The 113,242-nt window shown below is 65.2% G+C and carries 104 protein-coding genes, 1 pseudogene and 1 riboswitch (2 of these 106 cut by a window edge); of the genes and pseudogenes, 53 read left to right on the top strand and 52 right to left on the bottom strand.

All coding sequences use genetic code 11. The features are described from left to right. A protein-coding gene (locus AB7531_RS31845) for a putative DNA modification/repair radical SAM protein (protein ID WP_441280218.1) crosses the window boundary here: on the bottom strand, positions 1-250 show its start. It extends 986 nt beyond the left edge of the window; the window shows 250 of its 1,236 coding nt (coding positions 1-250); its start codon is at positions 248-250; its stop codon lies off the left edge, out of view. Positions 251-413: 163 nt separating this feature from the next. Here AB7531_RS31845 and AB7531_RS31840 point away from each other — a divergent pair, with 163 nt between their 5' ends. The 3 genes from AB7531_RS31840 to AB7531_RS31830 are packed head-to-tail and all read left to right on the top strand — an operon-like array spanning position 414 to position 6,056. Then, positions 414-1,196 carry an ImuA family protein gene (locus AB7531_RS31840; protein WP_063984620.1) on the top strand — a complete coding sequence of 261 codons (783 nt, stop codon included), beginning with the start codon at positions 414-416 and terminating at the stop codon, positions 1,194-1,196. Then, positions 1,099-2,685 carry a Y-family DNA polymerase gene (locus AB7531_RS31835; protein ID WP_063984619.1) on the top strand — a complete coding sequence of 529 codons (1,587 nt, stop codon included), beginning with the start codon at positions 1,099-1,101 and terminating at the stop codon, positions 2,683-2,685. The genes AB7531_RS31840 and AB7531_RS31835 overlap by 98 nt, the downstream gene beginning before the upstream one ends. Next, the gene (locus AB7531_RS31830) at positions 2,682-6,056 is read left to right on the top strand and encodes an error-prone DNA polymerase (RefSeq protein WP_063984618.1); all 3,375 of its coding nucleotides are present in this window, start codon (positions 2,682-2,684) and stop codon (positions 6,054-6,056) included. Before AB7531_RS31835 ends, AB7531_RS31830 begins: the two co-directional genes overlap by 4 nt. Before the next feature lie 255 nt (positions 6,057-6,311). On the opposite strand, the gene AB7531_RS31825 is transcribed toward AB7531_RS31830, so the two are convergent. Together AB7531_RS31825 and AB7531_RS31820 are read right to left on the bottom strand one after the other, a co-directional pair. Then, positions 6,312-7,082, bottom strand: coding sequence for an SDR family NAD(P)-dependent oxidoreductase (locus tag AB7531_RS31825; protein WP_063984617.1), 771 nt, complete (start codon positions 7,080-7,082; stop codon positions 6,312-6,314). 176 nt (positions 7,083-7,258) lie between these two features. Continuing rightward, positions 7,259-7,546 carry a hypothetical protein gene (locus AB7531_RS31820; RefSeq protein WP_063984616.1) on the bottom strand — a complete coding sequence of 96 codons (288 nt, stop codon included), beginning with the start codon at positions 7,544-7,546 and terminating at the stop codon, positions 7,259-7,261. Positions 7,547-7,659: 113 nt separating this feature from the next. On the opposite strand from AB7531_RS31820, the gene AB7531_RS31815 reads away from it, so the two are divergent. The 3 genes from AB7531_RS31815 (at position 7,660) to AB7531_RS31805 (ending at position 13,608) form a co-directional block, all read left to right on the top strand. Continuing rightward, entirely contained in the window at positions 7,660-9,072 is a 1,413-nt protein-coding gene (locus tag AB7531_RS31815) for a CoA transferase (RefSeq protein ID WP_063984615.1), read from the top strand. A 145-nt stretch (positions 9,073-9,217) separates the two neighbouring features. Further along, the gene (locus AB7531_RS31810) at positions 9,218-10,462 is read left to right on the top strand and encodes an efflux RND transporter periplasmic adaptor subunit (protein WP_063984614.1); all 1,245 of its coding nucleotides are present in this window, start codon (positions 9,218-9,220) and stop codon (positions 10,460-10,462) included. A gap of 29 nt (positions 10,463-10,491) precedes the next feature. Then, positions 10,492-13,608, top strand: a complete 3,117-nt coding sequence (locus AB7531_RS31805) for an efflux RND transporter permease subunit (protein WP_063984613.1) — start codon at positions 10,492-10,494, stop codon at positions 13,606-13,608. A 20-nt stretch (positions 13,609-13,628) separates the two neighbouring features. Here AB7531_RS31805 and AB7531_RS31800 read toward each other — a convergent pair whose 3' ends face one another. The 5 genes from AB7531_RS31800 to AB7531_RS31780 all read right to left on the bottom strand — a co-directional run bounded on the left by AB7531_RS31800 (position 13,629) and on the right by AB7531_RS31780 (position 18,411). Beyond that, positions 13,629-14,591, bottom strand: a complete 963-nt coding sequence (locus AB7531_RS31800; RefSeq protein WP_063984612.1) for an amidohydrolase family protein — start codon at positions 14,589-14,591, stop codon at positions 13,629-13,631. A gap of 46 nt (positions 14,592-14,637) precedes the next feature. Further along, positions 14,638-15,201 (bottom strand): hypothetical protein, encoded by a 564-nt coding sequence (locus tag AB7531_RS31795; RefSeq protein ID WP_063986554.1) that lies wholly within the window; start codon positions 15,199-15,201, stop codon positions 14,638-14,640. A gap of 25 nt (positions 15,202-15,226) precedes the next feature. Continuing rightward, the gene (locus AB7531_RS31790; protein WP_187387767.1) at positions 15,227-16,657 is read right to left on the bottom strand and encodes a TolC family outer membrane protein; all 1,431 of its coding nucleotides are present in this window, start codon (positions 16,655-16,657) and stop codon (positions 15,227-15,229) included. A 188-nt stretch (positions 16,658-16,845) separates the two neighbouring features. Continuing rightward, positions 16,846-17,625 carry an enoyl-CoA hydratase gene (locus AB7531_RS31785; protein ID WP_063984610.1) on the bottom strand — a complete coding sequence of 260 codons (780 nt, stop codon included), beginning with the start codon at positions 17,623-17,625 and terminating at the stop codon, positions 16,846-16,848. 150 nt (positions 17,626-17,775) lie between these two features. Next, positions 17,776-18,411, bottom strand: a complete 636-nt coding sequence (locus AB7531_RS31780) for a hypothetical protein (protein ID WP_063984609.1) — start codon at positions 18,409-18,411, stop codon at positions 17,776-17,778. A gap of 289 nt (positions 18,412-18,700) precedes the next feature. On the opposite strand from AB7531_RS31780, the gene AB7531_RS31775 reads away from it, so the two are divergent. Continuing rightward, the gene (locus AB7531_RS31775; protein ID WP_028146986.1) at positions 18,701-19,246 is read left to right on the top strand and encodes a sigma-70 family RNA polymerase sigma factor; all 546 of its coding nucleotides are present in this window, start codon (positions 18,701-18,703) and stop codon (positions 19,244-19,246) included. A gap of 2 nt (positions 19,247-19,248) precedes the next feature. Beyond that, positions 19,249-19,887 (top strand): NrsF family protein, encoded by a 639-nt coding sequence (locus AB7531_RS31770; protein ID WP_014496784.1) that lies wholly within the window; start codon positions 19,249-19,251, stop codon positions 19,885-19,887. Positions 19,888-19,897: 10 nt separating this feature from the next. On the opposite strand, the gene AB7531_RS31765 is transcribed toward AB7531_RS31770, so the two are convergent. Next, complete coding sequence (locus AB7531_RS31765) at positions 19,898-21,001, bottom strand: DUF2336 domain-containing protein (protein WP_063984608.1); 1,104 nt, start codon at positions 20,999-21,001, stop codon at positions 19,898-19,900. Positions 21,002-21,064: 63 nt separating this feature from the next. After that, positions 21,065-22,222 carry a GGDEF domain-containing protein gene (locus tag AB7531_RS31760; protein ID WP_063984607.1) on the bottom strand — a complete coding sequence of 386 codons (1,158 nt, stop codon included), beginning with the start codon at positions 22,220-22,222 and terminating at the stop codon, positions 21,065-21,067. Positions 22,223-22,655: 433 nt separating this feature from the next. Here AB7531_RS31760 and AB7531_RS31755 point away from each other — a divergent pair, with 433 nt between their 5' ends. From AB7531_RS31755 to AB7531_RS31740, 4 genes are all read left to right on the top strand, one after another. Beyond that, the gene (locus AB7531_RS31755; RefSeq protein WP_008140099.1) at positions 22,656-23,225 is read left to right on the top strand and encodes a sigma-70 family RNA polymerase sigma factor; all 570 of its coding nucleotides are present in this window, start codon (positions 22,656-22,658) and stop codon (positions 23,223-23,225) included. Next, positions 23,222-23,911, top strand: coding sequence for a hypothetical protein (locus tag AB7531_RS31750; RefSeq protein ID WP_063984606.1), 690 nt, complete (start codon positions 23,222-23,224; stop codon positions 23,909-23,911). The genes AB7531_RS31755 and AB7531_RS31750 overlap by 4 nt, the downstream gene beginning before the upstream one ends. 15 nt (positions 23,912-23,926) lie before the next feature. Continuing rightward, positions 23,927-25,633 carry a S8 family serine peptidase gene (locus AB7531_RS31745; RefSeq protein ID WP_063984605.1) on the top strand — a complete coding sequence of 569 codons (1,707 nt, stop codon included), beginning with the start codon at positions 23,927-23,929 and terminating at the stop codon, positions 25,631-25,633. Between the two features lie 511 nt (positions 25,634-26,144). Further along, entirely contained in the window at positions 26,145-26,867 is a 723-nt protein-coding gene (locus AB7531_RS31740) for a TIGR03809 family protein (protein ID WP_231145230.1), read from the top strand. Positions 26,868-26,895: 28 nt separating this feature from the next. Here the strand turns inward: AB7531_RS31740 and AB7531_RS31735 are convergent, their stop codons facing one another. The 16 genes from AB7531_RS31735 to AB7531_RS31660 form a co-directional block, all read right to left on the bottom strand. Beyond that, entirely contained in the window at positions 26,896-28,266 is a 1,371-nt protein-coding gene (locus AB7531_RS31735) for a TIGR03808 family TAT-translocated repetitive protein (RefSeq protein WP_063984604.1), read from the bottom strand. A gap of 231 nt (positions 28,267-28,497) precedes the next feature. Next, the gene (locus AB7531_RS31730) at positions 28,498-29,154 is read right to left on the bottom strand and encodes a pyroglutamyl-peptidase I (protein WP_063984603.1); all 657 of its coding nucleotides are present in this window, start codon (positions 29,152-29,154) and stop codon (positions 28,498-28,500) included. Then, positions 29,151-30,140 carry a methylmalonyl Co-A mutase-associated GTPase MeaB gene (gene meaB, locus AB7531_RS31725; protein ID WP_063984602.1) on the bottom strand — a complete coding sequence of 330 codons (990 nt, stop codon included), beginning with the start codon at positions 30,138-30,140 and terminating at the stop codon, positions 29,151-29,153. The genes AB7531_RS31730 and meaB overlap by 4 nt, the downstream gene beginning before the upstream one ends. Before the next feature lie 51 nt (positions 30,141-30,191). Beyond that, positions 30,192-31,703, bottom strand: coding sequence for a tripartite tricarboxylate transporter permease (locus AB7531_RS31720; protein ID WP_063984601.1), 1,512 nt, complete (start codon positions 31,701-31,703; stop codon positions 30,192-30,194). Positions 31,704-31,707: 4 nt separating this feature from the next. Continuing rightward, positions 31,708-32,199, bottom strand: a complete 492-nt coding sequence (locus tag AB7531_RS31715; protein WP_063984600.1) for a tripartite tricarboxylate transporter TctB family protein — start codon at positions 32,197-32,199, stop codon at positions 31,708-31,710. 191 nt (positions 32,200-32,390) lie between these two features. Next, complete coding sequence (locus tag AB7531_RS31710) at positions 32,391-33,383, bottom strand: tripartite tricarboxylate transporter substrate binding protein (RefSeq protein ID WP_028146998.1); 993 nt, start codon at positions 33,381-33,383, stop codon at positions 32,391-32,393. Between the two features lie 131 nt (positions 33,384-33,514). Beyond that, positions 33,515-34,288 (bottom strand): RsiV family protein, encoded by a 774-nt coding sequence (locus AB7531_RS31705; RefSeq protein ID WP_063986552.1) that lies wholly within the window; start codon positions 34,286-34,288, stop codon positions 33,515-33,517. 32 nt (positions 34,289-34,320) lie between these two features. Continuing rightward, entirely contained in the window at positions 34,321-34,617 is a 297-nt protein-coding gene (locus tag AB7531_RS31700) for a nucleotidyltransferase family protein (protein ID WP_063984599.1), read from the bottom strand. A 37-nt stretch (positions 34,618-34,654) separates the two neighbouring features. Next, positions 34,655-36,811, bottom strand: a complete 2,157-nt coding sequence (scpA, locus tag AB7531_RS31695) for a methylmalonyl-CoA mutase (protein WP_063986551.1) — start codon at positions 36,809-36,811, stop codon at positions 34,655-34,657. 23 nt (positions 36,812-36,834) lie between these two features. Further along, positions 36,835-37,299: a GFA family protein gene (locus AB7531_RS31690; RefSeq protein WP_063984598.1), complete on the bottom strand. Its 465-nt coding sequence runs from the start codon at positions 37,297-37,299 to the stop codon at positions 36,835-36,837. Continuing rightward, on the bottom strand, positions 37,296-39,167 hold the full coding sequence (locus tag AB7531_RS31685) for a methylmalonyl-CoA mutase family protein (RefSeq protein WP_063984597.1): 1,872 nt from the start codon (positions 39,165-39,167) through the stop codon (positions 37,296-37,298). The genes AB7531_RS31690 and AB7531_RS31685 overlap by 4 nt, the downstream gene beginning before the upstream one ends. 81 nt (positions 39,168-39,248) lie before the next feature. After that, on the bottom strand, positions 39,249-39,740 hold the full coding sequence (folK, locus tag AB7531_RS31680; RefSeq protein WP_063984596.1) for a 2-amino-4-hydroxy-6-hydroxymethyldihydropteridine diphosphokinase: 492 nt from the start codon (positions 39,738-39,740) through the stop codon (positions 39,249-39,251). Position 39,741: 1 nt separating this feature from the next. Beyond that, positions 39,742-40,110: a dihydroneopterin aldolase gene (gene folB, locus AB7531_RS31675; RefSeq protein WP_008553485.1), complete on the bottom strand. Its 369-nt coding sequence runs from the start codon at positions 40,108-40,110 to the stop codon at positions 39,742-39,744. Continuing rightward, complete coding sequence (folP, locus tag AB7531_RS31670) at positions 40,107-40,967, bottom strand: dihydropteroate synthase (protein WP_063984595.1); 861 nt, start codon at positions 40,965-40,967, stop codon at positions 40,107-40,109. The genes folB and folP overlap by 4 nt, the downstream gene beginning before the upstream one ends. Before the next feature lie 228 nt (positions 40,968-41,195). Next, positions 41,196-41,603: a DUF4332 domain-containing protein gene (locus AB7531_RS31665; protein WP_071915663.1), complete on the bottom strand. Its 408-nt coding sequence runs from the start codon at positions 41,601-41,603 to the stop codon at positions 41,196-41,198. A 24-nt stretch (positions 41,604-41,627) separates the two neighbouring features. Continuing rightward, a complete protein-coding gene (locus AB7531_RS31660) occupies positions 41,628-41,993 on the bottom strand; it encodes a hypothetical protein (RefSeq protein ID WP_063984593.1) in 366 nt (121 codons plus the stop codon). Between the two features lie 348 nt (positions 41,994-42,341). On the opposite strand from AB7531_RS31660, the gene AB7531_RS31655 reads away from it, so the two are divergent. The 3 genes from AB7531_RS31655 to AB7531_RS31645 all read left to right on the top strand — a co-directional run bounded on the left by AB7531_RS31655 (position 42,342) and on the right by AB7531_RS31645 (position 47,007). Then, positions 42,342-43,967 (top strand): helicase HerA-like domain-containing protein, encoded by a 1,626-nt coding sequence (locus AB7531_RS31655; RefSeq protein WP_063984592.1) that lies wholly within the window; start codon positions 42,342-42,344, stop codon positions 43,965-43,967. Positions 43,968-44,304: 337 nt separating this feature from the next. Further along, entirely contained in the window at positions 44,305-45,588 is a 1,284-nt protein-coding gene (locus AB7531_RS31650) for a glycosyltransferase family 87 protein (RefSeq protein ID WP_187387766.1), read from the top strand. 24 nt (positions 45,589-45,612) lie between these two features. Further along, positions 45,613-47,007: a M20/M25/M40 family metallo-hydrolase gene (locus AB7531_RS31645; RefSeq protein WP_063984590.1), complete on the top strand. Its 1,395-nt coding sequence runs from the start codon at positions 45,613-45,615 to the stop codon at positions 47,005-47,007. 303 nt (positions 47,008-47,310) lie between these two features. Here AB7531_RS31645 and AB7531_RS31640 read toward each other — a convergent pair whose 3' ends face one another. Both AB7531_RS31640 and AB7531_RS31635 read right to left on the bottom strand, forming a co-directional pair. Next, positions 47,311-48,090 carry a class II aldolase/adducin family protein gene (locus tag AB7531_RS31640; RefSeq protein WP_028153549.1) on the bottom strand — a complete coding sequence of 260 codons (780 nt, stop codon included), beginning with the start codon at positions 48,088-48,090 and terminating at the stop codon, positions 47,311-47,313. Positions 48,091-48,278: 188 nt separating this feature from the next. Continuing rightward, entirely contained in the window at positions 48,279-49,928 is a 1,650-nt protein-coding gene (locus tag AB7531_RS31635; RefSeq protein WP_063984589.1) for a glycosyltransferase family 39 protein, read from the bottom strand. Between the two features lie 312 nt (positions 49,929-50,240). Between AB7531_RS31635 and AB7531_RS31630 the strand changes: the two genes are divergently transcribed. Together AB7531_RS31630 and AB7531_RS31625 are read left to right on the top strand one after the other, a co-directional pair. After that, entirely contained in the window at positions 50,241-51,101 is an 861-nt protein-coding gene (locus tag AB7531_RS31630) for a hypothetical protein (protein WP_063984588.1), read from the top strand. Between the two features lie 158 nt (positions 51,102-51,259). Then, complete coding sequence (locus AB7531_RS31625) at positions 51,260-51,676, top strand: MucR family transcriptional regulator (RefSeq protein WP_063984587.1); 417 nt, start codon at positions 51,260-51,262, stop codon at positions 51,674-51,676. 5 nt (positions 51,677-51,681) lie between these two features. On the opposite strand, the gene AB7531_RS31620 is transcribed toward AB7531_RS31625, so the two are convergent. After that, on the bottom strand, positions 51,682-52,110 hold the full coding sequence (locus tag AB7531_RS31620) for a SufE family protein (RefSeq protein ID WP_028149946.1): 429 nt from the start codon (positions 52,108-52,110) through the stop codon (positions 51,682-51,684). Positions 52,111-52,178: 68 nt separating this feature from the next. Beyond that, positions 52,179-52,604, bottom strand: a complete 426-nt coding sequence (locus AB7531_RS31615) for a DUF5330 domain-containing protein (RefSeq protein ID WP_063984586.1) — start codon at positions 52,602-52,604, stop codon at positions 52,179-52,181. A 409-nt stretch (positions 52,605-53,013) separates the two neighbouring features. Here AB7531_RS31615 and AB7531_RS31610 point away from each other — a divergent pair, with 409 nt between their 5' ends. From AB7531_RS31610 to AB7531_RS31600, 3 genes are read left to right on the top strand one after another with little or no spacing between them, the layout of a single operon-like run. Beyond that, entirely contained in the window at positions 53,014-54,885 is a 1,872-nt protein-coding gene (locus tag AB7531_RS31610) for a PAS domain-containing sensor histidine kinase (protein WP_283018546.1), read from the top strand. Beyond that, positions 54,878-55,594 (top strand): peptidoglycan-binding domain-containing protein, encoded by a 717-nt coding sequence (locus AB7531_RS31605; RefSeq protein WP_063984584.1) that lies wholly within the window; start codon positions 54,878-54,880, stop codon positions 55,592-55,594. Before AB7531_RS31610 ends, AB7531_RS31605 begins: the two co-directional genes overlap by 8 nt. 57 nt (positions 55,595-55,651) lie before the next feature. Beyond that, positions 55,652-55,996 (top strand): DUF1491 family protein, encoded by a 345-nt coding sequence (locus AB7531_RS31600; protein WP_063986550.1) that lies wholly within the window; start codon positions 55,652-55,654, stop codon positions 55,994-55,996. On the opposite strand, the gene AB7531_RS31595 is transcribed toward AB7531_RS31600, so the two are convergent. Further along, on the bottom strand, positions 55,993-56,967 hold the full coding sequence (locus AB7531_RS31595) for a DUF2336 domain-containing protein (RefSeq protein WP_063984583.1): 975 nt from the start codon (positions 56,965-56,967) through the stop codon (positions 55,993-55,995). The two genes, AB7531_RS31600 and AB7531_RS31595, sit on opposite strands and share 4 nt — an antisense overlap. Before the next feature lie 255 nt (positions 56,968-57,222). On the opposite strand from AB7531_RS31595, the gene AB7531_RS31590 reads away from it, so the two are divergent. After that, complete coding sequence (locus tag AB7531_RS31590; protein WP_014496746.1) at positions 57,223-57,411, top strand: hypothetical protein; 189 nt, start codon at positions 57,223-57,225, stop codon at positions 57,409-57,411. Positions 57,412-57,426: 15 nt separating this feature from the next. Then, complete coding sequence (locus AB7531_RS31585) at positions 57,427-58,188, top strand: hypothetical protein (RefSeq protein ID WP_063984582.1); 762 nt, start codon at positions 57,427-57,429, stop codon at positions 58,186-58,188. Here AB7531_RS31585 and AB7531_RS31580 read toward each other — a convergent pair. Continuing rightward, positions 58,185-59,048: a LysR family transcriptional regulator gene (locus AB7531_RS31580; protein ID WP_063984581.1), complete on the bottom strand. Its 864-nt coding sequence runs from the start codon at positions 59,046-59,048 to the stop codon at positions 58,185-58,187. The two genes, AB7531_RS31585 and AB7531_RS31580, sit on opposite strands and share 4 nt — an antisense overlap. A 93-nt stretch (positions 59,049-59,141) precedes the next feature. On the opposite strand from AB7531_RS31580, the gene AB7531_RS31575 reads away from it, so the two are divergent. Beyond that, complete coding sequence (locus tag AB7531_RS31575; RefSeq protein WP_063984580.1) at positions 59,142-59,969, top strand: MBL fold metallo-hydrolase; 828 nt, start codon at positions 59,142-59,144, stop codon at positions 59,967-59,969. 22 nt (positions 59,970-59,991) lie between these two features. Here AB7531_RS31575 and AB7531_RS31570 read toward each other — a convergent pair whose 3' ends face one another. From AB7531_RS31570 to AB7531_RS31560, 3 genes are all read right to left on the bottom strand, one after another. After that, the gene (locus AB7531_RS31570) at positions 59,992-61,068 is read right to left on the bottom strand and encodes a Cj0069 family protein (RefSeq protein ID WP_063984579.1); all 1,077 of its coding nucleotides are present in this window, start codon (positions 61,066-61,068) and stop codon (positions 59,992-59,994) included. A 160-nt stretch (positions 61,069-61,228) separates the two neighbouring features. Then, the gene (locus AB7531_RS31565; protein WP_063984578.1) at positions 61,229-61,636 is read right to left on the bottom strand and encodes a GFA family protein; all 408 of its coding nucleotides are present in this window, start codon (positions 61,634-61,636) and stop codon (positions 61,229-61,231) included. Between the two features lie 138 nt (positions 61,637-61,774). Continuing rightward, positions 61,775-64,123 (bottom strand): TonB-dependent receptor, encoded by a 2,349-nt coding sequence (locus tag AB7531_RS31560; protein ID WP_231144429.1) that lies wholly within the window; start codon positions 64,121-64,123, stop codon positions 61,775-61,777. A gap of 200 nt (positions 64,124-64,323) precedes the next feature. After that, positions 64,324-64,531, bottom strand: a riboswitch (cobalamin riboswitch). 231 nt (positions 64,532-64,762) lie between these two features. On the opposite strand from AB7531_RS31560, the gene AB7531_RS31555 reads away from it, so the two are divergent. The 4 genes from AB7531_RS31555 (at position 64,763) to AB7531_RS31540 (ending at position 70,308) form a co-directional block, all read left to right on the top strand. Next, positions 64,763-65,128, top strand: coding sequence for a hypothetical protein (locus tag AB7531_RS31555; protein WP_063984576.1), 366 nt, complete (start codon positions 64,763-64,765; stop codon positions 65,126-65,128). A gap of 102 nt (positions 65,129-65,230) precedes the next feature. After that, the gene (locus AB7531_RS31550; RefSeq protein WP_063984575.1) at positions 65,231-65,623 is read left to right on the top strand and encodes a FixH family protein; all 393 of its coding nucleotides are present in this window, start codon (positions 65,231-65,233) and stop codon (positions 65,621-65,623) included. Between the two features lie 84 nt (positions 65,624-65,707). After that, on the top strand, positions 65,708-67,141 hold the full coding sequence (locus tag AB7531_RS31545) for an efflux RND transporter periplasmic adaptor subunit (protein ID WP_063984574.1): 1,434 nt from the start codon (positions 65,708-65,710) through the stop codon (positions 67,139-67,141). Beyond that, the gene (locus AB7531_RS31540; RefSeq protein ID WP_063984573.1) at positions 67,138-70,308 is read left to right on the top strand and encodes an efflux RND transporter permease subunit; all 3,171 of its coding nucleotides are present in this window, start codon (positions 67,138-67,140) and stop codon (positions 70,306-70,308) included. Before AB7531_RS31545 ends, AB7531_RS31540 begins: the two co-directional genes overlap by 4 nt. A 76-nt stretch (positions 70,309-70,384) precedes the next feature. On the opposite strand, the gene arsC is transcribed toward AB7531_RS31540, so the two are convergent. Genes arsC through AB7531_RS31520 form a run of 4 tightly spaced genes read right to left on the bottom strand, consistent with a single transcriptional unit; the run spans position 70,385 to position 72,384 of the window. After that, complete coding sequence (arsC, locus tag AB7531_RS31535; protein WP_063984572.1) at positions 70,385-70,804, bottom strand: arsenate reductase (glutaredoxin); 420 nt, start codon at positions 70,802-70,804, stop codon at positions 70,385-70,387. Beyond that, complete coding sequence (locus tag AB7531_RS31530) at positions 70,801-71,502, bottom strand: aquaporin (protein WP_063984571.1); 702 nt, start codon at positions 71,500-71,502, stop codon at positions 70,801-70,803. The genes arsC and AB7531_RS31530 overlap by 4 nt, the downstream gene beginning before the upstream one ends. After that, a complete protein-coding gene (locus AB7531_RS31525; protein WP_063984570.1) occupies positions 71,502-72,029 on the bottom strand; it encodes an arsenate reductase ArsC in 528 nt (175 codons plus the stop codon). The genes AB7531_RS31530 and AB7531_RS31525 overlap by 1 nt, the downstream gene beginning before the upstream one ends. Then, on the bottom strand, positions 72,022-72,384 hold the full coding sequence (locus AB7531_RS31520) for an ArsR/SmtB family transcription factor (protein WP_063984569.1): 363 nt from the start codon (positions 72,382-72,384) through the stop codon (positions 72,022-72,024). Before AB7531_RS31520 ends, AB7531_RS31525 begins: the two co-directional genes overlap by 8 nt. Positions 72,385-72,482: 98 nt before the next feature. Between AB7531_RS31520 and AB7531_RS31515 the strand changes: the two genes are divergently transcribed. The 5 genes from AB7531_RS31515 to AB7531_RS31495 all read left to right on the top strand — a co-directional run bounded on the left by AB7531_RS31515 (position 72,483) and on the right by AB7531_RS31495 (position 76,931). Beyond that, complete coding sequence (locus tag AB7531_RS31515; RefSeq protein WP_080586512.1) at positions 72,483-72,683, top strand: GDCCVxC domain-containing (seleno)protein; 201 nt, start codon at positions 72,483-72,485, stop codon at positions 72,681-72,683. A gap of 91 nt (positions 72,684-72,774) precedes the next feature. Further along, complete coding sequence (locus AB7531_RS31510) at positions 72,775-73,092, top strand: ArsR/SmtB family transcription factor (protein ID WP_063986549.1); 318 nt, start codon at positions 72,775-72,777, stop codon at positions 73,090-73,092. Positions 73,093-73,142: 50 nt separating this feature from the next. Beyond that, positions 73,143-74,513: an NAD(P)-binding domain-containing protein gene (locus AB7531_RS31505; RefSeq protein ID WP_063984568.1), complete on the top strand. Its 1,371-nt coding sequence runs from the start codon at positions 73,143-73,145 to the stop codon at positions 74,511-74,513. Next, on the top strand, positions 74,510-75,730 hold the full coding sequence (locus AB7531_RS31500; protein WP_063984567.1) for an MFS transporter: 1,221 nt from the start codon (positions 74,510-74,512) through the stop codon (positions 75,728-75,730). The genes AB7531_RS31505 and AB7531_RS31500 overlap by 4 nt, the downstream gene beginning before the upstream one ends. Before the next feature lie 28 nt (positions 75,731-75,758). After that, positions 75,759-76,931 (top strand): MFS transporter, encoded by a 1,173-nt coding sequence (locus AB7531_RS31495; RefSeq protein WP_063984566.1) that lies wholly within the window; start codon positions 75,759-75,761, stop codon positions 76,929-76,931. Between the two features lie 7 nt (positions 76,932-76,938). Here the strand turns inward: AB7531_RS31495 and AB7531_RS31490 are convergent, their stop codons facing one another. Continuing rightward, positions 76,939-77,721 carry a sulfite exporter TauE/SafE family protein gene (locus AB7531_RS31490; protein WP_063984565.1) on the bottom strand — a complete coding sequence of 261 codons (783 nt, stop codon included), beginning with the start codon at positions 77,719-77,721 and terminating at the stop codon, positions 76,939-76,941. A gap of 708 nt (positions 77,722-78,429) precedes the next feature. Between AB7531_RS31490 and AB7531_RS31485 the strand changes: the two genes are divergently transcribed. The 3 genes from AB7531_RS31485 to AB7531_RS31475 all read left to right on the top strand — a co-directional run bounded on the left by AB7531_RS31485 (position 78,430) and on the right by AB7531_RS31475 (position 80,824). After that, a complete protein-coding gene (locus AB7531_RS31485; protein WP_063984564.1) occupies positions 78,430-79,326 on the top strand; it encodes a DUF1259 domain-containing protein in 897 nt (298 codons plus the stop codon). Positions 79,327-79,351: 25 nt separating this feature from the next. Then, positions 79,352-79,948 (top strand): superoxide dismutase, encoded by a 597-nt coding sequence (locus AB7531_RS31480; protein ID WP_231144430.1) that lies wholly within the window; start codon positions 79,352-79,354, stop codon positions 79,946-79,948. Positions 79,949-80,077: 129 nt separating this feature from the next. Continuing rightward, positions 80,078-80,824, top strand: coding sequence for a sulfite exporter TauE/SafE family protein (locus AB7531_RS31475; protein ID WP_063984562.1), 747 nt, complete (start codon positions 80,078-80,080; stop codon positions 80,822-80,824). A 72-nt stretch (positions 80,825-80,896) separates the two neighbouring features. Here AB7531_RS31475 and AB7531_RS31470 read toward each other — a convergent pair whose 3' ends face one another. Continuing rightward, positions 80,897-81,835, bottom strand: a complete 939-nt coding sequence (locus AB7531_RS31470) for a transcriptional regulator GcvA (RefSeq protein WP_063984561.1) — start codon at positions 81,833-81,835, stop codon at positions 80,897-80,899. Between the two features lie 129 nt (positions 81,836-81,964). Here AB7531_RS31470 and AB7531_RS31465 point away from each other — a divergent pair, with 129 nt between their 5' ends. Further along, entirely contained in the window at positions 81,965-82,201 is a 237-nt protein-coding gene (locus tag AB7531_RS31465) for a DUF1127 domain-containing protein (protein WP_187388104.1), read from the top strand. Positions 82,202-82,241: 40 nt separating this feature from the next. Next, complete coding sequence (locus AB7531_RS31460; protein WP_063984560.1) at positions 82,242-82,934, top strand: glutathione S-transferase family protein; 693 nt, start codon at positions 82,242-82,244, stop codon at positions 82,932-82,934. Between the two features lie 347 nt (positions 82,935-83,281). Here the strand turns inward: AB7531_RS31460 and AB7531_RS31455 are convergent, their stop codons facing one another. Genes AB7531_RS31455 through AB7531_RS31445 form a run of 3 tightly spaced genes read right to left on the bottom strand, consistent with a single transcriptional unit; the run spans position 83,282 to position 86,736 of the window. Next, entirely contained in the window at positions 83,282-83,866 is a 585-nt protein-coding gene (locus tag AB7531_RS31455; protein ID WP_063984559.1) for a DUF1254 domain-containing protein, read from the bottom strand. After that, on the bottom strand, positions 83,863-84,441 hold the full coding sequence (locus AB7531_RS31450) for a DUF1214 domain-containing protein (protein ID WP_063984558.1): 579 nt from the start codon (positions 84,439-84,441) through the stop codon (positions 83,863-83,865). Before AB7531_RS31450 ends, AB7531_RS31455 begins: the two co-directional genes overlap by 4 nt. Positions 84,442-84,450: 9 nt before the next feature. After that, a complete protein-coding gene (locus AB7531_RS31445; protein ID WP_071915626.1) occupies positions 84,451-86,736 on the bottom strand; it encodes a transglycosylase domain-containing protein in 2,286 nt (761 codons plus the stop codon). 291 nt (positions 86,737-87,027) lie between these two features. Here AB7531_RS31445 and AB7531_RS31440 point away from each other — a divergent pair, with 291 nt between their 5' ends. Both AB7531_RS31440 and AB7531_RS31435 read left to right on the top strand, forming a co-directional pair. Beyond that, a complete protein-coding gene (locus AB7531_RS31440) occupies positions 87,028-87,543 on the top strand; it encodes a YcgN family cysteine cluster protein (RefSeq protein ID WP_014496718.1) in 516 nt (171 codons plus the stop codon). A gap of 156 nt (positions 87,544-87,699) precedes the next feature. Next, on the top strand, positions 87,700-89,286 hold the full coding sequence (locus AB7531_RS31435) for an MDR family MFS transporter (RefSeq protein ID WP_063984556.1): 1,587 nt from the start codon (positions 87,700-87,702) through the stop codon (positions 89,284-89,286). Positions 89,287-89,289: 3 nt separating this feature from the next. On the opposite strand, the gene AB7531_RS31430 is transcribed toward AB7531_RS31435, so the two are convergent. From AB7531_RS31430 to ku, 8 genes and pseudogenes are all read right to left on the bottom strand, one after another. Further along, positions 89,290-90,990: an alpha/beta hydrolase gene (locus AB7531_RS31430; protein ID WP_063984555.1), complete on the bottom strand. Its 1,701-nt coding sequence runs from the start codon at positions 90,988-90,990 to the stop codon at positions 89,290-89,292. A 21-nt stretch (positions 90,991-91,011) separates the two neighbouring features. Then, entirely contained in the window at positions 91,012-93,528 is a 2,517-nt protein-coding gene (locus AB7531_RS31425; protein WP_063984554.1) for a GAF domain-containing protein, read from the bottom strand. A gap of 95 nt (positions 93,529-93,623) precedes the next feature. Beyond that, positions 93,624-95,267: pseudogene (locus AB7531_RS31420) on the bottom strand (thiamine pyrophosphate-requiring protein); the annotation flags it as partial. Between the two features lie 191 nt (positions 95,268-95,458). After that, the gene (locus AB7531_RS31415; protein ID WP_231144432.1) at positions 95,459-95,893 is read right to left on the bottom strand and encodes a hypothetical protein; all 435 of its coding nucleotides are present in this window, start codon (positions 95,891-95,893) and stop codon (positions 95,459-95,461) included. 350 nt (positions 95,894-96,243) lie between these two features. Beyond that, positions 96,244-96,408, bottom strand: coding sequence for a Flp family type IVb pilin (locus AB7531_RS31410; RefSeq protein ID WP_014496710.1), 165 nt, complete (start codon positions 96,406-96,408; stop codon positions 96,244-96,246). Between the two features lie 217 nt (positions 96,409-96,625). Next, on the bottom strand, positions 96,626-96,805 hold the full coding sequence (locus AB7531_RS31405) for a hypothetical protein (protein WP_028149907.1): 180 nt from the start codon (positions 96,803-96,805) through the stop codon (positions 96,626-96,628). A 198-nt stretch (positions 96,806-97,003) separates the two neighbouring features. Further along, the gene (locus tag AB7531_RS31400) at positions 97,004-97,240 is read right to left on the bottom strand and encodes a hypothetical protein (protein WP_063984551.1); all 237 of its coding nucleotides are present in this window, start codon (positions 97,238-97,240) and stop codon (positions 97,004-97,006) included. Between the two features lie 60 nt (positions 97,241-97,300). Beyond that, on the bottom strand, positions 97,301-98,275 hold the full coding sequence (gene ku / locus AB7531_RS31395) for a non-homologous end joining protein Ku (RefSeq protein ID WP_063984550.1): 975 nt from the start codon (positions 98,273-98,275) through the stop codon (positions 97,301-97,303). Positions 98,276-98,511: 236 nt separating this feature from the next. Between ku and AB7531_RS31390 the strand changes: the two genes are divergently transcribed. From AB7531_RS31390 to AB7531_RS31325, 14 genes are all read left to right on the top strand, one after another. After that, positions 98,512-98,667, top strand: coding sequence for a hypothetical protein (locus tag AB7531_RS31390; RefSeq protein WP_187387765.1), 156 nt, complete (start codon positions 98,512-98,514; stop codon positions 98,665-98,667). Between the two features lie 235 nt (positions 98,668-98,902). Further along, entirely contained in the window at positions 98,903-99,577 is a 675-nt protein-coding gene (locus tag AB7531_RS31385; protein ID WP_014496705.1) for a response regulator transcription factor, read from the top strand. A gap of 92 nt (positions 99,578-99,669) precedes the next feature. Then, complete coding sequence (locus AB7531_RS31380) at positions 99,670-101,046, top strand: sensor histidine kinase (protein ID WP_063984549.1); 1,377 nt, start codon at positions 99,670-99,672, stop codon at positions 101,044-101,046. A 161-nt stretch (positions 101,047-101,207) separates the two neighbouring features. Then, positions 101,208-102,611: a hypothetical protein gene (locus tag AB7531_RS31375; RefSeq protein WP_063984548.1), complete on the top strand. Its 1,404-nt coding sequence runs from the start codon at positions 101,208-101,210 to the stop codon at positions 102,609-102,611. A 99-nt stretch (positions 102,612-102,710) separates the two neighbouring features. Beyond that, a complete protein-coding gene (locus AB7531_RS31370; RefSeq protein WP_028149902.1) occupies positions 102,711-102,980 on the top strand; it encodes a hypothetical protein in 270 nt (89 codons plus the stop codon). Positions 102,981-103,111: 131 nt separating this feature from the next. Continuing rightward, the gene (ccmI, locus tag AB7531_RS31365) at positions 103,112-104,221 is read left to right on the top strand and encodes a c-type cytochrome biogenesis protein CcmI (RefSeq protein WP_063986548.1); all 1,110 of its coding nucleotides are present in this window, start codon (positions 103,112-103,114) and stop codon (positions 104,219-104,221) included. A gap of 37 nt (positions 104,222-104,258) precedes the next feature. Then, positions 104,259-104,768, top strand: a complete 510-nt coding sequence (ccmE, locus tag AB7531_RS31360) for a cytochrome c maturation protein CcmE (protein WP_063984547.1) — start codon at positions 104,259-104,261, stop codon at positions 104,766-104,768. After that, on the top strand, positions 104,765-106,744 hold the full coding sequence (locus AB7531_RS31355; RefSeq protein WP_063984546.1) for a heme lyase CcmF/NrfE family subunit: 1,980 nt from the start codon (positions 104,765-104,767) through the stop codon (positions 106,742-106,744). The genes ccmE and AB7531_RS31355 overlap by 4 nt, the downstream gene beginning before the upstream one ends. Positions 106,745-106,748: 4 nt before the next feature. Next, positions 106,749-107,231, top strand: a complete 483-nt coding sequence (locus tag AB7531_RS31350; protein ID WP_063984545.1) for a cytochrome c-type biogenesis protein — start codon at positions 106,749-106,751, stop codon at positions 107,229-107,231. A 128-nt stretch (positions 107,232-107,359) separates the two neighbouring features. Further along, on the top strand, positions 107,360-108,703 hold the full coding sequence (locus tag AB7531_RS31345) for a methyl-accepting chemotaxis protein (RefSeq protein WP_063984544.1): 1,344 nt from the start codon (positions 107,360-107,362) through the stop codon (positions 108,701-108,703). Positions 108,704-108,922: 219 nt separating this feature from the next. Then, positions 108,923-110,500 carry a Do family serine endopeptidase gene (locus tag AB7531_RS31340; RefSeq protein WP_028149896.1) on the top strand — a complete coding sequence of 526 codons (1,578 nt, stop codon included), beginning with the start codon at positions 108,923-108,925 and terminating at the stop codon, positions 110,498-110,500. A 274-nt stretch (positions 110,501-110,774) separates the two neighbouring features. Beyond that, positions 110,775-111,455, top strand: a complete 681-nt coding sequence (locus tag AB7531_RS31335; protein ID WP_063986547.1) for a response regulator transcription factor — start codon at positions 110,775-110,777, stop codon at positions 111,453-111,455. After that, on the top strand, positions 111,439-112,893 hold the full coding sequence (locus AB7531_RS31330; RefSeq protein ID WP_063984542.1) for a sensor histidine kinase: 1,455 nt from the start codon (positions 111,439-111,441) through the stop codon (positions 112,891-112,893). Before AB7531_RS31335 ends, AB7531_RS31330 begins: the two co-directional genes overlap by 17 nt. Next, a protein-coding gene (locus AB7531_RS31325) for a bifunctional [glutamine synthetase] adenylyltransferase/[glutamine synthetase]-adenylyl-L-tyrosine phosphorylase (protein WP_063984541.1) crosses the window boundary here: on the top strand, positions 112,890-113,242 show its start. The gene runs 2,635 nt beyond the window's last position; the window shows 353 of its 2,988 coding nt (coding positions 1-353); it begins with the start codon at positions 112,890-112,892; the stop codon falls past the right edge of the window. The genes AB7531_RS31330 and AB7531_RS31325 overlap by 4 nt, the downstream gene beginning before the upstream one ends.

Below are 113,242 nucleotides of genomic sequence, written 5' to 3'. Positions count from 1 at the left end.
GCGGCACGTTGGAAGAGGCGCGGTTGACGCAATAAAGGCAGTTGTAATTGCAGGCGTTGGTCAGGAGCACTTTGAGCAGCGAGATGCAGCGTCCGTCCGGCGCGTAGGAATGGCAGATGCCCATGCCCGGTGCGGTCGAGCCCATGCCCTTGCCGTCGCTGGAATCCCGCTTCTCGGTGCCGCTGGAGGCGCACGACGCATCGTATTTGGCGGCATCAGCCAGAATCTCCAGCTTGCGTTGTACGTCCATCGTGGAATCCCTTTGATTCAGCTTACGAATCCGGATGAGCACCAATTCGATTGACTCCCCGGCCGCTGTTAGCTTTATATTAGAACATATCATGAACAAATGAGCCAGCCGCAGGTTCTTATTTTTGAGAACCTCGGCAATCACCTCTGAAGGAGCGGCGTATATGAGCGGCGCACGGATGAACGCGCTTGCGACCTTGCGCGGCCAGATCGAGCGCATCGAGACGGCGGAGGTCGTGCATCAGCACGATCGCGTCGCGCTCGGCCACGACGAGGTCGACAGCGCGCTGAAGGGCGGGCTCGCGCGCGCGGTGATCCACGAGGTGTTTTGCGAGGGCCGGCAGGGAACCGCCGCGACGGGTTTTGTCATGGGGCTTGCGGGGCGTGTCTCGCGGCGCCGGCCGCTGCTGTGGGTGCGGCAGGATTTTTCGGAACTCGAGACCGGCGCGCTGTCGATGAGCGGGCTTGCCGAGATCGGTCTCGATCCGCGCCGCGTGGTGATGGTGCGCGCCGCCGATGTCGAGAGCGCGTTGCGGACCTCGGCCGATGCGCTCGCCTGCGACGCGCTTGGCGCCGTCGTGCTCGAGCTCTGGGGTGAGACGCGGCAGTTCGATCTCGTGGCGAGCCGTAAGCTGACACTGGCCGCGCAATCGTCCGGTGTCACCGGCCTGATGTTGCGGATGGCCGCGCAGCCGCTGCCCTCGACCGCGGAGACGCGATGGATGCTGCGCGCGGCGCATTCGCCGCCGGGCCCGGCATGGAGTGCCTGGGGCGCGCCGCGCTTCGATGCCGAGCTCTTGCGCAATCGTCATGGCCCCTGCGGCCGGTGGATCATGGAATGGAAATGTGATGAGTGCCAGTTCTCTGAACCGTCGACGTATCCTCAGCCTGTGGCTGCCACGCCTGCCCATCGATCGGATTCAGCGGTTCTTCGGCGCGCTGGGTAAGACCAATGATCCGAGCATCGTCGTCATCAAGGACAACAATGCGCTGGTGATCCATGCGCTGGACGAAGCCGCCGAGCGCCTCGGCTTGCACATCGGCCAGCCCCTGGCCAATGCACGGGCGATGTGTCCGGACTTGAAAGTGTTCGACGCCGATGTCGTGGCCGATGCGAAGACGCTCAGCGACGTCGCCGACTGGTGCGATCGCTTCACGCCGCTGGTGGCGCTCGATCCGCCGCACGGGCTGTTTCTGGACATCACCGGCTGCGCGCATCTGTTCGGCGGCGAGGCTGCGTTGTTGCAGACCTTCGTCCGCGGGCTCGCCCGTCAGGGTTTTGCCGTCAGCGCGGCGATCGCCGGCACCTCGGTCTGCGCGCGCACGCTGACGCGGCAGGCCTCCGGCACCATCGTCGCCGATGGCGGGGAGGCGGCGGCGGTCAGCCGGCTGCCGGTGTCCGCGCTCGGTGCGGGCGAGGCCATCACCACGGGCCTGCGTCGCGCCGGCCTGAAAACCATCGGCGATGTCGCCTCGCGCGAGCCGCATGAGATCACGGCGCGGTTCGGCGCGCGGTTCTCCACGCTGCTCGCGCATGCGCAGGGGCATGGCGATGCCCCGATCAATCCGCGCAAACCGCTGCCGGATTACATCGTGGAGAAGCGCTTTGCCGAACCGATCGCCACCGACACCATGATCGCGATGACGCTGTCGCGGCTGGCCGACACGCTGATCGCGTCCATGGAGAAGCAGGGCAAGGGTGCGCGGCGCCTGGAAGCCGCCTTCTTTCGCACCGACGGCGTGGTGCGCGCGATCATGGTCGAGACCGGGCGGCCGGTCACGCAAAGCAAAGTCATCGACCGGCTGTTCCGCGAGCGCCTCGATGCGCTCGCCGATCCGCTGGATCCCGGCTTCGGTTTCGACATGGTACGACTGTCGGCAAGCCGCACCGAGATCGTGGTGCAGGAGCAGCGCGATCTCGACGCCCATGTCCATGACAATGACGAGCTCGCCGCGCTGATCGACCGCATCGCCGCGCGCATCGGCGGAAAGCGCGTCGTCGTGCATTTGCCTGAGGATACCCATATCCCGGAATGTGCGGTGCTGGCCGCGCCTGCCCAGCACCATCTCGCCGTGGCTATGCAGGCCGAATGGCCGGCGCGCGCCGAGAGCGAGCCGCCGCTGCGCCCCCTGCGGCTGTTCGACAGACCGGAGCCGATCAAGGTGCCGTTCGCGACCGTGCCCGACGGCCCGCCGCATCAGTTCACCTGGCGGCGCGCGCTGCATGCGGTGGTGCGGGTGGAAGGGCCCGAGCGCATCGCGATGGAATGGTGGCGGCAGGACGGCAAGCAATTGACGCGGGATTATTTCCGCATCGAGGATGCCGAAGGCCTGCGCTTCTGGATCTTTCGCGACGGTCTTTACGAAGGAGAGGTGTTCGACGACGAAGGTAAACCCATTCCCCCCAACTGGTATGTGCACGGTCTCTTCGCATGAACACGCCCGCTTATGCCGAGATCGGCATCACCACCAACTTCTCCTTCCTGCGCGGCGGCTCGGATCCGCGCGCCTATGTGCATCAGGCGAGCATCCTCGGCATTCCCGTGATCGGCATTGCCGACCACAACACGCTCGCCGGCGTCGTGCGCGCCTACAAGGAGCTCGACAATGACAAGGTGCTGCACAAGCCGAAATTGCTGATCGGCGCGCGCATCGTTTTCATCGACGGAACGCCCGACATTTTTGTCTATCCGCGCGACCGCGCCGCCTATGGCCGGCTGTGCCAGCTCCTCACCAGGGGCAAGCGCGGCGACGACATCACGCGGATCGAGAAGGGCGAATGCCATCTCACTTTTGTCGACCTTCTTGAGTTTTCCGAGGGCCAGCTCCTGGTCCTGACGCTGCCGCATCGCTTCGAGCCCGCGCAGGCGCTGGATGTTCTCGCCAAGCTTAAGGACAGCCGCGCCGAGGGCGTGTGGCTGGCGGCGAGCCTGGTCTATCGCGGCGACGACCGCCGCCGCCTGGCGCGGCTCGATGATCTCGCCGCCAAAGCAAACGTGCCGCTGCTCGCAACCAACGAGGTGCTCTATCACCATCCCGGCCGCCGCCCGCTCCAGGACGTGCTCACCTGCATCCGGGAAAAGACCACGATCGAGGCGGTCGGACGGAAGCTCGAAGCCAATGCCGAGCGCTTCCTGAAGACGCCACGCGAAATGTCGCGGCTGTTCCGAGATTTTCCCGAGGCGATCGCGGAGACCATGCGCTTTGCGGGCAAGATCGATTTCACGCTCGACCAACTCAAATACCAGTATCCGGACGAACCTGTGCCGCGGGGCAAGACCGCGCAGGGGCATCTGGAGGATCTGACCTGGGCGGGCGTGCAGACATATTTCGGCGGCAACATCGATGACAAGCTTCGCGCGACCCTGAAGAAAGAGCTCGCGCTGATCGCAGAGCTGAAATACGCGCACTACTTCCTCACCGTGCACGACATCGTGCATTATGCGCGCAGCCAGAACATCCTGTGCCAGGGGCGGGGATCGGCGGCGAACTCAGCGGTCTGCTACGTGCTCGGCATCACCTCCGTTAATCCGACCAGCGTCGATCTCCTGTTCGAGCGCTTCATCTCCAAGGAGCGGCTGGAGCCGCCTGACATCGACGTCGATTTCGAGCATTCGCGGCGCGAGGAGGTGATGCAATATGTCTATCGCCGCTACGGCCGCCACCGCGCCGCGATCATCGCCACGATCATCCATTACCGCCCGCGCAGCGCCATCCGTGACGTCGGCAAGGCGCTGGGCCTGACCGAGGACGTCACCGCTGCGCTTGCCGACACCGTCTGGGGAAGCTGGGGCAAGGGCCTCAACGACATGCAGGTCAGGCAGGCCGGGCTCGATCCCAACAATCCCATGATCAACCTCGCGGTCGAGCTCGCGACCGAGCTGATCGAATTCCCGCGCCATCTCTCCCAGCATGTCGGGGGCTATGTACTGACGCAGGACCGGCTCGACACCTATGTGCCGATCGGCAACGCCGCGATGGACGACCGCACCTTCATCGAATGGGACAAGGACGACGTCGACGCGCTCAACATGATGAAGGTCGACGTGCTCGCGCTGGGCATGCTGACCTGCATCCGGAAATGTTTTGATTTGATCGACCACCACAAGGGCAAGCGCTGGGTGCTGGCGAGTGTCCCTCAGGACGATCCCAAGGTTTACGACATGCTGTGTGCTGGGGAATCCCTCGGCGTGTTCCAGGTCGAGAGCCGCGCCCAGATGAACATGTTGCCGCGGTTGAAGCCGCGGACCTTCTACGACCTTGTCATCGAAGTCGCGATCGTGCGGCCGGGGCCAATCCAGGGCGACATGGTGCATCCCTATTTGCGACGGCGTAACGGGATCGAGAAAGTGACCTATCCCTCGCCATCGCCCGAGCATGGTCCCGCGGATGAGCTCTACAAGGTGCTGCACAAGACGAAGGGCGTGCCGCTGTTTCAGGAACAGGCCATGCGAATCGCGATCGAAGCAGCAAAGTTCACCTCCGAGGAGGCTAACGGCCTGCGCCGCTCAATGGCGACCTTCCGCAATGTCGGCACCATCGGCCAATACGAGGAGAAGCTGATCGGCAACATGGTCGCGCGCGGCTACGATCCCAACTTCGCCAGAAGCTGCTTTGACCAGATCAAGGGCTTTGGCTCCTACGGTTTTCCAGAGAGCCATGCCGCGAGCTTTGCTCAGCTCGTCTACATCTCGTCATGGCTGAAATATCATCACCCCGATGCGTTCTGTTGCGGCCTGTTGAACTCGCAGCCCATGGGCTTTTACGCGCCGGCGCAGATCGTCGGCGACGCCCGCAAGAACGGCGTCGAGGTGCGCGACATCGACGTATCCTGCAGCTTTGCGCAAAACACGCTGGAGAACACCGACGGCAAATACTGCGCCGTGCGCCTGGGCTTCCGTCAGATCGACGGCTTTCACTGGCTCGATCCCGATGAGGAGTTGCTCAAAGAGGCGCAGGCGAAACGGCAAGGCAAGGTCTACGTCACTCAGAAAGACTGGGCCGACCTGATCATCGACGCCCGCAACAGCGGTCCCTTCACCTCGCTCGAAGACTTCGCCCGCGACACCGGGCTGCCCAAGCGTGCGCTGATCCTGCTCGCGGATGCCGACGCGTTCCGCTCGCTCGGCCTCGACCGCCGCGAGGCGCTGTGGCAGGTGCGGCGGCTGCCCGACGACGTGTCGCTGCCGCTGTTCGAGGCCGCGACCGCGCGCGAGCAGCCGGACGAGCACGCAAAACCGTTGCCGGAGATGCCGCGGGCCGAGCAGGTGGTCGCGGACTACCAGACCATCCGGCTATCGCTGAAGGGCCATCCGATGGAATTTTTGCGCGAGATGTTTTCGCGCGAGCGTGTGGTGGCCTGCAGGGACGTCAGCCATGAGAACGAGCGGCGCCGCGTCCGCTGCGCCGGCGTGGTGCTGGTGCGGCAGCGGCCGGGCAGCGCCAGCGGCGTCGTGTTCATGACGCTGGAGGACGAGACCGGCATCGCGAATGTCGTGGTGTGGCCCAAGATCATGGAGCAGTACCGCAAGGAGGTGATGGGCGCGCGCCTCATCCTGGTCGAGGGCTATATCCAGAGCAGCCCCGAAAAGGTGACGCATCTCATCGCCCAGCGCATGGTCGACCGCTCGCACGATCTGGTCGGCCTCGCCAACGACGCGCTGAGCCGCAAGCATCCGGTGCCGGCAGGCGCCGATCTGATCGAGCCCCTCAACGACGATCCCGGGGCCCACGCGGATATGCCGGCGCAAAAAATCCGTCACCCCCGCAACGTCCGCATCCTGCCGCCATCGCGGGATTTTCATTGAGAATGTGACGCAGAATGTCGCCACACCGTCATTGCGAGCGCAGCGAAGCAATCCAGACTGCCGCCCGCGGAAAGACTCTGGATTGCTTCGCTGCGCTCGCAATGACGAGCTTGTTGAGCCGGGCCGTGTCAGACTCTCGGTGTCATACCCCGCGAAAGCGGGGTATCCAGTACGCTGCGGCCCCTCGGCTCTAGCCGAGCCGTCTCTGGAATACTGGGTCGCCCGGTCAAGCCGGGCGACGACAGTGTGCTCGTCTCAAAAATTCACCCGGTTCGAGATCGCGCCGTCCACGACGAGATTGGAGCCCGTGGTGAACCCCGACACCGGGCTTGCCAGAAACACCGCCGCGCTTGCGATCTCCTGTGGCGTTGCCATGCGGCCCGTCGGATTGCGCTTCATCGCATCATTGTAGCGCTCCGGCATCTTCTGCTCGATCATATTCCAGACGCCGCCCTTGAAATAGACCGTGCCGGGCGACACCACGTTGACGCGGATCTTCTTCTTTGCGTATTGCCGCGCCAATCCCTTGGCCATGTGGATCAGCGCCGCCTTGATCGGGCCGTAGGAGCTGGCGAGATCGGCCTGCGCCGCCGAGATCGAGGAGATGATGACGAAGGCGGCATCTCCGCTCTTTTCGCCGCTGGCCTCGAGGAACGGCCGCGCGGCGTCGAACGCATGCACGGCGCCGAGCACGTCGAGCCGGAAGTTCTGCTCCCAGGATGCTGCATCGTGGCCCTGCGCCATCGCGCCGGCATTGGCGAACAGCAGGTCGACGCCGCCGAGCTCCTTTGCAGCGGTCTCGATCCAAGATTTCAGCGCCGCGCCGTCGGTGACGTCGACCGGTCCGCCGCTGGCACGGATTCCGCTTGCCTTGAGTTCAGTGACGGTCGCCGCAACCTGATCCGCGTTGCGCGCGCACACCGCGACATTGGCGCCTTCGCCGGCCAGCGTTGCCGCAATCGCCCGCCCGATGCCGCGCGTGCCGCCGAGGACGATGGCGTTCTTGCCTTTGAGACCGAGATCCATTGTTTGGTTTTCCTTTTTGTTGGTGCAAAGAGTGTAGCCGTTTCAGGAGACATGCTGAACTCTCCAATTCGTCATTGCGAGCGTAGCGAAGCAATCCAGAAATGCATCCGCAGAGACAGTCTGGATTGCTTCGTCGCAAGGGCTCCTCGCAATGACGACGCGGAGAGGCGGTTCCCTCACTCCGGTGCCGCCCCCACCGGCGGGCCGCCGGGCGGGCGGTGCAGGAAGGTCAGCGAGGCGTAGGCGCCGGCCCAAGAGCCGATCGCCGCGAAAGCGACATAGAACGGGTTTTCGGTGTAGCTGATCACGGCGTAGGAGGAGAGCAGGTACCAGACCGCGCTCCAGTTCGCCGCCGGCACGCGCTTGCGCGCGATCACGGCCGAGGTGAACATGACATAGACTGCGTCGGTGGCCGCCGTTGCGATGAACACGGCGCCTGCGGTGAGGGGATCTACGGCAGCCATTGCATTCCTTTCTGCGATCATGACATGGTCGCGAAAACTACAGCATGATCCGGAAAATGCGCAGCGGATTTCCGAAAGGATCATGCTCAAATCTGAAAGGGAGAGAAGCGGTCATGCAAAGCCCCGCCGATATTCTTAGGGATCTCTGGACCTCCATCGGCGGCGACAGGGCCGCGCTCGGACGCGTGCGGCTGACCGGCGAGGAGTCGCAAATTCCGTCCTCATTTCGCGTCGCTGTCGCCGGACAGACGACGATCGCCGCCGCCGGCCTTGCCGCCGCCGAAATCTGGAGACTGCGCAGCGGTGAGACGCAGGACGTCTCCGTCGACATGCGCCACGCCGTCGCCGAATGCCGTTCGGAGCGTTATTTGCGCCTCGACGACAAGCCACCACCGCCAGCCTGGGACGCCATCGCCGGTGTCTACAAGACCGGCGACAACCGCTTCGTCCGCTGTCACACCAATTTCCCGCATCATCGCGACGCCGTCTGCAACGTGCTCGGCTGCGAGCCCGAGCGCGACAAGGTTCAGGCCGCGTTGATGCAATGGAAGGGCGAGGATTTTGAAACTGCGGCCTATGCCGCGGGCGGCGTCGTCGCCCTGATGCGTTCCTACGACGAATGGTCCGCGCTGCCGCAGGCGCGCGCGCTCGCCGAACTGCCGCTGGTCTCGATCGAGAAGATCGGCGAGGCCCCGCCAAAGCCGTGGCCGCAGGGATTGTCGAACGGCGATCGTCCGCTTTCCGGGCTGCGCGTGCTCGATCTCTCGCGCGTCATCGCAGGCCCCGTTGCCGGTCGCACGCTCGCCGCGCACGGCGCGGATGTGCTGCTCGTCTCGGGGCCGGAGCTGCCGGCCATTCCCTGGCTCACCATCGATACCGGCCGCGGCAAGCTCACCACGTTGGTCGAGCTGAAAAGCGAGGCGGGCAGGGCGCAGCTGCGCGAGCTGTTGAAGGGCGCGGACATCTTCTCGCAAGGCTATCGCCCGCGAGCGCTCGCAGCCCTCGGGTTCGCGCCGGAGGATGCAGCGAACATCAATCCCGGCATCGTCTATGTCACGCTGTCGGCCTATGGCCATGCCGGCCCCTGGGCGGAGCGGCGCGGTTTCGATTCACTGGTGCAGACCACGACGGGCTTCAACCACGCCGAGGGGCAGGCCGCGGGCATCGACGGTCCCAAGGAATTGCCGGCGCAGATGCTCGACCATGCCACCGGCTATCTGATGGCGTTCGGTGCGATGATGGCCAAGGCACGCCAGGCCCGCGAGGGCGGGAGCTGGCACGTGCGCGTGTCGCTGGCGCAGACCGGACGCTGGCTGTGGAAGCTCGGCCGGCTCGATGGCGGCCTGGATACCCCGGATCTTACGGGCGAGGCCGTACATGCTGCATTCATCGAGTCCGTGCCATCTGGCTTCGGCACGTTGAAGGCGGTGCGCCATTCTGCGCTGCTGTCGACCACGCCGGCGCGATGGAGCCGCCCGGCGATGCCGCTCGGCAGTCATCCGCCACAGTGGCCGGCGCGAAACTGACGTGAAGCTGACGCGATGCAATATTTTAACGCAAACGGAAAGGTGGCTGGCGTTTTTTAGGTTGTTTGAAATCCCAATTCAGCACTATTAGCGCGACCGATAAGGCAGGCGTCTGCCGAGATCGTCGCAGACTTGACCGGGCCCCATGGTAGTTGAAAATACCAAGCGATTGCAGGTGTTTACAAAACAACGGGTGATCACATCCGTAGTTTTACTGGCACTCGCCTGCGCCGGTGCCTATGGCTTCCTGCGTGCGGGGGCCAAGGAAAAGAGCCACTCCGAGGTCTCCAGCCAGTCGCGTAGGAATGCGCAGAATTTCACGCCGACGCCGTCCGAGTGGGCGACGCTGACGATCGAGCCGGTCAAGGCCAAGACCTTCCGGGCCGAATATGTCACCGAGGGCAAGGTCGCGGTCGACGAGGATCGCTCGACGCCGGTGTTCTCGCCCTATGCGGGCCGGGTGACCAAGCTGCTCGCCAAGCCGGGCGAGATGCTGAAGCAAGGTCAACCGCTGTTCACGATCGAGGCCGCCGACACCGTGCAGGCCCAGAACGATTTCATCGCGGCGATGACCGCGCAGAACAAGGCGAAGTCTGCGATCGATCTTGCCGACATCCAGTTCAGGCGCGCCAAGGACCTCTATGAGGGCCGCGCCATTCCGCTGAAGGACTATCAGCAGGCCGAAACGACCCAGGTCCAGGCGCAGAACGACGTGCGCTCCTCGGGGACGGCGCTGGAAGCCGCGCGCAACAAGCTGCGCATCCTCGGCTTCACCGACGAGACCATCAAGGCATTCCAGGACAAGGGCGTCATCGATCGGGAGATCACGATCTATTCGCCGATCTCCGGCACCGTCGTGCAGCGCAAGATCGGTCCGGGCCAATACGTCAATTCCGGCGCCAGCGATCCGGTCTTCGTGATCGGCGACCTCTCCACGGTCTGGCTCACCGCCTTCGTGCGCGAGAGCGATGCGGCCGCGGTGTGCATCGGCCAGGACATCAGCGTCAACGTGATGGCGCTGCCGGGCCACCCCCTGACCGCCAAGATCAACTACGTCGCCGCCGCCATCGATCCCAACACCCGCCGCCTGCTGGTTCGCGCGACCATCGACAACAAGGACGGCCTGCTCAAGCCGGAAATGTTCGCCAACGTCACGATCTATTCGGCCGGCGACCGTGCCGCGCCGGCGGTGCCGAAGCAGGCTTTGATCTACGAGGCCGACAAGGTCCGCATCTGGGTCGCGCGCGAGGACAAGTCGGTCGAGCTGCGCCAGATCAAGACCGGCCTCATCAATGGCAATTTCGTCGAGGTCACCAGCAATCTGAAGCCAGGCGAGCAGGTCGTCACCAAGGGCAGCCTGTTCATCGACCGCGCGGCGTCCGGTAGCTGATCGACGACCCAAGAAAATTGAAGACCTGAATGGATCGTCTCGTCGCCCTTGCCGTCAACCGGCGCTTCCTGATGGTCGGGATGTTCTTCGCCGTGCTGATCGGCGGCCTGATCGCGTTCAACCAGCTCAACATCGAGGCCTATCCCGATCCGACGCCGCCGATGGTCGACATCGTGACGCAGAGCCCGGGCCTGTCGGCGGAAGAGATCGAGCGCTACATCACGATTCCAATCGAGACCCAGGTCGCGGGTCTGAAGAACCTCACGACGATCCGCACCATCTCGCTCTACGGCCTCTCCGACATCAAGCTCCAGTTCTCCTTCGCCTACACCTATGACGAGGCGCAGCAGCAGGTCTTGAACCGCCTGGCGCAGCTCGCGCCGCTGCCGGGTAATGTGCAGCCGCAGATCTCGCCGCTCAGCCCGATCGGCGAAATCTTCCGCTACCGCCTCGTCGGTCCGCCGAACTACAGCGTGCTCGATCTCAAGACCATCCAGGACTGGATTCTGCAGCGCCGCTTCCGCGCCGTGCCCGGCGTCATCGACGTCACCGGCTGGGGCGGCAAGAGCAAGACCTACGAGCTCCAGGTCGATTTCAACAAGCTGGTCGCCAACGGCCTGACACTGCCGCAATTGCTCCAGGCGGTCAGCAATTCCAACGTCAATGTCGGCGGCAACACCGTCAATATCGGCCAGCAATCGGCCGTGGTACGCGGCGTCGGCCTGATCCGTTCGATCGACGACCTCGCCAACACCATGGTCTCGCAGACCAACGGCAATCCGGTGCTGGTCAAGGACGTCGCCACCGTCACTGTCGGCCAAAAACCCCGTCTCGGCATTGCCGGCATCGACGATTCCGACGACATCGTGCAGGGCATCGTCCTGATGCGCCGCGGTGAGCAAAGCTCGCCAACCATCAAGCGCGTCCACCAGCTCGTTCAAACCATCAACAACTCCAGCATCCTGCCGCCCGGCGTGCGCATCGAGCGCATCTACGATCGCGGGGACCTGATCGAACTCACCACCCACACCGTGTTGCACAACATGGTGGTCGGCATCCTGCTCATCGTACTGTTGCAGTGGATGTTCCTCGGCGATCTCCGCAGCGCGCTGATCGTCGGCGCCACGATTCCGTTCGCGCTGTTCTTCGCCGTGATCATCCTGGTGCTACGCGGGGAATCCGCGAATCTGCTGTCGGTCGGCGCGATCGATTTCGGCCTCATCGTCGACGCCACCGTCATCATGGTGGAAGCGATCTTCCGCCGCCTGACGCAGACCACGCCGGTGTCGGAATCCGAGCAGATGTCGCCCGAGACGCTGTTCGGCATGAAGAGCCACGCCATCCTCAGCGCCGCCGCCGACGTGTCGCGCTCGATCTTCTTTGCCGCCGCCATCATCATCGCGGCGTTCCTGCCGTTGTTCACGCTGTCCGGCGTCGAGGGCAACATCTTCGGGCCGATGGCGCGCACCTATGCCTATGCGCTCGCCGGCGGGCTGCTCGCGACCTTCACGGTTACCCCGGCGCTGTCCGCGATCATTCTGCCTGCGCATCTCGAGGAGACCGAGACGAGGGTCATGCGGATCCTGCACCGGATCTACATGCCGGTGCTGAATTGGGCCGTCGCCAACCGCGGCATCATGCTCGGCGGCGCGGTCGGTCTCGTGCTGATGACGGTGGCGCTCAGCCGCCTGCTCGGCCTCGAATTCCTGCCCAAGCTGGAAGAGGGCAATCTCTGGATCCGCGCCACGCTGCCGCCGACCATCTCGCTCCAGGAAGGCAACACCTACGTCAACGAGATGCGCAAGCTGATCCGTGCCCGGCCCGAGGTGGAATCCGTGGTGTCGCAGCATGGCCGCCCCGATGACGGCACCGACGCTGCCGGCTTCTTCAACGCCGAGTTCTTCGCCCCCCTCAAGCCCGCAAGCCAATGGCCGGGAACGCACGACAAGGAAGAGTTGACCGCGCAGCTGTTGAAGCAGCTCGACGATCGCTTCCCCGGCGTCGAATTCAACTTCTCGCAATATCTCCAGGACAACGTCTCCGAAGCCGTCTCGGGCGTGAAGGGCGAGAACTCGATCAAGCTGTTCGGCAGCGATCTCCAGGCGCTCACCGACACCGCCAACAAGATCAAGTCGGTGCTGGCGACAGTGCAAGGCGTCACCGACCTTGCGGTGTTCACCTCGCTCGGGCAGCCGACCATTCAGATTGACATCGACCGTGCCAAGGCCGCGCGCTATGGGCTCGCGCCCGGCGACATCAACGCCACGATCAAGGTCGCGATCGGCGGCGATACCGCGGGCGATCTCTACGAGCCGGGCTCCGATCGTCACTTCCCGATCATCGTCCGCCTCGCGCCGGAATATCGCAGGAGCGCCGAGGCGATCCAGAATTTGCGCATCGGCGCGCCTGGCCCCAACGGCACCGTCACGCAGATTCCCCTGAGCGAGGTCGCCACCATCAGCCTCGTCTCCGGTGCCGCCTACATCTATCGCGAGCAGCAGGAACGCTATCTGCCGATCAAGTTCTCGGTGCGCGAGCGCGACCTCGGCAGCGCGATCCGCGAGGCGCAACAGAAGGTCGCCGAGCAGGTGCAGCTGCCGCCCGGCGCGCACATGGACTGGGTCGGCGAGTTCGGCAATCTCCAGGACGCCATCCGCCGGCTGTCGATCGTGGTGCCGATCTCGCTGGCGCTGATCGGCGTGCTGCTCTGGTTCAATTTCGGCTCGATGACCGACACGCTGCTCGCCATGAGCGTGATTCCGATGGCGATCTTCGGCGGCGTGCTCGGTCTCTTGATCACCGGCACCGCCTTCAGCGTCTCCGCCGCGATCGGATTCATCGCGCTGTTCGGCATTGCGGTCATGGACGGCATCATCATCCTGTCGCAGTTCAACCAGCTGATCGAAGAAGGCATGGACCGCGTGAGCGCGGTGATACGCACCGGCGAGTTGCAGCTCCGGCCGGTGCTGATGACCTGCGTCGTTGCCGGCGTCGGCCTGCTGCCGGCGGCGCTGTCGGAAGGCATCGGCTCGCAGGTGCAGAAGCCGCTCGCCGTCGTCGTCGTCACCGGCATGATGCTCGCGCCGGTCGTGATCCTGGTGACCTTGCCGGTCCTGATCTCCTTCTTCTCCCGCCGCGCGCGCTGATCGCGCGCCGTCGCCGCGCCTCAGAATCCGTAGAGACGCGCGGGATTGTCGACCAGGATCTTCTTGCGCACCTCCGCATCCGGCGCCCACACAGGAAGCTGGTTGAGGAGCCGGCCGTCTTCGATCTGATAGAAGGGCGCGATGTCGGTGGGCTTGCGTCCCTCGACGGGGCTGGAATCCGGATGCGGCCAGTCGGTGCCCCAGACGATGCGGTCCGGGTTCGCCGCGATCAGCGCCCGGGCATAGGGCACCATGTCCTGATAGTCGGGCGCGAGGTTCGACGAGCGATAGGCTCCCGAGATCTTCACATAGGCCTTGCCGGATTTGACGAGCGCGACCAGGTCGGAGAATCCCGGCTGCTCCAGTCCGAGCGACGCCTCGAGGCCGCCGAAATGGTCGAACACGGCCGGCACGGGCGAAGCCAGCACGAGCTCCTTGATCGCCGAGATCATCGGCAGCGTGGTGTAGAGCTGCACGTGCCAGCCGCGCGCCTTCATGCGCTCGACGGCGGCGGTGAAGCGCGCGCGGCCGACATTCGGATCGCTGACGCCGCCGGTGGCGAGATTGATGCGACTGCCGCGAAAACCGTCCGCCTGCATCGCGTCGAGCTGTGCTTCGGTCGTCTTGTCGTCGATCACGGCCACTCCGCGCGCTGTCGCGCCGCGCGCCTTCATGCCGAACAAGGTGGAGGAATTGTCGGTGCCGTAGACGCTCGGCGTCACGATCACCACGCGCTCGATATGCAGCGCCTTGTGCAGCGCCGCCATTTCCTCGGGGCTTGCCGGTTCCGGCGTATAGACGCGCCCCGCGAAGAACGGAAACTTTTCGACGTCACCATGGATGTGCGTGTGGCAATCGCAGGCAAGGGCCGGAACGTCGAAATCGACCGGCGTCGCGGGCTGCGCCGCACGGGCGTGAGCTTTGTTGGTCATGGCTACTCCGGCGGCAAGGGAGGCAAGCAGGACGCTGCGTCGGTTGAGCATGGTTCTCTCCCTGCTTCGTTATTTTTGAGGTGGGACCGGAACGGTATCACATCAGCCGGGTAACCAACTCCGCTTCGCTGCATAGCTGCTCGACAAGATCCGCAAGCCGGCGTGAGCCGTCGATCCGCACGACCGGGCAGGGCAGGCCCGCGAGCCAGGCTTCATCTTTTGTGAGACTGCGGCCCTCGCGATCGCCGGCTTCGTAGCGCGAGGCCCATTCGACGAACGACTCCGTCTCCTCATGACGCCAGCCACCCTGTGCGACGGCATCAGCTCCGAAATGCGTAGCCTCGCGGCCACGCAGGCGCTGCAAGCGAAGCTCGCGCGGCGTCGTCACGAAGACGACAAGATCGAAGAACGGGACGAGCTCGTCGCCCCAGCCGGTGACGGTTCCGCTCAGCACCCAATCGAGACGCGGCAGAAACATTTCGCGCATCAGGCGCAGACGATCCGCGGCAGTGCGTGTCGTCTGGTAGGGCGGCGCGGTCGGCAGCCAGAAATAATCGTCGCTGTCGTGATGCGGCAGCGCAAGCCGGCCGGCGAGCGCGCGACCGAGCGTCGTCACGCCGGAGCCCGAAGCTCCCATCAGATGGATGCGGCGGCTCTTCATCGGCATCAGGCCAGACGATTTGAAACTACTGCCCCGACGGCGTGCGCAGGCCGTGCCAGGCGTCGCGGACCTGCTGGTAATGCACCTCGGGCAGATAGTCCGGCGTGTTGAGGCTAAGCGTCTTGACGTCGAGATGGCCGACGGCGCTGAGCAGCGTGTAGGAGGCGATGACGCGGTCGCGCAGTGCGCCGATCAGGCGGGCCTTGGCCTGGATCAAATCGGCCTGCGAGTTCAGCACGTCCACCGTCGTGCGCTGCCCGCCGGCGGCCTCGCGCTGCACGCCCTGGAGCGCGACGGTCGCGGCCTTCACCTCTGATTCGGAAGCGGAGACCGTGATCTTGGCGCCCTCATTGGCGACCCAGGCGCTGGTCGCCGCCGTGCGCGCCCGGTTGCGGACCTGGTCGAGCACGAGCCGGCTCTGCGCCGTGATCTCCTTGGCCTGTCGGGTCTGTGCGGCGGCCTGGCCGCCGTCGTAGATCGGCGCGGTGACGTTGGCGACGATCGAGGCCTGGTCTTCGGCGATGGTGCTCAGCGTCGGGTCGTTGCTGCGGCTCTTGCTGGCGCTGCCCTGAAGACTGGCGCTCGGCAGCAGCGCGCCCTCGGCGACGCGGATGTTGGTCGAGGCGACATCGACGTCGAAGCCCGCCGCCATCACCGCCGGGTGCTGGCGGATCGCCGTCGTCAGCGCATCCTCGCGGCTCTTCGGCAGATAGCGGTCGACGACTTCGGCGGGCCGAAGCTGCGTTGGCGCATTGCCGATCACCTGCGCGTAGACCGCCTGGCTCACCGCCAGCGCGACTTCCGCGGCGTTGAGATCGGCGAGCCCCCGGCTGAGCCGCGCCTCGGCCTGGGCGCTGTCGGTCGGCGTGACGTCGCCGGCGTTGAGGCGGCGCTGAGTGACGGCGAGCGTCTCGCGCAGGAACGCGACGTTGGAGCGTTGCGCCTCGACCAGTGACTGGTTGGCGAGCACGTTGGTGTAGGCGGTGACCGCGTCGAGCAGCACGCCCTGACCGACATTGCGCAGCGCCTCGCGGCCGGACTGCACCTGAAGTTCCGCGGCGCGGACGCTGTTGGCGGTGCGGAACCCGTTGAACAGGGTCTGCGTCACGGTGACGCCGATGATCCACGGCTTCAGATTGGCGGTCTGGATCGTGTTGTCGGGCAGCAAATTGCGCACCGATTGCAGGCCGGCGCTGAGGCTTGCCACGATCTGCGGCCGGTAGCCGGCGAGCGCCTGCGGCACGTTTTCATCCGTGGCGCGTTGCCGCGCGCGCTCGGCATTGAGCTGCGGGTTGGTCTGGTAGGCCTTGGCGAGCGCCTCCGGCAGGGCTTCCGCCCATGCGGCTGAGGGCAGGGCGCAACAGAGCGCCAGCGTGGTCCATGTCGCAAGCACAGGACCCACGCCCGATCGATGCCGCGTCATCACGCGACCAACTCTGGCGGCACGCCCAATCATGTAATCCTGCTAAACCCCGGCTGTCCGCCCCCGCCGACGGTGGCCTCTTAACTGTTTAACCAGCCGGGGTCCCGCAGGCAAACTGCCGCGGGGAAAACCCCCATCTATTCCGTGCTTGTTGCAGGTGCGTCACAGGGTTTCTGCACCAGAGCGGCGAAGCCTTACACCAGCCTGACCGCCCGCGGCTATTACCGGTTCTTGTTCACCGGCTTGCGCTTCTCGATGAACGCCGCCATGCCCTCGGAGCGGTCCTCCAGCGCGAAGGTCGCGTGAAACAGGTTGCGCTCGACGCTCATGCCTTCGGCGAGCGTGGTCTCGAAGGCGCGGTTGACCGCTTCCTTGGCCATGGCGACGGCGGGCCGCGACATCGATGCGATCTTCTCGGCGGCTTCCATGACCTCGTCCATGAGCCTGTCGGCGGGCACGATGCGGCTGACGAGGCCTGAGCGCTCCGCTTCCGCCGCATCCATCATGCGGCCGGTGAGGCAGAGGTCCATCGCCTTCGACTTGCCGATCGCGCGGGTCAGGCGCTGGGTGCCGCCGATGCCGGGAATGGTGCCGAGCGTGATTTCGGGCTGGCCGAACTTGGCGGTGTCGGCGGCGATGATGAAGTCGCACATCATGGCGAGCTCGCAGCCGCCGCCGAGCGCATAGCCCGCGACCGCGGCGATGGTCGGCTTGCGGCAGCGCGCGACGCGGTCGCCGCCGATCGCGGCGAAATCCTCGGAGAACATGTCGATGAAGCCTTTCGGCTGCATCTCCTTGATGTCGGCGCCGGCGGCAAAGGCCTTCTCGCTGCCGGTCACGACGATGCAGCCGATGGCGTCATCGGCCTCGAGATCGTCGACGGCCGCGGCGATCTCGCGGAAGACGCCGAAGGAGAGCGCATTGAGCATCTTCGGCCGGTTCAGCTTGATGATGCCGACCGCGCCTTTGCTCTCGACGATGATGTGTTCGAACGTGCTCATGCTCCACCCACGCGTTTGATTGGGCGGGCAATGTGCCCGCTGGCGCGGTGGGCTTCAAGGGCCGAAAAGCTGTCGGAACGAGGCCGTCCGGAACGCGCGGCGAGACGCGCGTTCCGGACGAGGTCCCTCACCCCAAAATCAGGCCAAGCATCAAGCGAAGAACATGCGTGCGGCAGAGGCCAGCGTCAGCAGCGTGCCGACGCCGATGAAGATCTTGCCGATCAGCGAGCTCTGGTCCCAGGCCGAGCTGTGGCTGCTCGCCATCACCGGCGCCGGCCGCGCGTCGGTTGCGGCGATCACCGCCTTCTGTGCCGGCGGGTCCTGTTGGAGGGCGCGGTCGATGTCGTTGAGCTGATCGGGCGCCACCACCTGAGCCTCGTCATTCGGCGCGGTGGTATTATCGGCTGCAGCCTGAACGTTGTCGTTGGCGCGGCCGGTCAACGCGGAGGCCGCGGCAGCCGTCGGCGTATCGGCTGCGGCGATCTGCGCGTTGGCGTTGGCGACTGCCGGCGGCATCTGGCTCAAGGCCGGCACGTCGTTTTCGGCCTTCGCCGCGCCGTCCTTCTTGTCGGCCTTGTCGTCGGATTTCTGCGCCGTCTTGCCGCTGTCGCGGTGGCGCGATGCATGGTGCCGCTGCTTGCTCGGCTTGACTACGTCGGCCTGGTTGCTCGCGCTGTCCGATTTGCTGCTTGCGGCTGAACTCGGTGCCGCCTGTGCAGCGGCTCCGACCAGCACGAAAAGGCCGGCAAGAAGAATCAGTGCGGCGCGCCCGCTGGCTTTCATCATGTTGACGATCTCCCCAATTCCGCCTGTCCCGGGACCGAACAGAGCCCCTGGGGCGTGACCACAGCGGGGCAAAAAATGGGAATCTTCGGGCTATCCCGGGCAAAAGCGGGGCAAACCGCCGCCTCGCAACCGGCCGCCGGATGCGGACGGGACCGATCGGTGTTATGAGCCGTCGCGGGTTTCGACGGCCGCATCGCGTGGCGAGGCACGGCGAAGATCACGAAGTCGTGATCGTTCTGGTGCCGGCGTAACAAACTGAAAGAGCTGCCGAATTGCATGGTGAGGGCGCGTGCGCGGACGTGAGGACGAGTGGACCGGCCTGATGCGGTCGGCCATGGCAGGCGATGATGCGGCGTATCATCGCCTGTTGAAGGCGGTCACGCCTGTGCTGCGCGCTGCCGCGAGGCGGGGTCTGGCGCGGGCCGGGCAGCCTCCCGACCAGGCCGAGGATATCGTGCAGGAGATTTTGTTGGCGGTGCATCTGAAGCGGCACACCTGGGACAGCGAAGCCCCCTTCGCCCCGTGGCTGTTTGCGATCGGGCGCAACAAGCTGATCGATGCGCTCCGGCGGCGGGGCCGGCGGGTCTTCGTCAACATCGACGATTTCGCCGAGACGCTGCCGGGCGAGGCGCCGCAGGAGACAGCCTCGGCGGCCGAGGTCGCAACGCAGCTCGATACGCTGCCGCAGCGCCAGCGCGACGTGCTGCAGTCGATCGCCGTCGACAGCGCTTCGATCAAGGACACGGCGTCAAAGTTTTCGATGAGCGAAGGTGCGGTGCGGGTCGCGCTGCATCGCGGACTTGCGGCGCTGACTGCCAAACTGCGGGACCACTAGTCATGGATACCGATCAACTCATTCGCTCGCTCGCGGCCGACAACGCGCATCGCGCGCCGCGCGTCGGCGCCGTGCTGACGATGGCGCTGCTGGTGGCGGCACCGTTCTCGATCCTGATCTTCGCCAGCTTCCTGGGCGTGCGGCCCGACGTGATGACCGCGATGCATAATCCGTTCTTCGACACGAAGTTCGCGGTCACGCTGTCGCTTGCGATCCCCGCGATCATCGTCAGCCTGCATCTGTCGCGGCCCGAAGCCTTGATGCGCGGCTGGGGCTGGCTGCTGCTGCTTCCCGTCGGCCTGCTTGCGGTTGCGATCGGCAGCGAGACCATGATGGCTCCGGCGATGCCGATGACGATGCGGCTGGTGGGCAAGAACTCCCGGGTGTGCATGCTCGCGATCCCCGCGATGTCGCTGCCGCTGCTTGCGGGCGCGCTGTTCGGCCTGCGCCACGGCGCGCCGTCGCATCCTGCACTCGCCGGCGCGCTCGCCGGCCTGCTGTCGGCCGGCCTTGCCGCAACGCTCTACGCCTCGCACTGCACCGACGACTCGCCGCTGTTCGTCGCGACCTGGTACACGATCGCGACGGCGCTCGTGACCGCGATCGGCGCCTACGCGGGTTCGAAAGTTTTGCGCTACTAGCGCGCCGGCCTCACGCCACCGGCGTCGTGCCCTGCTGCATGCGGTGGAAGCGCAGCACCTGCTGCGCGGTCGATGAGCGCAGGGCCTCGTAGGCATCGCGCAGCGTCAGCATGTCGGTCTTCGAGCCGCCCGAGAGCTTTTCGCGCATGGCGATGATCGCGCGGACGCTCGACCATTGCATGCCCGCGACCTTGGCGAGGACCATCACACCCTCGTTGCGGCTCTCGATCATCATGTTCTCGGCGGTCTCGACCGCGACGCCCGCGAGCGCCGCGAGCCCCGCATTGGTCTCGTCGAACTTGCCCTGCTCGGCGAAGCTGGTGACCTGGAACTCGTTGAGACGACCATCCTCGTGCAGCGATCTCACCAGCGCGCGCGCCATTTCGGTCTGCCTGGTCATGGCGGCGGCGCGGACCCGCTGGGTCGCTTCCTGGACCACGCTGGACACTTCGTCCGCGAGCTCCGGATGCGCGGTCTCGAGCTTCCTGCGCACGCTCAGGGACGCCTTGGCGATCAGCTTCAGGTAGTGATGGCGCGGCAGGTCGGGCCGCAGGCCGATGCAGGTGGCGAGGTCATCGTCGCGTTCGGCGCGCGTGACGAGGTCGGTGAAACTTCCCTCGGAGAGCTGCGCGCCCGGATTGCTGACGGTCGATTGCACGACGTCTTCGTTGCCGCGCGCCACCAGCACGTCGGTCAGTGCTTCCGACAGCACCCGCCGCAGCGAGATCGCCTTGAGATGCGCCTGGCTCCTGGTGCGCGCGATCTCGATCAGGGTCGCCTCGTCCAGCCGTTCCGATTTCGAGAGCACGGGTCCGGAGACTTCGATCACCTCGTCGAGCGCGAGCGTGCGGATGATCTTGGGCGGCGCGGCCGCGATCGGCGCGAGACGGTTGGCGAGCAGCGTTCTCGCCGAGGCCTCGATCTGCTCGATCAGGCACTGGAACACGTCGTCGAACACCCTGATGTGCTCGTCGGAATAATCCACCGCATTGTTGATGAAGAGATCGGTGACGCGGCGCAGGGCCTCGACCCGGCGCGCGACGGTGCCGTGCGAGAGCGCGGTCTGCAATTCCTCAAGCAGGTTCTCGGATGGTTTTTCGGATTTCGATCTCATGGCCCTGTCCTGGAGCGTTCGGTCCGGCTGCGGCTTCTGCGCAGCTAGGAAAAAATGGATTAGTCAGCTCGTTGCAATACGGTTGCGCCCTTGCGCCTTGGCGGAATAAAGCGCGCTGTCGGCGCGTGCGAGAAACGTGTCGGCAGTATCGTTGTCGCGCAGCGTCACGACGCCCGCGGAAATCGTCACCCGCATGCCCGGGGAAAATGCACTCCAGTCGAGATCGGCGACGATGCCGCGCAGCCGCTCGAGCATGCGCCCCGCCGCGCCGCCGTCGGTGCCCGGCAGCAGCAGCAGAAATTCCTCGCCGCCATAGCGGCCGAAAAAGTCGGCCGGGCGGATATTTGCAAAAATGGTGATGGCGAAGGTGCGCAGCACCTCGTCGCCGACGGGGTGGCCGTGGGCGTCGTTGATGCGCTTGAACCAGTCGAGGTCGATCAGCGCGATGGCGCAAGGTGCGGACGCCAGCTGCGACTTTTCGACCTCTGCATCGAGCAGCCGCATGATGCAGCGGCGGTTGTAGGAGCCGGTGAGCTCGTCGAGCTCGGCTAGCTCCTCGATGCGCTGATAGGCGGCCTTCAGCTCGATGCTGCGCCGGTACAGGACCTTTCGCAGGGTGGCGCCGAACAGGCCGAGGAAGGCGCACTGGCCGATCACCAGGACGAAGCACAGCATCGAGGCGGTCCGCTGGAGCTTCGTGGCGACTGGCATGCCGATCGGCAGGTCGGAGGCGAGGAAGACGGCCGCGAGGCAGGTCGTCGCGATCGCCCAGGTGAACATCGCCTGCGCCGAGGTCATGCGCAGCGTGCCGAAGGCGAAGATCAGGAACAGCACGCTGATGAAGGCGATGCCGAGGGTCGGCACCGACACCAGGAAGATGAACTGCAGCGCCATGTGCGCCGAGATCTGGAAGACGGTGAGATAATGGTCGCTGTGTCTGTCGCCGACGCCGGCTTCCGACATCACGACGAAGATGCCGATGATCATCAGGCCGCCGACCCAGAACAGCGACGGAACGTTCATCGGGACGACGCCGTCATGGGCATAGATCAGCAGCACGAAGGCGCCGAGCGAGTAGCTTGCGACCTGGCCGACATACATCTGCCGGCGTTGCCGGACCCGGCGTGCTCGTACCTCGGGCGCAGCCGCGTCGGGCATGAGAACGAGATCCGCGACCTCAGCGGCATTCCTCTCCGGTAAGGTCGTCGCGGCCGTGCTCATTGTCCCGCCAAGGGTGAATGTCGCCCAAAAATCTACGCGGCAAGCCTTTAGGTTTGGTATCCTTCGAAATCGAATCCAAACGGTGCAGCGCGCAACAGGGTGACAGCGGCCGGCGGGGAAATTTGCCGGCGATTAGGCATCGTTGGCGACGGGGTCGAGCCAAAGCAGGGCTTGGTGAGACATACGTCGTGCAGGGCTGCTATGGTTCCATCATGTCGGGCCGTCCGCGCCGGACGGCATTGCGCAGGGAATGCTTCATTACTATGTTACCGTTATCGAGCGAGCCGGCCAACCGCCGCGGGTGGCAAAAGGAAAATTCGCGTATGTGGGGTAGATCACACAGACCCCCGTGTGACTGCGGTAGGCTGAAGAATTTCGCCCCGCCCGTCGAACCGTCCGCCGCGCCGACCCGACCAACTTTGCGAGACGGGCATTGAGCGTGACACAGGCGGCTTCGGACGAGGTCCTCATCGCCAGGATCGCTCAAGGTGACCGGCTCGCCATGCAGGTGCTGTACGGGCGGCACCATGTCAGGGTCTACAGGTTCGGGTTAAGGCTCGTGCGGGACGAGCAGGCGGCGGAAGACCTCATCAGCGAGGTGTTTCTCGACGTCTGGCGTCAAGCCGGCAAGTTCGAGGGTCGATCCGCCGTTTCCACCTGGCTGCTGGCAATCACCCGATTCAAGGCCCTGTCTGCGCTCCGGCGCAGGAAGGACGTTGGGTTGGACGACGAAGCTGCCAACGCGATCGAGGATTCGTCTGACGATCCGGAAATCGCGGTGCAGAAAAAGGATACCAGTGAAGCGTTGCGGGAGTGTCTGACGGGCCTCTCGCCGGACCACCGGGAAATCGTCGATCTCGTCTACTACCACGAGAAATCCGTGGAAGAAGTGGCCGAAATCGTCGGTATTCCGGAGAACACTGTGAAGACGCGCTTGTTCTATGCGCGCAAGAAACTGGCCGAACTGCTGAAGGCAGCCGGCGTTGAGCGAGGCTGGCCATGATGGCATTGAGCAAAAAGATGCTGGAGCAAGAGCCCAGTGAAATTGAACTGCTACTGCCCTGGCACGCCGCCGGTACGCTGAACGCGCGTGACGCTCGCCGCGTCGAGGAAGCGCTGGCGCGTGATCCGGCGCTTGCAAAGCAATATGCCGCGATCCGCGGCGAGTACGAAGAGACCATCCATCTGAACGAGAGCTTAGGGGCCCCGTCGGCGCGGGCGATGCAGAAGCTGTTCGCCGCGATCGATGCCGAGCCGGCGCGGCCGGTCGGTTCGCTGCCGCTCTCGGCGCGCATCGCGACCTTCTTCTCGAGCCTGTCGCCGCGTACGCTGGCCTGGTCGGCGAGCCTGGGTGCCATCGCGCTGCTGCTCCAGGCCGGCATCATCGGCGCCGTGCTGATGAAGACCCAGCCCGCGACCTTCGAGACCGCTTCGCTGTCGGTCGGCGCGCCGATCACGCGTGAGCTTGGAGCTCCACCTGCGCGCGCGCTGGTGCGCTTCACGCCCGAGGCGCGCGTCGCCGACATCACCGCGCTGCTCGACAGCTACCAGGCTTCGATCATCGGCGATGCCAAGGGCGGCATGTTCCGTCTCCAGTTCGATAAGGCGATGGGCCGGGACGAGCTCGCCTCGCTGCTCGGCAGGATGTCGCGCGAGAAGTTCGTCAACCTCGCCGTTGCGGCGCCGTAAGGCGCCGCTGCACCGATGACGCGCAAGTCCGAGAGTAAGTCGCGAGCCGGGGCCTACGCTTCATCGGTCGGAGCTGCACTCCTGCTCGCCGGTCTCGGCGTCGAGGTTGCGCAGGCGCAGGCGATCATGCGCACGCCGACGATCAGCGTCCCCACGCGCACCCCGACCATCTCTCCCAGCATCGCCGCGCGCGTCAGCCCCGGTGTCGGTGCGCGGGCTGTCGGCGTCGGCCCCGGCCCGCGTTCTATCCCTGCTATCCCGCGTACCACCACCACGGCGCGGATGAGACCGGTGCTGCCCTATGCGCGCTATTCGCCGAACCTGTACCCCGCCTGCACCGCCCCCTATCGCGACGCCGACGGCGAATGCCTGGCGCAGCCGGGCGCAGGCGGCGATGGCACGGGCAAATCGGGCAAGAAGAGCGCCGGCAAGGGGCGGGGCAACAGCACGCCGGCCGCCGTCGACTTGCGCACCTTCGCCAACGAATTCGTGGCCGAGATCGACGGCGCGCTGTCGGCGACCGAAGCCGACGAGCTTGCGCGTCGCCACGGCCTGACGCGTGTCTCATCCGAGAATTTCCCGCTGATCGGGGCGACGTTCGGCCTGTTCCGCATCACGGACGGCCGGCCTTCCGAGACGGTGCGGCGTGAGTTCGCCGCCGACGGCAGCGTGCGCTCGGTCCAGCCGAACTTCCGCTACGTGCTCCAGGATCAGAAATCGTCGGTGCCTACCGAGGGCGATCCCGCGCAATACGCGCTGGCCAGGCTTCGCCTGCCGCAAGCGCATACGCTGGCGCACGGCGCCAACGTGACGGTTGCCGTGATCGACTCCGGCATCGACGCCCAACATCCCGAGCTCGCCCATTCCATCGCCGACAACTTTGATGCGCTCGGCAGCGCCGAGGGCCCGCATGTCCATGGCACCGGCATTGCCGGTGCCATCGTGGCGCATGCCAAGCTGATGGGCAGCGCGCCCGAAGCGCGCATCATCGCCATCCGCGCCTTTGGCGGCTCGACGGGTGGAGCCCAGAGCTCGTCCTACATCGTCCTGCGCTCGCTGAATTACGCCGCCGAGCACGGCGCGCAGATCGTCAATATGAGCTTTGCCGGTCCGAAGGACGCCGTGATCGAGCGCGCCATCGCGGCGGCCGCCGCCCGCGGGCTGGTGCTGATCGCGGCCGCCGGCAATGCCGGCGCGAAATCGCCGCCGCTCTATCCGGCCGCCAATCCCAACGTGATCGCGGTCAGCGCGACCGACCAGCAGGACAAGCTGTTCTCGGCGTCCAACCGCGGCAATTACATCGCGCTGGCGGCGCCTGGCGTCGACATCTTCCTTCCCGCGCCGGACGGCAAGTACCAGATGACCTCGGGGACCTCGTTCTCGGCCGCCTATGTCTCGGGCGTCGCCGCGCTGCTGCTCGAGCGCAATTACACGCTCAAGCCGGAGGCGCTGCGCATGACGCTGGCGAAGACAGCGCGCGACCTCGGTTCACCCGGCCGTGATGATCTCTTCGGCGACGGTGAGGCCGACGCGTTTGCCGCGGTGATGGCCGTTCCCGTCGACAACGCGACGCCTGTTGCGGCTGCGTCGGGTACAACAAAACGTGAAGATGCCGAGAAGCGTCGCGACGAGCCTGGCGTCCGCGCGATCGAACAACCCTCGCTGTCGAGCGCAGGCGATAAATCCACGATTTCTCAGGCGGATAGGCCGGCGACGCGATAGCGGCTGCGACAACTTTGCGCGCGGTGCGAGGGCCAAGAAATCGAACGCCGCATTGAACGTTCAGCCGGCTGCCACGACCAAATTATGTGGGAGCGGTCATCCCTCCCCATAAGTCATATCAGGCGCGAGCGCCCATCCACCCCAAGCGCCCATATGGCTCGACCCGTCCGGTTGTCCCCCCGGACGGGTCTTTTCTTTTCAGGCGTCTGATTTCTTGAACCGCTCGGCGCGATCAGCTTCCGGTTGAACGAACGTGGCGGCGCCCCTTGTCGGCGTCCGCGAGTCGCCCCGCAGGCCGGTTATGCTTGTGCGAAGCTTGACTCGAAAACACAGCAATTGTCCGCACGACTACGGTGATTGACGACGACCGGCGTGTCGTTGCTGGACAAGTCAAAACTTTTCCACAAAATATTCATGTCGCGTCTAAATTGATTCGTGTGCGTTGCGTCGCGTCCGTATTTTTCTCCCAACGGGCTGGTTTATGACACATCGCCAAGAGGCTGTTCGCGACGTGGCGCGTGGCCGCGACATTGCGGCACGCTGGTGCGCTCTCGCCGAGCAGCGGCTGGAACATCTCTCCGAAATGTTCGAGACCGGACGGTGGCGCCGCTATCACTCCGAGATCGCATTCCTCGAAAACATCCAGGAAGCCAAGCGCGCCGTCCAGACCTGGCGCGCTCTCGCGACCGGTGCTGACGTGGCCGCGGCGGCCGCGAGTGTCTCGCCCGTATTCGGCTGGTCGCCGGCGACCATGCCCCGCGTGTTTCCGCGCGACCAACAGGCGCAGACCGTGCAGCCGAAGGCCGTCCGCATCGCCGCGGAGACCACCGTCCCGGTCAGGCTCGCAGCCAAGCCGGAGGTCCTTGCCGAAATCACCGAAGCCCCGCTCGTGCCGCGAGCGACGCCTGCTGCGATGGCATTGTTCACTGCGCCGGCCGCTGTCGCGCCGCTCAAGGCTCCCGCTGCGCGGGCGCCACTCACCGCACCCGCCGTGAGGTCGCCGGTCGCCGCGCCTGCCGCAATGGCGGCGTTCACCACGCCTGCCGTGAAGGCGGCGTTCACCGCACCTGCCGTGAAGGCGCCCCCCGCCACGCCTGCTGCAATGGCAACGCTTCTGCCGCAGTTCGCCCCGCCCGCCGCCGAAATCGTCGCCGCACCCGAGCGCGTCGTCGAATTCACCTTCAGCCTCGACGGCCTGCAAGCGAAGTACCCGCTGCTGAGGAACGCGTTCTAGCGTTTGGGCGCCGGGATGAGGGCGGCAGCTACCGCCGCACCGCATTGCCGCCGACCACCAGCTGCGCAAAGCGCTGTGCGCCGTCGGCCGACAGATCCGACGTCACTGCACGGGCGTGATCGAGCCCAACCACGGCGCCGCGCGGGGTTTCCGAGATCATGTTGTTGTTGACGAGCGCGGTGCCTGCGCCGGACACCACGGAGACGCCGACGCCGGCCAGCGCCTTGCGGATCACATTGCCCGTGATCGCGACGTCGCGCAGATATTTGCCCCAGCCGGCGACGATGCCATAGGACGGCGCGTTCTCGATCACATTGCCGGTCACGGAGCTGTCAGCCTCGATGTAGATGCCCACACCGGCATCGTCGTCGGGGGCGGTGCCGATCGGCCGCTTCGGGATCAGATTGCGGATGATGTTGCCCTGGACCACCGCGATGCGGCCGCCTTCGTTGAAATTGCAGACGGAGACGCCGACGGCGGCACCATCGACCGTGTTGTTGGCGATCATCGCGGCCTCGAACGCGAACTCCGAATAGAGCGCGACCTCGCGCACGTCGCTGACGCTGTTGCCTGATATGTGGATGTTCGACGCCGAATTGCCGCGCACCGCCGAGTAATCGCAGTTCCTGATGCGATTGCCGCGCACGATCACGTTGCCGGCGCGAAACGCGTTGATGGCGTTGCCGTACTGGCCCGAGCCGCCGGGGCCGGCCTTGATGTCCTCGATGCGGTTGTCAGTGACCAGCGTGCCGTCGTCGCCGATTGCGGTGCGCAGGATCTCGATGCCGTTGTCGTTGGTGCCGATGATGGTGTTGCGGGACACGCTGAGGCCCTTGGCGTCGAACGAGACGACTGCCGTCACCGCGATGTTGGTGAAGATGTTGCCCGAGATGTCGCCGGACACCTGCTCGAGCCAGATGCCGCTGCCGCCGGAGCCGGTGATCTCGCAATCGGTGATGCGGACGTCACGCCCGCCGAGGACATGGATCAGTCCGCGCCGCGTCGGCAGCGGGATGCCGCCGCCGTCGAAGATGAGGCCGGTCAGGCCGATCGAGTCCGACCCGTCGCTCTGGATCGCTGCGGCCCCGCCGGTGAAGATGATTTTTGTCGCGCCGCGCACGCCGATCAGCTGGGCGCCATTCGGCAACCGCAGCAATCCGCTGCGGTAGATGCCGGGTGGCAGCGCCAGCGGCATCTGTGCCCGCGCAGCGTCGTCGATGGCGCGCTGGAGCACGCGGGTCTGGTCCTCGCTGCTGCCGGGCCGCACGCCGTATTGCGTGGCATCGCGGCCGAGCAGGGACGTCAGCGGCGCCGCGCGCGCGGCGTCGGCCGGCATGGCGAGGGCGCCCGCGATGCCTGCGGTCGAAGCTCCGATGAGATGACGGCGATTGAGGTCCATGACGCATCCTTCGGCGGACGCGGGAGGTCCGCGACCGACTAGGTAGCGCAGGGTGGCTGGGGCGGTGAGGATTGTTCGCGGTAGGGTTAAATGTTTACCGCAAAGACGGTGCCGTAGGGTGGGCAAAGCGACTTGTCCGCCGTAGCTCGAAGAGCGAAGGCGGAAGCGTGCCCACCATTGTTACACGAATGCGGATGTATGGTGGGCACGGCGCGACGCGCCTTTGCCACCCTACGAAATCTGAGTGTTCCGCTGCTTCCTTGCCAGCCCCACCAGCTCCATCAGCATCGCTTCCCCCGCGTCCACCAGCTCCTCCAGCGTAATCCGGGCTGCGCCCTTGCGCCGCACCGCGCCGCTGCGGGCGAGCAGGGGAATGTGGATGAACGCCGCAAGCTGCGGTCCGCCCGCCCTCACATTCTCGATCGCGCGCCAGCTCAGATAATTGCAGAGATAGGCGCCGGCATCGCGCGAGGCGCGCGCGTCGATGCCGGTGAGGCGCGCGGCGCGCAGCAGCCTTGCCGTGTGCGGACCGAACGTCATCGCGTCCGCATGGCCGGCGATGCCGCGCTTGCTGGAGCGGGTGTTGGCGGCATCGGGCCAGAGCATGGTGACGGCGTTGCGTGCGCGGGTCTCGATGCGGAGGTAAGGCGTACGCGCGGCGAGGCCGAACATCAGCAGCGCGTCGGGCTGTTCCTTCGCGAGCACATCAGGCAATTGCCGGTCGACCGCGGCATAGGTGACCGGGAAGATGTGGCTCGCGAGCGCGACATCGTCGAGCGCCGGACGGCGCAATTGCGCCAGCCGCGCGACCAGTGGCTGGGTCGGGTTATAGGGCGCGCCGGGAAACGGTCCGAACCCGGTGAGGAGAATGCGGAGCTTTTCGCTCATTGCAGCAACTCCAAAATCTGCTCGGCGGCGAGTGCCGGCGTGAGATGGCCTTCGGCCACCTCAGCCTCGATCTTCCTGACCTTGGTCCGCACCGACGCCTCGCTGCGCAGCCGCGCCAGCATGCGCTGCTCCAGCATCGACCACATCCATTTCACCTGCTGCTCGCGCCGCCGTGCGGCGAAATCGCCGGACGCGTTCATCGCCTTGCGGTGATCCAGAACCTTCTGCCAGAGTTTTGCGATCCCGTCGCCGGTCAGCGCCGAATAGGTCTCGACCGGCGGGTGCCAATGCTCGGATCGCGGCGCCAAAATATGCAGCGCGCCGCGATAGTCGGCGGCGGTGATGTTGGCGCGCTTGAGGTTGTCGCCGTCGGCCTTGTTGATCGCGATCATATCGGCGAGCTCGACCAGACCCTTCTTGATGCCTTGCAGCTCGTCGCCGCCGCCCGGCAGCATCAGCGCGAGGAAGAAGTCGGTCATGTCGCAGACTGCGGTCTCGGACTGGCCGATGCCGACGGTCTCGACCAGCACGACGTCGAAGCCGGCGGCCTCGCACAACAGCATGGCCTCGCGCGTCTTGGCGGCGACGCCGCCGAGCGTGCCTGACGATGGGGAGGGACGGATGAAGGCGTCATTGGAGGCTGACAGCCGCGCCATCCGCGTCTTGTCACCAAGGATCGAGCCGCCGCTGCGCGCCGAGGACGGATCGACCGCGAGCACCGCGACCTTGTTACCCTGTTCGATCAGGTACGTCCCGAGCACGTCGATGGTGGTGGACTTGCCGACGCCGGGCGAGCCGGTGATGCCGACGCGAACCGCCTTGCCGGTGTCGGGCAGCAGCATCTGCACCAGCTCGCGCGCCAGCGCCTGATGGTCGCCGCGCCGGCTCTCCGCCAGGGTGATCGCCCGGGCGAGCGCCGCGCGACTGCCGGCGCGCAAGTCGCGGGCGAGGGTCTTGATGTCCAGCGAGGCCTTCTTCTCAGTCATGCCCTGCTTTACAACGCCCCGCCGAGGCAGGCGAGGGCCGCTCGCCCGATATCACCGAGTCGTTGCCGCCGCTGTCTGCACCGGCTTCACCTTGCGCCAGACCCACACCAGCACCGGCCAGAGCAGCGCGCCGATCGCCATGGCGGCGAGGATCGCCGCGACGGGTCGCTCGAAGAACGGCAGGATACTGCCGTCGGACTTGATCAGCGACGTCACGAAGGCCTGCTCGACCATGGTGCCCATGACGATGCCGAGCACCATCGCGGCCACCGGATAGCCGTTCGCCTCCATGACATAGCCGATGATGCCGAAGGCGGCGACGGTGACGACGCCGAACATGTTGTTGCCGATCGCGAACGAGCCGACCGCGCAGCACAGCATGATGATCGGCATGATGGCGGAGCGCGGCGCCAGCAGGATGTAGGCGGCGATCCGGATCATGGCGATGCCGAGCGGGATCATCACGATGTTCGCGATGATGAACATCAGGTAGATCGCGTACATGCTCGACGCCTTCTCGGTGAACAGCGTCGGGCCGGGATTGAGCCCCTTCATGTAGAGTACGCCGATCGCGATCGCGGCGATGGTGTCACCGGGAATGCCGAACAGCAGCGACGGCACCCAGCCCGAGGCGATGCTGGCGTTGTTGCTGGCGCCGGCCTCGACCAGGCCCTCGACATGGCCGGTGCCGAATTTCTCCGGCTCCTTGGAGAAGCGTTTCGACATCGCGTAGGAGACCCAGGCGGCCATGTCGGCGCCAGCGCCGGGCAGCACGCCGATGATGATGCCGATGATGTTTCCACGCGTCATCTGCCAGTGATACTTCTTGGTCAGCTTCCACTGGCCGGCCATGATGCTTCCGAATTTTCGCCGCGGCAGCGGCGGCGGCTCGGGCGTCAGCATCGCGCGCATCACCTGTGCCACCGCGAACACGCCGACCAGCGCCGGGATCGGCTCGATGCCGCCGAACAAATCGGTGATGCCGAAGGTGAAGCGCGGCACGCCGCCGGGATTCTCGATGCCGATGCAGGACACCAGCAGGCCGAGGAACATGCCCGCGATCGCCTTCACCGGCGAGGAGCGCGCGACCAAAGTGGCGCACATCAGGCCGAGCAGCGCCAGCCAGAAATATTCGAAGGTCGAGAACGACAGCGCGATCTCGGCGAGCGGCGGCGCCAGGATCATCAGCGACAGCACGCCGGCGATGCCGCCGATGGCGGAGAACCAGACGCCGGCCCCCAGCGCCAGCTCGGCCTGGCCCTTGCGCGTCATGGCGTAGGCCTCGTCGGCATAGGCGGCCGAGGCGGGGGTGCCGGGAATGCGCAGCAGCGCGCCGGGGATGTCGCCCGAGAAGATCGCCATCGAGGAGGCCGCGACAATGGTTGCGATCGCCGCGATCGGCGAGAGGTAGAAGGTGACGGGGACGAGCAGGGCGGTCGCCATCGTCGCCGACAGGCCGGGCAGCGAGCCGATCACGAGGCCGTACACGGAGGCTGCGAACATCGCGATGATGACCTCCCAGGTGGAGATCAGCGCGAATGCTTCAATCAGGGTTTTCAGCATGGGATCACCAGGGCGTCGGCAGCAGGCCGGCGGGGAGCGGCACGCGCAGCAGCTTGCCGAAGATGAGGTGGATGCCGAACGGCGACAGCGCCGCGAGCGGCAGCGCCAGCTTCCACTTCGCCCCGAGCGCGGTCGAGGTGACGTAGACCATGATTGCCGCGGTGATGATGAAGCCGAGCCGGTCGGCGGCGGCGACGTAGAACAGCAGCAGCGCCGGCGGCAGCAGGGCGCGCAGGCCGTAGAGCTTGCTCTGCGGCGGCGGTGCGGCGGCTTGGCCGTCTTCCAGTGGGATCAGCTCTTCCTCCTCCTCGAAGGAATGGCCGATGCCGAACACGATCGCGAGCCCGCACAGCGCGAGCCCGATACCGATCACGAGCGGAAATACGTTGGGGCCGACCGGCTGCCCCGGCACCGGCGGCAGGATCCAGCCGCCATAGGCAGCCGCCGCGCCGAGCACGACGAGAAACGATCCCGTGACGGAGTCGGGAAGACGCATGTGAGAATCCTATGCGAGGTATTCTCCCTCTCCCCGCGCGCGGGGAGAGGGTTGGGGTGAGGGGGGCTCTCCGCGGGGAAGGTGAGAATTGGACTTGTGGAGAGTCCCCCTCACCCGGAATCCGCGCTTCGCGCGAATTCCGGCCTCTCCCCGCAAGCGGTGAGAGGCGATCAGAGCATCGCAGGTGCGGATCACGCCTTGCTCAGGCCGGCGGCCTTCATCGCCTCGCCCATCTGGGCGTCGCCCTTGTCCATGAAGCTTGCGAACTGACCGGCATCGCCCCACACCGTGCCGAAGCCGCGGTTGCTCATGAAGTCCTTGAACTCGGCGGAGTCGTAGACCTTCTTCAGCGCTGCGGTGAGCTTCGTTGCGATCTCCGGCGGCAGGTTCTTCGGTGCGCCGATGCCGCGCCAGGCGCCGGTTGCGTAGTCGATGCCCATCGCCTCCTTCAGCGTCGGCACGTCCTTGAAGATCGGGTTGCGCGCCGGCGCCATGATGGCAAGGCTCCTTGCCTTGCCCGCCTCGATGATGGCGCGCGCCTCCGGCACCGAGCACGTCGTGAGGTCGAGGCCGCCGGCGGCGAGATCCTGCATCGCGGGCGCAGCGCCATTCGACGGCACCCAGGCGACCTGGTTGGCGGGCAGGCCCATCGCCTGCATCCAGCCGACCAGCGCGAGATGCCAGATGCCGCCCTGGCCGGTGCCCGACGCCTTGAACTTGCCGGGGGGCGCCGCCTTGATGGCTTCGGCGAGCTCCTTGACGGTCTTGTAGGGCGAGGAGGAGGAGACCTGGATGCCGGGCGGGTCCTCGTTCATCAGCGCCAGCGGCGTGTAGCTCTTCGGCGTCAGCTCGGTGAGGCCCTGCCAGTGCATCATCGAGATTTCGACGGTGAGCATGCCGATCGTGTAGCCGTCCGGCTGTGCGGTCGCGATCGCGCTATGGCCGACCACGCCTGAACCGCCGGTGCGGTTGACGACGTTGAAGGGCTGGCCGAGATCCTTTTCCAGCAGGGCTGCGACAATGCGCGCAGTCGCGTCGGTGCCGCCACCGGCGCCCCAGGGCACGATCACGGTGACCGGCCGGGCCGGATACGCCTGTGCGCGCGCGGGTGTGAGACCGAATGCGGCGGATGCGGCAATCGCGGCGGAAGAGGCCGCAAAAGTGCGGCGCGAAATCTTGGACATCAATGCCTCCCAGCGGCGCCCGTGACACCGGGCGCTCTTGTCAATGAAGGCATTCTAGTCGGCTTTGCGGCGCCGCTGCAAGGTAGCGCTACCACAGCGCTGTGAGCAATGTGTCGCTGCTCAAAACATCATCACTGCGGCTCCTCGGCGTCGCCCTTCGGCCGCGCGCCGCCGAAGATGCGTATGCCTTCCGCCGTGAGATAGGTCTTCAGCGTTTCCCACGGCACGAAGGCGACATATTCGCCCTCGGCGTAGGGGCCGACCGCGTAAGGCGGATAGTGGAAGGTGAGCCCGGAACTCTTGCCCGCTTCGGTTGACGGCGCGAGCGTCACCGCGCCGATCTTGAGCAGGCTCGGCTCGACGCTCTTGAACCACTCGTCGGTCGCGGTCTCGCTGGTGTCGCGCTTCTTCTTCTCGACTCTCAGCGAAGCGATCACGGCCTTCACCATCGCCTTCATGGTTGCCCCGTTGTCGGCGGTCTCGGTGAAGAACGGGCGGATCGAGATGCGCTTGTGCTCGCTCTTGTCCCACAGGATCGTGTTCACGTCCGAATTGGGATGCGCGCCATGAGTGTCCATGTAGTCGTTGCGCAGGACGCTGACATAGCGATCGCCGACCACGGAGCGGATCGCATATTTGCGTTCGAAATCCCAGCCGCCCTCCTTGAAGAACTGCGGATCTTCCTTGCGCGAGGCGGCGGCCTCGGCCGCGTTCTTGTCGAGCCACTTCCTGCCTTCGGCCAGGCAATCCGCCGCCAGCGTTGCATCCGCCTTGATCCTGTCGTCGAGGAAGATGCGGGCGTCGATGCTCTTGGTCTTGATGACGGCGTCGGGCTTGGGGTCCGCGGCGAGGGCGGAGATCACGCACGTTGCGCTAAGCGCCACGGCGACGCTCAAACCGATCATGAACTTCAAGGGGAATGCTCCTTACGTGAGCGTCAGAATATTTCGAGGATGTCGTCTGCGATCTGCTGCGCAGAGTGGGGGGAGGCGGAGCGCCGGACGGTCGCCTGCGCCTGCAGGCCGGTTGCATCCTCGATGATCTGCTCGACGTCGATCAGGTTGAGCAGCGAGAAAGAGGCCTCCGGTTCGACCTCGACCAGGACATCGATGTCGCTGTGCGGGTGATAATCGTCGCCGGCCCGACAGCCGAGGATGGCGAGCTTCGAGACGCCCTTGGCTTTGATGGCATCAGCGTTCTGGCGTATCGCAGCGATGAGCTCATCACGTGTCATGGAGACAATCCGGCCGGTGATGCGGCCAGCGTACCATCTACTCCGCCGCCTCGCTATGCCCGAGCCGGGCATTCAGCTTGCGGATCAGCTCCTCGGCGGCTTCCGCGATCACCGTGCCCGGCGGGAAGATGGCTTCGGCGCCGGCCGCATAGAGCGCGTCGTAATCCTGCGGCGGCACCACGCCGCCGACGATGATCATGATGTCGTCGCGGCCCTGTTTCTTCAGCGCGGCCTTGAGTTCAGGCACTGCGGTGAGATGGGCGGCGGCGAGCGAGGAGACGCCGAGGATGTGCACGTCGTTCTCGACCGCCTGCCGCGCAGCTTCATCCGCCGTGGCAAACAGCGGCCCGATGTCGACGTCGAAGCCGATGTCGGCGAAGGCCGAGGCAATCACCTTCTGGCCGCGGTCGTGGCCGTCCTGGCCGATCTTGGCGACCAGGATTCGCGGCCGGCGGCCTTCCGCCTCCTCGAAGGTGTCGATCAGCGCCTGAACCTTCTCGACCTGGTTACCCATGCTGGACGCCTCCCGCTTGTAGACGCCGGTGATGGACCTGATCTCGGCGCGGTGCCGGCCGAACACCTTTTCCATCGCGTCCGAGATTTCGCCGACGGTCGCCTTCGCCCGTGCCGCGTCGATCGCGAGTGCGAGCAGATTGCCGTTGCCTTCGCCGGCCGAGCGCGTCAGCGCGGCAAGCGCCGCGTCGACGTCGGTCTGGTTGCGCTCGGATTTCAGCCGCGTCAGCTTGTCGATCTGGAGGCGGCGGACATTGGTGTTGTCGACCTTGAGGATGTCGATGGGAGCCTCATCCGTCGGCTTGTACTTGTTGACACCGATCACCGCCTGCTTGCCGGCATCGATCCGGGCTTGCGTCTTGGCCGAGGCCTCCTCGATGCGCAGCTTTGGCACGCCGGCCTCGATGGCCTTGGCCATGCCGCCGAGCTCCTCGACCTCCTGGATGTGGCCCCACGCCTTCGCCGCGAGATCGCGCGTCAGCCGCTCGACATAATAGGAGCCGCCCCAGGGATCGATGATGCGGGTGGTGCCGCTCTCCTGCTGCAGGAAGAGCTGGGTGTTGCGGGCGATGCGCGCCGAGAAGTCGGTCGGCAGCGCCAAGGCCTCGTCGAGCGCGTTGGTGTGGAGCGACTGGGTGTGGCCTTGCGTCGCCGCCATCGCCTCCACCGTCGTGCGCATCACATTGTTGAACACGTCCTGCGCGGTCAGGGACCAGCCCGAGGTCTGGCAATGCGTGCGCAGCGAGAGCGAGCGCGGATCCTTCGGGTTAAAGGGCTTCAACAGCTTCGCCCAGAGCAGGCGCGCGGCGCGCATCTTGGCGACTTCCATGAAGAAGTTCATGCCGATCGCCCAGAAGAACGACAGGCGCGGCGCGAAGCGGTCGACATCCAGGCCCGCGGCAAGACCGGCACGGAGATATTCGACGCCGTCGGCGAGCGTGTAGGCGAGCTCGAGGTCCTGCGTCGCGCCGGCCTCCTGCATGTGATAGCCGGAGATCGAGATCGAATTGTATTTCGGCATCTTCGTGGAGGTATAGGCGAAGATGTCCGAGATGATCCGCATCGAGGGCGCGGGCGGATAGATATAGGTGTTGCGCACCATGAACTCTTTCAGAATGTCGTTCTGAATGGTGCCCGAGAGCTTTTCCGGCGGCACGCCCTGTTCGCCGGCGGCGGCCACATATAGCGCGAGGATCGGCAGCACCGCGCCGTTCATGGTCATGGACACGCTCATCTGGTCGAGCGGAATGCCTGCGAACAGCGTGCGCATGTCGTAGATGGAATCGATGGCAACACCGGCCATGCCGACGTCGCCGCCGACGCGCGGATGGTCGCTGTCATAGCCGCGATGGGTGGCGAGGTCGAAGGCGACCGAGAGGCCCTTCTGTCCGGCCGCGAGGTTGCGGCGGTAGAATGCGTTGGAATCCTCCGCCGTGGAGAAGCCGGCATATTGCCGGACGGTCCAGGGCTGATTGACATACATGGTCGGGTAAGGGCCGCGCAGGTAGGGCGCGATGCCCGGATAGGTCTCGAGGAAATCGAGCCCGGCGAGATCGGCCTCGCCGTAGGCAGGCTTCACCAGAATGCCCTCGGGCGTCAGCCACGGCTCGGCGCTGCCGGTCGGCGCGGCGGTCGCGGCTCGCTCGAAGGCGACGTCGGCGAAATCAGGAATGCGGCTCATGGTTTCAACCATATCATAAACGCTCAATCATGATCCGGATGCTGATGGCTGACGATGGTCGCCATCTTCTCCGGTCCGTAATTCTGTTGCGTGGTCTGGCTCGGCAAATTGGAGATTCCGACCACCCAGCCGAGGCGGGATTCAGTTCCGTATTGGCGCGTCGGCACCAACTGGTCGGGCCGGTCGAAGGCGCCGGTCATGATCTCGATCCGGTCGCCGTCGATGCGGCCAAAGCTCAGCGGCGTGCCGCAGGCGGCGCAATAGCCGCGATCAGCGATCGAGGAGGAGCGGAAGAACGCCGGCTGCCCCTTGCTCCAGGCGAAATCCGTCCGGTTGATGTCGGCGAAGGACGCGAACGGCGCGCCGCTCGCCTTCTGGCACATCCGGCAATGGCAGATCGAAACCCGGTTGGGGGTTGCCGAAATCGCAAAGCGCACCGCGCCGCATTGGCAGCCGCCGGTGAAAACTGGTTTGCCCGCCTCGCTCATGCCTGCTCCATCCGTCGGTAGGCGTCTTGCAGTGTCGCAAGCGCATCGCCTCCGGCGAAGACAAAACCCGTGACGCCGGCCGCACGGAGCGCCGCCTCGGCATCGGTCGGACGGCCTGCCAGATAGATAAGTCGCGCGCCGGCCGTTTGCAGGGCCTTCGCCGCGGCGTCGGCGTGTTCCGGATAGACCTTGTCGCTGGAACAAAGACAGGCGAGCTCGGCGCCGGAGGCCTTGAATGCGGCGGCCAATTTGGCCGGATCGGCAAAGCCCTCGCTGTCGACGGCCTGGATACCGCCGGCCTCGAACAAGCTCTTGGCAAAGGTCGCCCGCGCCGTGAAATCGGCGGGCGTGCCGAGATTGGCCAGAAACACCTTTGGCCGCGCACCGCGCGCCTTCAGCGCCGCATCGGATTTGTCGCGCAACGCCTCGAACGGTTCCGCCAGCCGGATCGGCGGCAGCGCATCGAACTTGTATTTCTGCTCGCCGTAGGGAGCGAGCTTGACCGGCGTCGCCGTCAGCACCGCCGTCTCGCGCTCATGCAGGTTGGGAAACTCGCTGGCGCCTGTCAGCACGTCGCGGCGCTTTGCGATGTTGGCGTCGCGCGCCTTTCGCGCGGCCGCGACCTTGCTCTGGAACAGACCTTGCTGAAGCGCGGCGAAGGCGCCGCCGGCTTTCTCGCTGTCCTGGAACAGCACCCAGGCGGCGTCGCAAAGCTGTGCGGTCAATGTCTCGATGCCGCCCGCGCCGGCGGCGGGATCGCTGACCTTGGCGAGGTTGCTTTCTTCCAGCAGCAGGGCTTGCGTATTGCGCGCCACGCGCCGCGCGAATGGATCAGGCAGCCCGAGCGCCAGCGTATGCGGCAGCACGGTGATTGCATTGGCGCCGGCGAGCCCGGCCGCGAATGTCGCGATGGTCGCGCGCAGCATGTTCACGTAAGGATCGCGCTGCGCCAGCATGCGCCAGGCCGTATCGGCGGCAATGAACAGCGGCTTCGGCGTCAGCCCGCACGCCGTCTCGATGCGCGCCCACAGCAGCCGCAGTGCACGGAATTTTGCCATTGTCAAAAACTGGTCGGCATCCGCAGAGAGCCGCGCATAGATCATGTCCTGCGCCTGCTCCAGCGGAACGCCGGCGCCCTCGATCGCGCGCAGATAGGCGACGCCGCAGGCGAGCACGAACGCGAGCTCCTGCACCTCGGAGCCGCCGGCATCGTGGATCACGCGCCCGTCGGCGGACGCGAACGGTCCCTTGAAGCCGAGCGCGGCGAGCCCCTTGATGGCGCCGGTGACGGCCGGAACGATCTCGTCCCATGTGTAGGGGCTGTGACCCCACACCGCGCCGGCCGCAAGCGGATCGAGCCCGAAGCGGATGTTGCAGGCGGCGGGATCGAGGCCGTTGCTCTTCACATATTCCGCGACATGGATCGCCGCCATCCGCGATTGCGGACCGATCTGGAGCTCGATGCCGATGCCGGCATCGAGATGAATATCCTTGAAGACCTTTGCGACCGCATCGGCCGAAGGTTCCAGCCCGAACCCGTGAGCGCCACTGCCGCCGGCGAACACCAGCGCGAGACCCGTCGCGCCATTTTCGAGATCGGTCAGCGCCTGCGCATTCGCGAGCGCCGCATCGGGATGGTCGATCCGCTGCATGATCTGCCACGGCGCGGCGGCAGGCCGTCCCACCACGGGCGCAACGCCCCGGGCGCGCGGATAGAGAGGGTCGATCTTGAGGCCGTCATAAGTCTTGCCGACCAGCTTCTCGAACGGCGCGCCCTTCAGCACGCCGTCGACCAGCTTGCGCCAGTCGTCGACCGTGGCCTTGGGGAAATCCGCCGCCAGCGGCAGGTCGTCAGTCACGGAGGTCATACGGCCAAGGGCTCCCAAAAATCTTGTTGTTCGCGGGCGAAATTGCCACGGCCGGCCGTCGCTGCAAACGGTTGTTTTTGGTTAACCGGTATCCGGAAGCCGCTCAATGCCTTGCGTCGAGACGCTGGCAAGCCCGTCACGCACACGAATGCCTGAGATCACGCGGTCGGGCGCGATTTCGGCCAGCGGCACCAGCACGAAGGCGCGCTCGAACAAGCGCGGATGCGGCAAGGTCAGGTCGGGTTTCTGCAAGCTGACATCGTCATAGGCGATCATGTCGAGATCGAGCGTGCGCGGGCCCCATTGCCTCTCCTTGTTCCGTGTGCGGCCGAATTTCTGCTCGACCTTATGCATCACGAACAGGAGCGCATGCGGATCGAGGCTGGTTTCGATCTCGACGCAGGCATTGATGAAGGGATCCTGGTCCTCGTCGCCCCAGGGCGGCGTCGCATAGTCCGAGGAGCGCGCGATCAGCGCGGCTTGCGCCATGCCGCAGATGTGCGAGATCGCCTTCCGGAACGTCGCGCGGACATCGCCGACATTGCCGCCGAGTGCGATCAGCACGCTCGCCATATCAAGGATGCCGCGAGCGCGTCAGCATGATGCCGACGTCGTCGAAGATCGCGGCGATCGGCGCATGCGGCTTGTGCACGGTGATCTTCACGGCGCGGATGCGCGGGAAGTGCGACAGGATGGCATCGGCGACCGCGCCGGCCGCCCGCTCCAGGAGCTTGTAGTTGGTGTTCTTGAACGCCGCCGTCGTGGTCGCCACGACTTCGGCATAGGACACCGTATCGGCGAGCCGGTCGCTGCGCGACGGCTCCGACAAATCGGTATAGAGCTCGAGATCGATGACGAAGCGCTGGCCGACTTCGGTCTCGTGATCCATCACGCCGTGGCGGGCGTGGATCGACAGGCCGGTGACGAAGATCGTATCGGTCATTGCTTGCTCTCGATTGCATTCGCGACCCGCAGGGCCTGCAAGGTCTCGGCGACGTCATGCGTGCGGATGATTTTGGCGCCGCGCTGTGCGGCGATCAGATGCGCAGCGATCGAGCCGGCGAGCCGTTCCTTCGGCTCCGAGGGCGACACCGAGGCGATGAAGCGTTTTCGCGAGGCACCAACGAGGATCGGCAGGCCGAACATGTCGAATTCGCGCAGCCGCGCCAGCGCGGTCATGCTCTGCTCGGCCGTCTTGCCGAAGCCGATGCCGGGATCGAGTACGATCTTGTCGCGCGCGATGCCGGCCTTGGCGGCGATATCGAGCGAGCGCAGGAAGAACGCTTTCATGTCCGTGACGATGTCGATGGCGGAATCGACGGCCTCGCGGTTGTGCATGACGATGACGGGGACGCCGCGCGCGGCGATGAGCTGTGCCATGCCGGTGTCGCGCTGCAGGCCCCAGACGTCGTTGGCGATCGCAGCGCCTTGGTCGAGCGCAAAGGCTACGACTTCAGCCTTCATGCTGTCGATCGACACGGGGACGCCCAGCGCCACCACGCCTGACAGCACCGGCTTCAGCCGGGCCAGCTCGTCCGCGGCCGTCACCGGCCGGGCGCCCGTGTAGGGCCGGGTGGACTCGGCGCCGATGTCGATGATGTCGACGCCGGCCTCGATCATCGCCCGCGCCCGCGCAAGCGCCAGCTCGGGCGCGATAAACTCGCCGCCGTCGGAGAAGGAATCCGGGGTGACGTTGAGCACGCCCATCACTGCCGGAATCGGCCGCTCCAGCAGCGTCCGCAGCACGTCGGGCCCGGCCGAGCCGGCCGGCGGGACGGATGGGGAGGGCGAGGCATTCATGCGGCCCGCTTTAGCGGTCGGGGAGGGGGGATTCAAGGTGGGAGGTGGCGAATGTCGATGTGTTCGCGGAGCATCGATCGCCTCCGCTGTCATTGCCCGCGAAAGCGGGCAATCCAGTATTCCGAGGCCGTGCGGTGATACGGAGGAGCCGCGGCGTACTGGATACCCCGCCTTCGCGGGTATGACACCGAGAGCTAACGCGGCAGGTCGTATGCCGAGGGAGATGCCCTAATACGTGATCTTCGGCGGCAGCTTCTTCGCCTTGGCGATGATGTCGCCGACCGATTTTTCCGAGGGCAGGATGCGGACGAGCTTCTTCTTCACGTTGGCTTCCCGCATGCTCTGGGCCAGCCGTGCCGGATTCCGATAAGCGAGCTCGCGCACGGTGGTGACGCCGGCGGCGCGGACGAGGCCGACCTTGGCCCGGCCCATCCCGGGAATGCGCATGTAGTCGGAGACGTTGGCCCATTCCAGCAACTGCTGCTCGCTGATGCCGGTCTTGGCGGCGAGCGCCTTGCGACCCTTCACGGTCGAGGCCGCCTCGAGCAGCGCGTCGGTCGTGCGGATTCCTTGCGCCTTCAATTTGTTGGCGGCAAAGGCTGGCAGGCCCTCAATCTCGGAGATCGGATATGTCATGATGCTCGATATGAAAAGCGTCGCTCAGGCGAACTGGCTGAGGCCCGGCGTCCCCGCGATGATCTTGCCCATCTGATCCGCTCCGATTTTGTCTCGGCCGTAGCGGAAAAGTTCACGGGCAACGTTCTGAATCTCGGACATGCCAAGTCCCAGGCCCATCAGGCGCGTGCCGACGGCCATCAGGCCGCCGCCCATCAGCCGCGACAGTCCGCCGCCGCTCCTGGACGCTTCTATCGCCGCTTCTGCACCGGGAATCTGATCGATCAGCGCTTCGACGTTCTCGGAAGGACCTTCGCTGCGGAGGAAGCCCAGGATAATGCCGACGGTCTTTTCAGCCACAGCACCATCTATGCTGGCGTTCGACGCCAGCCGCCCGATCAGCTCGTCCATAAGGCCCGCCCCTCAGCCGGTTTGCATGCCCGAGTATTGCTTCCGAAATGATCTTGATCCGGAGCGATGTGAAATACAAGCGATGAACGTACGCAAGGTTCCGATTCACTCTCGAAGGCGCGAAAAGTGTTGCAACGATGCAAGAGCGGAGATGGATTCAGCGAAAAATTGCCGCGGTGCGAACGCGTCATTCCTACTTTCGGCTGATGTCGGCGGTATGTTTCCGACAATGTCGCATGCTCGGGGCGCGTTGAACGGTTTTAATCCGCACGCGACATGCGTTAAACTACGGAGCAGGTGCATTCGAGTTTCAATAGGCGAAACACGGCAGAGAGATCAGAGAGAAGCATGACCGCACAGGACAGCAAGCTCGGCGACACCGACGACAAGATCTTCGTCGGCAAGGGAGACGAGCAGGCATGGCTGACGCTGGCGCTTGCCAATCGACACGGCCTCGTCACGGGTGCAACCGGGACCGGTAAGACGGTATCGCTGCAAGTCATGGCGGAAGGATTTGCGCGCGCCGGCGTTCCGGTCTTCGCATCCGACATCAAGGGCGACCTCTCCGGCATCTCCGAGGTCGGCGAGGCCAAGGATTTCATTGTCAAGCGTGCCACCGAGATGGGGCTGACGTTCCAGCCCGACCAGTTCTCGACGGTGTTCTGGGACGTGTTCGGCGAACAGGGCCATCCGGTGCGGGCGACCGTCACGGAGATGGGGCCGCTTCTGCTCGCGCGCATGCTCGACCTGAACGACGTGCAGGAAGGAGTGCTCAACGTCGCCTTCCGCGTCGCCGACGACAACGGGCTGACCCTCATCGACATGAAGGATCTGCGCGCGCTGCTCGATGCCATCGTGCCGGATGCCGGCAAGAAGGGGGCGGACGCCGAGGAAAGCCCGCTTGCCGACATCAAGAAGGAGGCCCAGGGTTTTGGCAACGTCACCAAGGCCACCGTCGGCACCATCCAGCGCCAGCTTCTGGTGCTCGAGAACCAGGGCGGCACCAAATTCTTCGGTGAGCCGGCGCTGACGCTGAAGGACTTCATGAAGACCGACCGCGACGGCCGCGGCATGGTCAACATCCTTGTTGCCGACAAGCTGCTGCAGAGTCCACGGCTTTACGCGACATTCCTGCTGTGGATGCTGTCAGAATTGTTCGAAGAGCTGCCCGAGGCCGGCGACCTGCCGAAGCCGAAGCTGGTGTTCTTCTTCGACGAGGCACATCTGTTGTTCAACGATGCGCCGAAGGCGTTGATGGACAAGATCGAGCAGGTGGTGCGTTTGATCCGGTCCAAGGGCGTCGGCGTCTATTTCGTGACGCAAAACCCCGTCGACGTGCCCGACCGCGTGCTCGGGCAATTGGGCAACCGTGTGCAGCATGCGCTGCGTGCCTTCACCCCGCGCGACCAGAAAGCGGTCGCCGCAGCGGCCCAGACCTTCCGGCCCAACCCGAAGCTCGACACCGCCAAGGTGATCATGGAGCTCGGCAAGGGCGAGGCGCTGGTGTCCTTCCTCGAAGGCAACGGCACGCCGACGATGGTCGAGCGTGTCATGATCCGGCCGCCATCGGCCCGCATCGGATCGATCACGCCGGAAGAGCGCAAGGCGATCATGGATGCGAGCCCGGTGAAGGGCAAATACGACACCGCTGTCGATGCCGAATCTGCCTACGAGATGATCCAGAAGCGGATTGCCGGCACGGCTGCGACTGCCGATGCCGGTGCGGCCGACGGAGGTGGCGGCGGCATTCTCGGCCAGATCGGCTCGATGGTCGGCACCATCTTCGGCACCAACGTCAAGCGCGGCCGCCTGTCGGCGGGCCAGGTCATTGCGCGCGACGTGACGCGATCGGTCACCAACCAGGTGATCGGGGGGATGGCGGCCAATCTCGGCAAATCGGTCGCCGGCCAGCTCGGTGGCTCGATCGGCCGCACCCTGGTGCGAGGCGCGCTCGGCGGGCTGCTGCGTCGTTAGGCAGAGAAGCCAGGTTTGAGGCACCAAGCCTCCACAGCGTCATGGCCGGGCTTGTCCCGGCCATCCACGCCTTACTTGCAGCTCTAAGAACCTGGATGCCCGGGCCTTCGCCTCGCCGAAGCGGCTTCGGCCGCGCAGGCGGGACAATCCCGGGCATGACGAGATCTCGCGAGTGTTTAGATGCGATTGCCCCGCACGCCGGGCGAGGCCGAACACCATAAATTCAGGTGAGGGGGGTTCTCCAAGCGTCCGTCGGTCTGCTACGTGCTATTTGTTGCCGACGGGACATAATGTGACATCACCGAATCTATCAGACAAACTTGGCCCGCACAGAGCCTTGTCGCTACGTGCGCCGCTCGATCTGCTCTTCCTGATCTGCTGCGTCCTCCTGACCGCCGACGTGCTCGTTCCCGAGATATTCGGCCACGGCAAGACCAAGGATTATGGGCTGTGGTACTGGGCCGGACAGCAGGTGCTGCACGGCGGGTCGCTCTATCCCGACGAGATCGGCGAGTATTTCGAATTCATCTATCCACCGCTGCCGGCGATCCTGCTGGCGATCCCGAGCTGGTTCGGCAAGATCCCGCTCTATGTCGTGCTGTCGATCCTGAACGTGGTGGCATGGTGGTACACGGGCAACTTCTCCAATGCCATGACGGGATCGGGCCGCAGGCCCGGCCCGTGGCTCGAAGCGCTGCCGGCCATCGTCACCGTGACCTTCGTGTTCGACATGTTCGACCTCGGCCAGCCGAACCTCGTGCTGCTGGCGATGATGCTGTGGGGCTTCTGGTCGTTGCAGCATCAGCGCTCCTGGCTCGCAGGCTTCCTGTTCGCGCTCGCCACCGCCATCAAGGTGTTTCCGATCGCGGTGCTGCCCTATCTGATCTGGCGCAGGAAGTGGGCGGCCACCGTCGCGACGGTCGCTTTCACCGGCATCCTTCTCTATGTCGTGCCTGCACCGATCCGCGGCTTCGAGCGCAACGCGGCCGAGCTCAAGACCTGGTATCAGGGCATGGTCGGCACGAGCTCGGAAAAGGGCTTTGGCCAGCGCGACGAGCAGAACTGGTCGTGGGTCAACCAGTCGCTGATTGCCGTCACGCATCGCCTGGTCCGCCCGATCAACTACAATCAGGAAGATCCCAGCAAGCCACCGCGCACGATGAATGTCATCGACGTCGACTACAAGACGGCGAACTTGATCGTGCTGGCGTTATCGGCGTTGCTCGGGCTCGGCTTCCTCGCGGTGATGCCGTCGCAAGCGCGGCGAACGGCGCGCTCGGATGCGGAGGAGCTCGGCATCCTGTTCTGCCTGATGACGGTGGCATCGCCGCTGGCGCGGCAATACTACTTCATGTGGCTGTTCTTCCCGATGACGGTGCTGATGCATCGCGCCGCCTTCGACGCGCGACCGAACGTGCGGCTGGGAACCTGGCTCGCGCTGGGCGCCGCCGGCATCCTCATGCTGCTGTCGCTGCCGTGGTTTCCCAATGTCATCCAGGCCTGGGGCAATAACCTTGTCGCGACCGCCATTCTTGCGGGTAGCCTCGCATGGCACATCCGGCATCCGCCGGTTGCGGCTGGCTCCGAGGCTGCGGCAGCGCTAAAACCCGGTACCTCTTGAGACTCAAAAGTCAGGAATACGACCATGGCCAATGCGCAGCTTCAATCGGTGCTCGATCACATCGACAAGGATTTTGACAACAGCCTGGAGCGTCTGTTCTCGCTGTTGCGGATCAAGTCGATCTCTGCGGATCCGGCTTTTGCCGCCGACTGCAAGGCCGCGGCCGAGCATCTCGCCAAGGACATCGCGAGCCTCGGTGTCGCCACTGAAGTGCGCCCGACCGCCGGCCATCCCGCCATCGTCGGCAAGACCGGGGCCGGCGGACGGCCGCATGTGATTTTCTACGGCCATTACGACGTGCAGCCGGTCGATCCGCTCGATCTCTGGCACCGTCCGCCGTTCGAGCCTGCCGTGACCGACCACGCCGACGGCCGCAAGATCATCGTCGCGCGCGGCGCCGAGGACGACAAGGGCCAGGTCATGACCTTCGTCGAGGCCTGCCGCGCCTGGAAGAAAGTGACCGGCTCGCTGCCGATCGACATCACCTTCCTGATCGAAGGCGAGGAGGAGGTCGGCTCCAAGAATTTCGTGCCGTTCATCGAGGCCAACAAGGACGAGTTCAAAGCGGACTACGTGCTGGTCTGCGACACCGGCATGTGGGACCGCAACACGCCCGCGATCACGACGTCGCTTCGCGGTCTGCTCTATGAAGAGCTGAAGATCACCGCCGCCAATCGCGATTTGCATTCCGGCGTGTTCGGCGGCAGCGCCATGAACCCGATCCGGGTGCTGACGAAAATCCTGGGCGGCCTGTTCGACGACGACAACCGCATCACCATCCCCGGCTTCTATGACGGCGTGAAGGATCTGCCGCCCGATATCCTGGAGCAGTGGAAGAAGCTGAACCTCACGCCGGAGATGTTCCTCAAGCCGATCGGTCTGTCGATCCCCGCCGGCGAGAAGGGCCGGCTGCTGATCGAGCAGGCCTCGTCGCGTCCGACCTGCGACGTCAACGGCATCTGGGGCGGCTATATCGGCGAAGGCTCCAAGACGGTGATCCCGTCGCACGCCTCGGCCAAGGTCTCGTTCCGCCTGGTCGAGGGGCAGGACCCCCAGAAGATCCGCAAGGCTTTTCGCGACTACGTGGCGGCGCGGCTTCCGGGCGACTGCAAGGTCGAGTTCGGCGATCATTCCGCCGCGCCCGCGGTGGCGCTCGACTGGAACATGAAACCGCTCGCCGCCGCCAGCAAGGCGCTGACCGAGGAGTGGGGCAAGGAGACCGTGCTGATGGGTTCGGGCGCCTCGATCCCGATCGTCGCCGATTTCAAGCGGACGCTTGGGCTCGACTCGCTGCTGGTCGGCTTCGGATTGGACGACGACAACATCCATTCGCCGAACGAGAAATACGACCTGCGGAGTTTCCAGAAGGGCATCCGCTCCTGGGCGCGGATCCTCGCTGCGCTCGCGGACGTGACATAGGCGCGGTGCCGTAGGGTGGGCAAAGGCGCAAAGCGCCGTGCCCACCATCTCTCCGCGATCGCCTTCGCTCTTCGAGCTACGGCGGACGAGTCGCTTTGCCCACCCTACGAAGACTCTCTCCTCGTCATTGCGAGCGTAGCGAAGCAACCCAGAATCCCTCCACGGGCACAGTCTGGATTGCTTCGTCGCTTCGCTCCTCGCAATGACGGCGCAAATAAAAACGCCGCCCGGAATTGGGCGGCGTTTCATTCCAAAAGGCGTAGAGGTTCATTGAACGCTACCCTACACCAAATCCGCAAAATCTCAAGACCGGTAGCCCGGAAGCTCGCGGTCGAGCTTGCGCAGCAGCGGCGGCCAGACCAGGTTGGTGGCGCGCAGCTCGGCGCGGTCGCGGTTGGCGAGCAGCTCGGTGTTCTTCTCGATCGCAATCTCCTCAACCGGGTAGACCGGCGTGCCCAGAGCGCGCGTGCGCACCTGCATCGAGCAGGCGCGCTCGAGATGGTACATGCGCTCGAACGCGGAGGCGACCGACCGGCCGACCGTCAGCGTGCCGTGGTTACGCAGCAGCATGTGGTTGTGGTCGCCGAGGTCCTTCTGCAGCCGCGGCCGCTCGTCGTGATCGAGCGCGATGCCCTCGTAGTCGTGATAGGCGAGGTCGTGGGTGACGAGCTGGGCGGTCTGGTTCAGCGGCAGCAGCCCTTCCGCGCTGCTCGACACCGCGGTGCCGTCGAGCGTGTGGAGATGCAGCACGCAGATTGCGTCCTCGCGCACCTCGTGGATCGCCGAATGGATGGTGAACCCGGCCGGGTTGATGCTGTACTCGCTCTCGGAGAGCTGGTTGCCGTGCAGGTCGACCTTGACGAGGCTCGATGCCGTGATCTCGTCGAACATCAGTCCGTAGGGGTTGATGAGGAAATGATGGTCGGGGCCGGGCACGCGGGCGGAGATGTGGGTGTCGACCAGATCGTCCCAGCCGTACAGCGAGACGAGGCGGTAGCAGGCGGCGAGATTGACCCGTTGCTGCCACTCCGCCTCCGTCATGTTCGACGGCACTTCCTTCAGGCGCGCTTCCGCTGGCGACATGGCTTATCTCTCCGAACATCGTTGTTGCGGGGAGGGAGCGTAGTCGCGGGTGAGGCTGGCGGCAAGGCGGTCAAATCGCAGCAGCCACGCGTAGCCCGCATGGAGCCAACGGGTCGGCGCGAAGCGCCGCCCGATGACAGGCTCCGCGAAATGGGGGGCGCCTTCCCGAAAGCTCCCGGAGAAAATTATTACGGCGCCGGGATCGACAGCAGGCTGGAAATGCTACGGCCGCGGATGTCGTAGACGCGGGCGAACACCACGTCGTCGCGCTTGATCTCGACCATCACGGGCGCAGTGAGGCCCTTGCAGTAGAACTCGCCGAGCGTCATCGCGAAATCGGCCGCGTTGGAATCCCAGCCGATGGTGAAGTCGGGCCCGAGCGCGACCTGGGCCGGGCGCTGCGGACCGCACACCGCGACCTTCCATTTGCGGTTGCCCGGCGCCACTTCCTGCCGCTCGACGATCTGCTCGCGCAATTCGTCCGAGGCCTGCTTCAGCGCAAGGCCCCAATAGTCCAGCATGAAGCGGTCGTCGGCGCCGCGCACGGTGCCGGCGATGTGGTTGAAGTGCGTGTATTGATAGGGATGCAGCCGGATCATCTCGGCCAGCGACAGCGCGAGGCCGAAGCAGAAGGTCGCGAGCACGACGGGCTGCCAGGTGCGGTGGTTGGTGCGCAGGCGCTCCATGGCCCAGGCAAAGGCGACGCCGCCGAGCACCGCCATCGGCGGGATCACGAAGACGAAATGGCGGATGCCGTTGTACAGCGCCGGCCGCTTTACCATCGCGATCGCGAGCGGCAGGGTCGCCGCCAGCGTCAGCATCAAGAGGATGGTCTTGCGGCGCGCCGGAACCTCGCGGCGCGGCAGCATCGCGAAGGTGCTAACCACGGCGCCGCCCATCAGCACCAGCATCACCTCGGGAAGCTGCAGCGCGAACAGCGTCGGCAGATAGGACCAGGGCATGTCGGGCACGGACACGATCGCGCCGTCGAACATCTCCTTCCAGGGCTTCTCGAAGAAGTGCGAGAAATAGGTCAGGGCCTCGAAGGGATTGCCGGGCTCCATGATCGACCACGGCCAGATCAGGCCCATCACGAGATAGCCGAACACGAGGCCGGGCAGCAGCACGTAGACGACATGGGCGAAGCGGCGGGCTGCTTCGCGGGCGCCTTCGGTGCGCAGCTCCTCCAGGAACAGCGGCATGAAGCCGATCATGGCGTAGACCAGTGCGAGGCCGCCGAGGACGCGGCAGCCGAGCGAGAGGCCGGCACCCAGGCCGACGATCAGGATTGTGCGCGGCGACGGCTGCGGATATTCCTCGGCGAGACGGACGAGGCCCAGCATCAGGATGATCATGGCCACCGCGAAGGGCGCATCCTTCGGGTTCATGAACATGTGGCCGTAGAAGATCGGGCAGAGCGCGAGCAGCAGGAGCGCGGCAAGACCGGCAAGGGGCCCGCCGATGCGGCGGCCGAGCCGCCACGTCACCGCAAGCCCGATCACGCCGACCATGGCGCCGAGCATGCGTCGCGTCTCGAACAGCTCGAGCGGAATGACCTTGTGCAGGAGAGCCGCGACCATGTCGAAGCCGCCGCCATACATGTAGAGATTCGCGAAAGAGAGCGCCGCGGTGTCCCTGAAGCCGGAACCGAACATGCGCAGCAGCAGGTCGGCATATTCAGCGTGGGTGTAATCGTCCCAGCCGAGCCCGTAGTCGCGGAAGGTCAAGCCTGCAATGACGGCGACCGCAGCCAGCACCAGCATGGCGAGATCGTCGCAAGTCCGTTCAACCGAGCGCCGCAGAGGCGTGTCGATCGCCGAAGTCGTGATGGATGTCATGGCTATTGGTGACCCGGAATCCCCTCTTGGCCCTGCTGGTGCCCGCGGGCCACTTCCCCGGAATCCCTATAGCGCAGTTCCATTACCAAGTAATTGGGCATTATGGCTAAAATCCTGATGCGACGCAGCAAATCCAGACAGTTGAGAGCAGGTTAGAAGTAGCGGGTGGTAGCTGAAGGGAATGTGAATAAGTCCCTGATATCCTTCCCTTTAGGAACGCAGGCTCTAATTCGCCGTTGGCGTGGAACACCGTATGACGGTATCGTGGCGTAACGGGTGTCGCGCACGGCTGCGCGACCAGGGGTGAGTTCGATGAGCTTGGCATTGTTGATTGTGGGGATTTTCGCCGTCCTGGCGGGCCTCCTTACGATCCTGTTCGGCTTCACCGTTAGGGAGGCCAGCCTCGGTAGCACCCTCATAATCTCCGGCACCATTGGCGTCTGCTCCGGAATGTTACTGGCCGGCCTTTACGTCGTGGTCGTGGAACTGAAGGGCATCGCCCGCCGGCTGGCCGGATCGGCCGCGCCGGCCGAGGTTCGGGTCAGGCCCGTGCTGCCGGGCCTCGCGGTGCCTGGCGCGCCAGTGTCCGAGCCGTTCCCGGCACCGGCGACGAAAACCGAGCCACCACCGGCCGCGGGTCTGCCGCCGTGGCAGAGCGAGGCCGCCGCGCGCGAGCGGCCGCGCGCCGAACCGCCGCCGGAGCCGGAAGCTCCGACACCGCCTGCGGCTCCGGAAGCGCCGCGCCGCCGCAACCTGTTGTTCGCATCGTCCTCCCGCAAGGAGCGCGAGCGCGCGGAGGCGAAGGCGACAGAGAGCTTGCCGCCGCAGCCTCATGACGAGCCCACGGAACCGGCCGGCCCGGAGAGTCAGCCGGCGAGCTTCGACGATGCCTGGCCGAGGCCGGACCGTATGCGGCCACCGGAACCGCCGGCCGCCGGGCGTCGCCCGCCGCCGCGCTCCCCGTCGATCTTTACCGAGCCCGGCCCGCCGCCGCCTCCCCCCGAACCGACGCCGGTCGAGCAGGCGCCCGTGACCGTGCTCAAATCGGGTATCGTCGACGGCATGGCCTATTCGCTCTATTCCGATGGCTCGATCGAAGCGCAGATGCCGGAAGGCATGATGCGCTTCGCCTCGATCGACGAACTGCGCGCCCATCTCGACCAGCGGTCCTGAGGCCGCCGCGTCCAAGTAGAGCGCCATCGTTCTTGTCACTTCGTCAGTAATCAGCTCATATTCGTCAGTCGTCTTATTTCGGCCGAATGTATTGTTGACACGGAATACTTAGGCGTCGTCTCTCCGGCGAGACGCAAGGTCAGGGAAAGGTCGGGCCCATGTCGGATAACGGGGCTAAGAATTTCATCGAGCTGACGGCGAGCATCGTGTCCGCCTATGTCGGCAACAACCCGACGCCGGCGGCCGATATCCCGAACCTGATCAGCCAGGTGCATGGCGCCTTGGTGCGCGTCTCGTCAGGCCGCACCGAGACCGCGCCGCTCGAGCCGGCCAAGCCGGCGGTGTCGCTGAAGAAGTCGATCGCGCCGGACTATCTGGTCTGTCTGGAAGACGGCAAGCGCTTCAAGTCGCTGAAGCGCCATCTGCGCACCCAGTACAACATGACGCCGGAGCAATATCGCGAGAAATGGGGCCTGCCGGCCGACTATCCCATGGTCGCGCCGAACTACGCGGTGGCGCGCTCGCAACTGGCAAAGCAGATGGGACTGGGACAGCAGCAGCGGAAGCGGAAGTAACCGCTTCAGGTGGCTTCCGCGAGCGCCTCTTTCGCGTCGGTCTTGATGCGCTCGACCATCGAGCGCAGGCCGTTGGAGCGCTGCGGCGTCAGATGATCGCGAAAGCCGAATTCGTTGAACACCGCGATCGCGTCGGTCGCAAGGATCTGCTGTGGCGTGCGGCCGGAGTAAAGCGAGAGCACGATCGCGACCAGCCCGCGCACGATGTGGGCGTCACTGTCGCCGCGATATTTCAGGATCGGGGCGCCGCCATCGCGATCGACCAGCTTCTGGAGCCAGACCTGGCTGACGCAGCCATTCACCTTGTTCTCGGCCGAATGCTCGGATTCGGGCATCGGTTCCAGGGTGCGGCCGAGCTCGATGACGTACCGGTAGCGGTCGTCCCACTCGTCCAGGAGCTCGAAATTGTCCCTGATTTCGTCGATCGTCGTCATGCTGGCCCAATGTTCCCGTTCAGGCCAATATAAGGATGCGAGGAGGCGAAATCGATAGGGTTTGGCCGCTAATTCGCCGGCGCCGCCGCAGGGCCGCGCCATTCCAGCGCGAGGTCGTCCTGGCTCAGGGTGTCGCGCGGCGCCTCGCCCGAGGCGGCATCGCCTTCGCCGGCCAGCGCGATCGAGCCGGTATGATCGGGCGCCTTCTTGTCGGTCTTCTCGAGCTGTTCTTTCTTGTCGTTGATGATCTGGTAGATCTTCTTCGCGCCGTCCTGTGCGCGCTGGCCGATGATGGTCGCGGCCTGGCCGCCGACCTCGCAGGCCGCCGGCTGGCGCTTGCAGAACTGGGTCACGTCGGAGACGGCCGCGGTCGCAGCCTGCACCGCATCGGCGGCGCCGATCTGCGGCAGCTTCTCCGATTCGGGCGTCTTGTCCCGCGGCAGGAGCACCAGCACCAGCCCGAGCCAGAATGTGATGCGGAGCAGAAAGCGCATCTTATCGACCTGTATGTTAGATCCCGCCGCGGCGATGCCCGCGAGGCGCCGGACCTAGCAACTCTCGATAAATCGCAAGTGATTGCCTTCCGCTTAATTCGCGGAAAATCTACGCAAGAATCTTCCCGAACCGCCACGTCGTAAATTTTCGATTGACGCCGGAGCCCCGTGATTCCGGTGGCGCCGCTTGTCCACCAATTCGAAACCATGCGGGGACTGGTGAAACCCTGTGTTCACCATCCCCGATGATGACGTGGTCAAATCGCCTAAAAATCTCCGCGATGACACAGTGTCCGGCGGCGGGCCGCATTGCCTTAGCACTCGTTTAAGGTCGCTCTGACACGGTGGCTCAACGATAAGGAGGCGTTCCGGCGCGTCTTCTCGACGAGTGGGCCGAAGCGCGAGACCCGTGACAGTTTTGAGTATCATCCGCGATTGTCTCGATGCACTGCTGCATCCCTCCGCGCGTTACGACGCGCTGACGCGAGCGCGCCATCGCGCCTTCATGGCGCCGCGGCTGCTCGGCAGCCTGGCCGCGTTTGCCGCATTCCCGGTCTATCTCGCCACGCGCGGCGTGCCGAGCGCGATCGAGGTCGCCGCCTTCGCGTGGCTGATCGCCCCCATTCTCCTGTCATGGTTCCTGTCGCGCACCGGCCGCTATGAAGGCGCCCATGTGCTGTCGTCGCTGGCGCTCGCCGGCCTGATCATGGCGGTTGCCGGCACCACCGGCGGCATCGAATCATTCGCTGCGATCTGGCTGGTCGTGGTTCCCCTGGAAGCCGCGTTGTCGGCCTCGCGCCGCGTCGCGGCCTTTGCCTCCCTGCTTGCGCTGTCCTGCGCCGGCGTCCTGATCTTTGCCGGCCAGCTCGGCTGGCTTCCGGCTGGAGACGCCAGCGCCGCACAACGCGGCGTGCTGATGGCGTTCGGCGTCGCCTCGGCGACGCTCTATGCCGCGGGCCTCGCCTTCGGTGCGGAATCGCTCGCGCGCACCAGCGTTGCACTGCTGTTGCGCGAGGAAGAGCGCTATCGGCTGCTGGCGCGCAACATGAGCGACGTCATCTCGCGGCATCGGCGCAACGGCGCGGTGCAGTTCATCTCGCCGGCGGTGGAAGCCATGCTCGGCATGCCCGTCGCGCAGCTGCTCGGCCACGGCCTGTTCGACCGCGTCCATGTCGCCGATCGTCCGGCCTATCTCACCGCGCTCTCCGATGCCGCGCGCGGCGACGTGCGCAGCGTCGAGTTCCGGCTGCGGCGGGAGCCGGCCGGATCGGAGCGTGGCCAGGTCGATTTCATCTGGGTCGAGATGCGCTGCCGGCCGCTCGACCAGGATATCGGCCGCCAGGATATTGACGGCGATGCCACGCGCGAGGCGGAAGTCGTCGGCGTGATGCGCGACGTCACCGATCGCAAGCTCGCGGAGCAGGCGCTCGATCAGGCGCGCAGCGCCGCGGAAGCGGCCGATGCTGCCAAGACCCGCTTCCTCGCCACCATGAGCCACGAGCTGCGCACGCCGCTCAACGCCATCATCGGTTTCTCCGAGATGATCGCGCAGGAGCAGACCCTGATGCTGGGTGCGGCCCAACGCAAGGAATATGCCCAGCTCATCAACGATTCCGGCCAGCATCTGCTGTCGGTCGTCAACGGCATCCTCGACATGTCGAAGATGGAATCGGGCAATTTCGAGATTGCGTCGGAACCGTTCACGCCGCGCGCCTCTCTGATGCATTGCTGCAATCTGCTGGCGCTGAAGGCGCGGGAGAACGGCATCGACCTCATCACCGATGCGCCGCAGGACCTGCCTGTCATGACCGGCGATCCGCGCGCCTTCAAGCAGATCGTGCTCAATCTCGTCGCCAACGCCATCAAGTTCACCGAGCGCGGCGGTCAGGTCGCCGTATCGGCCGCGGTGTCCGGATCGCAGCTCGCGCTGCGCATCAGCGACACCGGTGTCGGCATTGCGGCCGATGATCTCAAGCGCATCGGTGCGCCGTTCTTCCAGGCCGGGAAGACCTATCAGCGCCGTCACGAAGGCACGGGTCTCGGGCTTTCGATCGTGAAGAGTCTGGTGGCGTTGCATCTCGGCGAATTGACTGTACAAAGCAGGCTCGGCGAGGGCACCTCCGTCACCGTCAGATTGCCGCTCGTCTACACGCCGCCGCAGGCCAAGACGTCCGATAGAATGGCGGCCGAGAGCAAGATCGCGACGCTGACGCCGGTGCCGCGCCAGGAGCTTCAGGACCAATCTCACGACCAACCAGCTCTGGTGAAGAAAAGTGCCTAAGAAGTCTGCCAAGGACGAAGCCGCTCCGCGCCGCCGTGGCGCCAAGGCCGCGGTCATCGATGTCGAGACCGAGCGCAATCTTGCGATGCGCATCCTGCTGCACAGTCCCAAGGACACGCTGGCCGGTCTCGTCGCCGTCGCCGCAGTCAGCGCGATCGTTGCCAACGCGCTGTTCCTTCAGACCGGCCGGCATCCGGCGCCGATGTTCGGCACCGTGATCAATCTTCCCGCGCCGTCGTCCGTGCCGCTGTCGAACCCCTTGCCGCGTCCGCGCCCCGTCGGCGCGGATACCTCGCCGCTGGAGCCGAGAGCGACGGAATTCCGCGCCGAGCCCAAGCCTGTCGAGCGCGCCGCCGAGAAGGCCCCCGAGAAGCCGGTCGAGGCGACGGCATCGACGCCGCGCGCGGGCGATCCGATGACCAATCTGGTCAAGCAAACGACGTCGGCGCCGCCGCAATCCGTCGCCATCGCGCGTCCGCCGGCGCCGATTCCCGTCGCGCAGAGTCCGGCCGCGCGGCGTATCGCCGGCGTGCAGCGCGCGCTATCCGAATACGGCTATGGCAATTTGAAGATCACGGGCACGATGGGCGCAGAGACGCAGTCCGCGATCCAGAAATTCGAGCGCGAGCACAAGATGCAGGTGACGGGTCAGGTCTCCGACCGCCTGCTGCGCGAGCTCGGAGCCGCGATCGGCCACCCCGTCGAATAAGCGTCATTGTTGTGCGAAGGCTGGTGCTGATTGCAGCACTGGCCTATCGTGCTCTTCATGCGTTTGAAATCAAACATTTGGGTTTCCGCCTACCTGCGCCGGTGCCAGACCGAAGGCGTGTTCGGGGCGGTGCGTCGTCGCGGTGCCGAGGAGGCGGGCGCGGTATTCGTGAAGGTGTCGCTGCTCGACGGCAACGCGATGCTGTACGTACCGGCGCCGCAGACCGTCTATGACGACGGCCGGCCGGTCGATCGCTTCTTCGTGCCACTTGCCGCGCAGCCGATGCCTGAGCCAGCGGTCGAGGAGCGCCTCACCAAGGAAATCCGCTTCGATCCGGACGCCTGGATCGTCGAGACCGAGGACCGCAAAGGTCGTCACTTCCTCGAATTGGCGAAGACCTAGCGGTCCGATCCGTCGGTGCCCGTCCGCACCGCAGGCGCCGAGCCCGGCTGCACGCCCGGCCGGGTCTGGCTGGCGCCCGCACGCGGGCGTTGGCGTTCGCTGTCATGCAGCGACGACTGGTATTTTGCGCGCGTGACTGCGAGCGTCGAGCCGCGCCAGGCCGCCAGCATCACCAGCGCGGAGCGGTCGCTGAGCCGGTCGTAGAGCCGCGACAACCGGTACACCGCATCGACCGACGTGCCGATCTCCGGCTTGAAGAACAGGAGGATGCGCTGGAAGTTCGGGCTCGGCATGTCGAGCGCGCGCGCGGCGATTGCGAGCGCTTCGCCACCGGCATCGTCGACGATCTGGGCTGCGACGCGCGAGGGCAGGATCAGGCTGTCGCCGAGCTCGTAGGTGAAATTCTCGACATCGTTGGCGATTGCCGCCATCTCCAGGATCTGGAGCGCGCGCTTGGCACGCACGGTCGGAATCCGCGGCGCGGCCTTCAGCGGGGTTTGCGCCAGATTGTGCAGGACCAGCGCGCGCTGGGTCGCATCGGCGCGGAAGAACATGTCGTGGATCTCGGCCGCTTCCTTCGGCTGCATCGCCATGTTGGCGGCCATGCGCAACTCGGCGTCGGTCGGCGTGCGAGCTGGCGAAGCCGCCTGCGGGGAGCTGCGAATTTCGCGCGCGAGCGGAACCCTGCGGCCTTCCTGGGTCGCAACCAGCCCGAGTTTCTGCAGGACCGGGACGGGCGTCTGCGGATAGATCGCAAGCTTCGCCTTGACGGCCGCGCGCGTCGCATCGTCGACCTGGTCGATCAGCCGCGTCGCAAGCTCGATGAACTGGCGCTGCTCGTCGTCGCTGTGGGTGGGCGCCTGGACATAGAGGTCCGTCAGCACGCGCAGCAGCGTCGGGCGAACATCAACGCCTTCGCGACGGGAGAGGCTCATCAGCCCGTCGAATCCGGGAAACAGCGACTTGGTCATGGAGAGATACGCGACCTGGAAAAGATACTCGTCCGCGAGCCTAACGCAGGTTCCTTTAAAGGCTCGTTAAGGAAAACGAGGCGTGAAGTCGACCCCATCATTTCAGGTGTTGTCGTCCCGCAACGGGACGCGGGAGGCCGCCCGTGAAGTTACGGTCCGGAAGGCGCGTTTACACCCCGTTAACCATGAACTGATCTTAATGAACGCACGTTGCACCAGCGCGCTCGGTCGCGCGGCAATTGATAGAGAGCTGATATGGGGACCATTATCGAATTTCCGGCCGGTCGCCGGGCAGGCTCGTCGGGGGATGCCACGCCGCGTACGGAAACGGGAACGATTCTGATCCTCCCCGTGATCCGCATCGAGCGCCAGACGGAAGAAACCAGCGGCGATCGCGGGCCGGAGCAGGGCACAGCGCCGGGGCGCCGTCGTCGTCGCCGCTAGCATCCGGCTTTTGCAATGCCGGATGCCATCCGCCAGATCCGGCCTGTCGTAACGGCCGTCCTGCTCGCACTCGTCGGTGCGACGCTCGGCGCGTGCAGCGGCGGCGATTTCGGCCGCACCCGCGCTGACATGCGCAGCGACGACATGCATCGCTGGCTCGGGGCCGAGGCCACCGGCAGCGTCGGCCTGAAGTCGTCCCAATTCCAGCTCACCGACGCGGAGCGCCAGCTTCGCGATCTCGCCTATCCCATGATCGAGCCGCCGCTGTCGCGGCCCGCCTGGAAGAGCGTATTCGGCGACTACAGGGCGCTGCCGTCGCCCTGGCAGCAGAAGGTCGTGTTCGACCGCACCATGTATGGGCGCACGCTGATCGACGAGCCGCATCGCTCGCATTCATCGCGCTATGCGCAGCTGATCGAGGACGTGCGCAACGACATCACCCGTTTCGAGCCGTTCTTCGGCTCCGCGATCCGCGTCATCGATCTCGACAGGAAGCGCGATGCGACCATGGCGCGCGTCTCCGAGCTCTCGCCAAGGGAGAGGGACGATGCGGTCGCGCGCATGCAGGAGAACTCGCTGATCATCCAGTGGGTGCAGCTGTGCCTCGAGCAGCGCGTCTCGTCCTATCGCTGGGCGCTGGAGCGTCTGGTGATCCAGGCGCCCGACGGCATGGCCGCCGATGCCGACCGCCTGATCGGCGAACTCGCAGCCCAGACCGCCAATCCGCCGGTCGCGGCGCAGCCGCCTTACGGGCGCGCCGTGGTCACGAAGGGCTAGGACTTCCTGCGCTTGTTACGCCGTGGGCCGGTCCGATCCGGCTTTCGCCGCTGCCTCTGGAGCTTCCCGACAAACTCCTTCAGCGCATCCGCCAGCGGCTCTGACGCGCGGTAGGCGAGGCCGACCTCGCGTTTGACCCTGACCTCGATCTCGCGCACCGCGACATCAGGGTTGCCGCGCGCCACGCCTTCCGGGACGATGGCAATGCCGACGCCGGCCGCGACCAGCGCCATCGCCCAATCCTCCGATTGCGCGATCGCCGCGGTCTGCCTTCGTTGTGAGCTCCGACCGAAGAATTCGCTTTGCTCGCAATGGCAGCGGTCGATCAGAGGGACGCCGGCGAGATCGGCGGTCCGCAGCTTCTCCTTCAGCGTCAGCGGATGCGAGGGCGGAAGTGCGGCGACATAGCGCTCGCTCCACAGCGCGACGAAATGCTCGTCGGCGCGGAGCATGCTCTTCGAGATGATGCGCGCATCGGCGCGCTCGTCGCTGCCGACGAGGCGGAGCGCGATGTCGGTGCGCGCCGTCAGCGGCTTCAGCAGCGCGATCGTTCGGGGTATGTCGAGCGTGCGCATCAGTCCCAGCGTGACGGTGGTCTTCGTATTCGGCTTCCTGAACAGGCTGCGTGCGGCGTCCGCCTCGTCGATGATGCGGCGGGCCAGCGCATGAAACTGCTCGGCTGAGGCGGTCGGCGCGACGCCCTTCTTGTGCCGGATGAACAGGGTGGTGCCGAGCTCGGCCTCCAGATGGGTGATCGCGGTCGAGATCGACGGCTGCGACACGAAGCAAGCCCGCGCCGCCGCGGTCAGATTGCGCTCGCGGTACACGGCTGCGAAGTAGCGAAGCTCGCGGATGTCCATAGGATATGCCTAGAGATAGTATCAATATTCAATATTTTACCTATAGATCGCCCGGTGGCAAGAACGCCCTGCTCACAACAGCAGGAACGCGCCATGAAGATCCAGCACCTCAACACCGGCACGATGTGCCCCATGGGCCGCCGCCTTGTGAACGGCACGGGCGGCCTGTTCCAGCGCGCCCGCCTGGTCTGCCATTGCCTGCTGGTCGAGACGAGGGACGGACTCGCTCTGGTCGACACCGGCATCGGTCTCGGCGATATCGCAACGCCCGATCGGCTCGGGGGCCGATGGCTGCGCCAGACCGCGCCGAGGCTGGATCCGGCGGAGACGGCGGTCGAGCAGGTGAAGGCGCTCGGCTACTCGCCCAGCGATGTGCGCCACGTGCTGCTGACGCATCTCGACCGCGACCACGCCGGCGGCGTGCCGGACTTTCCCCATGCCGCGATCCACGTCCACCGCGCCGAATACGACATGGCGGTGCTGCGCAAGCCCGCGCCGCCCGAAGGGCGTTATGTCACGGGGCAGTGGAGCCATGGGCCGGGCTGGACATTCTATGGCGAGGCCGGCGAGGACTGGTTCGGCTTCAAGGGCGTGCGCGCGCTCGGCGACAAGGAAGCCGACATCCTGATGATCCCGCTCGCCGGCCACACACTCGGCCATTGCGGCATCGCGGTGCGATCAGGCGAGAAATGGCTGCTGCATGCCGGCGACAGCTATTTCCACCACGGCCAGCTCGACGCGTCGCCGCACGTGCCGCTCATGCTCGGCTATTTCCAGCGCCGCGGCGACATGGATCGCAAGATGCGGATCGCCAACCAGGCGCGGCTGCGCGCGCTGAAGCTGAACCACGGCGACCGCGTGAGCATCGTCAACAGCCACGATCCCGTCGCCTATGAAAGCTGCCGCTGCGCTGCGCATTAGGGTGTCGAAGCCGGGCCGCCGGTTATGCGCCCGAACGCACTGCTTGAGTCCGGAGCAAGCGGTGCTTCACCGTTCGGGCGATTGCCGCCGGCGCGTCGTCGGGAATCGCAAAGCATGAGCTCGCGTTGATTTCGCACAGGACGTAGGTGTCGGTACCGGCGGCGTCGCGGGGCCCGTACAGGAAGTCGGCGTCCCAGATCACCGGCAGCGACGGTTCGTCGATGCCGAGCGTGTCCATCAGCTGCGGCGTCCATTCGTCCTCCATCGATCTTCGGAGCGCCTGGAATTGCGGAGCATCGGGTCCGTGCATGATCCGTGGGCCCGGCTGCGCCTCAGGTGCGTCGGGGCCTTCCGGCGGCGGGATCAGCGCCTTGATCAATTGATGCCCGAAGCCCACGACCTCAGCGCCGCTCATGTAGCAGCGGATCATGCCGTCGGGCAGGCGGGGTTGGAACGCCTGGTCGATGATGCAGCCGCCCCATCCGAAATACGGTTCGCAGCGGGCGAGCAAGGCATCGAGCGGCATGTCCTCGGGTAGACTGCCGCGTTGGGCATGCAGCACGCGAACCATGGCGTCCGCGTTGGGCAGGGCCTCCACCTTCCACACCCCTTGGCCACCATTGCCGCGATTTTGCTTGAGCACGCGCGGACCGTTCGCCTGAAGGCGCGAAGGAAATTCGGCGCGGAAGCTTGCGGCGGTGTCATAGCGATGCGTGTCGGCTCCCCAGCCGAGATGACGCGTTCGGTAGAGCACGTCCTTGACGCCCATCTTCAGGATCACGTCGGGATGTGCGCTCACCCATGGCCCTTGCGCCGCAACGTCGCGAAGCAGCGGGTCGAGGGCCTCGCGCGTCTTGCCCTGATGGATCGGATCGACCCAGACGAGCACGCCATCGACGGCGAGCAGTTGATCGCGGACGGCGTCGGCGAAGATCTCGTCGTAGATCACCGGCCGGGCTTCGATGCCGACCGCGGCGAGTGCTTCGAAAACGCGGACGAAGCGGCTGTTTTGTGCCGTCGTGTCCCGGCGCGCGGCAGCGTCGCCGCGGGAGAGGATGGCAACGGTAGGGCGGAGAGGAGGGTGGCGTTCGGTATCCATGCGCAAGCTCCACGAATGGCGTGCTGCGCAGAGCTTGGACCGAGGTCTCACGGGGAGTCTGCTTCGTCCCCACGCCGATCAATCTACGTGAGATCGTCCGGCCGTTGCAAGATGGTGTTTGTGCGGTTCCATCCAGACGGCGAACGCTTCGCGCGCGCCGCTACGGTGGCGGAGGATAGCGGTCGAATGTCGGCAGTTCGTGCGCGCGCTCCATCCATCGAAGGCGCTCTGCGACCTGGATGTGCATCGTCGCCGGTACGGCATCGGGATCGTCGTAGGTCGCGCTCTGGACGTCGATGACCCCGGGTAACATGTCGGCATTGACATAAAACAGGCCGGTTCCGCAGTCGCCGCAAAAGTGCCGCCAGGCATGTTCCGAGGAGTGATACACCTTGGGCTCGCCCTTGGTCACCTTGACGGCATCGTCCGCGTACATCGTCCAGCCGACGACGGGAGCGCCCGCGTGAAGCCTGCAATCGCGGCAGTGACACAGCGCGTGCACGATCGCTTCGCCCTCGACCTGATAGCGGATTGCGCCACAGTGACAACCGCCGGTGATGGTGCTCATGCGTTCCTCCCGATGGAAGCGAGGTTTCGTTGATCGATAGCTCTCGAGACCCGCGGCTTCAACGGCGCAATCGATTTGCGATTGCGTCCTACTGTCGCGTGACACCTCCCGCCACGGCGCGGACGAGGTGATCCGCGACTACCACTTGAACGAAGCCGCGACCTCGTAGCTGCGCGGCGCGCCCAGGATGATCTGGTCGGTGTAACCCGGATCGCCCCAGGCCGCGTAGAGCTTGTTGGTCAGGTTCCTCACGCGAAAGCTGATCCGGGTCTGGTCGACGCCCGGGAAATAGGCTTTTGGAATATCGACGAACGCGTATGCGTCGAAGATCGTGTAGGCGTCCATCGTGACCAGATTGTCCTGGAAGTTGAAGCGGTCGCCGACGTGACGGACGAGGCCGCCGATCTCCACCGGCAGCTTCGTGTCGAAGCGATAGGAGGCGCCGGCGTTGGCGATGAAGTTGGGAACGTTGGGCGGCGTCTTGCCCGAATAGGACTGGAAGTCGCCATTGCCGTCGACATAGGTGAAGTCGATGAAGCGCGACTGCACGAAGGCGACGTTGCCCCATAGTTTCAGGCCCGCGACCGGATTGACCGCGGCGGCAATCTCGACGCCCTTGGAGGCCATCTTGCCGGCGACGTTGAAGAGGATGCCGCTTTCGGGGACGTAGACGTTCTTGCGCTCGATGTCGAAGGCCGAGAGCGTGGCCTCCGCGCGCTTGTCGGCCGACAGCAGCTTCACGCCGGTCTCGTAGGTTCGCGACGTCGTGAGCAGCAGCGGCGTCGTGGGCCTGAGGATGAAGATGTTCGCGACCGTCGGGTCCGCCGCCGTCGCGTACTGGCCGTAAAGCATCACGCCGGGCGCGATGTCCCAGGTGTAGCCGATGCGTCCGGTGACCGGATTGAACGTCTTCGAGAAAGGATAGCTGGCTTTCAGGAGGCCAGTCTCGTCGAAGCGGGTCCGCGACAGCTCGATATTCTCAAAACGGATGCCGCCGATCAGCGCGAAGGTCGAGGTCAGCTTGAGCCGGTCCTCGAACGACAGCGAGGTGGTGTCGAGATGGGTGTAGATCTTCTCGTCGCTGCGCGGGCCGTAGAGGCCGCGGTCCGGATTGAGGAGATCGACGTAGTCATTGAAGAACAACGTGTCCTGCGAGACGTTGAACTGGTTGCTGCTCGCCGCCACGGTGGCGACGAAGCGATTGTCCATTCCGGCGACGTTGGAATTGACGGTGAGGTCGGTGATGTTGCCGTAGAGCCGCTGCGCGTGATCGAGCGCCAGGCGCTCGCGGTAGATGCTCTGCGCGCCTGCGAAATTGCCTACGGTCTGGTCGAACGACGAGATCTCGTTGTTGAACCAGTGCCGGTGGGCGTCATAGCCGTAGACTTGGCTTTTCAGCGAGATGTTGTTGGTGATGTCCCATTGAAAGCCGCTGCGCAGCCAGAGCTCGTTGGCGCCGCTGTGATTGTCGAGCACGTTGTAGTTCGTGGTCAGCGTGCGCGCGTCGATGGTGACCGGGACCGGCGTGCCGCCGCCGAGGTAATAGTTGCTCCAGACGCCGGACACGATGCCGTACGTCGGCACGATGCCCGGCGCGTTCGCCGGCACCAGCGGCGTCCCCCAGTAGAAGCGGTCGTTGTCCTGCCTGTATTCGGTTGCGCCCCAGATCTTCAGGTTCTCGTTGACGCGATAGTTCAGCTGGCCCGAGACGTTGCTGAGCTTCGAATAGGTGTCGTCGATAAAGCCCTTGTTGTTGAAATGGCTGATATCGAAGCGGTAGTCGAGGCCGTTGATCAGCGTGCTGCCGCCCGATCCGTAACCGGCGCGATAGCCGTTGAAGGAATCGTAGGAGGTGAAGGCGTCGTTGACGATTGGTCCGGTGTGCGGCGCCTTGTTCACGTAGTTGATGGCGCCGCCGGTCGCACCGAGGCCCGCCACCAGCGAGTCCGGTCCCTTGATGATCTCGACCTGCTGGAGGCCAGCCACGTCCATGGGACGGCCGGTCATGGTCGACGGCCCGATCGGGATGCCGTTGTAGAGCGTGGAGATCTGGTCGCCGGAAAAGCCACGCATCGAGAAGATGGCGGGCGCGCCGGGCGCATCGCCGCCGGTGACGCCGACTGCAGCCTTGGCGACGTCGGTCGTGGTCCGGATGCCCAGGTCCTGCATCGTCCGCTGACTGATGACCTCGACGGTCGCCGGCATCTCGCGCGCCGTGATGCCGAGCCGGGAGCCGACATCGGTGACGGCTGCCGTGTTGAGCGGCGTCTGCACCGGGCCGCTCGGAGCTTGCGTGGCCGGAACGGCGACAGCAGGGGCGCCACGATTGCGTCCCGCGGCGCGCCGGGCGGCGCGCTGCTTCTGAGTGCCGGGGCTGACGGCAGGAGCCTGTCGCGGCGCAGGCGGCGACACGATCACCGGGCCGACCTCCCGGGAGCGGTTGTCCTGCGCCGCGCTTTGCGCGAGCGCCGCGGACGACAAGGACACCGACGAGAGCAGAGTAATCAGGAAAGCACGCGATAACGCTGGCCTTGCGCCAGCACGGAAATGAAAATGTTGCACAACAACGCTCTGCGGCGACGCAAACAAACCGTCACCGCGGTTGCCTTAGTCATCCACCTTCGCCCCAGGCGGCGGATGCACCGGCTACTTGTCCGACATCAGGGCACCCCGCCCAATGCGTTCGCGCGTGACCATGGCTGGCAGCAGGTTTCCTGGCTCGCGGGTCATCGCCTTCGACCACCTTCCCAGAGGCCCAAGCGGGGCTCCAGTGGTTTGTTTGGTCGTCGACTATCCGCCTACAGTTGCGGGGGCAGCCGCGGAATTGCCCACTGAGGTGGACGCACCGCATTCCCTTGAAGAGTCCTTGCGGACACTACCGATCACGAAACTGGCATCAGGGGATGAGCGCGTCAACATCCGCGCGGGCTGCTGGACGGGCTGGTCGGTCGATGGTGGCCTTGTGTTGCTGTTTTGCACGATAGTCCGAAGGACCGCGTCGAAACGTCCAACCCGGCCTCCGGACCAGCCTGGGTAACGAACGCTTGACCACGATCAATGACTGCCTTTGGTGCCCGAATATGCTACTGAGGCCGAGTTCCGGCCTGACAAAGTAAGTCGATATTGATGCAGTTCGTCCGTACCATCCTGGCAGTCGCCATCGCCATATCCTTGGCGATGCTGCCGGTTGGCGCGTCCGCGGCGAACCTCGCAATGTCGTCGGATGGCATGCAGACGGCCATGCACATGAGCGGCGACGCCGACATGTCGATGGACGATTGTTGTCCCGACATGAAGGGAACAGGCTCCCATAGCGGCGGCTACAAGTGCGGGATGGGCTTCTGCTGCGTCGGTGGGATCATCGCGCTCGGTGATGTCAGGCCCGTGGCGTTCGAGCGTCTCGCCGTCATGGCCAGCACGTTGGCTATTCCCCCGGATCAGGTCGTTTCCTTCCGCGGCGGCAGTCCTCCTTTCCGACCTCCTCGAATCTGATCTCGCAAAGCCCGAGACGCGAGCGGCATGCCTGCTCGCGACGACGACTGACGTGCGCGCTTCACGCGCCACGGCGAAAGATCAATTCATGAGGACAAGACAATGCTTTCCAAAATCCGCACCGCGGCTCTCGCCGCCACCCTTTCGCTTGCCGCTTCAGCCGCGATGGCGGGCGCGGGCGACTACGCCTTCGAGCCCGTCACTCCGCAGATGAGGAAGGGCGAAGACGTCACGCTCGCCGTTCGCCTGACGAACAAGCAGTCCGGCAAGCCGATACCGGACGCAGTCATCTTCAAGACCCGCCTCGACATGGCCCCGGACGGGATGGCCGAGATGGAATCGGCGGTCGCGCCGCTGCCGTCCAGGGAGCCTGGTGTGTACGCCTTCAAGACGGACCTGCCGATGGCTGGCCGCTACCAGATGACGCTGTCCGTGAAGGTGCAGGGCGAACCGGAGACCGTCACCGGCAAGGTGATCGTCACGGCGGTCAAGTGAGCGTTCGGGCGCTGCCCGGCAGCGCCCGACATTCCCCCTTTTCCTTCACACGGACGCGCGCTCCCGGGTGCGCGGATACACGACATGAAAACGCTGCGTCTCCTGACGGCACTTGCGCTGGGCGGCGGCCTGGTCCTGGCCGGCTACTACTGGCATTCGAACGGTGCGGGCTGGCTCGCTGAGGCCGACATATCATCGGCTGCGGCCGCCGCGGAGCGAACTCCGCTCTACTACCGCGATCCAAGCGGCGCGTCGCTCTGGTCTGCGGGTCCGAAGAAGGACGACCGCGGGCGGGACTATCTGCCGGTCTACGACGACGATGGAGCGGCCGTCGCGCCGGCGCTACCGAAGGCGCAAGCGGCTTCGCCGCGAAAAATCCTCTACTACCGCAATCCGATGGGGCTGCCCGACACGTCGCCCGTCCCAAAGAAGGATCCGATGGGGATGGACTATGTCGCCGTTTACGAAGGCGACGACACCGACGACGGCACGGTGAAGCTGTCGCCCGGCAAGATCCAGCGCGCGGGCGTGAAGTCCGAGCCCGTCACGCGGCGCTCGATCCGGGTCTCGGTGAAGGCGCCCGGCACGATCCAGCTCGATGAACGCCGCGTGTCGGTGATCGCGATGCGCGCCGAAAGCTTCGTGCAGAAGGTCGCCGACGTGACCACCGGCACGCGCGTGAAGGCCGGCCAGCCGCTGATGGAAATCTACAGTTCGGCGGTGGCGTCCGCAGCGGCGGAATATCTTGCGACGATCACCTCCAAGACGGTCGGCGGTGTCGAGATGTACGGCCGCGGCTCGCGACAGCGGCTGGTCAATCTCGACGTTCCCGAGTCCGTCATTGCGGAGATGGACAAGACGCACACCGCGCCCGTCGCCATACGCTGGTCTGCGCCGCGCGACGGGGTCGTGCTCGAACGCAATGCGATCGAAGGGATGCGGGCCAATCCCGGCGACGTTCTGTTCCGGATCGCGGACACCTCGGTGGTCTGGGCGCTGGTCGACGTGGCCGAGCGCGATCTCGGCAACATCGCGGTGGGGCAGTCAGTCGCGGTGCGCGCGCGCAGTTTCCCCGGCCGGACCTTCACCGGGACCATCGCCGTCGTCTATCCGCAGGTGAACCGCGACACGCGCACCGTTCGCATCAGGATCGAGCTCGCCAATCCGGACGCGGTGCTGCTGCCCGACATGTACGTCGATGCCGACATCGACACGGCCGATGCCGCGCCCGTCCTGGCGATACAGGACAGCGCGGTGCTCGACACCGGCAGCCGGCAGGCCGTGCTCGTCGACAAGGGGGAAGGGCGTTTCGAGCCGCGGGAAGTCAAGCTCGGCCGTCGCGGCGGCGGCTATGTCGAGGTGCGCCATGGTCTCGCGGACGGCGAGGCGGTGGTGACCTCCGCCAACTTCCTGATCGATGCGGAAAGCAACCTGAAGGCCGCGCTGAAGGGGTTTGGCGAGGCGGCATCCCAGGCCACCGACGCCGGCCCTGGCAATGCAACGGGAGATCACAAATGATCGCCCGCATCATCGCCTGGTCGGCGCGCAATCTGCTGCTCGTGCTGTTCGGCGCCGGCTTCGCGGCCGCCGCCGGCCTCTATGCCCTGGTTCACCTTCCGCTGGATGCGATCCCGGACCTCTCGGATACGCAGGTCATCGTCTACACCGAGTATCCCGGCCAGGCGCCGCAGGTGATCGAGGATCAGGTCACCTATCCGCTGACGACGGCGATGCTCACCGTGCCGAAATCGAAGGTCGTACGCGGCTTCTCGTTCTTCGGCGTCTCCTTCGTCTATGTGATCTTCGAGGACGGCACCGACATCTATTGGGCGCGGTCGCGCGTCATGGAATTCCTGAACGGCGCGGCGTCCAGGCTTCCCGCCGGCGTCACCCCGACCATCGGGCCCGACGCGACCGGCGTCGGCTGGGTCTACCAATACGCCGTCATATCGAAGGAATTGAACCTGGCGGACACGCGCACGATCCAGGACTGGAATCTGAAGTTCGCGCTGGCCAAGGCCGAAGGCGTCGCCGAGGTCGCCAGCGTCGGCGGCTTCGTCAAGCAGTACAACGTGGTCCTCGACCCGCAGCGGATGCGCGACCGCGGCATCAGCATGCAAAAAATACGTGAGGCGATCCGCGCCAGCAACGCCGACGTCGGCGGCCGCACCGTCGAGCTCTCCGAGTTCGAATACGTCATCCGCGGCAAGGGCTACATCAAGAGCATCAACGATCTCGGCAACATCGTGCTGAAGACGAGCAACGGCACGCCGGTGCTGCTGCGGGACGTCGCCAACGTCGAGCTCGGGCCCGACGAGCGGCGCGGCATCGCCGAATTGAACGGCGAGGGCGAGGTCGCAAGCGGCATCGTGCTGCAGCGGTTCGGCGTCAACGCCCTCGACGTCATCGAAAACGTCAAGAAGCGCTTCAGGGAGATCGCGAGCAGCCTGCCGAAATCGGTCGAGATCGTGCCGGTCTACGACCGGTCGAACCTGATCTACGCGGCGATCGATACCCTCAAGCATACCCTGTTCGAGGAGAGCATCGTCGTCGGGCTCGTCTGCATCGTGTTCCTGCTGCATGTCCGCAGCGCACTCGTCGCGATCCTGATGTTGCCGGTCGGCGTGTTGATGGCGTTTGGCGCCATGAAGCTGCTCGGGCTGGGATCGAACATCATGAGCCTGGGTGGCATCGCGATTGCGATCGGCGCCATGGTGGACGCCGCCATCGTCATGATCGAGAACGCACACAAGCACCTCGAACGGGCGGGGCCCGATCAGTCACGCGTGCAGGTTCTGATCGACGCGGCATCCGAGGTCGGCCCCGCGCTCTTCTTCAGCCTGTTGATCATCACCGTGTCGTTCATGCCGATCTTCACGCTGGAATCGCAGGAGGGCCGATTGTTCAGCCCGCTGGCGTTCACGAAGACCTTCTCGATGGCCGCCGCGGCGTTGCTGTCCGTCACCCTGGTGCCGGCGCTGATGGTGATCTTCGTCCGCGGCAGGATCGTCCCGGAGAGCAGGAACGTCATCAACCGCTTCCTGATCTGGGTCTACCGTCCCGTGATCAAGGGGGTTCTGCGCGCCAAGACGCCGGTCATCCTGGCTTCGCTCGTCGTGCTTGCGGTGACGATCTGGCCGGCGCGCCAGCTCGGCACCGAGTTCATGCCGGCGCTGAATGAGGGAACGCTGCTCTACATGCCAACGACGCTGCCCGGCATTTCGGTCACCAAGGCGGCCGAGCTGATGCAGATGCAGGACCGCATCATCAAGTCGTTCCCGGAGGTCGCTTCGGTCTATGGCAAGGCGGGACGAGCCGCCACTGCGACCGATCCCGCCCCGACAGAGATGTTTGAGACGATCGTCAACCTGAAGCCTAGGGAGCAGTGGCGTTCCGGCGTTACCGTCGACAGTCTCATCGCCGAGATGGACAAGGCGTTGCAGTTTCCGGGTGTCTCCAATGCCTGGACCATGCCGATCAAGGCACGTATCGACATGCTCTCGACCGGAATCCGCACGCCGGTCGGCGTCAAGGTCATGGGCAATGACCTCGCCGAGATCGACCGGCTCGCGAAGCAGATCGAACGCGTCATCAAGACCGTACCCGGCACCTCGTCGGCCTACGCCGAGCGTGGCATCGGCGGCTATTATCTCGAGATCGTTCCCGACCGTGAGGCGCTCGCCCGTTACGGCATCCTGATCCAGGACGTCCAGGACACCATCGCGGCCGCGCTCGGCGGTCAGACGGTCACGACGATCGTGGAGGGACGGCAGCGGTTCACCGTGAACATGCGCTATCCGCGCGACCTTCGTGACAACCCCAAGGCCATCGCCAGCGACATCCTGGTGCCGATGCCGTCGGGCGGCGCCGTGCCGCTCGGCGAGGTGGCGAAGGTCGAACCCGCGCGCGGGCCGACGTCGATCCGGACGGAGAACGGCCAGCTTGCGACCTACATCTACGTCGACATCCGGGATCGCGACATCGGAAGCTACGTCACTGACGCGCAACGCGCCGTGACGGAGAGCATCCGGTTTCCCGCCGGCACCTACGTCGTGTGGAGCGGCCAGTACGAATATCTGCAGCGCGCCGCCGCCCGTCTGAAGATCGTGGTGCCCGTGACGCTCACGATCATCTTCCTGCTGCTGTACCTGAACTTCCGGGCGATGACCGAGACGCTGATCGTGATGCTGTCGCTGCCGTTCGCGCTGGTCGGCGGCATCTGGATGATGTGGTGGCTCGGCTTCAACCTGTCCGTTGCCGTCGCGGTCGGCTTCATCGCGCTCGCAGGCGTCGCCGCCGAGACGGGTGTCGTCATGCTGATCTACCTCGATCACGCGCTGGCCGAGGTGAAGGCCAGATGCAGCGCCGAGGGGAGGCCACTGACGCGCCGGGATCTCCACGACGCCATCATGGTGGGCGCGGTCGAGCGCGTGCGGCCCAAAATGATGACGGTGGTTGCCATCATGGCCGGTCTGCTGCCGATCATGTGGAGCACCGGGGCCGGATCGGAGATCATGCAGCGCATTGCGGTGCCCATGATCGGCGGCATGACGTCATCGACACTGCTGACGCTGGTCGTGATCCCCGCAATTTTCGGCTTGGTGAAGGGCCGGGGGCTTCCATCGGGCGAACGATCGGCTCCTGCCGACGAATGGACCGCGCGCGCGTCGCAAGCCGCCGAATAGGCTGGGCGGAGGTCGTCTTCACGGCGACCTCCGCTCTGGCGTGAAAAAAACCGCGGCGGATTCCGACCGAGGAGCGTTAGGGGCGGTGAGTCGCCTGGCGCGCTTCGACCACCTCGCCATCTTCCTTCGTGAACCGGCCGACCGGATTGTCGAGGAGATCGACGACGGCTTCGGAAGGGCGGCACAAGCGCGTGCCCTTCGAGGTCACGACGATCGGGCGGTTGATGAGAATGGGATGCGCGAGCATCTGATCGATCAACTGGTCGTCGGTCCATTTGGGGTCGGCGAGGCCGAGCTCCTTGTACGGCGTGCCCTTCTCGCGCAGCAATCCGCGAACCGTGATGCCCATCGCTGCAATCAGCTGCTTGAGCGTCTCGCGCGATGGCGGGGTCTTGAGATATTCGATGACCGTGGGCTCCGCGCCGCTCTGTCGAATCATCGCCAGCGTGTTGCGCGAGGTGCCGCAATCGGGGTTGTGGTAGATCGTGACGTTCATCGGGTCGTCTCCGCGATTGGGACAGGGCCGCGCGACTTCGACTGTCCGAGCAGCCAGTTCATCAACAGCATGCCGGCGAATGCTCCGCAGAGCTCCGCAAGGATGAAACCGGGCAGGTCGGTCGGACGAATGCCCGAGAACGTGTTCGTCAGCGACCGCGCGATGGCCACCGCCGGATTTGCAAACGACGTGGAGGCCGTGAACCAATAGGCTGCCGTGATGTAAAGGCCCACCAGCCAGGGAACCGCCGTCCGCTGAAATCGGATGCCGGCCAGGATCGTCGCGACCAGACCGAAGGCGGCGACCGCTTCGGCGAACCATTGCGGCCCTCCCGTTCGAACCTTCGTCGAGAAATCGAGCAGGGGAAGTCCGAACATCAGATGCGCGGCCATCGTTCCCGCGATGCCGCCGGCGATCTGCGCGACCACGTAGAGCACGGCTTCGTTGACCGGAAGCTCGCGCTTGCCGGTGAAGACGAGGGTCACCGCGGGATTGAAATGCGCGCCGGAGATCGGACCGAGCACGGTGATCAGGACAACCAGAATGGCTCCGGTCGGCAGGGTATTGCACAGAAGCGCCAGCGCTACGTCCTTGGTCAGCGTCTCGGCCATGATGCCGGAGCCGACGACGGTGGCGACGAGAATGCCCGTGCCGAGCGCTTCGGCTGCGAGGCGCCGTGGAAGATCGAAATTGTCCATCAGCCGGCCTTCGGCGTTGAATGTGTTGCGCCCTGGGAGCGTCCGATCTCGCGCAGCTTGGTGCCGAGGGAGAGCTTGTCGATGCTCCTGAGCGGCAGGCTCACAAAGGTGTCGATCCGATTCTTGAGGTAGCGGAATGCGGTGACGAACGCTGCCTGTTTCTCCAGATCGGTACCTTCGGCTGCGGCGGGGTCCTCGATACCCCAATGTGCGGTCATCGGCTGTCCCGGCCAGATGGGGCAGGATTCACCGGCCGCATTGTCACAAACGGTGAAGACGAAATCCATCACCGGCGCATCGGGAGCGGCGAACTCCAGCCAGCTCTTCGAGCGCATCCCGTCGGCGGGGTAGTCCATGCTTTCCAGCGTGCGCAGCGCCAGCGGGTGCACCGCGCCTTTCGGCGCGCTGCCGGCGGAGAACGACTGAAAACGGCCGGCTCCGTCCTTGCGAAGGATCGACTCGGCGAGGATCGAGCGCGCCGAATTGCCGGTGCACAAGAACAAAACATTGTACATCTGGTCAGGCACGGCTTCGCTCCTTTCGCTTTGGCGAGCAGCAGGCTTGAAGGCTCTCGACAACCGGTTCGCAAACCTCCGGCCGGCCGCCGCAGCAATCCCGAAGCAGGAAAACCGCAACGTCCCTGAACTCCGCAAGGTTGGCGCGATAGACGATTGAACGGCTGTGTCGCTCGGAGGTGACGAGGCGGGCACGCGTCAGGATCGAGAGATGAGCCGAAAGCGTATTCGGCGGGACTTCCAGCAGACGTGCGAGGTCGCCGGCCGCAAGGCCATCGGGCTCGTGTCGGACCAGCGTCCGGAAGGCCTCCAGACGGGTCGATTGTGACAGGGCGGCGAGCGCCAGGACTGCTTCTTCAGTTTCCATATATCCAGATTTATAGAAATGATGATAAAGCGTCAATTGAATTTCCGAACTCGCCGCGCTTAGAATGCGTTGTGTCTTGCGATCGAGGAAAGCCGGCCATGCAAACCCAATCGGTGATCACGTGTCCGGTCTGTCATCACGCGTCAGCCGAAACCATGCCGACCGACGCCTGTCAGTTCTTCTACGATTGCAAGGGATGCGGGACCCGGCTCAAGCCGACGAGCGGCGATTGCTGCGTCTTCTGTTCGTACGGATCGGTCCCTTGTCCGCCGATCCAGCAGAACGGAAAGTGCTGCTGAAGCCGCTCCGCCGGGGGCGGTCGCATATATATATTTCCAATATTCTAGAAATACGGTTGACGGCGAGGGCGGATCGGCGCATCTTATGGTCATGAAGATCGACGACGCAGCAGCACGCTTGGAAGCCCTGGGTAACCGGACGCGGCTCCAGATTTATCGGGCGCTGGTCCGGGCTGGACAGCCGGGCATGCCCGTCGGTCGCTTGCAGGACAAGCTGAAGATCCCGGCATCGACGCTATCTCATCACATCAAGTCTCTGGTTGCGGTCGGGCTCATTAGTCAGGTCCGCGAATCCACGACCCTGGTCTGCCACGCGAACTACGACGGGATGCGGGGCCTGGTGGATTTCCTGGTGTCGGAGTGCTGTGCCGACGAAACCGAATGCAAGGATACCAAAACGGCGGCCTGATTTTTTTGGGCCGAATTATTCGATGATTCTAGAACAACGGGAGTAGCGAAATGAGCGACGGAAAGACAGTTGCCATTGTCGGGGCAGGGCCGGTCGGCCTGGCTGCGGGCGCGCACGTGCTCGAACGCGGCATGTCTCCCATCGTGCTCGAGGCCGGACCCGAAGCCGGACACGCCGTCCGCCAGTGGCAGCAGGTCCAGCTGTTCTCGCCATGGGAGTACAATGTCGACAAGGCCGCCGCGCGCCTGCTTGCACCGACGGGATGGAATTCGCCGGACCCGCAATCCTATCCGACCGGCGGCGAACTGCTCGATCGATACCTGACGCCGCTCGCGACGCGAACGTCGCTGCGCGATGTGATCCGGACCTCCAGCCGCGTCTCGGCCATCAGCCGCGTCGGCTTCGACAAGGCAAAGACCAGGGGGCGCGAGCAGGCGCCTTTTGAAATCCGCTATCAGAACGGCAAGGGGCCCGAGGTTCTGCGTGCAGACGCCGTGATCGATACATCAGGCACATGGTTCTCCCCCAATCCGGCCGGCCGCAACGGCCTGCCGGCGATCGGTGAATCCGAATGCGGCGACCGAATTGCCTACGGCATGCCGGATGTGCGGGGTGCCGGCCGTTCCAGATATGCCGGGAAGACTGTTGCGGTGCTCGGCGCGGGCCATTCTGCGGTGGGCACGCTGATCGATCTCGTGCATCTCGCCGACGAAGTGCCGGGTACGCAGCCCGTCTGGCTGTTGCGCGGCGCCGATCCCGCGAAGGCGTTTGGCGGCGGCCGTAACGACAAGCTCGCGGCGCGCGGCGAACTCGGCAGTGCCTTCGCCGCACTTGTTGCCTCCGGGAAGATCAAGGTCGAAACCGAATTCGGGGTGACGCACCTCTCGGACTCCGAAGGTCGCCTCAAGATCGCGGCAGGGTCCTGTTGCGGAGGGCGAAGCGTGGTCGTGGACGAACTGATCGTGTCGACAGGTTTCCGTCCTGACTTCTCGTTCCTGTCCGAACTGCGTTTGCGGCTCGATCCCGCCATCGAGGCACCGGTCGCCCTGGCGCCGCTGATCGACCCCAACGAGCATAGCTGCGGGACGGTGCGTCCCCACGGCGCGCGCGAGCTCGCGCATGATGAAGCGGGTTTCTACATGGCTGGCATGAAGTCGTACGGCCGCGCTCCGACCTTCCTGATGATGACGGGTTATGAGCAGGTTCGCTCGATTGCGGCCGACATCGCCGGCGACAAGGAGGCGGCGGCGAGGGTGGAGCTTGTGCTGCCGGAGACCGGCGTCTGCACACGTGGCGGTGTCGAGGCCGCCGGGACCGCATCGGGATGTTGCGGCGGGCCGGCGAAGGAGGATTTGTCCGCCTGCTGTGCTGCCGACGAAACGGCCAAGAAGGCCGGCGCTTCGGGGTGTGGTTGTTCATGAAGCAAGTTCTCGCGGGCCAAGCCCGAGGCCCGCTCGGCGTCGTCGCCGCGCTCGGCACCGCGCAAACGGTTGCATGGGCGTCGAGCTATTATCTCCCGGCCATCCTGGCTGCGCCGATTGCGCGCGATCTCGGTCTCGCGCCGACTTACGTGTTCGGCGCGCTGTCGGGAGCGCTCGTCATCTCTGGTCTGCTCGGCCCGCGCGTGGGGCATGCCATCGATACGTTTGGCGGGCGCAGCCTGCTTGCCATTTCGAACCTCGTGTTTGTGGCAGGCCTGCTCCTGCTGTCCGTGGCCCATGGCGTGGCGGTGCTGATTGCGGCCTGGACGTTGCTCGGGATCGGTATGGGCATGGGCCTCTATGAGGCGGCCTTTGCGACGCTTGCGCGCATCTACGGTACCAATGCACGACGAACCATCACCGGCATCACGCTGATCGCCGGTTTCGCCAGCACGCTCGGCTGGCCCCTCACGACCTGGCTCGCGTCGGAGTACGGCTGGCGCGTCGCCTGTCAGGTATGGGCGTCGATCCATATCGCTGTTGCGTTGCCGCTCAATCTCTCGCTGCCGCGCGCCGTCCCATTGGACCAACAGGCTCGACCGGGGCCGGGTGCAATCCAGCAATCCGGACGCCAGAGCGAGACCTTCGCGATGGTGCTGCTGGCTTACATGTTCGCGGCAGCTAGCTTCGTCAGTTCGGGCATCTCGGCCATTCTGCCGACCATGCTGGTTGCGTTCGGCGCCACACCGGCTCAGGCCTTGCTCGCGGGCGCGCTGGTTGGGCCTGCACAAGTCGGCGCGCGTCTGCTGGAAGCAGGATGGCTCGCCCGGTTTCACCCGCTGCTTTCGGCGAGGCTGGCCATGCTGATGAATCCGATCGGCGTCGTTGCGCTGGTGATGGGCGGACCCTTGCTCGCGTCGACCTTCACGGTGCTGTACGGAGCGGGCAACGGCATCATCACCATTGCCCGTGGGACGCTTCCATTGGCGCTGTTTGGGCCGGCCGGATTCGGCAGGCGGGTCGGCATGATCTCGCTGCCTTCTAGACTGACGGGTGCCGCCGCGCCGCTCGCACTGGGGCTGATGGTGGAGCACATCGGCAGCAGTGCGCTGTGGATCAGCGCGCTCGTCTCGGTCTCGGCCTTCTTCGCGCTCTTGCTGCTTCGTACGGAGCGGGCAAACTCAACGCCTCTCCAGGTAGGAGAACAAAATTCGTAAGTTCGGCGGTCGGTCTCTGATTGCGGTGATGTGCATTGGGCAGGTCGGCAACCTCCTGCCGCATGTGACCTTGTCCGCAAATCTGGCGCAGCATTTGATGCCGGAGTGGGGCCTCTCCGCTGCCGAAGGCGGCCTGATGGCGAGCGGTTATGCGTTCGGCTACATGCTCGCGGTGCCCGTGCTGACGACGTTGACCGACCGGATCGACGCGAGGATTGTCCTGCTCTGGGGCTCGATCGTCAGCGGGCTCGCGACCGCAGCGTTCGGAATCTTCGCGCAAGGGTTCTGGTCGGCCACCGCGATCTGGTCCCTTGCAGGGCTTGGATTTGCCGGCGCCTACATGCCGGGCCTGAAGGCGCTGACGGACCGGCTTCCCGCCGGCAACACCTCACGCGCCGTCACACTGTACACCTCGAGCTTCTCGGTCGGCGTTGGCCTCTCGTTCCTGGTCGCGCAACTGATCGCCGACCGCTGGGGGTGGCGCACCGCCTTCCTCGTCACCGGCCTCGGTCCCGTCGCCATGGTCGTCGCGTGCCTTCTGATGCGGGAGCAGCGGTCCGCGCCGAAGGCGGGACGTCTGCTCAACTTCGCACCCGTCTTCGCCAACCGCGAGGCGCTCGGTTACATCCTCGGCTATGGCGCGCACTGCTTCGAGCTTTACGGCATCCGCACCTGGCTGGTCGGGTTCTGGACCTTCGTCGTTGCGCACCAGGGCGCGCCGTCTTGGTTGAGTCCCGTCGTGCTGAGCTTCTGCTTCGCGGTGATCTCGATGCCCGCAAGCATCCTCGGCAACGAGGCCGCGCTGAAATTCGGCCGCCATCGGGCGATCACGATCGTCATGATCGCATCGGCCTGCGTCGCACTTATCATCGGCCTCAACGCGACGGCGCCGGCATGGGTGCTCGCACTGCTGCTGCTCGCCTATGGCCTGACCGTGCCCGCCGATTCAGGTGCGTTGACTGCCGGCATGTCTGCCGCGGCGACTTCCGAACATCGCGGTGCGACCCTGGCCTTGCATTCGACGGTCGGCTTCGGTCTGTCGGCGGTTGGAGCCTGGGGAACCGGCGCCGCGCTCGACGCCGCCGGCGGTCCGCAGAGCGCGACCGGCTGGCTGCTGGCGTTCATCGTTCTTGCGGCGGGAATTGCGTTGGGTCCGTTCGCGCTGCTCTGGGCGCGGATGGATCGAACGTATCACGCCTGAGCCAGCTCTACTCGTGCCGCCATATCTCCACGGCTGAGATGACCAGGATCACAGCCAATCCCGGCAAAAGAATCGAATTCGGGACAACGCCGAGCAGCAAGCCGCCGATGAATGTACCGACGATCGATCCGATCGCCATTGCAAGCATGAACTGCCAGTTGGCGCGGAGCACTGAAAAGCTTTGATCGCGGCTATAGCGCGCGAAGCCCACCAGCATCGTCGGAAGGCTTACCGCGAGTGAGAGGCTGCCTGCCAGCTTGACGTCCGCGCCGAACAGCAGGATCAGGGTGGGGATCAGGAATTCTCCACCGGCAACGCCGAGCAACGACGTCACGATGCCAATCACGAAGCCTGCCGCTACGCCCGCGATAATCAGGTACATGCCGGCTAGCGCCGGGGCGGTTGCTGCCGCAGTGCTGTGCGCGAACAGAAGCACACCTGCGATCAGCAGCAACAAGACGGCTATGATCTTGTAGAGCGTTTCGGATTTGAGGCGCGTCGCCCAGGATGCTCCGGCATAGGCGCCAACAAGGCTGCCAGCCAGCAGGTTCAGGATGACCGGCCAATGCGCATATATTTCGGCAAAGGGAACGGCGCGGGCACGAAATGGCAGCGCGCTGGCCACCACGATCAGGCTCGTCGCCTTGTTGAGGACCACGGCTTCAAGACCGCGAAACCTGAACAAGCTGATGAGCAGCGGCAGACGAAATTCAGCGCCCCCGAGGCCGATGAGGCCGCCCAAGGTACCGATGATTGCGCCCGAGCCGAACGCGGCGGAATTGTTTCGCATGGACACGACGGAAAAAATGCGCTGGTGCGCAAAACTGGACTTGCCCGTAATCCGTCGTGGCGGGGAGCTTCACACCTGCTTACGGCAGGGAGTGGGGCAGAGGAACAGGCTAGTCTAGAATCTCGGGCGTTGCAAACTTACGTCCACTCGGCTTCGAGTGGCAGGGGACGATGACGATCCTTCGATCATGGCTCGCTTTTCTCCGACATGAAACCGCGACGGATTGCTCCGCGCGGGTGTTACGAACTTTAGATGCTGCCTGTATGCGGGTCTTTTGCTCGACGTGCCAAAGGTTCCAAACCGTCGGCGCTATCCTCGTGACGTGCCTCCGATGACTTCTGCATTCCCCGACTTAAGCAGGTTGACAGTTCGGCCATCCGGGTTTTAATTCGCCGCTACGGGGATGTGCGATCTCCCCGTGAGGCGACATGCCCAAGTATCGCGTCCTTAATCACCAAGGGCGCAGCATGTCAGCATCATACATCCCCATTTCTTCCGGCAGATTATCTAGACTGATCGGCACGGCGAATACGCCGGCGCTTATCGATGCGCGCGTTGACGGGGACGTCTCAGCCGACCCCCGCCTGATACCCGGCGCCGGGCGACGCTCGCGCGACGTCCAGGATTGGGCCTCCCGCTTGATGGGCCGATGCGATCGATCTCGGGGCGTGATTAGCCGCAGCTGCTTCAAGACCTAGGAGCACATCAATGAGAAACACACTCTTCACGTTCATCGGTCTCGGCGCCTGCCTCCTTGGCTCGGTCTCGACGGCTCAAGCGCAGAACATCGACTGGCAGAAGGTTGACGAGACGCTGGGCCGCAAGCCCGCCGTTTCGGACGACGTCCACCGCTACGGCTTTCCCCGCAGCGATCTCTCCGTGACGTTGGACGGGGTGACGATCAAGCCGGCGCTGGCGCTCGGCGGCTGGGTTGCGTTCAAGCCTGGGCACGGCGGCGCCATGGTCATGGGCGACCTCGTGCTGCTCGAAACCGAGATCAATCCCGTGATGGCGAAGATGATCGCGAACGGCCTCGAGATCACCGCCATCCACAATCATCTGCTGCGCGCGAGTCCGGCGACGTTCTACATGCATGTTGCCGGGCACGGGGACCCGGTCAAGCTCGCCGCTGCGATCCACGATGCACTTGCCGAAAGCAAGACTCCATTGACCGTCGCAGCGCCGGCGAGCCCGCCGCCGGCCGTGGACCTAGACACCGCGAAGCTCGACCAGATTATCGGCAGCAAGGGACAGGTCAACGGAGGCGTCTACCAATTCAACGTGAAGCGACGTGATCCGATCACGCAAGATGGCATGCCATTGACCCCTGTCGCCCCAATGGGCGTTGCGATCGGTATCAACTTCCAGCCGACGGGGGGCGGGAAGGCGGCCATCACGGGCGACTTCGTGCTGACGGGCAACGAGGTCAACCTTGTCATTCTGGCGCTGCGCACGCACGGCATCGAGGTGACCGCGCTGCATAGCCACATGCTGGATGAGCAGCCGCGGCTTTTCTTCATGCACTTCTGGGCGAACGACGATGCCGTGAAGCTCGCCGAAGGCTTGCGCGCGGCCCTGGACAAGACTGCCAGCACGAAAAGTTGAGCCAAGGATTAGAAGGAGAAGCCCGATGCGTTACGAAGCCAAACCGATGCCGTTCGATCCAAAGTCGATCAGCGGAATCTCTGAAAAGGTGCTCGTCAGCCACTACGAGAACAACTACGGCGGAGCCGTGAAGCGGCTCAACGCGATTGGCGCGCAGCTCGCAGAGCTCGATTTCGCGAAGGCGCCGAACTTTCTCATCAACGGCCTGAAGCGCGAGGAGTTGATCGCAACGAACTCGATGATCCTGCACGAGATCTACTTCGACGGTCTTGGTGGATCCGAGAGGCCGAGCGGCGCTCTCGCCGATGCGATTGCGCGCGACTTTGGCAGCATCGAGCGCTGGCGTACGGAATTCGCGGCCATGGGCAAGGCCGAAGGCGGTGGCTCGGGTTGGGTGATCCTTGCCTATTCACCCCGTGACGGGCGGCTCATCAATCAATGGGCCGCAGATCATACCACAACGCTCGCCGGCGGTCGGCCGGTGCTGGTGCTCGACATGTATGAGCACGCCTATCACATGGATTTCGGCGCTGCCGCCGCCCGCTATGTCGACGTCTACATGGAGGCCATTCGCTGGGAGAACGCCGCCAAATTGTACGATCGATACGCCGGGGAATCCTGAAAGAGGCGGGAGGGGGGTAGGACGCCGAGGTATTGCCAAACGAGTGATCGATTGCGGGGACCCGCGACCTCCCCATCAGATGGATATCCATCCAAGTGCTCGCCTGCATTGTTCTTGGGGAGACGACCCATGGATGGACCTGTCTTCGCTCTCTTCGCACTTGCCGCGCTCGCTGGCGGCTTCGTCAGCGGCTTTTCCGGATTCGCCATGGGCCTCGTGGTGTCGGGCGTATGGCTGCACATCATCACGCCGATGCAGACCGCTACCTTGATCGCAGGCTACGGCTTGCTCACGCAGGGCTACGGCATCTTCAAGCTGCGACATCTCCTCGACCTTCGGAAGGCTTGGCCGCTCGCGCTCGGAACTGTCATCGGCATCCCGATCGGCGTCAGCATTCTCGCTTACCTGAACCCCAGCTACCTCCGATTTGGTGTGGGGGTCCTGCTGGTGCTCTACGCAATCTACGGCCTGACGAAGCCCGTATTCGCTCCGGTAAAGATCGGAGTCGGAGCCGATATCGCCATTGGCGTCTCCAACGGCTTGCTTGGCGGCCTGACAGGGCTCGGCGGCGTGATCTCGACGATTTCCTGCCAATGGCGCGGCTGGCCCAAGGACGTGCAGCGCGCGGTGTTTCAGCCAGTGCTGTTCGTGGCGTTCGTTGTCATCTCGAGCTCTCAGGCCGTAGCCGGTACCATAACGAAGGAAACGCTGATGCTATACGCATTGGGCGTTCCCTTCATGGTCGCGGGCCTTTGGTCCGGCTTCAAACTTTTCGGCAAGATCAACGACGAGACCTTCCGCAGGACCGTGCTGGCGCTTCTGCTGCTCGCGGGATTGTCGCTGATCGCATCGGTGCTGTCGTTCGGACTGCGTTGATATCAGCCGAATCCCCGGCGGCTTACCACCTCGGACTATTCTCCGCGGACGAGAAAATCGCCGGAAAGAGGCCTATCGCCGCCTCGCTGCCTTTGGTGTCCCGATGACGGATTTAAGCAGGCGCAGGTCGCTCGACGCCTCCGCGAGCAGCCAGTCACGAAATGTCGCAATCTTCGGAAGTGACGCGGTCGCCTTGGGGCAGACGATCCAATAGCTCTTCGACAATGGCACCGACTCCGGGAAGGGCAGCGCCAGCCGTCCATTGATCAGGTCCCAGGCCCCTAATGTCGTGCGGGCCAGGGCGATGCCCTGGCCGTTGATTGCGGCATCGATGACCATGCTGGCGCGATTGAGCACCGGACCATGCGTGACATCGGCGTCGTCAATGCCGACGCCACGTAGCCAATTTGCCCAGTCGGACCTGCTGTCGAGGTGGATCAGGGGAAATCTCAGGATATCCGCGACCCCGCCGATGCGGCGGCGTCCCGACAGCAGCTTGGGACTGCACACGGCGAAGAGCCGTTCCGTGCAGAGCCTTGTGGCATCGAGGCCCGGCCAGTTTCCATCGCCATGGCGGACCGCAAGATCGACCTCCTCACGCGCAAAATCGACGTGATGCATCGTTGCCGAGACGCGGAGATCGATTCCCGAATGCGCTTCCGCGAAATGGCCGAGGCGATGCACCAGCCATTTGGCGGCAAAATCCGGGGACGTGCTGACCGTGAGCACGCCTGCGTTCTGTCGCTGCAACAGCCGCTCCGTACCCGCGGCAATTCGGTCCAGCGCATCACGTATCACCGCGAGATAGTCGCGGCCCGCTTCCGTGATGATCAGGCGCTGGCGCTCGCGGCTGAACAGCTTGATGGCGAGCTCCGTTTCCAACGCCTTGACCTGATGACTCACCGCACCTTGCGTGACGCACAGCTCTTCGGCGGCCCGCGTGAAGCTCTCGTGGCGGGCTGCGGCTTCGAAGGCCTTTAGTGCGTTCAGCGGTGGCAAACGCGGGCGCATGACGAACCTTCCTGAGGGACTTCATGAGAAAAATTGGGGCTGGCCCGAGAAACGATGCTTTGCGGACTTTGCCCTGCCGGCCCTATGCAGGCGGCCACGACACGAAATCATGGGAGTTGGAGGCAATAAATGTCAATACCTATTGCCGTTCGCGGTTTTCCGGCGCGAGTTCGACGCAGCGCGACGGCTGCGGATCATAAACATAATTCATGGCAGGCGTTGATCGGCAGATGGCTTGCCCGTATCGAGCGGATAAATCAGCGCGACGATCTTCGCGCGATTGCCGACAATCCCCATCTCCTTGCCGATCTCGGGCTCACCCGGGAAGAGGCCTTGGAGCAAGCGAACAAGCCGTTCTGGCGCTGATCGAGCCCGATCGACAGCAAGCGAACCGGGAGGAGAAAAGATGTCCGAGACCATCGTTTACGGCTTTCCCCGCAGCACGTTCGTCAACATCGTGCGGCTCGTCCTCACCCACAAGGACGTGGCCTACCGCTTCGAGGACCTCGAGCCCGTGATGGGCAGGAGCGAGCATCTCGCGCTCCATCCGTTCAACCGCGTTCCGATCTTCCGGCACGGCGACTTCACCGTCTACGAGACGCGCGCCATCGTCGGCTACATCGACGAGGTGTTCGCGGGAGCACGGCTGACGCCGCAGAACCCGCACGCGCGGGCTCGCATGAATCAATGGATCGGTGTCGTCGATTCCTACGTCTATCCCTACATGATCTACCATGTGACCCACGAGCGGCTGGTGTTTCCCGAGCTCGGGATTGCATCCGACGAGAAGGTGGTGGCGCACGCACTGCCCAAGGTCGAGAACGCACTCGTGGCCATCGAGCGCGAGCTCGCCGATGGTCGGGACTACCTCCTCGGTCCAGAACTCTCGATCGCGGATTTCTACCTTTTGCCAAGCACCTTTGCGTTCAGCCTGACGGAGGAAGGCAAGGCCATGTACCCGAAATATCCGGCCTTCTGTCGATGGCGGGAGCGCATGGAGAGCCTGCCGACGACGCAGAAGCTGCGCGCGATCCTGCCGCCGCGCGCGCCCATTGCGCATGCCCGCGAGTGGGCGCACTCGCACCGCCCGAGATATTGAGCTAGGCTTGGACTGACACTGGGGGCAGGGACTTTCCGCCAGGTACCCGACGCAGTGGATTGCGTTTTCGAGCGGCGGGGGACGACGGTGATCCTTAGATCACGGCAACCTGTGCTACGACATGAAAAACGCGGCGGATTGCTCCGCCGCGGGTGTTACGAACTTTCGATGTTGCCATCATGCCAGTGTTTTGCCCGACGTGTCAAAGGCGGCCAAAATGGTCTCGCCGCTGAGGTCGCGCTGCTGCTGATCGGTCGTTCAGATTAGCTAACAGTTTCAATGCCCCCGCTACTGTGCATGGGGTTGTTTTTCAGTTTTTGTATTGCGGCTCGCCGAAACGGCCGCGCTCAGCGCCGTCCGCGCGGCGCTTCGGCCTTGGCGGGCGCTTCTGTCTGCGGCGCGCAGGTCGCAGCCTGAAGCGAGTTTTGCGCCTGCTGCATCAGGCCGGGCTCGGCGGCGAGCGCCTTCATCACGATCAGGCCGGTGGTAGCAGGGGAATCGATGATGAGGCGGTCGGCCGCGGTGATCTCTTCGTCCTCGGGCAGCTCGTTGTGCTGCGGCTCGGTCATGAGGTCGAGCTCGATCACCTTCTTGCCGGCGGAGCGGTCGTTGATGGCGTAATAGGCGATCTCGTTGCGGGTGTAGAACGACACCGAGGTGTAGGCCTGGCTCACCGGCACCGTGAGCTTGAGCGGCCCGCCCGTGAGGTCGTAGCGGCAGATCGCGATCGCGAAGGCCGGGTCCATGAACGGCATCGGCGAATTGTTGGGATCGGCGAGGGGAAGCTGCGTCACGGCATTGAGCTTGGTCATCGGCGTCAGCCGCGAATAGGCGTCCTGTGTCGCGATCCGCGGCAGCGCCAGCACGCTGACGAGATGGACCACGAGGCCCAGCACCACGCCCGCGACGATGGTGAACATCAGGCGGATCATGAGCAGCCCACCGTCTTGATCGTGGGCATCGGCGCATCGCGCTGGGTGCGCGTCGCGACCCCGACCGGCGTGTCGTAGAGGCGCAGCATCAGCGCGTAGCGCTCGATACCGCCGGTCGGCAGCCAGTTGCCGGCGCGCGAGCGCGAGGCGATGCGGATCTCGAACGTCCCGTCGGACTGCCGCACGATCTCCTGGCTGGTGAAGCCATAGCGCTGCAGCGAATTGGCGACGAGGTGGCCCTTGCGGTCGTACAGCGTCAGCGTCCAGAACCGCGCCGGCGGCGTCACGCCGGAGACGATGACGTCGCAGCGGCCGTCGAGCGCCTTCTTCTTCTCGTCGGCGGTCGCGGTGAAGGCGACGCCGTCACCGGTGCCGATCGGCAGCTCGCCATTGCGCACGATGGTGGCGCGCGAATAGGGATCGACGTCGGCGGTGCCGGTGCGCGGGCGGGCGGTCCACGGGCCGATGGTCAGCGCGCCGATCTCGGTGCCGCGCGTCGTCGTCATCCAGGTCGCGCCGACGCCGACCACGCTCGCGAGCAGAAGGGCCGTCAATGTGATCAGGATCAGCCGCACGGGTTTCGATCAGTTCTTGCGCGGGACGGATGCATTCGCATTCTCTTCCGCATAGTTCTGCGGGAAGGCGAGCGCGCTCGTCGACGACGCCGGCTTGGCCAGCTTGTCGTCGTCGGCAGCCGCCTTGGTCGCGGTCCTGGCGGCGTCATCGAGCAGCTTCTCGACGCGCACCAGGACGTCGGCGCCGCGCTTGGTCAGCACGGGCGGCGGGCCGGGCTTGGTCTCCAGCACCTTCGGCGCCGCATTGGCCTGCGCTGCCGTCGGCTGCGGCGGCAGCTTCTGGCCCATGCCGATGCCGGGGATTTCCCGGACCTCGACGCCCTGATGCGCGGTGACCATGATGTCGTGCCAGGTCTGCGCCGGCAGCGAGCCGCCGGTCATGCGGTTGGTCGGCGAATAGTCGTCATTGCCGTACCACACCGCGCAGGTGAAATTGCCGGTGTAGCCGACGAACCAGGCGTCGCGATACGCATTGGTCGTGCCGGTCTTGCCGGCGGTCGGAATGCCGTCGAGCGCGGCGCGGCGCGCGGTGCCTTCGCTGACGACGTGGCTCATCATGCCGGCCATGTCGGCGGCAACGGAGGCCGGGATCGCCTGCCGCGGCTTCGGACCGTCGCGGTCCCAGCGCCAGACCGGATCACCGGCACCGGTGCGCACTTCCAGCACCGAATGCGGCGTCACCGCCTTGCCGCGGTTGGGGAAGGTGGCGTAGGCGACGGCGTGCTCGATCACGGTGACTTCGTCCGAGCCGATCGGCAGCGACGGCGTGTCGGGCAGCGGCGCCTTGAGGCCGAAGCGGCGGGCGACCTCGACGATCTTGGCGCGGCCGAGCTTGGCCGGGTTCGGCGCCTTCGGCTGTTCCTTCTGGCCGATCGCGATCGACAGCTTGACCGGCACGACGTTGATCGAGCGCGTGATCGCCTGCGTCAGCGTCACCGAGCCGGAATAGGAATGGCCATAGTTCTGCGGACACCAATTGCCGATGCAGACCGGACCGTCGACCACGATCGAGTTTGGCGTGAAGCCGTTGAGGAGCGCGGTGGTGTAGACGTAAGGCTTGAACGACGAGCCGGGCTGGCGGTAGGCGTCGGTGGCGCGGTTGAACTGGCTGGCACCATAGTCGCGGCCGCCGACCATGGCGCGGATGCCGCCGTCGAGATCGGAGACGACGGTCGCGGCCTGCGTCGCGTGATAATCGCGGCCGAACTGGCGCAGCTGGTTCTCGATGGCGTCTTCCGCGGCCTTCTGCACGTTGGTGTCGATCGCGAGGCGCACCACGAAGACGCGCTCGGTGTAGGATTTCGGGAAGGTGTCGACCAGCTTGCGCATCTCGTCGAAGGCGTAGTCGAGATAGTAGTTCGGCGAGGCCTCGTCGCGGCGATCGACCGCGAAGGCCGGGTTGCGGCGGGCGCCGAACACCTGGCCCTCGGTCATGAAGCCGGCGTCGACGAGGTTGTCGAGCACGACGTTGGCGCGGGCACGCGCCGCGGGCAGGTTGATGTGGGGCGCGTATTTGGTCGGCGCCTTGAACAGGCCGGCGAGCATCGCGGCTTCGGCCAGCGTCACGTCGCGCGCGGATTTGTTGAAGTAGAAGTGGGCTGCGCCGTCGACGCCAAAAGTGCCGCCGCCCATATAGGCGCGGTCGAGATAGAGCTTGAGGATCTCGTTCTTGGTCAGGCGCCATTCCAGCCAGACCGCCAGGAAGGCCTCGTTGACCTTGCGCTCGATGGTGCGCTCGTTGCTCAAGAACAGGTTCTTGGCGAGCTGCTGGGTGATCGAGGAGCCGCCCTGGCGGACGCCGCCGGCCTGGGCGTTGGTGACGAGCGCGCGCGCGGTGCCGGCGATGTCGATGCCGAAATGCTCGTAGAAGCGGCGGTCTTCGGTGGCGAGCGTCGCCTTGATCAGCACGTCCGGAAAGTCTTCCAGCGGGATCGAGTCGTTGTGCTTGATGCCGCGGCTGCCGATCGGGTTGCCGTAGCGGTCGAGGAACGACACCGCCAGGTCGGACTTCTTCAGCCAGTCCTCGTCCGCGGTCTCGCGGAAGGCGGGGATGGCGAGGGTGAGCATCACGACCAGGCCGCCGAGGCCCAGCGTCGCGGCCTCCGACAGCGGCTCGATGAAAACCCAGCGCTTCCACCGCCCGACATAGAAGCGGTCCATGAAGGTCGAGTAGCGCTCGTAGAGCTCGCGGATGCCCTTGGCGGAGGAGAACAGCGAGGAATCGATGCGCGCGTCGAGATCCAGAAAGAAATTCCGGATGCGGCTCTTCCAGTTGGATGGTGTGTTCTGGACCACCTAGAACCCTTGAGGCTCGGTTCGACAGCGTTCAGGCACCCGGCCGGGCGGCACCGAGACGTCTTGAGGGAATGTTACGGCAAACCCAAGGCGCCGGTTCGCGTCCGAGGGGACTTGCTGTTCCTTCTAGCCGAGCAGGGCCCATAAACCAATGGTCAGGCTCGCGATTTTGAACAACAGGCCTAATTGACCCCGGTTCATTACGGGCCTCAATTGGGCGTTGCTTGCAGCGTCCCGGCCGCACGCCGTAGATGAACGAGCCGTAGCTCTTTCGAACCCTTGTTGAGGCGCATGACCGCAGCTCCCAAACGACCTTCAGGCCAGGAAGGATTCTTCTGGAAAACCAAGACGTTGGAAGAGCTGTCGACGGCCGAATGGGAGAGCCTGTGCGACGGCTGCGGCCGCTGCTGCCTGAACAAGCTCGAGGACGAGGATACCGGCGACATCTATTTCACCCATGTCGGCTGCAAGCTGCTCGATGCCGGGACCTGCGGCTGCAAAGACTATCCGAATCGCTCCGCCAAGGTTCCCGACTGCGTCCGCCTGACCCCGGCCAATGTCCGCACCCTGAACTGGCTGCCGCCGAGCTGCGGCTACAAGCTGGTCGCGGAAGGGCGCGACCTCTATTGGTGGCATCCGCTGGTCTCGGGCGATCCCAACACCGTTCATGAAGCCGGCGTCTCCGTCCGCGGCCGGGTCGAGGGCAGCGAGGAGGAGATCCCGGACGAGGAGCTCGAGGACCACATCGTGCAATGGCCGGCGCAGCTGCCGAAACGGGCACGCCTGAAGCGACGTCCGAAGGACTGACCCGCCTGCGACGTCGAATCACGTCATCGCGATGACCCCGCGGCGGGATGCACCCATGCGCCGCGGTGCCTGCCTGAGAAGAACTTTCCTCTCTACATTGCCTGCATAGAACGAATCCTTCGCGGCGTTTGCGCCGCTTCACGGCTTCCGATCGAGATGAACAAGTTCGACCGGCAGAGCAGTTCTGCCGACATTCAGGCGTTGCCTGACGACATTGCCGAAGAGCTGTCCCGCCTTCCCAGCGAGGTCTTGAGCGTCGACGACGCGCCTTCGCTCGCGCCGCCGGCGCCGTTGTCGCAGGACGAGGTCCGGACCATCGTGATCAGCCTGATGCTGACGATGTTCCTGGCTGCGCTTGACCAGACCATCGTCGCGACCGCGCTGCCGACCATCGGGCGCCAGTTTCACGACGTCTCCAATCTCTCCTGGGTCATCACCGCCTATCTGCTCGCCTCGACCGCGGTCGCACCGGTGTTCGGGACGCTGAGCGATATCTACGGCCGCCGCGTGATGATCATCATTTCGCTCAGCCTGTTCGTCGCCGGCTCCGTGCTGTGCGCGATCGCGCCGAACATGCCGATGCTGATTCTGGCGCGCGGCCTTCAGGGCCTCGGCGGCGGCGGCATCATGCCTGTCGTGCAGACCGTGATCTCCGACATCGTCTCCCCGCGCGAGCGCGGCCAGTACCAGGCCTATTTCTCCAGCGTCTGGATGGTCGGCGGCATTTTGGGCCCGGTCATCGGCGGCGTGTTCGCCGAGCATCTGCACTGGTCGATGATCTTCTGGATCAATCTGCCGCTCGCGGCCGCCGCCATCGCGATGCTGCTGCCGAAGATGAAGAAGATCCCGGTGTTCCACCGCAAGCGCAAGGTCGACTGGCTCGGCGGCGTGCTGCTGATGGCCTCTGCGGTCGTCTTCATGCTGGTGCTGACCTGGGGCGGCACGCGCTATCCGTGGCTCTCGCCGACCGTGCTTGCGATGGTGGGCGGCGCCGTCGCGCTCGCGGTCACCTTCGTGTGGCACGCGCGGCGGGCCGACGAGCCGTTCCTGCCGTTGAAGCTATTGACGGGTTCGGTGGCGCCTTTCGCCATGACAGCCGGTGGCTGCGGGCTCGGTGCGATCACGGGCCTCACCGTGCAGCTGCCGCTCTATTACGAGTCGGTCTACCATCTCAGTGCCAGCGAGGCGGGCCTTGCGCTGATTCCGCTCGCGGCAGTCTCGACCTGCGGTGCGGCGATTGCCGGCCGTACCATGGCGCGCGCAAAGCACTACAAGCGCGTTGCCATCATCGGCACGTCCTGGGCCGCGCTGTGCGGCCTCGCCCTCACGGTCACCACCTTGCCGCTGTGGGGCTTGCTGATGCTGATGGCCGCGTTTGCGCTCGGCCTCGGCACGACCTTCCCGGTCTGCGTGGTCTCGCTGCAGAATTCGGTCGCGCGCCCGCAAGTCGGCACCATCACCGGCGCGATGAACTTCTTCCGCTCGCTGATGTCCTCGTTCACGGTCGCGGCGTTCGCGGCGATCCTGCTGATCGCGCTCGGCGCCGACGTTCCGCTGGCCGGTGAGCATCATGCCGTGGGCAACATCCCCGCGATTCCCGCCGAGGATATGAGGCACGCGTTCCGCTACGTCTTCGGTGCCGCCACCGCGCTGATGACCACCGCCTCGCTCTGCCTGATCATGATGGAGGAGCGGCCACTCGCCGGCCCCTCCGTCACGCAGCAGGTGGAGATGGCGGAGTAGGGGTTAGCCGCCGCGATCGGGATCGTCGTCGGCATCACCTGCGCTCGTCTTTCGCGCCTTCGCCGCAAGCTGTTCCTTGAGACGCGCGAGTGCTTCGGCGGACCAATCATTGACATCTGTCACCGCGACCCAGGCATCGACGTAATGCTCGGGCGCGTAGACATGGCCAAAGCCCATCGGCGTCGCGGTCGCGACCGCCATGTCGAGGGCGAGCTGCAGCATCGTCACGATGGGATACCAACGCAGCTCCGGTGATACGTCCGGCCCGCGCGGCGCATTCATCCAGTCCGGCGCCCGATAGGCGTCGCGGTAGGCGAAGAACGTGATCGCGTCGCTGGCATATTGCAGATAAACGACGCGCATCGGCCCCCAGGGCCTATCCGGCGGCACCGTCGGCCCGTTCTGGTTCATGAAGCGGACGAGGCGGCCGTCGCGGAATTCCGGGAGCCAGGCCGGCGATCCTGGATTGCGGTTCGCGGTGACCGATCGCCAGATGCGGCTCTCGAATGGCGCCCCGCTCCACAGCGCGCCGCCAATGGGATCCCCGATCGTCTCGAACAGCTCCGCGGATTTCTCCGAGTTCATGGCGCCGAGGCTCAGTCCATGCAGATACAGCTTCGGCCGCTTGTCCTTCGGCAGCGTCGTCCAGTAGCCGTAGATTTCCGCGAACAGTGCGCGCGACGCTTCCGCGCCGTATTCGGGCTGAAACAGCAGCGACAGCGGACTGTTGAGATAGGAATACTGCATCGCGACGCTCGCGACATCGCCATGGTGGAGATATTCGACCGTATCCATCGCGGCCGGATCGATCCAGCCCGTGCCGGTCGGCGTGATGACGATCAGGATTTTGCGGTCGAAGCCGTGTTGGCGCTTGAGCTCCTCGAGCGCAAGCCTGGCGCGCGCTTGCGCGGTGTTGCGGCTCCCGAGCCCGACATAGACGCGCACGGGATTCTGCGCAGGCCTTTCCGTGACGGCGCTGATCTCGGCTGCGGCCGGGCCTGAGGCAATGAACCGGCGCCCCATGCGCCCGAGCTCGGTCCACTTCACCAGCGATGCCGGGCTTCCCGTCCGACCGGGATCGGTCGGCTGCGGCCGCTCGGGCTCGAACAGAACATCGAGTTCGCGGAAGGAGGAATCGAGTGCGTTGAACGCCGTGCGGATCAGGACATTGCTGGCGATCGACCAGAACAGCAGGGCTGCGACGAGCACGCCGATCACGTTCGCGACCTTCCGCGGAACGAGGCGTCGTGTGCGCGCGGCGAGAAAGCGGGCGACAAGCGCGAACAGCCGCCCCAGCGCCAGCAGCAAGACGAACGTGATCAGGGCGATGACGCAGACCTTGAGCGGATGGGCGGTCTCCAACGGCGCCATCTTCATCACGGCGCGGATCGAGTTCTGCCATTCGGCCGTGCGCCAAAGGAAGACGATGACGACGAGCAAGCAGACGGCTGCGGCCAGTGCATTCGCAATTGATCTTGCGCGCGCCGAAGGTTCGGGCAGTTCGAGATAGTGCCACAGCCGGCGCCACAGGATTCCGGTGAAATAGCCGATCGCAAAGCAGCCGCCGGCGAGGGCACCTTGCGTGAGATAGCTGCGCGGGATCAGCGTCGGCGTCAGCGCGGCAGCGAAGAACAGCGCACCCAGCATGAGGCCGACGCCGGACAGCGACAGCAATTGTCGCCGAATGAACCGAGCTGGATTCATGAAAGCACCTCCCGAGCCACGCTATCCTCCGGTCGTGTCCGGAAAGCTGCTCTTTCGCGGCAACAGGATCGTGAACTCCGTGAACGCGCCGGGCTCTGTCGTGACGTCGATCGTGCCGCCGTGCTGCTTCACGATGATGTCGTGGCTCATCGACAGCCCGAGACCGGTACCTTCGCCGGCCGGCTTGGTGGTGAAGAACGGATTAAACATCTTCGCCTTCACGTCTTCCGGAATGCCGGTGCCGTTGTCGCGGATGCGGATCTCGATGCTGTCGCCGCGGTCGCGGGTCGCGGCGATCACCACCGGCTCGTAACCGGCGGCGCCGCTGCCCATCTGGCGCCTGGTCACCGCATAGAACCCGTTCGAGATCAGGTTCAAAAGCACCCGGGAAATCTCCTGCGGAAACACCTCCGCCGAACCTGCCGCCGGGTCGAGCTCGCTCTTCATCGTCACGTCGAAGAGCGGCTTCTCGGCACGCGCGCCGTGATAGGCGAGGTTGAGGCTCTCCTCGACCAGGGCGTTGATGTCGCTCAGCCGGTGCTCGCCGCCGCCCTCGCGCGAATGCAGCAGCATGTTCTTGACGATGGAATCGGCCCGCCTTCCGTGCTGCACGATCTTTCCAAGATTGTCTCTCAGCAGCCCCGTCAGCTCGTCGACCTCCGCGCGCAGATCGTCGGCGAGCGGGACGGGCGCAAGCACCTCGTTCAGCTCGTCGGTCAGCTCGGCCGAGAGCGATGCAAAATTGTTGACGAAGTTGAGCGGGTTCTTGATCTCGTGCGCAATTCCGGCGGTGAGCTGGCCGAGCGAGGCCAGCTTTTCGGTCTGGACCAGGCGGTCTTGCGCCGCGCGCAAATCGTCGAGCGATCTGGCGAGCTCCCGCGTGCGGTCCTGCACCTCGTTGAACAGGCGGGTGTTCTCGACCGCGATCACGGCCTGGTCGGCAAAGGTCTTGAGCAGGCTGATCGCCTTGTCCGGGAAAGGCCCGGCCTCGCGGCGCGTCACGCCGATGGTTCCGATCGCAATGCCGTCGCGCAGCATCGGAATCACGAGGATGCTGCGATAGCCTCGCGTCCGCGCCAGCTCCCGCATCGCCTCCGTGAGGTCGGGCTCGTTCTGCATGTCGCTGCGGAAGGCGTATTCACCACTCGTCGCCACCCGGCTGTGAATGCCCGATGCCGCAAGCGGCGCCGGGAACGAGCTACGCAGCTCCGCGTTGCCGGCCTCGTTGTCGGTGGTGAAGGCGGCCAGATGCAGCATGCCGTTGAAGACGCGGGTGACGGTGGAGGAATGTCCGCCGACCAGCGCCTTGGCACTGTCGGAGATGGCCTGGAACACCGGCGTGACGTCGGCCGGCGAGGCCGCGATCACCTTGAGGATGTCGGCGGTCGCGGTCTGCCGTTCCAGCGCTTCCCTGGTGGCGTTGAACAGGCTGACATTCTTGACCGCGATCACCGCCTGGTCGGCGAAGGTCTGCAGCAGCCGCACATGATGCTCGGCGAATGTGCCGGTCGTCCGCCGCGTGGCGATGATGACGCCTTTGGCCTCGCCCTCGCTCATCAGCGGCGTGAACAGCATGCTGCGAAAGCCGCGGGCGCGCGCGATGTCGCGTGCCGCCGGCTCGAGCTCGGTATCCGGCAGCTGCGCCGATTCACCATGGGCCGTGAGCTGGTACGCCGGGAACTGCGCGAACGGCACCGGAAACGAGGCCTGGAGCACGCGGTCGCCGGCTGGATCGCCCGGCGTGAATGCCACGAGGTGCGCGGCGCCGTCGACATAGCGCAGCACGGCGGTGGAGAAGCCGCCGATCAGCCGGTTGGCGTTGGCGGCGACGGCGTCGAACACCGGCTGCACGTCGGAGGGCGAACTCGCCAGCACTTTCAGAATGTCGGCGGTCGCGGTCTGCCGTTCCAGTGATTCCCGCGTCTCGTTGAACAGGCGCGCGTTCTCGATCGCGATCGCGGCCTGGTCGGCAAAGCTCTGTTGCAGCGCCATCTCGTCATCGGTGAAGGGCGCGAGGCGGTCGCGGTAGACGATCAGCGCGCCGATCGCCTTCCCTTCAAGCCGCAGCGGCGAGCCGGACATCGAACGCGTGCCGGCGGCGCGAGCGTGAGGCATGCCGGGCCAGTCGGCGATGGCCGGATCGACATTGTCGAGATCGGGGACATGAACCTGCCGGTTCTCGGCCACGATGGTGCCGGGCATGTTGCGGCCGCCGATCTTGAGCTGGGCGAGCGGCACGCCGGCGCCGACGCGCATGGAGCTGTCACCGACACGGATCACCCTGGACCACCCGTCGCCTTCCGCAATGTGAATGGTGGCGCTCGGCGCGCCGAACAGATGCATGGTCGCTTCCGCGATCTGTTGCAGCGAGCCCTCAGCATCGCCCGAGGAGTTGGCGATGGTGCGCAGGATCTCCATGCTGGCGTTCTGGCGGTCGCGCGCAATGGCAAGCTCGGCCTGCAGGCGGGCATTCTCGGCCGCTTGGGATCGCAATTGCCGTTCGAGCTCGGCGGCCTTGTCCTGGGGAGGCGCGGTCATTGATAATCCGGCTAAGCGCCGCGACGTACGCGGTACCAAGCCCGATTATCACATCTCCTGCGGCCGGAGCCAGCGCCCACAGCCTTGTGGCCGCCTCAAGTCCCTGGCCGCGACACCTCGGTCTCCTTGCTGGTGATGAACTCCAGCAGCACCGGCACGCCTTCCTTCGTCTTCTGGATGCCGCGCTTGATCGCGGGGATGATGTCCTCCGGCCTCGTCACCCGCTCGCCATGACCGCCAAAGGCGCGCGCCATCGCGGCATAGTCGCCGGAAATGTCGGTCGAGCGATATTTCTCGGTCGAGATCGGCATCACCTTCAACTCGATCGCCATCGAGAAATTGTTGAGCAGGATCGACATGATCGGGATGCGCTCGCGCACCGCGGTCTCGAAATCCATACCGGTGAACCCGATGGCGGCGTCGCCCCAGACATTGATGCAGAGCTTGTCGGGCTTTGCGAGTTTTGCGCCCATCGCGAGCCCAAGGCCGTAGCCGAGCTGCGTCGTCTTGCCCCAGCCGAGATAGGTGAGGGGCTCGACCGCCTTCCAGAACGGCGAGAGCTGGTCGCGCGGACTGCCGGCATCATGGGTGATGATGGTGTTCTTGATGTCGACGGTGTGCTGGAGGTCCCAGAGCACGCGATAGGGGCTGAGCGGCGCGTCATTGCTGGTGAGTTTTGGCATCCATTTCGCCAGCCACTCCTTGTGCGAAGCGGCGATCTCGGCAGCGATCGCTGATGCATCGCGATCCTTCGTGACGGTCTTGCCGGTCTCCTCCAGCAGCGCATCGAGCACGAGGCCGGCATCGCCGACGAGGCCGACCTTGGCTTCCACATCCTTGTTGAGATGGTTCGGATCGAGCGTGGAGTGGATGATGGTCTTGCCCTTGGGCATCGCGATGCCGAAACTGGTTTCCGTGAACGAGCAGCCGATGCCGAAGATCACGTCGGCCTCAGCGAGGAATTTCGGGACCGCGCGCGGCACCGCGAGGCCGCCCGAGCCGAGCGACAGAGGATGCGTTTCCGGGAACGATGATTTGCCCCCTAGGCTGGTGGTGACGGGAATGGCGAGCCGCTCGGCGAGCCGCTTCAGTTGCGGCCAGGCCTGCGCGTAGTGCACGCCCTGGCCGGCATAGATCACGGGGCGCTTCGCGTTGACGAGCAGGGCTGCCGCCTCCTTCACATGAACGGGATCGGCGCCGTAGCGCGTGCGCAGCACCGGCGTGTAGTTCAGCGGCTCCGGCACCTCCTCGTTCCACATGTCGGCGGGGATCTCGACAATGACGGGCCCACCGCGGCCGTTCTTGAGCTTGGTGAAGGCACGGCGAAAAATGTTGGTGACCTCGGACGCTAAAATGATCGGCTCGGACGATTTCGAAAACGGCTTCATCGCCTCGCTGGAATTGAAGTTCGGCTCGATATGCGCGAGCCGGCGCTGATAGCCCATCGGCAGCACCAGCACGGGCACGGATTCGCCATAGCATTGCGCAACGCCGCCCATTGCGTTCTCGGCGCCCGGCCCGTGCTGCATGCAGAAGGCGCCGATCGAACGCCCCGACGTCACCCGCGAGATCGCGTCCGCCATATGCACCCCGACGCGTTCCTGCCGCACCATCACGGGCCGGATCTCGGCCTTGGCCGCGTGCTCGATCAGATGGTTGACCGGATAGCCGCAGAGGATTTCGATCCCCTCGCGCTTCATGATTTCCGCAATGGCGGTGCCGAGCTTCATGGCGTCTCTCTCCTCAGGCTTGGCCGGTTGCTCCGGCCGATTGGGGAGAGAGGATCAGGAATTTACAGAAGGGTAAAGCACGGGTGGGCGACGGTCGCGGTAGGTCAGCCATGCAGCGAGCTGCCGTAGCCCGGACGGAGCGACTTGTCCGCCGTAGCTCGAAGAGCGAGGGCGGAAGCGCAATCCGGGCTACAAACGTCCTACTTGCAGTTTTTGCAGATCGTCAGCTTTCGTTTCAACGCCTCATCTTCCTGATCGATCGATGACTGGCCGCCGAGGCCATTTGTATCGGGATTGGACGTGGAATTGGACTTGGCGCCCTTTGCTGCGCGTGACCTCACAGGCGGCGTCACCTGGCTTGAGGCGTCGTTGTCGTCGACGGTGCCTACGCTGAAGCCATCGTAGTCGGCGGCCGGATTAGGCATCGGCGGAGGCCCGCCGATCACAGGGGGCGAAGCCTCCCTGCCGGATGTCGCCGGCGGAATTCTGGAAGTTTTGGCGCTCGCGCGCGGTGGCGATGCATTGGGCGGGGCAAGCGAAACCGGAGGCGCGACCGAAGTCTGTCCTCTCGCGCTGTCGTGCGACCATGCGCCGACAAACATGAGGCTGAGAGCCAAGACCGTCGCGCTTCTCATCCGCATCCTTCAAACAGCTCTGGTCCAATGATTGAGCATGGCCCGTCGAACCACGCCGGGCCGAAGACTATCAGGACTCAAAAGGCCGTCAAAGCGCGGGAGCGCGAGGATGTGGTTGCTCGAAGGACGTTGCGTAGCGTCCGGGACACGATTTTGAGTGCTTTACGGGCCACCCACCGTCATTGCGAGCGCAGCGAGGTAATCCAGAATTCCTCCGCGGGAGGACTCTGGATTGCTTCGCTGCGCTCGCAATGACGAGATCGCGGAGGGAGCATGCGCCGACGGCCGCGCCCGAGCCGGCGCGTGCAGGGACGTCGCCTCAGGCCAGGGCGGCCGTTACGAGGCGGCCGTTACTTCAGCGACGAGCTGATCGAGTTGAACTTGTTGTTGAGGAGCTGGCTGCCCGTGTTGTTCACGACGGTCACGATCGCCAGTGCAATGCCGGCGGCAATCAGGCCGTATTCGATGGCGGTTGCGCCAGTCTCATCGGCAAGGAAAGACCTAAGCAAAGTCATTGCCAACTCCTCTTCATCCGATCCAATGTGTGGCAGCGTCGTTTTCGGACTGGTAAATAGATCGAATAGATTTTTCTGCGCGACGGAAGAATGAAGCCCGGGCGGCGGCGCCTCCGTCACATACGATGGCATCCATTAAATTAAGGTTCCATCGATCCATCCAAATGGATTCAAATCGACCGCCCTCCGCAAGGACGCGCGGAAGCCGCGGTGTCTGTCAGGGCGTGATGGTCGGGCCCGGTGCGGCGGGGAGGCGGCGCTTCAGCACGGTCGCGAGACGGCCGACGAAGTCCTTCATCGTGCCCGGCTGCGGCCGCGGCGCGGTGCTCGCCGCCTGCTCGTGATCAGGCGCGTCGTTCACGATGCTGATGTAGTTCTTTCTGACGTCCTGCTGCACGGGGGCACGCGAACCTTGGCTCGATCGGAGCCGGAACCATGCTGCGCATAAGGGGAACCAACGGTTAATTTTGTCGCCCGTAGGAATACCCTGTCGTGCTGGACACGAGGGCGCCGATTAACGGTTTGTTGAGCCTGTTCGTCACGGTCGGCACGGATGCCTGCCAGGGATGACAACAAAGGACGACAACCAAGGCGCTCATCGGTTGCGGCCGTCCGCATTCAGCGCCCGCAACATCGCGATGCGGGCGAACATCACCCAGCCGCCGCCTGTCTCGGCTGCGTTGATCAACGTCTCGATGGCGGTCTGCCAGTGCACCTCGTGCTGTGCGTCCTCAGGCAGCTGCATGATGTAGTCCGCCGCGTCTTGCAGTGTCAGCAGCTTGCGCTTGTGACTTGCGCGAACGGGATCGTCGAACGCCGTCGACCAGGGCATGTCAGGCCGGCCGATCGGCGAGGGGAGACATCACGGCGCGATTGCAGACGCGGATTGCGTCTAACCGGCCTTCTTCGCCCGCGCCGGCTTGTCGGCCTTCTTCGGGGGCGCTTCCTTGGCTGCTGCAGTCTTGCCACCCTTGCCGGTGATCGGCAGCAGCATCTCGCGCTGGCCCTCGACGCGCTTCTTCGGCTTCTTGCCCTTGACGGTCTCCCTGACGGGCTCCTTGGCGGCCTTGGCCGCGGGCGCCATGTCCTTCTCGCTGGCGATGCTCTTCTTCAGCGCGTCCATCAGGTTGATGACGTTGCCGCCGGTCTTCGGCGCGGCCTTCGCCGCGATCGGTGCACCGCTGCGCTTCTTGTTGATGAGGTCGATCAGCGCCGTCTCGTAATGGTCCTCGAACAGCTCGGGCTCGAACGCGCCGGACTTCTTCTCGACGATGTGCTTGGCAAGGTCGAGCATGTCCCTGGTCAGCTTTACGTCCTGAATGTCGTCGAAATATTCCTTCTCGCTGCGGACCTCGTAGGGATAGCGCAGCAGCGTGCCCATCAGGCCGCTCTCGAGCGGCTCCAGCGCGATGATGTGCTCGCGGTTGGTCAGCACGACGCGGCCGATCGCGACCTTGTCCATGCTGCGGATGGTCTCGCGGATCACCGCGAAGGCGTCGTGGCCGACCTTGCCGTCAGGCACGAGATAATAGGGGCGGATCAAATAGCGGCTGTCGATATCGGTCTTCGGCACGAACTCGTCGATCTCGATCGTGTGCGTCGAGTCCAGCGCGATGTCGTCGAGCTCGTCCTTGGTGACCTCGATATAGGTGTCGGTGTCGACCTTGTAGCCCTTGACGATGTCCTCGGAGGTCACCTCGTCGCCGGTCTCGGCGTCGACCTTGAGGTACTTGATCCGGTGGCCGGTCTTGCGGTTGATCTGGTTGAACGAGACCTTCTCGGTATCCGAAGTGGCCGGATACAGCGCGACCGGGCAGGTCACGAGCGACAGACGCAGAAAACCCTTCCAATTGGCGCGGGGGGCCATGGGCTACTCCAAACGCAACGGGGACAGAGGACGAGGATACCATCGGGGAACAACGAATCATAGCAAGGCGGATTGCGGAATCTTGCAACTGCGTTAACCGGCCGCCCGGCGCGGGGTTGCAGCCCGATGCAGCGGCAAAAGCCGGAACATCATATCCAATCACGCGTTGGCTCAAGACATCAGGCCGCGAGGGGGGGCGCGACCACCGCAGCCGACATCCAGAGATTGAGGGCAATATGGCAACCGCGCGAGAGCACGATCAGATCGTCGAAACCGCCACCGAGGCGCGTCAGGGCGAGCCCGGGCCGTCAGTGGCGGCTCTGCTTACCATCTCGACGGGGCTCGCGGTCCTGATCCTTGCCGTCATCTGGTTCGTGTTCTTCCGGACCTGACGGCCGATCGACGGGACGGTTCGGACCTTCCGACTCGTCGCGTAACGCGGCACATTGCGCCCGCCACGCCCGCCGGCTCGTCCGGTGGCTGCCTGGCGGGCGCAGTCGCGTCGGCGCTTGAGAAGCTCTATATGACCAAAAAGTAACGCGGCCGGTTCCCCGTGTTCATATTCAGTTCACGCCGGAATTGCTCATCTCTGGCGATCGATTGTGCAGTCTATTTCTGGAGAGAAGCGTGCGCCTGCTTGTTGTTGAGGACGACCCCGATCTCAATCGGCAGCTCACCAAGGCGCTGACCGACGCCGGCTACGTCGTCGACCGTGCCTTCGACGGCGAGGAGGGGCATTATCTCGGCGATAATGAGCCCTACGATGCCGTTGTGCTCGACATCGGCCTGCCGAAGAAGGACGGCATCTCGGTGCTGGAAGCCTGGCGCCGCAACGGCCGCACCATGCCGGTCCTGATCCTCACCGCGCGCGACCGCTGGAGCGACAAGGTCCAGGGGTTCGATGCCGGCGCCGACGATTACGTGCCGAAGCCGTTCCATCTGGAGGAGGTGCTGGCCCGCATCCGCGCGCTGCTGCGCCGCTCCACCGGCCATGCCCAGAGCGAATTGAGTTGCGGCCCCGTCACGCTCGACACCAGGACCGGACGGGTCAGCGTCTCCGGCAATCCGGTCAAGATGACCTCGCACGAATATCGGCTTCTGGCCTACCTGATGCACCATTCGGGGCGCGTCGTGTCCCGAACCGAGCTGGTCGAGCACCTCTACGACCAGGACTTCGACCGCGACTCCAACACCATCGAGGTCTTCGTCGGCCGCATCCGCAAGAAGCTCGACGTCGACATCATCCAGACCGTCCGCGGCCTCGGCTATCTCCTGACCCCGCCGCCTGCTCCCGGCGCTTGAGGCGTCAGGACTTGACGGCCGGCCGAACAGGGGCCTTGGTCCGGTCATGACGTCCGACGCCCCGCCCCCCTGCGCCTGCCGGGATCCTTCCGATGGCCGCTAGCTCGCTTGCCAACCGCCTGTTCCTGTCGGCGACGGCGTGGCTCGTGGTGATCCTGGCCATCACCGGGGTGGTGCTGTCGTCGGTCTACAAGAGCGCCACCGAGCGCGCCTTCGACCGCCGGCTCAATCTCTATCTGCGCACCCTCATCGCGGAGGTCGCGACGCCCGACGAGCCGCCGGACCGTCAATTCCAGTCGCTCGGCGAGCCCCTGTTCGAGCTGCCGCTGTCGGGCTGGTACTGGCAGATCACGCGGACCGACACCGAAAAGCCGGAGGTGCGCTCCTCGCGCTCGCTCTGGGACAAGAAGCTGCCGAAGCTGGAGGAGCAGGGCACCGAGCTCACCGCTGCCGGCATCCGCCTCGCCTATGTCGACGGGCCCGAGGGACAGAATCTCCGCATGGTGGAGCGGCCGGTCGATCTCGGCGCGGACGGCAAATATCTGGTCAGCGTCGCCGGCGACGACACCGAGATTTTCGACGAGACGCGGAGCTTCGACTACTATCTCGGCGGCACCTTCACCGCGCTCGGCATCGTGCTGCTGCTGACCACGGTGTTCCAGGTGAGGTTCGGTCTCGCGCCGCTCAAGCGCATCTCGGAATCTATCGCCGACATCCGCTCGGGGCGGGCGGAGCGGCTCGAAGGTGAATTCCCGGTCGAGATCGCGCCGTTGGCGCGCGAGACCAACGCGCTGATCGATGCCAATCGCGAGATCGTCGAGCGCGCGCGCACCCATGTCGGCAATCTCGCCCATGCGATCAAGACGCCGCTCTCGGTGATCGTGAATGAGGCCGGCACGCACGCCACCGAGCCGTTCGCAGCCAAGGTGATGGAGCAGGCGGACGTGATGCGCGACCAGCTCGCCCATCATCTGGAGCGCGCGCGCATCGCGGCGCGCGTCTCGGTGGTCGCGACCGTGACGGAGGTCGCACCCGTCATCGAGGCGCTGCGGCGGACCATGGAGAAGATCCATCGCGATCGCGGGATACTGGTCGAGGCGAAGGCCGATCCGTCCGCAAAGTTTCGCGGCGAGCGGCAAGATCTGGAGGAGATGGTCGGCAATCTCGTCGACAATGCCTGCAAATGGGCGGCCTCGCAGGTCTTCATCGAGGTTCTGGTGGAAGCGCCGCACCAGACGGGCGCCGGCCCGCGCCTGCGGATCATCGTCGACGACGATGGCCGCGGACTGTCGGAGGCCGAGCGCGCCCAGGTCTCCCGGCGCGGCCAGCGGCTCGACGAGTCCAAGCCCGGCTCGGGACTCGGCCTGTCCATCGTGACCGACCTCGCCGCGCTCTATGGCGGCAGCCTCTCGCTCGCGGGCGCCCCGACTGGTGGCCTGCGGGCGGAGCTGGTCCTCCCCGGAATATAATCCTTTGTTCCGGCTCGACTATTTGACCGGTCCGGCACCGATCCGGACCAAACCGGAGCTATTTCGCAGCGACTTCCTAAACGGCTTCTTAAGTGGGCCCCATCTATGATCGCGCAGGACGCATCCCACGTCTGCCATTTTATCGTGCATCACCCGGGCGCATGAGCCAGACATCGATCGAGCGGCTGAGGGAATATCTCGCGCAGCTCCCGCCGCAGTCGCAGGCGCTGCTGATGCGGGAGTTCGAGCGCGCGCTCGAGCGCGGCCAGGACACGGCGGTGGCGACGCTCGTGCTCGAGCAGCTGCGCAAGATCGTCCGCAAGACCGAAGTCGACGAGGCTGCGCCGCCGCGCACGGACGATCTGTCGCGGCTGTTGTTCCAGGTGCTGGAACCGTTCCTGGTCGAGACGGGCGCCCCTGTCAGGGTCGGCCAGATCCGCCGCTCCTCATTGCATCCGATCTGGCAATGGCTCGGCCGCGATGGCGCCCCCGACAAGGTCAACGAATTCGAGGCGGCGCTGGCGCGCATGCCGGCTTCAGACAGTGCAGGGCAGGTCGAAGCCCTCGCCGCGAAGCTCCAGGCGGTGGCCGCGGATGCCATCTTCGGGCTGACGGGTCCCGGCGGCGGCGACAAGTCGCGCGCGCTCGCCCGCGTCGGCCCGCCCAACGTGATCGAGGACCTCTATTCGATCGGAGCGGTGCTTCAGGTCCGGGAGGCCATCGCTACGCTGAACGAGAAGCTGCCGCGCTTCCTGCGTGCCTTCGGCGAAGCCCAAATCGCGTCAGTGACTTCCACGCTCAACATCCCCGCGCTCCAGACGCCGCAGATGCTGCCCTTCGCGCTGTCGATGGTTGTGCAGCGGATGACCGCGCCGTGGCAGATCATCCGCCTCGCCATCAAGATTGCCGCGTCCGACGACGAGATCCGCGTCGCGGCGACGCCCTACGGCGTGGCCGTCACGATCGCTTTGCATGATTTGTCCTGCGTTGCCGCGATCCTGCGCATGGACATCAAGCGCGGCCATTTCGAGAACGTCGCCGACAATCTCAAGGCGCTGCATGACGGCGTGCGCGGTCTTCGCACGGAGCTCGATCTGCGCAACGATTCCGTCTGGGGCAAGCAGCTGACCTCGATCCGGGCCGACATCTCCAATGCGCTGCAATCGGAGATCGACAGCGTTCCCGGCCGCGTTCGCCGCATCCTGCGCCAGCGCGCCGAGAAGGACATTCCGCCGGGGGCGCGGATCGACAGCACCGAGGTCGAGGAAACCGCGGCGCTGATCGATTTCGTCGCGACCTGCCGCAACTATGCGAGCGAGCTTGCGATCAACGAGGTGACGCTGCGCACCTATTCCGATCTCCAGCAATATGTCGAACGCTCAACCGAGCAGTTGGTGCAGTCGCTGCGTGCGGCCGATCACAAGGTCCGCACCTATCGGCAGCAGCAGGTGCAGGCCGCGATCCGCTTCTGCCAGGTGCTGTTCGGCGATGATTATGCGTCGCTGATGAGCCGCGCCGCGGAGAACGCGGCCACGGGCGAGCGCAAATCGTCGCGGGCAAGCTGATCAAGCGCATTTTTTTGTGATCACAATTTGTGGTTGACGGTGCCGGTGGCGGGCCCTACGGTCGCCGTGCAAGATTTTGGAATTTCTATCTGTGGGCGCATGAAACCCCTTATCAGCTCCATCGAAATTGAAAACCGCGTCATTGTCGCCAAGTATCAGAGGCTGATGGTTGGCGCGAAGGTGGTGCTGATCGAGAAGGCAAGCGGCCGGCAACTGCCTGAGACCGTCACCAGGGTTGCATCGCCCGTTCCCGTCGGGGCGTTGCGCATCAAATTGCCTGAAGCAATCGAGCCGGGAACATACTTCCTGAGGGCCTTCAACGGGCACGGCGAGGACGCGGCTCAAAGCGCGGACTTCGAGATCCGTTAAGCCGTTGGATTTTCACAGTTTCGGGACTGTGTGCGGTCGCGCCGAATTGACAATTGTCAATTGCCGCATCGTCCGGCCGTGGTGTAAAGCCACCTATGGGCGCGGTTCGCGCGCCGCCGGAAGCTTGCCAGATGACGCTATGGTTCGTGTTCGCGCTGATGACGGTCGCGGCGATTTTCGCCGTGCTTCTGCCGCTCGGCCGCAGCGGACGCGCGCAAAATCAGGGGAGCGAGGTCGCGGTCTACAAGGACCAGTTGGCCGAGATCGAGCGTGATCTCGCCGCAGGACTGATCGCCGCGCCGGAAGCCGAGGCCGCACGTGTCGAGATCAGCCGCAGGCTGCTTGCCGCGGCCGGGAGCGAGCCGGTATCGGAACCGACATCGAGCCTCAAATGGCGCCGCGCGGCGGCTGTGCTGGCGCTTGCCGGCCTGCCGCTCATTGCGATCGGCGTCTACATGCCGCTCGGCTCGCCCAGGCTTCAGGACTTTCCCCTGGCGCAGCGGGAGCGCGGGGCCGGGTCCGGCATGGCGCTCGAGAATCTCGTCGTGCAGGTCGAGCAGCATCTGGACAAGAATCCGACCGACGGGCGCGGCTGGAACGTGCTCGCGCCGGTGCTGGTGCGGCTCGGCCGCTTCGACGATGCGGTGCGCGCCTATCGCAACTCGCTCACCTACAATGGCGAGAGTTCGGAGCGCCGGGCCGATCTCGGCGAGGCGATCGCGGCTGCTGCCGGCGGTGTGGTGACCGCCGAGGCCAAGACCGAATTCGAGCGCGCGCGTGGCCTGAACGCGGACGATCCCAAGGCGAACTATTTCCTCGGGCTTGCCGCCGAGCAGGATGGCCGCAAGGACGATGCCGCCAACATCTGGCGCGCACTGCTGGCGAAAGCGCCGGCGGATGCGCCGTGGCGTCCTCTGGTGCAGACCTCGTTGGCGCGGGTCGGCGGCGGTGGCGCTACGATGCCGGCGCTGTCTGACGAGACGATCGCAGCCTCCAAGGACATGAACGAGGGCGATCGCAACGCGATGGTGCGCGGCATGGTCGAACGCCTGGCCACCCGGCTGAAGCAGAACGGCGATGATGTCGAGGGTTGGCTGCGCCTGGTGCGCGCCTATCTCGTGATGGGCGATCGTGACAGGGCAATGGGCGCTTCGACCGACGCCCGACAGGCGGTCGCCAACGACGCCGCGCGGCTGCGCCAGCTCAACGAAGGCCTCAAGACTCTCGGGCTCGACGGATGACGATGTCGGGACGAGGCGAGCGGAGAACGGATACGCGATGACGCGCAAGCAGCGACGTATGACCATCATCGGCGGCTCCCTCGCGGTGCTCGCGCTTGCAGCCGCGCTGGTGCTCAACGCTCTGCGCGACTCCATCGTGTTCTTCTCGACGCCGACGATGGTCGCCGAAAAGCACGTCGAGCCCGGCAAGCGGTTTCGTCTCGGCGGCCTGGTGCAGCCCGGCTCGCTCCAGCGCGGCGATAATCTCGCCGTGACCTTCGAGGTTGCGGACGGCGGCGCCAAGCTGCCGGTCGCCTACAAGGGCATCCTGCCCGACCTGTTCCGGGAAGGGCAGGGCGTGGTCGCCGAAGGCGCGCTCGACGCCAATGGCGTGTTCAAGGCCGACACCGTGCTCGCCAAGCACGATGAGACCTACATGCCCAAGGAAGTCGCCGATGCCCTGAAGAAGCAGGGGCATTGGAAGGACGATTACGGCGCCAAGGCTTCTGATAGCGTCAAGCCCGCGGCGACGACCGCGCAGGGCAACCCGCAGGGAGCAGTGCGTTGATCGCGGAATCCGGACACTACGCGCTGGTGCTAGCCCTTGGCCTGGCGCTGATCCAGTCCATCGTGCCGCTGATCGGTGCGCGCTTGCGCGATGACGCGCTGATGAACGTGGCGCGCTCCGCCGCGCTGGCGCAGCTGCTGTTCGTCGGTGCGTCGTTCATCGCGCTCGTGATGCTTCACGTGAATTCGGATTTCTCCGTCGCCAACGTCTACGAGAACTCCCATTCGATGAAGCCGCTGATCTACAAGATCACCGGCGTGTGGGGGAACCATGAAGGCTCGATGCTGCTGTGGGTCTCGATCCTGGCGCTGTTCGGCGGAATGGTCGCCGCCTTCGGCAACAATCTGCCGCTGTCGCTGCGCGCGCATGTGCTGGCCGTGCAGGCGTGGATCGCCAGCGCCTTCTATCTCTTCATCCTGGTGACATCGAATCCGTTCCTGCGCATCGCCAATCCGCCGATCGAGGGACGCGATCTCAATCCGGTGCTCCAGGACATCGGCCTCGCCGTGCATCCGCCGATGCTCTATCTCGGCTATGTCGGCTTCTCGATCTCGTTCTCCTTCGCCATCGCGGCGCTGATGGAGGGGCGGATCGACGCGGCCTGGGCGCGCTGGGTGCGGCCGTGGACGCTGGTGGCCTGGATCTTCCTGACCCTCGGCATCGCGATGGGGTCGTACTGGGCCTATTACGAGCTCGGCTGGGGCGGCTGGTGGTTCTGGGATCCGGTCGAGAACGCCTCGCTGATGCCGTGGCTCGCCGGCACGGCGCTGCTGCACTCGGCGCTGGTGATGGAGAAGCGCAACGCGCTGAAGGTCTGGACCATCCTGCTGTCGATCCTGACCTTCTCGCTGTCGCTGCTCGGCACCTTCCTGGTGCGTTCGGGCGTCATCACCTCCGTGCACGCTTTCGCCACCGATCCGACGCGCGGCGTGTTCATCCTGCTGATCCTCTGCCTGTTCATCGGCGGCAGCCTGTCGCTGTTCGCAGGGCGCGCGACCTCGTTGAAGCAGGGCGGCCTGTTCGCGCCGATCTCGCGCGAGGGCGCGCTGGTCTTGAACAATCTGCTGCTCAGCGTAGCCTGCGCGGTCGTGCTGTTCGGCACGCTCTATCCGCTGGCGATGGAAGCGCTCGACTTCAAGATGTCGGTCGGCGCGCCCTTCTACAATCTCACCTTCGTCCCGCTGTTCGCGCTGCTGCTGCTCGTGGTGCCGTTCGGGCCGATGCTGGCGTGGAAGCGCGGCGATCTGCTCGGCGTCACCCAGCGGCTGCTTGCGGCGGGCGTTGCCGCGCTCGTTGTGATCGCCATCGTCTGGGCCTGGACCCGTGGTGGCAGTGCGCTGGCACCATTGGCAATTGGGCTTGGAGTCTTCGTCATCGCCGGTGCCGTGACCGATCTGTCCGAACGGACCGGTTTGTTCCGCCTGCCGTTCGCAACGACGCTGCACCGGGCCCGCGGCCTGCCGCGTTCGGCCTGGGGTTCTGTGTTTGCCCATGCGGGCCTCGGCGTCGCGCTGATCGGGATCGTCTGCGAGACCACCTGGAACAGCGAGTATATCGCGACCATGAAGCAGAACGACGTTGCACACGTCGCCGGCTATGATCTCAAGCTCGACGGCCTGTCCCAGCGTCAGGGGCCGAACTTCCGCGAGATGATCGCCGAGTTCAACGTCAGCCGCGACGGTGAGAAGATCAGCGTCATGACGCCGTCCAAGCGCAACTTCACGACGCGCGGGTCCTCGACCACCGAGGCCGCATTGCTGACGCGCGGCGCGAGCCAGCTCTACGTTTCTCTCGGCGACGCGACTGCCGATGGCGCCATTGCGGTGCGCATCTATCACAAGCCGCTGGTGCTGCTGATCTGGTGGGGACCGGTGCTCATGGCCTTTGGCGGCATGCTGTCGCTGTCCGATCGGCGCCTGCGGGTCGGCGCACCGAAGCCGGCGCGGGCCAAGCAGCGCCTTCAGCCGGCGGAGTGATCCGATGCGGCGGATGATGGTCACGATCGTTGCGCTCACGCTGCTGGCTTTGCCCGCCGCCCACGCCGTGCAGCCCGACGAGATCATGTCGGATCCCGCGAAGGAGGTGCGCGCCCGCGACCTATCGCGCGAGCTGCGCTGCATGGTCTGCCAGAACCAGTCGATCGACGATTCCGACGCGCCGCTGGCGCGCGATCTGCGGCTGCTGGTGCGCGAGCGGATCGCTGCCGGCGACAGCAATTCGCAGGTGCTCGACTTCCTGGTCGCGCGCTATGGCGAGTTCGTGCTGCTCAAGCCGCGCTTCGAGCGGCAGACCGTGTTGTTGTGGCTGCTCGCGCCGCTGCTGCTGATCGGCGGCGGCCTGGCGCTCTGGCTGCAAATCCGCCGGCGCGCGCGAAGCGGTGCAGACCTACCAGCTCCGCCGCTCACGCCCGAGGAAGAGGCTCGGCTCGCAGCCTTGATGTCGGACGAGACGAAGTCGTCCTAGCGACTTCAAGTCGTCCCGGCCTACGTAATGATACGTAGGCCGTCTGCGGCCGCGTGTTTCATGCTCTGTTGACCTTTGTCTGGAAGCTTGTCGCGAAATTCGATTCCAGATTTTTGAGTCCTCAGCCGATGTTCACGAACAGCAATCTGACGATCCGCTTCCTGGTCGGCGCCGTCGTCGCTGCATTATTGTTCCTGCTGGGCATCGGCGGCGGCACCGGCTTCGTCGCGGTGCTCTACCTCAACAACGAGATCACCAGCCTGTCGTCGGATTTCGCCGCGCTCAGCGGCCCCGCGCGCGAGCATGCAATGCTGATCTACCAGCAGGCGCAGGCGGCATTCTCCTATTTCCTGATCGCCTGCGGCGTGATCGCGGTGGTCGCTGTCGCGATCTGCCTCACCACCTGGTTCGCTGTGCGCAACGGCATCCTCAATCCGCTGGCGGCGATTGTGCACGCCATGCGTGAGGTCGCCGATCAGAAATTCGAGACGCCTGTTCCGGGTCTCGGCGGTACCAACGAGATCGGCCTGCTCGCCGGCGCACTGGAAGTGTTCAAGACCAACGGCTTGGAGCGGCGGCGCCTCACCGAGCAGCAATTACACGAAGCGCAGCATCAGGCCGAGCGGTCGAAATTCCTGGACGCCCGGATCAAGCGCTTCAACGATCTCGTTGCCAGCGTGGTCGACAGCGTGGCGTCCTCGGCCGCGCACCTGAAGAGCAATGCCGAAACGCTGTCACGTACGGCCAACGACACGAGCTCCAAGGCCAATGCAGTCGCGAGCGCGGCGAACCAGGCCAGCGCCAGCGTGCAGATCGTCGCGGGCTCGGCCGAGGAGATGACGAACTCGATCGGCACGATCAGCCGCCGCGTCACCGACGCGACGCAGCGTGCCGAAGGCGCGGCGACGCAGGCCGAGAAGAGCCGCGACACCATCCACACGCTGTCGGATGCCGCCGACAAGATCGGCGAGGTCGTGCAGCTCGTGCAGGCGATCGCCTCGCAGACCAACCTGCTGGCGCTCAACGCCACCATCGAGGCGGCGCGGGCAGGGGACGCCGGCAAGGGTTTTGCCGTGGTTGCCTCCGAAGTGAAGAGCCTCGCGCACCAGACCAGCAAGGCGACGGAGGAGATCACCTCGCACGTCGCCAGCATCCAGGGCATCACCGCGGAGACGCGCGGCGCGATCGACGGCATCTCGAAGACGCTGTCGGAGATCTCGTCGATCATGTCGGGCATCGAGGTCGACACCGCCCAGCAGCGCAACGCCACGCAGGACATCACCCGCAGCGCGCAGGATGCCGCGCATGGAACGCTGGACGTCTCCAACCACATCGTCCAGATCACCTCGACGTCGGCGGAGACCGGCCGCATGGCGGCCGAAGCGCGCGATTCCGCCGTCGATCTGTCGCAGCAGGCCAAAACCCTGAAGCGTGAAGTCGACGAATTCATCGTCAGCGTGAGGGCGAGCTGATCTCGCCAAAGGCGTGTTCGACGCTCGTCAGGGGAACTCGATTAAGTTCCTGTAAGGCCACGACTTTCGGCGTGCGATAAACTGCCGCAACGGCGCGACCCTTCATTACAAAAGTTTAACCCCGCCGCCAGCGCACGGTAAGGCGGGAGCCCCCATCTTCATGTCCGTAACGTGCTGCCATCCGGCACCGAAAGAATTCAAGGCCTTGGAGATTCCTGCATGACCGACCGTCCCGACCTTACGAACCTTCCGTCCTACCGGCCGCCCCGCCGGTCGGTTTTCTCCGCGCGCAGGATCGCGCTGATGGCTTCGGTCGTCGCTGGCCTCGGGATTGCCGTCCACGGCTTCAGCCCGTCGACCTCGCCGAGCGAGCTGTTCTCCAGCCCGGCGCATGCGCAGGTCAACAACGAGGTCCGGAAGGTTGAGCGTCCGGTCGGATTCGCCGACATCGTCGAGCGCGTGAAACCGTCGGTGATCTCGGTGAAGGTCAACATCAAGGAGAAGACCGCAAGCAACGACGATGGCGACGATTCCTCCTCGCCGTTCCAGCCGGGCTCGCCGATGGAGCGGTTCTTCCGCCGCTTCGGCGGTCCGGATGGTTTCCCGGGCCAGAAGGGTGGCCGCGGCCGCGTCGTGCAGGGCCAGGGCTCCGGCTTCTTCATCTCCGCCGACGGTTTTGCCGTGACCAACAACCACGTGGTCGACGGCGCCGACAAGGTCGAGGTCACGACCGACGACGGCAAGACCTATACCGCCAAGGTGATCGGCACCGACCAGCGCACTGACCTCGCCCTCATCAAGGTCGAGGGCAGCTCGAACTTCCCGTTCGCCAAGCTCGCCGACAGCAAGCCGCGGATCGGCGACTGGGTGCTCGCGGTCGGCAATCCCTTCGGCCTCGGCGGTACCGTGACTGCGGGCATCGTGTCGGCCAGCGGCCGCGACATCGGCAACGGTCCCTATGACGATTTCATCCAGATCGATGCGCCCGTGAACAAGGGCAATTCCGGTGGTCCCGCTTTCGACACCAACGGCGAGGTGATGGGCGTCAATACCGCGATCTACTCGCCCTCCGGCGGCAGCGTCGGCATCGCGTTCTCGATTCCCGCGAGCACCGTGAAGAGCGTGGTGGCCCAGCTCAAGGACAAGGGCTCGGTCAGCCGCGGCTGGATCGGCGTCCAGATCCAGCCGGTGACGTCCGATATCGCCGACAGCCTCGGCATGAAGAAGGCTGAAGGTGCGCTGGTGGCGGAGCCGCAGGCGAACGGTCCGGCGGCGAAGGCCGGCATCGAGTCCGGCGACGTGATCACCTCGGTCAACGGCGAATCCGTCAAGGATGCCCGCGAGCTTGCCCGTACCATCGGCGGCATGGCGCCCGGCGCGACCGTGAAGCTCAACGTGTTGCACAAGGGCCAGGACAAGGTCGTGAACCTCACCCTCGGCCAGCTGCCGAACACGATCGAGGCCAAGGCCGACACCGACAAGGATAGCGGCAAGGGTGCGAGCCGTGGCACCGACGTGCCCAAGCTCGGCATGACCGTCGCGCCCGCCGACTCCGTCGCCGGCGCCGGCAAGGAAGGTGTCGTGGTCACCGAAGTCGATCCGAAGAGCGCCGCGGCCGAACGCGGCTTCAAGGAAGGCGACGTCATTCTCGAAGTCGGCGGCAAGAGCGTGAGCACCGCCGGCGAAGTCCGCGACGCCATCAACACGGCGCGGACCGACAACAAGAACAGCGTCCTGATGCGCGTGAAGAGCGGCGGCCAGTCGCGCTTCGTCGCCGTGCCCATCGCCAAGGGCTAAGCCGTCAGGAGGTCTACGAGATGAGGGGTGTCGCCGGCATCAGTCGCCCCCGCCGCCGACGCCCTTCGGGGGAGCAGCGTAAGGCCCGCTCCCCCAGCCTACCTTCCGGTGGAATTACGCCCCCCTCCGTCGGAAGGCCTAGGGCGGTGAGGTCCCCCCAGCTTCACCGCCCGCCTTTTTGCCTACCCAAGTCCCGTTTGCTTGGCTTGCATGCGATTGCCGCTCGCGCCATGTTCAGAGAAGGTTGACCCCCTTGACCGCCGCCGAACGCACGATGCGCCTCCTCATCATCGAAGACGACCGCGAATCCGCCGACTATCTCGTGAAGGCGTTTCGTGAAGTCGGACACATTGCCGACCACGCCGCCGACGGCGAGGAAGGCCTCGCCATGGCCGAGAGCGGCGATTACGACGTGCTGGTGGTCGACCGCATGCTGCCCAAGCGTGACGGCCTGTCCCTGATCGGCGCGTTGCGCGACAAGGGCGACTCGTCGCCGGTGCTGATTCTCTCCGCGCTCGGGCAGGTCGACGATCGCATCAAGGGTCTGCGCGCCGGCGGCGACGACTATCTGCCGAAGCCTTATTCCTTTGCCGAGCTGCTGGCCCGGGTCGAAGTGCTGTCACGGCGCCGCGGCGGTCCGGCCGAGGACACGCTCTACCGCGTCGGCGATCTCGAGCTCGACCGGCTGTCCCATCGCGTCGCCCGCGGCAAGGACGAGCTGACGCTCCAGCCGCGCGAATTCCGCCTGCTCGAATACCTCATGAAGCATGCCGGCCAGGTGGTGACGCGCACCATGCTGCTGGAGAACGTCTGGGACTACCATTTCGATCCGCAGACCAACGTGATCGACGTGCACATTTCGCGGCTGCGCTCCAAGATCGACAAGGGTTTTGAGCGGCCGCTGCTGCACACGATCCGCGGCGCCGGATACATGATCCGTGACGGCATTCGGTAAACTCGTCCGCACCACGGCATTCCGGCTGACGCTGGTCTACCTGTTCCTGTTTGCGATTTTCGCGGCCTCGCTGCTCGGCTATTTCGCCTGGAATACGCGGCGGCTGATCACCGAGGAAATCACGCAGACGGTCAATGCCGAGACCTCGGAGATCAACGAGATCTACGGCCGTCGCGGCCTGCGCGGCCTCGTGCTCGCGATCGAGTACCGGGCGCTGCGGCCGGGCGCCAACCTCTATCTCGTGACCACGCCGACCGGGCAGGCGATCGCCGGCAATGTCGGCTCGCTGGCGCCGGGCGTAATGGCGACGCGCGGTTGGTCGGAGACGGCCTACAAGCGGATCGAGGACGCCGACGAGCGCGACCATCGCGCGCTGGTGCGCGTCACCGAGCTCGAAAACGGTTTCCGCCTCCTGATCGGCCGCGACCTCGACGAGCGGCGGCGCCTGTTCGGGATCGTCGCCAAGGCCGCGCAATGGTCGATCCTGATCGTGGTCGTGCTGGGCCTCGGCGGCGGCATCTTCGTCGCGCGCCGCGTGCTCACGCGCATCGATGCGATGACCGGCACCGCGCAGCGCATCATGACCGGCGATCTCAGCGGGCGCCTGCCGGTGGGGCGCAGCGGCGACGAACTCGATCGTCTTGCGGAAAACCTCAATGCGATGCTGGAGCGGATCGAGGCGCTGATGGCGGGGCTGAAGGAAGTCTCCGACAACATCGCCCACGACCTCAAGACGCCACTGACGCGTCTGCGCAACCGCGCCGAGGAGGCGCTGGCGAAATCGGGCAGCGAGACCGATTACCGAGCGGCGCTGGAGCGGACCATCGAGGAATCCGACGGCTTGATCCGCACCTTCAATGCGCTGTTGATGATCGCGCGCGCCGAGTCCGGCCAGGCGCGTGGCAACATGGATGATTTCGACGCCGCCGAAGTCGCGGGCGGCATCCACGAGCTCTACGAGCCGCTGGCCGAGGACGATGGCATGACCTTGAAGGTCAAGGCCGAGCCGACGCCGGTTCACGCCAACCGCGAATTGATCAGCCAGGCGCTCGCCAACCTGGTCGAGAACGCGATCAAGTACGGCAAGCCGGTCGCGCAGACCGGTGGAACCGTGGTCAGCATGGACTCCAGGCAGATCATCATCGAGGCGAGGCGCGAGGGAGACCAGGTGCTGCTCAGCGTCACCGATCGTGGCCCTGGTATCCCCGAAGCCGACCGCAAGCATGTCGTCGAGCGATTCGTGCGGCTTGAAGCCAGCCGCACGCTGCCGGGCTCCGGCCTCGGTCTCAGCCTTGCCGCCGCGGTTGCGACGTTGCATGGCGGAGAATTGCGGCTGGGTGATGCCCAGCCTGGCCTCGTCGCCACGCTGGTGCTCCCGGCGCGCGCCGGCGACAGGGTTGCTCCGCCAATGCAGGATGTGCCACAGAAGGTGGCATGAACCACTCCGCGCCGGGAAACGCGGACAAGACTGGTGAGAGCCTCGCCGCGCGCTTTGCGGAGGCTCCCCATATTGCCGCTTCCACCACCGACGAACGACGTCTTGAAAGCTGGCTGGCCGAGCTCGAGCCGGCGCAATCGGCCCGTCTTGGCGTGTTGCTGGCTCATCCCTTCGCGCGGGATATTCTGGCCGGCATCGCAGAATTCTCGCCCTATTTGTTCGATCTGGTGCGCACTGACCCGCTGCGGCTGATCCGGTTGCTGGAATGCGATCCGGATGCGCATCTCGCCCTGCTGATCGCGGAGGCGAGGGACGCGGTGCTCGCGGCAGGCGACGAAGCCGAGGTGAT

It is taken from the genome of Bradyrhizobium sp. 63_E2_N1_3, from assembly GCF_052076005.1.
GTDB classification, from domain to species: domain Bacteria; phylum Pseudomonadota; class Alphaproteobacteria; order Rhizobiales; family Xanthobacteraceae; genus Bradyrhizobium; species Bradyrhizobium barranii.
This window is presented reverse-complemented; position numbering and strand designations above follow the sequence as displayed.

Excerpts from the sequence above, each read along its gene's own strand:
- AB7531_RS31840 (WP_063984620.1), top strand. The coding sequence starts at position 414 with ATGAGCGGCGCACGGATGAACGCGCTTGCGACCTTGCGCGGCCAGATC.
- AB7531_RS31835 (WP_063984619.1), top strand. The coding sequence starts at position 1,099 with ATGAGTGCCAGTTCTCTGAACCGTCGACGTATCCTCAGCCTGTGGCTG.
- AB7531_RS31830 (WP_063984618.1), top strand. The coding sequence starts at position 2,682 with ATGAACACGCCCGCTTATGCCGAGATCGGCATCACCACCAACTTCTCC.
- AB7531_RS31825 (WP_063984617.1), bottom strand. The coding sequence starts at position 7,082 with ATGGATCTCGGTCTCAAAGGCAAGAACGCCATCGTCCTCGGCGGCACG.
- AB7531_RS31820 (WP_063984616.1), bottom strand. The coding sequence starts at position 7,546 with ATGGCTGCCGTAGATCCCCTCACCGCAGGCGCCGTGTTCATCGCAACG.
- AB7531_RS31815 (WP_063984615.1), top strand. The coding sequence starts at position 7,660 with ATGCAAAGCCCCGCCGATATTCTTAGGGATCTCTGGACCTCCATCGGC.
- AB7531_RS31810 (WP_063984614.1), top strand. The coding sequence starts at position 9,218 with ATGGTAGTTGAAAATACCAAGCGATTGCAGGTGTTTACAAAACAACGG.
- AB7531_RS31805 (WP_063984613.1), top strand. The coding sequence starts at position 10,492 with ATGGATCGTCTCGTCGCCCTTGCCGTCAACCGGCGCTTCCTGATGGTC.
- AB7531_RS31800 (WP_063984612.1), bottom strand. The coding sequence starts at position 14,591 with ATGCTCAACCGACGCAGCGTCCTGCTTGCCTCCCTTGCCGCCGGAGTA.
- AB7531_RS31795 (WP_063986554.1), bottom strand. The coding sequence starts at position 15,201 with ATGAAGAGCCGCCGCATCCATCTGATGGGAGCTTCGGGCTCCGGCGTG.
- AB7531_RS31790 (WP_187387767.1), bottom strand. The coding sequence starts at position 16,657 with ATGATTGGGCGTGCCGCCAGAGTTGGTCGCGTGATGACGCGGCATCGA.
- AB7531_RS31785 (WP_063984610.1), bottom strand. The coding sequence starts at position 17,625 with ATGAGCACGTTCGAACACATCATCGTCGAGAGCAAAGGCGCGGTCGGC.
- AB7531_RS31780 (WP_063984609.1), bottom strand. The coding sequence starts at position 18,411 with ATGATGAAAGCCAGCGGGCGCGCCGCACTGATTCTTCTTGCCGGCCTT.
- AB7531_RS31770 (WP_014496784.1), top strand. The coding sequence starts at position 19,249 with ATGGATACCGATCAACTCATTCGCTCGCTCGCGGCCGACAACGCGCAT.
- AB7531_RS31765 (WP_063984608.1), bottom strand. The coding sequence starts at position 21,001 with ATGAGATCGAAATCCGAAAAACCATCCGAGAACCTGCTTGAGGAATTG.
- AB7531_RS31760 (WP_063984607.1), bottom strand. The coding sequence starts at position 22,222 with ATGAGCACGGCCGCGACGACCTTACCGGAGAGGAATGCCGCTGAGGTC.
- AB7531_RS31750 (WP_063984606.1), top strand. The coding sequence starts at position 23,222 with ATGATGGCATTGAGCAAAAAGATGCTGGAGCAAGAGCCCAGTGAAATT.
- AB7531_RS31745 (WP_063984605.1), top strand. The coding sequence starts at position 23,927 with ATGACGCGCAAGTCCGAGAGTAAGTCGCGAGCCGGGGCCTACGCTTCA.
- AB7531_RS31735 (WP_063984604.1), bottom strand. The coding sequence starts at position 28,266 with ATGGACCTCAATCGCCGTCATCTCATCGGAGCTTCGACCGCAGGCATC.
- AB7531_RS31730 (WP_063984603.1), bottom strand. The coding sequence starts at position 29,154 with ATGAGCGAAAAGCTCCGCATTCTCCTCACCGGGTTCGGACCGTTTCCC.
- meaB (WP_063984602.1), bottom strand. The coding sequence starts at position 30,140 with ATGACTGAGAAGAAGGCCTCGCTGGACATCAAGACCCTCGCCCGCGAC.
- AB7531_RS31720 (WP_063984601.1), bottom strand. The coding sequence starts at position 31,703 with ATGCTGAAAACCCTGATTGAAGCATTCGCGCTGATCTCCACCTGGGAG.
- AB7531_RS31715 (WP_063984600.1), bottom strand. The coding sequence starts at position 32,199 with ATGCGTCTTCCCGACTCCGTCACGGGATCGTTTCTCGTCGTGCTCGGC.
- AB7531_RS31710 (WP_028146998.1), bottom strand. The coding sequence starts at position 33,383 with ATGTCCAAGATTTCGCGCCGCACTTTTGCGGCCTCTTCCGCCGCGATT.
- AB7531_RS31705 (WP_063986552.1), bottom strand. The coding sequence starts at position 34,288 with ATGATCGGTTTGAGCGTCGCCGTGGCGCTTAGCGCAACGTGCGTGATC.
- AB7531_RS31700 (WP_063984599.1), bottom strand. The coding sequence starts at position 34,617 with ATGACACGTGATGAGCTCATCGCTGCGATACGCCAGAACGCTGATGCC.
- scpA (WP_063986551.1), bottom strand. The coding sequence starts at position 36,811 with ATGAGCCGCATTCCTGATTTCGCCGACGTCGCCTTCGAGCGAGCCGCG.
- AB7531_RS31690 (WP_063984598.1), bottom strand. The coding sequence starts at position 37,299 with ATGAGCGAGGCGGGCAAACCAGTTTTCACCGGCGGCTGCCAATGCGGC.
- AB7531_RS31685 (WP_063984597.1), bottom strand. The coding sequence starts at position 39,167 with ATGACCTCCGTGACTGACGACCTGCCGCTGGCGGCGGATTTCCCCAAG.
- folK (WP_063984596.1), bottom strand. The coding sequence starts at position 39,740 with ATGGCGAGCGTGCTGATCGCACTCGGCGGCAATGTCGGCGATGTCCGC.
- folB (WP_008553485.1), bottom strand. The coding sequence starts at position 40,110 with ATGACCGATACGATCTTCGTCACCGGCCTGTCGATCCACGCCCGCCAC.
- folP (WP_063984595.1), bottom strand. The coding sequence starts at position 40,967 with ATGAATGCCTCGCCCTCCCCATCCGTCCCGCCGGCCGGCTCGGCCGGG.
- AB7531_RS31665 (WP_071915663.1), bottom strand. The coding sequence starts at position 41,603 with ATGACATATCCGATCTCCGAGATTGAGGGCCTGCCAGCCTTTGCCGCC.
- AB7531_RS31660 (WP_063984593.1), bottom strand. The coding sequence starts at position 41,993 with ATGGACGAGCTGATCGGGCGGCTGGCGTCGAACGCCAGCATAGATGGT.
- AB7531_RS31655 (WP_063984592.1), top strand. The coding sequence starts at position 42,342 with ATGACCGCACAGGACAGCAAGCTCGGCGACACCGACGACAAGATCTTC.
- AB7531_RS31645 (WP_063984590.1), top strand. The coding sequence starts at position 45,613 with ATGGCCAATGCGCAGCTTCAATCGGTGCTCGATCACATCGACAAGGAT.
- AB7531_RS31640 (WP_028153549.1), bottom strand. The coding sequence starts at position 48,090 with ATGTCGCCAGCGGAAGCGCGCCTGAAGGAAGTGCCGTCGAACATGACG.
- AB7531_RS31635 (WP_063984589.1), bottom strand. The coding sequence starts at position 49,928 with ATGACATCCATCACGACTTCGGCGATCGACACGCCTCTGCGGCGCTCG.
- AB7531_RS31630 (WP_063984588.1), top strand. The coding sequence starts at position 50,241 with ATGAGCTTGGCATTGTTGATTGTGGGGATTTTCGCCGTCCTGGCGGGC.
- AB7531_RS31625 (WP_063984587.1), top strand. The coding sequence starts at position 51,260 with ATGTCGGATAACGGGGCTAAGAATTTCATCGAGCTGACGGCGAGCATC.
- AB7531_RS31620 (WP_028149946.1), bottom strand. The coding sequence starts at position 52,110 with ATGACGACGATCGACGAAATCAGGGACAATTTCGAGCTCCTGGACGAG.
- AB7531_RS31615 (WP_063984586.1), bottom strand. The coding sequence starts at position 52,604 with ATGCGCTTTCTGCTCCGCATCACATTCTGGCTCGGGCTGGTGCTGGTG.
- AB7531_RS31600 (WP_063986550.1), top strand. The coding sequence starts at position 55,652 with ATGCGTTTGAAATCAAACATTTGGGTTTCCGCCTACCTGCGCCGGTGC.
- AB7531_RS31595 (WP_063984583.1), bottom strand. The coding sequence starts at position 56,967 with ATGACCAAGTCGCTGTTTCCCGGATTCGACGGGCTGATGAGCCTCTCC.
- AB7531_RS31590 (WP_014496746.1), top strand. The coding sequence starts at position 57,223 with ATGGGGACCATTATCGAATTTCCGGCCGGTCGCCGGGCAGGCTCGTCG.
- AB7531_RS31585 (WP_063984582.1), top strand. The coding sequence starts at position 57,427 with ATGCCGGATGCCATCCGCCAGATCCGGCCTGTCGTAACGGCCGTCCTG.
- AB7531_RS31580 (WP_063984581.1), bottom strand. The coding sequence starts at position 59,048 with ATGGACATCCGCGAGCTTCGCTACTTCGCAGCCGTGTACCGCGAGCGC.
- AB7531_RS31575 (WP_063984580.1), top strand. The coding sequence starts at position 59,142 with ATGAAGATCCAGCACCTCAACACCGGCACGATGTGCCCCATGGGCCGC.
- AB7531_RS31570 (WP_063984579.1), bottom strand. The coding sequence starts at position 61,068 with ATGGATACCGAACGCCACCCTCCTCTCCGCCCTACCGTTGCCATCCTC.
- AB7531_RS31565 (WP_063984578.1), bottom strand. The coding sequence starts at position 61,636 with ATGAGCACCATCACCGGCGGTTGTCACTGTGGCGCAATCCGCTATCAG.
- AB7531_RS31555 (WP_063984576.1), top strand. The coding sequence starts at position 64,763 with ATGCAGTTCGTCCGTACCATCCTGGCAGTCGCCATCGCCATATCCTTG.
- AB7531_RS31550 (WP_063984575.1), top strand. The coding sequence starts at position 65,231 with ATGCTTTCCAAAATCCGCACCGCGGCTCTCGCCGCCACCCTTTCGCTT.
- AB7531_RS31545 (WP_063984574.1), top strand. The coding sequence starts at position 65,708 with ATGAAAACGCTGCGTCTCCTGACGGCACTTGCGCTGGGCGGCGGCCTG.
- AB7531_RS31540 (WP_063984573.1), top strand. The coding sequence starts at position 67,138 with ATGATCGCCCGCATCATCGCCTGGTCGGCGCGCAATCTGCTGCTCGTG.
- arsC (WP_063984572.1), bottom strand. The coding sequence starts at position 70,804 with ATGAACGTCACGATCTACCACAACCCCGATTGCGGCACCTCGCGCAAC.
- AB7531_RS31530 (WP_063984571.1), bottom strand. The coding sequence starts at position 71,502 with ATGGACAATTTCGATCTTCCACGGCGCCTCGCAGCCGAAGCGCTCGGC.
- AB7531_RS31520 (WP_063984569.1), bottom strand. The coding sequence starts at position 72,384 with ATGGAAACTGAAGAAGCAGTCCTGGCGCTCGCCGCCCTGTCACAATCG.
- AB7531_RS31515 (WP_080586512.1), top strand. The coding sequence starts at position 72,483 with ATGCAAACCCAATCGGTGATCACGTGTCCGGTCTGTCATCACGCGTCA.
- AB7531_RS31510 (WP_063986549.1), top strand. The coding sequence starts at position 72,775 with ATGAAGATCGACGACGCAGCAGCACGCTTGGAAGCCCTGGGTAACCGG.
- AB7531_RS31505 (WP_063984568.1), top strand. The coding sequence starts at position 73,143 with ATGAGCGACGGAAAGACAGTTGCCATTGTCGGGGCAGGGCCGGTCGGC.
- AB7531_RS31500 (WP_063984567.1), top strand. The coding sequence starts at position 74,510 with ATGAAGCAAGTTCTCGCGGGCCAAGCCCGAGGCCCGCTCGGCGTCGTC.
- AB7531_RS31495 (WP_063984566.1), top strand. The coding sequence starts at position 75,759 with ATGTGCATTGGGCAGGTCGGCAACCTCCTGCCGCATGTGACCTTGTCC.
- AB7531_RS31490 (WP_063984565.1), bottom strand. The coding sequence starts at position 77,721 with ATGCGAAACAATTCCGCCGCGTTCGGCTCGGGCGCAATCATCGGTACC.
- AB7531_RS31485 (WP_063984564.1), top strand. The coding sequence starts at position 78,430 with ATGAGAAACACACTCTTCACGTTCATCGGTCTCGGCGCCTGCCTCCTT.
- AB7531_RS31480 (WP_231144430.1), top strand. The coding sequence starts at position 79,352 with ATGCGTTACGAAGCCAAACCGATGCCGTTCGATCCAAAGTCGATCAGC.
- AB7531_RS31475 (WP_063984562.1), top strand. The coding sequence starts at position 80,078 with ATGGATGGACCTGTCTTCGCTCTCTTCGCACTTGCCGCGCTCGCTGGC.
- AB7531_RS31470 (WP_063984561.1), bottom strand. The coding sequence starts at position 81,835 with ATGCGCCCGCGTTTGCCACCGCTGAACGCACTAAAGGCCTTCGAAGCC.
- AB7531_RS31465 (WP_187388104.1), top strand. The coding sequence starts at position 81,965 with ATGTCAATACCTATTGCCGTTCGCGGTTTTCCGGCGCGAGTTCGACGC.
- AB7531_RS31460 (WP_063984560.1), top strand. The coding sequence starts at position 82,242 with ATGTCCGAGACCATCGTTTACGGCTTTCCCCGCAGCACGTTCGTCAAC.
- AB7531_RS31455 (WP_063984559.1), bottom strand. The coding sequence starts at position 83,866 with ATGATCCGCCTGATGTTCACCATCGTCGCGGGCGTGGTGCTGGGCCTC.
- AB7531_RS31440 (WP_014496718.1), top strand. The coding sequence starts at position 87,028 with ATGACCGCAGCTCCCAAACGACCTTCAGGCCAGGAAGGATTCTTCTGG.
- AB7531_RS31435 (WP_063984556.1), top strand. The coding sequence starts at position 87,700 with ATGAACAAGTTCGACCGGCAGAGCAGTTCTGCCGACATTCAGGCGTTG.
- AB7531_RS31430 (WP_063984555.1), bottom strand. The coding sequence starts at position 90,990 with ATGAATCCAGCTCGGTTCATTCGGCGACAATTGCTGTCGCTGTCCGGC.
- AB7531_RS31425 (WP_063984554.1), bottom strand. The coding sequence starts at position 93,528 with ATGACCGCGCCTCCCCAGGACAAGGCCGCCGAGCTCGAACGGCAATTG.
- AB7531_RS31415 (WP_231144432.1), bottom strand. The coding sequence starts at position 95,893 with ATGAGAAGCGCGACGGTCTTGGCTCTCAGCCTCATGTTTGTCGGCGCA.
- AB7531_RS31410 (WP_014496710.1), bottom strand. The coding sequence starts at position 96,408 with ATGACTTTGCTTAGGTCTTTCCTTGCCGATGAGACTGGCGCAACCGCC.
- AB7531_RS31400 (WP_063984551.1), bottom strand. The coding sequence starts at position 97,240 with ATGCCCTGGTCGACGGCGTTCGACGATCCCGTTCGCGCAAGTCACAAG.
- ku (WP_063984550.1), bottom strand. The coding sequence starts at position 98,275 with ATGGCCCCCCGCGCCAATTGGAAGGGTTTTCTGCGTCTGTCGCTCGTG.
- AB7531_RS31390 (WP_187387765.1), top strand. The coding sequence starts at position 98,512 with ATGGCAACCGCGCGAGAGCACGATCAGATCGTCGAAACCGCCACCGAG.
- AB7531_RS31380 (WP_063984549.1), top strand. The coding sequence starts at position 99,670 with ATGGCCGCTAGCTCGCTTGCCAACCGCCTGTTCCTGTCGGCGACGGCG.
- AB7531_RS31375 (WP_063984548.1), top strand. The coding sequence starts at position 101,208 with ATGAGCCAGACATCGATCGAGCGGCTGAGGGAATATCTCGCGCAGCTC.
- AB7531_RS31370 (WP_028149902.1), top strand. The coding sequence starts at position 102,711 with ATGAAACCCCTTATCAGCTCCATCGAAATTGAAAACCGCGTCATTGTC.
- ccmI (WP_063986548.1), top strand. The coding sequence starts at position 103,112 with ATGACGCTATGGTTCGTGTTCGCGCTGATGACGGTCGCGGCGATTTTC.
- ccmE (WP_063984547.1), top strand. The coding sequence starts at position 104,259 with ATGACGCGCAAGCAGCGACGTATGACCATCATCGGCGGCTCCCTCGCG.
- AB7531_RS31350 (WP_063984545.1), top strand. The coding sequence starts at position 106,749 with ATGCGGCGGATGATGGTCACGATCGTTGCGCTCACGCTGCTGGCTTTG.
- AB7531_RS31345 (WP_063984544.1), top strand. The coding sequence starts at position 107,360 with ATGTTCACGAACAGCAATCTGACGATCCGCTTCCTGGTCGGCGCCGTC.
- AB7531_RS31340 (WP_028149896.1), top strand. The coding sequence starts at position 108,923 with ATGACCGACCGTCCCGACCTTACGAACCTTCCGTCCTACCGGCCGCCC.
- AB7531_RS31335 (WP_063986547.1), top strand. The coding sequence starts at position 110,775 with ATGCGCCTCCTCATCATCGAAGACGACCGCGAATCCGCCGACTATCTC.